Source organism: Streptomyces sp. NPDC052023 (assembly GCF_044548465.1).
Classification (GTDB): Bacteria; Actinomycetota; Actinomycetes; order Streptomycetales; family Streptomycetaceae; genus Streptomyces.
Window position 1 is genome coordinate 1 of sequence record NZ_JBIUBW010000009.1, and the last position, 111,968, is coordinate 111,968.

Annotated in this window: 105 protein-coding genes and 3 pseudogenes (1 of these 108 running past the window's edge); 30 read left to right on the plus strand and 78 right to left on the minus strand. The window is 72.0% G+C overall.

All coding sequences use genetic code 11. The annotated features are described in order from the left end of the window. Nucleotides 1-874 precede the first annotated feature (874 nt). Together ACIHCM_RS19415 and ACIHCM_RS19420 are read right to left on the minus strand one after the other, a co-directional pair. The gene (locus tag ACIHCM_RS19415; protein ID WP_399897203.1) at nt 875-1,081 is read right to left on the minus strand and encodes a hypothetical protein; all 207 of its coding nucleotides are present in this window, start codon (nt 1,079-1,081) and stop codon (nt 875-877) included. 235 nt (nt 1,082-1,316) lie between these two features. Further along, nucleotides 1,317-1,553 (minus strand): hypothetical protein, encoded by a 237-nt coding sequence (locus ACIHCM_RS19420; protein WP_393102894.1) that lies wholly within the window; start codon nt 1,551-1,553, stop codon nt 1,317-1,319. Nucleotides 1,554-1,749: 196 nt separating this feature from the next. On the opposite strand from ACIHCM_RS19420, the gene ACIHCM_RS19425 reads away from it, so the two are divergent. Continuing rightward, nucleotides 1,750-3,171, plus strand: coding sequence for a protein kinase (locus tag ACIHCM_RS19425; RefSeq protein ID WP_399897863.1), 1,422 nt, complete (start codon nt 1,750-1,752; stop codon nt 3,169-3,171). Between the two features lie 6 nt (nt 3,172-3,177). Here the strand turns inward: ACIHCM_RS19425 and ACIHCM_RS19430 are convergent, their stop codons facing one another. From ACIHCM_RS19430 to ACIHCM_RS19470, 9 genes are all read right to left on the minus strand, one after another. Then, a complete protein-coding gene (locus ACIHCM_RS19430) occupies nt 3,178-3,996 on the minus strand; it encodes a TrmH family RNA methyltransferase (RefSeq protein WP_393102892.1) in 819 nt (272 codons plus the stop codon). 64 nt (nt 3,997-4,060) lie between these two features. Further along, the gene (gene cobA / locus ACIHCM_RS19435; RefSeq protein WP_399897207.1) at nt 4,061-5,293 is read right to left on the minus strand and encodes a uroporphyrinogen-III C-methyltransferase; all 1,233 of its coding nucleotides are present in this window, start codon (nt 5,291-5,293) and stop codon (nt 4,061-4,063) included. Nucleotides 5,294-5,439: 146 nt separating this feature from the next. Next, a complete protein-coding gene (cobT, locus tag ACIHCM_RS19440) occupies nt 5,440-9,162 on the minus strand; it encodes a nicotinate-nucleotide--dimethylbenzimidazole phosphoribosyltransferase (protein ID WP_399897211.1) in 3,723 nt (1,240 codons plus the stop codon). A gap of 346 nt (nt 9,163-9,508) precedes the next feature. Beyond that, nucleotides 9,509-10,720, minus strand: coding sequence for a precorrin-6y C5,15-methyltransferase (decarboxylating) subunit CbiE (gene cbiE / locus ACIHCM_RS19445; RefSeq protein WP_399897214.1), 1,212 nt, complete (start codon nt 10,718-10,720; stop codon nt 9,509-9,511). Between the two features lie 115 nt (nt 10,721-10,835). Further along, entirely contained in the window at nt 10,836-11,474 is a 639-nt protein-coding gene (locus ACIHCM_RS19450; protein ID WP_399897216.1) for a GNAT family N-acetyltransferase, read from the minus strand. 137 nt (nt 11,475-11,611) lie between these two features. Further along, entirely contained in the window at nt 11,612-12,439 is an 828-nt protein-coding gene (locus ACIHCM_RS19455; RefSeq protein WP_399897219.1) for a MetQ/NlpA family ABC transporter substrate-binding protein, read from the minus strand. Nucleotides 12,440-12,504: 65 nt separating this feature from the next. Beyond that, entirely contained in the window at nt 12,505-13,242 is a 738-nt protein-coding gene (locus ACIHCM_RS19460; RefSeq protein WP_399897222.1) for a methionine ABC transporter permease, read from the minus strand. Next, nucleotides 13,239-14,273 carry a methionine ABC transporter ATP-binding protein gene (locus ACIHCM_RS19465; RefSeq protein WP_399897225.1) on the minus strand — a complete coding sequence of 345 codons (1,035 nt, stop codon included), beginning with the start codon at nt 14,271-14,273 and terminating at the stop codon, nt 13,239-13,241. Before ACIHCM_RS19465 ends, ACIHCM_RS19460 begins: the two co-directional genes overlap by 4 nt. A 323-nt stretch (nt 14,274-14,596) precedes the next feature. Beyond that, nucleotides 14,597-15,247, minus strand: a complete 651-nt coding sequence (locus tag ACIHCM_RS19470; RefSeq protein ID WP_399897228.1) for an HAD family hydrolase — start codon at nt 15,245-15,247, stop codon at nt 14,597-14,599. A 69-nt stretch (nt 15,248-15,316) separates the two neighbouring features. Here ACIHCM_RS19470 and ACIHCM_RS19475 point away from each other — a divergent pair, with 69 nt between their 5' ends. Then, the gene (locus ACIHCM_RS19475) at nt 15,317-15,676 is read left to right on the plus strand and encodes a hypothetical protein (protein ID WP_399897231.1); all 360 of its coding nucleotides are present in this window, start codon (nt 15,317-15,319) and stop codon (nt 15,674-15,676) included. Further along, complete coding sequence (locus ACIHCM_RS19480) at nt 15,657-16,091, plus strand: hypothetical protein (RefSeq protein ID WP_399897234.1); 435 nt, start codon at nt 15,657-15,659, stop codon at nt 16,089-16,091. Before ACIHCM_RS19475 ends, ACIHCM_RS19480 begins: the two co-directional genes overlap by 20 nt. Before the next feature lie 72 nt (nt 16,092-16,163). Here ACIHCM_RS19480 and ACIHCM_RS19485 read toward each other — a convergent pair whose 3' ends face one another. The 3 genes from ACIHCM_RS19485 to ACIHCM_RS19495 all read right to left on the minus strand — a co-directional run bounded on the left by ACIHCM_RS19485 (nt 16,164) and on the right by ACIHCM_RS19495 (nt 18,460). Further along, nucleotides 16,164-16,661 carry a GNAT family N-acetyltransferase gene (locus tag ACIHCM_RS19485; protein ID WP_399897237.1) on the minus strand — a complete coding sequence of 166 codons (498 nt, stop codon included), beginning with the start codon at nt 16,659-16,661 and terminating at the stop codon, nt 16,164-16,166. Between the two features lie 44 nt (nt 16,662-16,705). Next, nucleotides 16,706-17,212: an RNA polymerase sigma factor gene (locus ACIHCM_RS19490; protein ID WP_399897241.1), complete on the minus strand. Its 507-nt coding sequence runs from the start codon at nt 17,210-17,212 to the stop codon at nt 16,706-16,708. 75 nt (nt 17,213-17,287) lie between these two features. Continuing rightward, nucleotides 17,288-18,460, minus strand: a complete 1,173-nt coding sequence (locus tag ACIHCM_RS19495) for a glycerophosphodiester phosphodiesterase (protein ID WP_399897244.1) — start codon at nt 18,458-18,460, stop codon at nt 17,288-17,290. A gap of 379 nt (nt 18,461-18,839) precedes the next feature. Between ACIHCM_RS19495 and ACIHCM_RS19500 the strand changes: the two genes are divergently transcribed. Then, nucleotides 18,840-19,514, plus strand: a complete 675-nt coding sequence (locus ACIHCM_RS19500; protein ID WP_393102866.1) for a lysophospholipid acyltransferase family protein — start codon at nt 18,840-18,842, stop codon at nt 19,512-19,514. 358 nt (nt 19,515-19,872) lie between these two features. Here ACIHCM_RS19500 and ACIHCM_RS19505 read toward each other — a convergent pair whose 3' ends face one another. From ACIHCM_RS19505 to ACIHCM_RS19525, 5 genes are all read right to left on the minus strand, one after another. Next, nucleotides 19,873-21,402, minus strand: a complete 1,530-nt coding sequence (locus ACIHCM_RS19505; protein WP_399897247.1) for an MFS transporter — start codon at nt 21,400-21,402, stop codon at nt 19,873-19,875. Beyond that, nucleotides 21,399-21,950 carry a TetR/AcrR family transcriptional regulator gene (locus ACIHCM_RS19510; protein ID WP_399897250.1) on the minus strand — a complete coding sequence of 184 codons (552 nt, stop codon included), beginning with the start codon at nt 21,948-21,950 and terminating at the stop codon, nt 21,399-21,401. The genes ACIHCM_RS19505 and ACIHCM_RS19510 overlap by 4 nt, the downstream gene beginning before the upstream one ends. Before the next feature lie 105 nt (nt 21,951-22,055). After that, nucleotides 22,056-23,027: an aldo/keto reductase gene (locus ACIHCM_RS19515; RefSeq protein WP_399897253.1), complete on the minus strand. Its 972-nt coding sequence runs from the start codon at nt 23,025-23,027 to the stop codon at nt 22,056-22,058. A 139-nt stretch (nt 23,028-23,166) separates the two neighbouring features. Beyond that, nucleotides 23,167-24,591 (minus strand): argininosuccinate lyase, encoded by a 1,425-nt coding sequence (gene argH, locus ACIHCM_RS19520; protein ID WP_399897256.1) that lies wholly within the window; start codon nt 24,589-24,591, stop codon nt 23,167-23,169. Between the two features lie 137 nt (nt 24,592-24,728). Further along, nucleotides 24,729-25,922, minus strand: a complete 1,194-nt coding sequence (locus ACIHCM_RS19525; RefSeq protein WP_399897259.1) for an argininosuccinate synthase — start codon at nt 25,920-25,922, stop codon at nt 24,729-24,731. Between the two features lie 343 nt (nt 25,923-26,265). Here ACIHCM_RS19525 and ACIHCM_RS19530 point away from each other — a divergent pair, with 343 nt between their 5' ends. The 5 genes from ACIHCM_RS19530 (at nt 26,266) to ACIHCM_RS19550 (ending at nt 30,725) form a co-directional block, all read left to right on the plus strand. Further along, nucleotides 26,266-26,868, plus strand: a complete 603-nt coding sequence (locus ACIHCM_RS19530; RefSeq protein WP_399897262.1) for a pyridoxamine 5'-phosphate oxidase family protein — start codon at nt 26,266-26,268, stop codon at nt 26,866-26,868. A gap of 112 nt (nt 26,869-26,980) precedes the next feature. Next, a complete protein-coding gene (locus ACIHCM_RS19535) occupies nt 26,981-27,682 on the plus strand; it encodes a L,D-transpeptidase (protein ID WP_399897265.1) in 702 nt (233 codons plus the stop codon). 79 nt (nt 27,683-27,761) lie between these two features. Next, nucleotides 27,762-29,144 (plus strand): ferric reductase-like transmembrane domain-containing protein, encoded by a 1,383-nt coding sequence (locus ACIHCM_RS19540; protein ID WP_399897268.1) that lies wholly within the window; start codon nt 27,762-27,764, stop codon nt 29,142-29,144. 29 nt (nt 29,145-29,173) lie between these two features. Continuing rightward, nucleotides 29,174-29,932 carry an FMN-binding protein gene (locus tag ACIHCM_RS19545; protein WP_399897271.1) on the plus strand — a complete coding sequence of 253 codons (759 nt, stop codon included), beginning with the start codon at nt 29,174-29,176 and terminating at the stop codon, nt 29,930-29,932. Then, complete coding sequence (locus ACIHCM_RS19550; protein WP_399897274.1) at nt 29,925-30,725, plus strand: FAD:protein FMN transferase; 801 nt, start codon at nt 29,925-29,927, stop codon at nt 30,723-30,725. The genes ACIHCM_RS19545 and ACIHCM_RS19550 overlap by 8 nt, the downstream gene beginning before the upstream one ends. Nucleotides 30,726-30,734: 9 nt before the next feature. On the opposite strand, the gene ACIHCM_RS19555 is transcribed toward ACIHCM_RS19550, so the two are convergent. Next, entirely contained in the window at nt 30,735-31,571 is an 837-nt protein-coding gene (locus tag ACIHCM_RS19555; RefSeq protein WP_399897277.1) for a class I SAM-dependent methyltransferase, read from the minus strand. 75 nt (nt 31,572-31,646) lie between these two features. Here ACIHCM_RS19555 and ACIHCM_RS19560 point away from each other — a divergent pair, with 75 nt between their 5' ends. Further along, complete coding sequence (locus ACIHCM_RS19560) at nt 31,647-32,132, plus strand: helix-turn-helix domain-containing protein (protein ID WP_399897280.1); 486 nt, start codon at nt 31,647-31,649, stop codon at nt 32,130-32,132. Here the strand turns inward: ACIHCM_RS19560 and ACIHCM_RS19565 are convergent. From ACIHCM_RS19565 to argC, 5 genes are read right to left on the minus strand one after another with little or no spacing between them, the layout of a single operon-like run. Further along, the gene (locus ACIHCM_RS19565) at nt 32,062-32,607 is read right to left on the minus strand and encodes an arginine repressor (protein WP_399897283.1); all 546 of its coding nucleotides are present in this window, start codon (nt 32,605-32,607) and stop codon (nt 32,062-32,064) included. The two genes, ACIHCM_RS19560 and ACIHCM_RS19565, sit on opposite strands and share 71 nt — an antisense overlap. Nucleotides 32,608-32,614: 7 nt before the next feature. Further along, complete coding sequence (locus tag ACIHCM_RS19570; protein ID WP_399897286.1) at nt 32,615-33,814, minus strand: acetylornithine transaminase; 1,200 nt, start codon at nt 33,812-33,814, stop codon at nt 32,615-32,617. After that, a complete protein-coding gene (gene argB, locus ACIHCM_RS19575) occupies nt 33,811-34,719 on the minus strand; it encodes an acetylglutamate kinase (RefSeq protein ID WP_399897289.1) in 909 nt (302 codons plus the stop codon). The genes ACIHCM_RS19570 and argB overlap by 4 nt, the downstream gene beginning before the upstream one ends. Next, nucleotides 34,716-35,867, minus strand: a complete 1,152-nt coding sequence (gene argJ, locus ACIHCM_RS19580; protein WP_399897292.1) for a bifunctional glutamate N-acetyltransferase/amino-acid acetyltransferase ArgJ — start codon at nt 35,865-35,867, stop codon at nt 34,716-34,718. Before argJ ends, argB begins: the two co-directional genes overlap by 4 nt. Next, complete coding sequence (gene argC / locus ACIHCM_RS19585) at nt 35,864-36,892, minus strand: N-acetyl-gamma-glutamyl-phosphate reductase (RefSeq protein ID WP_399897295.1); 1,029 nt, start codon at nt 36,890-36,892, stop codon at nt 35,864-35,866. Before argC ends, argJ begins: the two co-directional genes overlap by 4 nt. A 284-nt stretch (nt 36,893-37,176) precedes the next feature. Between argC and ACIHCM_RS19590 the strand changes: the two genes are divergently transcribed. Then, nucleotides 37,177-37,620, plus strand: a complete 444-nt coding sequence (locus tag ACIHCM_RS19590; protein WP_399897297.1) for a DUF6314 family protein — start codon at nt 37,177-37,179, stop codon at nt 37,618-37,620. Here ACIHCM_RS19590 and ACIHCM_RS19595 read toward each other — a convergent pair. From ACIHCM_RS19595 to ACIHCM_RS19610, 4 genes and pseudogenes are all read right to left on the minus strand, one after another. Further along, nucleotides 37,602-38,195 (minus strand): histidine phosphatase family protein, encoded by a 594-nt coding sequence (locus tag ACIHCM_RS19595; RefSeq protein WP_399897300.1) that lies wholly within the window; start codon nt 38,193-38,195, stop codon nt 37,602-37,604. The two genes, ACIHCM_RS19590 and ACIHCM_RS19595, sit on opposite strands and share 19 nt — an antisense overlap. Before the next feature lie 104 nt (nt 38,196-38,299). Further along, entirely contained in the window at nt 38,300-38,737 is a 438-nt protein-coding gene (locus ACIHCM_RS19600) for a GNAT family N-acetyltransferase (protein WP_399897303.1), read from the minus strand. A gap of 76 nt (nt 38,738-38,813) precedes the next feature. After that, the gene (locus tag ACIHCM_RS19605) at nt 38,814-39,203 is read right to left on the minus strand and encodes a MauE/DoxX family redox-associated membrane protein (protein WP_399897306.1); all 390 of its coding nucleotides are present in this window, start codon (nt 39,201-39,203) and stop codon (nt 38,814-38,816) included. A 96-nt stretch (nt 39,204-39,299) separates the two neighbouring features. Continuing rightward, nucleotides 39,300-40,726, minus strand: a pseudogene (locus tag ACIHCM_RS19610) (PLP-dependent aminotransferase family protein). Between ACIHCM_RS19610 and ACIHCM_RS19615 the strand changes: the two are divergent. Together ACIHCM_RS19615 and ACIHCM_RS19620 are read left to right on the plus strand one after the other, a co-directional pair. Then, nucleotides 40,725-41,639 (plus strand): DMT family transporter, encoded by a 915-nt coding sequence (locus tag ACIHCM_RS19615; RefSeq protein ID WP_399897309.1) that lies wholly within the window; start codon nt 40,725-40,727, stop codon nt 41,637-41,639. The pseudogene ACIHCM_RS19610 and the gene ACIHCM_RS19615 sit on opposite strands and share 2 nt — an antisense overlap. 89 nt (nt 41,640-41,728) lie before the next feature. Beyond that, nucleotides 41,729-41,929 carry a DUF1918 domain-containing protein gene (locus ACIHCM_RS19620; protein WP_365451345.1) on the plus strand — a complete coding sequence of 67 codons (201 nt, stop codon included), beginning with the start codon at nt 41,729-41,731 and terminating at the stop codon, nt 41,927-41,929. A 1-nt stretch (nt 41,930) separates the two neighbouring features. Here the strand turns inward: ACIHCM_RS19620 and ACIHCM_RS19625 are convergent, their stop codons facing one another. Then, nucleotides 41,931-43,154, minus strand: coding sequence for a glycoside hydrolase family 10 protein (locus tag ACIHCM_RS19625; RefSeq protein ID WP_399897312.1), 1,224 nt, complete (start codon nt 43,152-43,154; stop codon nt 41,931-41,933). A 162-nt stretch (nt 43,155-43,316) separates the two neighbouring features. Here ACIHCM_RS19625 and ACIHCM_RS19630 point away from each other — a divergent pair, with 162 nt between their 5' ends. Both ACIHCM_RS19630 and ACIHCM_RS19635 read left to right on the plus strand, forming a co-directional pair. Further along, nucleotides 43,317-44,177, plus strand: a complete 861-nt coding sequence (locus ACIHCM_RS19630) for a 3-hydroxybutyryl-CoA dehydrogenase (RefSeq protein WP_399897315.1) — start codon at nt 43,317-43,319, stop codon at nt 44,175-44,177. Nucleotides 44,178-44,370: 193 nt separating this feature from the next. Beyond that, complete coding sequence (locus ACIHCM_RS19635; RefSeq protein ID WP_393102813.1) at nt 44,371-44,628, plus strand: hypothetical protein; 258 nt, start codon at nt 44,371-44,373, stop codon at nt 44,626-44,628. Between the two features lies 1 nt (nt 44,629). Here the strand turns inward: ACIHCM_RS19635 and ACIHCM_RS19640 are convergent, their stop codons facing one another. From ACIHCM_RS19640 to infC, 10 genes are all read right to left on the minus strand, one after another. Beyond that, nucleotides 44,630-45,175: an NUDIX hydrolase gene (locus ACIHCM_RS19640; protein WP_399897318.1), complete on the minus strand. Its 546-nt coding sequence runs from the start codon at nt 45,173-45,175 to the stop codon at nt 44,630-44,632. A 70-nt stretch (nt 45,176-45,245) separates the two neighbouring features. Beyond that, nucleotides 45,246-46,586: a transcriptional regulator gene (locus ACIHCM_RS19645; RefSeq protein ID WP_399897321.1), complete on the minus strand. Its 1,341-nt coding sequence runs from the start codon at nt 46,584-46,586 to the stop codon at nt 45,246-45,248. Between the two features lie 215 nt (nt 46,587-46,801). Continuing rightward, nucleotides 46,802-47,812, minus strand: a complete 1,011-nt coding sequence (locus ACIHCM_RS19650) for a PP2C family protein-serine/threonine phosphatase (protein WP_399897324.1) — start codon at nt 47,810-47,812, stop codon at nt 46,802-46,804. A 193-nt stretch (nt 47,813-48,005) separates the two neighbouring features. Then, a complete protein-coding gene (gene pheT, locus ACIHCM_RS19655; RefSeq protein ID WP_399897327.1) occupies nt 48,006-50,522 on the minus strand; it encodes a phenylalanine--tRNA ligase subunit beta in 2,517 nt (838 codons plus the stop codon). Beyond that, complete coding sequence (gene pheS / locus ACIHCM_RS19660; RefSeq protein WP_399897330.1) at nt 50,522-51,643, minus strand: phenylalanine--tRNA ligase subunit alpha; 1,122 nt, start codon at nt 51,641-51,643, stop codon at nt 50,522-50,524. Before pheS ends, pheT begins: the two co-directional genes overlap by 1 nt. Nucleotides 51,644-51,834: 191 nt before the next feature. After that, the gene (locus ACIHCM_RS19665; protein ID WP_399897333.1) at nt 51,835-52,971 is read right to left on the minus strand and encodes an ATP-binding protein; all 1,137 of its coding nucleotides are present in this window, start codon (nt 52,969-52,971) and stop codon (nt 51,835-51,837) included. A gap of 53 nt (nt 52,972-53,024) precedes the next feature. Then, nucleotides 53,025-53,873 (minus strand): TrmH family RNA methyltransferase, encoded by an 849-nt coding sequence (locus ACIHCM_RS19670; RefSeq protein ID WP_399897336.1) that lies wholly within the window; start codon nt 53,871-53,873, stop codon nt 53,025-53,027. 101 nt (nt 53,874-53,974) lie between these two features. Beyond that, nucleotides 53,975-54,358 (minus strand): 50S ribosomal protein L20, encoded by a 384-nt coding sequence (gene rplT / locus ACIHCM_RS19675; RefSeq protein WP_004933571.1) that lies wholly within the window; start codon nt 54,356-54,358, stop codon nt 53,975-53,977. Between the two features lie 97 nt (nt 54,359-54,455). Then, the gene (rpmI, locus tag ACIHCM_RS19680; RefSeq protein WP_003977225.1) at nt 54,456-54,650 is read right to left on the minus strand and encodes a 50S ribosomal protein L35; all 195 of its coding nucleotides are present in this window, start codon (nt 54,648-54,650) and stop codon (nt 54,456-54,458) included. 113 nt (nt 54,651-54,763) lie between these two features. After that, nucleotides 54,764-55,402 (minus strand): translation initiation factor IF-3, encoded by a 639-nt coding sequence (infC, locus tag ACIHCM_RS19685; RefSeq protein WP_399897865.1) that lies wholly within the window; start codon nt 55,400-55,402, stop codon nt 54,764-54,766. A 387-nt stretch (nt 55,403-55,789) separates the two neighbouring features. Between infC and ACIHCM_RS19690 the strand changes: the two genes are divergently transcribed. Next, complete coding sequence (locus ACIHCM_RS19690) at nt 55,790-56,137, plus strand: DUF1844 domain-containing protein (RefSeq protein ID WP_399897339.1); 348 nt, start codon at nt 55,790-55,792, stop codon at nt 56,135-56,137. 17 nt (nt 56,138-56,154) lie between these two features. Here ACIHCM_RS19690 and ACIHCM_RS19695 read toward each other — a convergent pair whose 3' ends face one another. After that, nucleotides 56,155-56,886, minus strand: coding sequence for an SseB family protein (locus ACIHCM_RS19695; protein ID WP_399897342.1), 732 nt, complete (start codon nt 56,884-56,886; stop codon nt 56,155-56,157). Nucleotides 56,887-57,005: 119 nt separating this feature from the next. On the opposite strand from ACIHCM_RS19695, the gene ACIHCM_RS19700 reads away from it, so the two are divergent. Together ACIHCM_RS19700 and ACIHCM_RS19705 are read left to right on the plus strand one after the other, a co-directional pair. Further along, the gene (locus ACIHCM_RS19700; RefSeq protein WP_399897345.1) at nt 57,006-57,950 is read left to right on the plus strand and encodes a serine hydrolase; all 945 of its coding nucleotides are present in this window, start codon (nt 57,006-57,008) and stop codon (nt 57,948-57,950) included. 94 nt (nt 57,951-58,044) lie between these two features. Next, nucleotides 58,045-59,669, plus strand: a pseudogene (locus tag ACIHCM_RS19705) (MFS transporter). Here the strand turns inward: ACIHCM_RS19705 and mycP are convergent. Together mycP and ACIHCM_RS19715 are read right to left on the minus strand one after the other, a co-directional pair. Continuing rightward, nucleotides 59,666-60,838, minus strand: coding sequence for a type VII secretion-associated serine protease mycosin (gene mycP / locus ACIHCM_RS19710; RefSeq protein ID WP_399897348.1), 1,173 nt, complete (start codon nt 60,836-60,838; stop codon nt 59,666-59,668). The pseudogene ACIHCM_RS19705 and the gene mycP sit on opposite strands and share 4 nt — an antisense overlap. Further along, nucleotides 60,835-62,316, minus strand: coding sequence for a hypothetical protein (locus ACIHCM_RS19715; RefSeq protein WP_399897351.1), 1,482 nt, complete (start codon nt 62,314-62,316; stop codon nt 60,835-60,837). Before ACIHCM_RS19715 ends, mycP begins: the two co-directional genes overlap by 4 nt. Before the next feature lie 242 nt (nt 62,317-62,558). Between ACIHCM_RS19715 and ACIHCM_RS19720 the strand changes: the two genes are divergently transcribed. Next, nucleotides 62,559-63,761, plus strand: coding sequence for an amino acid deaminase/aldolase (locus tag ACIHCM_RS19720; RefSeq protein WP_399897354.1), 1,203 nt, complete (start codon nt 62,559-62,561; stop codon nt 63,759-63,761). Between the two features lie 3 nt (nt 63,762-63,764). Here ACIHCM_RS19720 and ACIHCM_RS19725 read toward each other — a convergent pair whose 3' ends face one another. From ACIHCM_RS19725 to ACIHCM_RS19740, 4 genes are read right to left on the minus strand one after another with little or no spacing between them, the layout of a single operon-like run. Next, nucleotides 63,765-64,694, minus strand: coding sequence for a DUF2510 domain-containing protein (locus ACIHCM_RS19725; protein ID WP_399897356.1), 930 nt, complete (start codon nt 64,692-64,694; stop codon nt 63,765-63,767). Between the two features lie 21 nt (nt 64,695-64,715). Then, complete coding sequence (locus tag ACIHCM_RS19730) at nt 64,716-65,507, minus strand: 3-oxoacyl-ACP reductase (RefSeq protein WP_399897359.1); 792 nt, start codon at nt 65,505-65,507, stop codon at nt 64,716-64,718. Continuing rightward, entirely contained in the window at nt 65,504-66,889 is a 1,386-nt protein-coding gene (locus ACIHCM_RS19735; RefSeq protein ID WP_399897361.1) for an aldehyde dehydrogenase family protein, read from the minus strand. Before ACIHCM_RS19735 ends, ACIHCM_RS19730 begins: the two co-directional genes overlap by 4 nt. Nucleotides 66,890-66,897: 8 nt before the next feature. Further along, nucleotides 66,898-68,256 (minus strand): glutamine synthetase family protein, encoded by a 1,359-nt coding sequence (locus ACIHCM_RS19740; RefSeq protein WP_399897364.1) that lies wholly within the window; start codon nt 68,254-68,256, stop codon nt 66,898-66,900. A gap of 118 nt (nt 68,257-68,374) precedes the next feature. On the opposite strand from ACIHCM_RS19740, the gene ACIHCM_RS19745 reads away from it, so the two are divergent. The 3 genes from ACIHCM_RS19745 (at nt 68,375) to ACIHCM_RS19755 (ending at nt 71,482) form a co-directional block, all read left to right on the plus strand. Continuing rightward, the gene (locus ACIHCM_RS19745) at nt 68,375-69,118 is read left to right on the plus strand and encodes a FadR/GntR family transcriptional regulator (protein WP_399897367.1); all 744 of its coding nucleotides are present in this window, start codon (nt 68,375-68,377) and stop codon (nt 69,116-69,118) included. A gap of 172 nt (nt 69,119-69,290) precedes the next feature. Next, a complete protein-coding gene (gene eat / locus ACIHCM_RS19750; RefSeq protein ID WP_399897370.1) occupies nt 69,291-70,736 on the plus strand; it encodes an ethanolamine permease in 1,446 nt (481 codons plus the stop codon). Between the two features lie 65 nt (nt 70,737-70,801). After that, nucleotides 70,802-71,482, plus strand: a complete 681-nt coding sequence (locus ACIHCM_RS19755; protein WP_399897373.1) for a gamma-glutamyl-gamma-aminobutyrate hydrolase family protein — start codon at nt 70,802-70,804, stop codon at nt 71,480-71,482. Nucleotides 71,483-71,529: 47 nt separating this feature from the next. Here ACIHCM_RS19755 and ACIHCM_RS19760 read toward each other — a convergent pair whose 3' ends face one another. Continuing rightward, nucleotides 71,530-72,483, minus strand: a complete 954-nt coding sequence (locus ACIHCM_RS19760; protein WP_399897376.1) for a LysR family transcriptional regulator — start codon at nt 72,481-72,483, stop codon at nt 71,530-71,532. A 70-nt stretch (nt 72,484-72,553) separates the two neighbouring features. On the opposite strand from ACIHCM_RS19760, the gene ACIHCM_RS19765 reads away from it, so the two are divergent. After that, entirely contained in the window at nt 72,554-73,678 is a 1,125-nt protein-coding gene (locus ACIHCM_RS19765; protein ID WP_399897379.1) for a TDT family transporter, read from the plus strand. Here ACIHCM_RS19765 and ACIHCM_RS19770 read toward each other — a convergent pair. The 4 genes from ACIHCM_RS19770 to ACIHCM_RS19785 form a co-directional block, all read right to left on the minus strand. After that, nucleotides 73,605-74,324, minus strand: coding sequence for a helical backbone metal receptor (locus ACIHCM_RS19770; protein ID WP_399897382.1), 720 nt, complete (start codon nt 74,322-74,324; stop codon nt 73,605-73,607). The two genes, ACIHCM_RS19765 and ACIHCM_RS19770, sit on opposite strands and share 74 nt — an antisense overlap. A gap of 9 nt (nt 74,325-74,333) precedes the next feature. Then, on the minus strand, nt 74,334-74,900 hold the full coding sequence (locus ACIHCM_RS19775; protein WP_399897385.1) for a helix-turn-helix domain-containing protein: 567 nt from the start codon (nt 74,898-74,900) through the stop codon (nt 74,334-74,336). 578 nt (nt 74,901-75,478) lie between these two features. Beyond that, complete coding sequence (locus tag ACIHCM_RS19780) at nt 75,479-77,299, minus strand: ABC transporter permease/substrate binding protein (protein WP_399897388.1); 1,821 nt, start codon at nt 77,297-77,299, stop codon at nt 75,479-75,481. Next, nucleotides 77,292-78,374, minus strand: a complete 1,083-nt coding sequence (locus tag ACIHCM_RS19785; RefSeq protein WP_399897391.1) for a glycine betaine/L-proline ABC transporter ATP-binding protein — start codon at nt 78,372-78,374, stop codon at nt 77,292-77,294. The genes ACIHCM_RS19780 and ACIHCM_RS19785 overlap by 8 nt, the downstream gene beginning before the upstream one ends. Before the next feature lie 177 nt (nt 78,375-78,551). On the opposite strand from ACIHCM_RS19785, the gene ACIHCM_RS19790 reads away from it, so the two are divergent. The 3 genes from ACIHCM_RS19790 (at nt 78,552) to ACIHCM_RS19800 (ending at nt 81,539) form a co-directional block, all read left to right on the plus strand. Then, entirely contained in the window at nt 78,552-79,496 is a 945-nt protein-coding gene (locus tag ACIHCM_RS19790) for a 5'-3' exonuclease H3TH domain-containing protein (protein WP_399897394.1), read from the plus strand. Nucleotides 79,497-79,622: 126 nt separating this feature from the next. Then, complete coding sequence (locus ACIHCM_RS19795; RefSeq protein WP_399897397.1) at nt 79,623-80,474, plus strand: siderophore-interacting protein; 852 nt, start codon at nt 79,623-79,625, stop codon at nt 80,472-80,474. Between the two features lie 108 nt (nt 80,475-80,582). Continuing rightward, on the plus strand, nt 80,583-81,539 hold the full coding sequence (locus ACIHCM_RS19800; protein WP_399897400.1) for an RluA family pseudouridine synthase: 957 nt from the start codon (nt 80,583-80,585) through the stop codon (nt 81,537-81,539). Nucleotides 81,540-81,924: 385 nt separating this feature from the next. On the opposite strand, the gene ACIHCM_RS19805 is transcribed toward ACIHCM_RS19800, so the two are convergent. From ACIHCM_RS19805 to ACIHCM_RS19880, 16 genes are all read right to left on the minus strand, one after another. Continuing rightward, nucleotides 81,925-83,445 carry a cytochrome P450 gene (locus ACIHCM_RS19805; RefSeq protein WP_399897403.1) on the minus strand — a complete coding sequence of 507 codons (1,521 nt, stop codon included), beginning with the start codon at nt 83,443-83,445 and terminating at the stop codon, nt 81,925-81,927. A gap of 69 nt (nt 83,446-83,514) precedes the next feature. Then, a complete protein-coding gene (locus tag ACIHCM_RS19810; RefSeq protein ID WP_399897406.1) occupies nt 83,515-84,135 on the minus strand; it encodes a GTP-binding protein in 621 nt (206 codons plus the stop codon). Further along, complete coding sequence (locus ACIHCM_RS19815; protein ID WP_399897409.1) at nt 84,116-84,565, minus strand: DUF742 domain-containing protein; 450 nt, start codon at nt 84,563-84,565, stop codon at nt 84,116-84,118. Before ACIHCM_RS19815 ends, ACIHCM_RS19810 begins: the two co-directional genes overlap by 20 nt. Beyond that, nucleotides 84,562-84,969: a roadblock/LC7 domain-containing protein gene (locus ACIHCM_RS19820; protein WP_189699588.1), complete on the minus strand. Its 408-nt coding sequence runs from the start codon at nt 84,967-84,969 to the stop codon at nt 84,562-84,564. Before ACIHCM_RS19820 ends, ACIHCM_RS19815 begins: the two co-directional genes overlap by 4 nt. Then, nucleotides 84,966-86,567: an ATP-binding protein gene (locus ACIHCM_RS19825; RefSeq protein ID WP_399897412.1), complete on the minus strand. Its 1,602-nt coding sequence runs from the start codon at nt 86,565-86,567 to the stop codon at nt 84,966-84,968. Before ACIHCM_RS19825 ends, ACIHCM_RS19820 begins: the two co-directional genes overlap by 4 nt. A 371-nt stretch (nt 86,568-86,938) precedes the next feature. Further along, on the minus strand, nt 86,939-89,788 hold the full coding sequence (locus ACIHCM_RS19830) for a DEAD/DEAH box helicase (RefSeq protein ID WP_399897415.1): 2,850 nt from the start codon (nt 89,786-89,788) through the stop codon (nt 86,939-86,941). Between the two features lie 122 nt (nt 89,789-89,910). Next, nucleotides 89,911-90,867, minus strand: coding sequence for a twin-arginine translocase subunit TatC (tatC, locus tag ACIHCM_RS19835; RefSeq protein WP_399897418.1), 957 nt, complete (start codon nt 90,865-90,867; stop codon nt 89,911-89,913). Nucleotides 90,868-90,915: 48 nt separating this feature from the next. Further along, a complete protein-coding gene (tatA, locus tag ACIHCM_RS19840; RefSeq protein ID WP_399897421.1) occupies nt 90,916-91,200 on the minus strand; it encodes a Sec-independent protein translocase subunit TatA in 285 nt (94 codons plus the stop codon). Nucleotides 91,201-91,459: 259 nt separating this feature from the next. Further along, entirely contained in the window at nt 91,460-91,654 is a 195-nt protein-coding gene (locus tag ACIHCM_RS19845; protein ID WP_399897424.1) for a hypothetical protein, read from the minus strand. Between the two features lie 55 nt (nt 91,655-91,709). Continuing rightward, entirely contained in the window at nt 91,710-91,970 is a 261-nt protein-coding gene (locus ACIHCM_RS19850) for a hypothetical protein (protein ID WP_399897867.1), read from the minus strand. 26 nt (nt 91,971-91,996) lie between these two features. Continuing rightward, on the minus strand, nt 91,997-93,046 hold the full coding sequence (locus tag ACIHCM_RS19855) for a helix-turn-helix transcriptional regulator (RefSeq protein WP_399897427.1): 1,050 nt from the start codon (nt 93,044-93,046) through the stop codon (nt 91,997-91,999). Between the two features lie 19 nt (nt 93,047-93,065). Continuing rightward, on the minus strand, nt 93,066-94,019 hold the full coding sequence (locus tag ACIHCM_RS19860; protein ID WP_399897430.1) for a helix-turn-helix transcriptional regulator: 954 nt from the start codon (nt 94,017-94,019) through the stop codon (nt 93,066-93,068). A gap of 121 nt (nt 94,020-94,140) precedes the next feature. Next, complete coding sequence (locus ACIHCM_RS19865) at nt 94,141-94,512, minus strand: FKBP-type peptidyl-prolyl cis-trans isomerase (RefSeq protein ID WP_393102741.1); 372 nt, start codon at nt 94,510-94,512, stop codon at nt 94,141-94,143. Nucleotides 94,513-94,572: 60 nt separating this feature from the next. Continuing rightward, the gene (locus ACIHCM_RS19870) at nt 94,573-95,574 is read right to left on the minus strand and encodes an FKBP-type peptidyl-prolyl cis-trans isomerase (protein WP_399897434.1); all 1,002 of its coding nucleotides are present in this window, start codon (nt 95,572-95,574) and stop codon (nt 94,573-94,575) included. 125 nt (nt 95,575-95,699) lie between these two features. Next, nucleotides 95,700-97,061 (minus strand): Pup--protein ligase, encoded by a 1,362-nt coding sequence (gene pafA, locus ACIHCM_RS19875; protein WP_399897437.1) that lies wholly within the window; start codon nt 97,059-97,061, stop codon nt 95,700-95,702. A 9-nt stretch (nt 97,062-97,070) separates the two neighbouring features. After that, nucleotides 97,071-98,330, minus strand: a complete 1,260-nt coding sequence (locus ACIHCM_RS19880; protein ID WP_399897440.1) for an MFS transporter — start codon at nt 98,328-98,330, stop codon at nt 97,071-97,073. 113 nt (nt 98,331-98,443) lie between these two features. Between ACIHCM_RS19880 and ACIHCM_RS19885 the strand changes: the two genes are divergently transcribed. Next, nucleotides 98,444-99,454, plus strand: a complete 1,011-nt coding sequence (locus ACIHCM_RS19885; protein WP_399897443.1) for a LacI family DNA-binding transcriptional regulator — start codon at nt 98,444-98,446, stop codon at nt 99,452-99,454. 71 nt (nt 99,455-99,525) lie between these two features. On the opposite strand, the gene prcA is transcribed toward ACIHCM_RS19885, so the two are convergent. From prcA to arc, 6 genes and pseudogenes are all read right to left on the minus strand, one after another. Beyond that, nucleotides 99,526-100,275, minus strand: a complete 750-nt coding sequence (gene prcA / locus ACIHCM_RS19890) for a proteasome subunit alpha (protein WP_399897446.1) — start codon at nt 100,273-100,275, stop codon at nt 99,526-99,528. Between the two features lie 61 nt (nt 100,276-100,336). Beyond that, nucleotides 100,337-101,182: a proteasome subunit beta gene (prcB, locus tag ACIHCM_RS19895; RefSeq protein ID WP_393102729.1), complete on the minus strand. Its 846-nt coding sequence runs from the start codon at nt 101,180-101,182 to the stop codon at nt 100,337-100,339. Beyond that, nucleotides 101,134-101,337: pseudogene (locus tag ACIHCM_RS19900) on the minus strand (endonuclease domain-containing protein); the annotation flags it as partial. The pseudogene ACIHCM_RS19900 and the gene prcB, both read right to left, overlap by 49 nt. A 123-nt stretch (nt 101,338-101,460) precedes the next feature. Next, complete coding sequence (locus tag ACIHCM_RS19905) at nt 101,461-101,679, minus strand: ubiquitin-like protein Pup (protein ID WP_393102727.1); 219 nt, start codon at nt 101,677-101,679, stop codon at nt 101,461-101,463. A gap of 181 nt (nt 101,680-101,860) precedes the next feature. Then, nucleotides 101,861-103,372, minus strand: coding sequence for a depupylase/deamidase Dop (gene dop, locus ACIHCM_RS19910; RefSeq protein ID WP_399897451.1), 1,512 nt, complete (start codon nt 103,370-103,372; stop codon nt 101,861-101,863). A gap of 235 nt (nt 103,373-103,607) precedes the next feature. Continuing rightward, nucleotides 103,608-105,374 carry a proteasome ATPase gene (gene arc, locus ACIHCM_RS19915; protein ID WP_399897454.1) on the minus strand — a complete coding sequence of 589 codons (1,767 nt, stop codon included), beginning with the start codon at nt 105,372-105,374 and terminating at the stop codon, nt 103,608-103,610. Between the two features lie 244 nt (nt 105,375-105,618). Between arc and ACIHCM_RS19920 the strand changes: the two genes are divergently transcribed. Beyond that, the gene (locus ACIHCM_RS19920) at nt 105,619-105,924 is read left to right on the plus strand and encodes a ferredoxin (RefSeq protein ID WP_399897457.1); all 306 of its coding nucleotides are present in this window, start codon (nt 105,619-105,621) and stop codon (nt 105,922-105,924) included. A gap of 58 nt (nt 105,925-105,982) precedes the next feature. On the opposite strand, the gene ACIHCM_RS19925 is transcribed toward ACIHCM_RS19920, so the two are convergent. From ACIHCM_RS19925 to ACIHCM_RS19935, 3 genes are all read right to left on the minus strand, one after another. Continuing rightward, nucleotides 105,983-106,546: a hypothetical protein gene (locus ACIHCM_RS19925; protein WP_399897462.1), complete on the minus strand. Its 564-nt coding sequence runs from the start codon at nt 106,544-106,546 to the stop codon at nt 105,983-105,985. 203 nt (nt 106,547-106,749) lie between these two features. Beyond that, nucleotides 106,750-107,652, minus strand: coding sequence for a tRNA (adenine-N1)-methyltransferase (locus tag ACIHCM_RS19930; protein WP_393102717.1), 903 nt, complete (start codon nt 107,650-107,652; stop codon nt 106,750-106,752). A gap of 38 nt (nt 107,653-107,690) precedes the next feature. Then, nucleotides 107,691-109,181: a site-2 protease family protein gene (locus ACIHCM_RS19935; RefSeq protein ID WP_399897465.1), complete on the minus strand. Its 1,491-nt coding sequence runs from the start codon at nt 109,179-109,181 to the stop codon at nt 107,691-107,693. Nucleotides 109,182-109,357: 176 nt separating this feature from the next. Between ACIHCM_RS19935 and ACIHCM_RS19940 the strand changes: the two genes are divergently transcribed. After that, complete coding sequence (locus tag ACIHCM_RS19940) at nt 109,358-110,413, plus strand: RecB family exonuclease (protein ID WP_399897467.1); 1,056 nt, start codon at nt 109,358-109,360, stop codon at nt 110,411-110,413. Nucleotides 110,414-110,427: 14 nt separating this feature from the next. Then, nucleotides 110,428-111,099 carry a response regulator gene (locus ACIHCM_RS19945; protein WP_399897470.1) on the plus strand — a complete coding sequence of 224 codons (672 nt, stop codon included), beginning with the start codon at nt 110,428-110,430 and terminating at the stop codon, nt 111,097-111,099. Between the two features lie 78 nt (nt 111,100-111,177). Here ACIHCM_RS19945 and ACIHCM_RS19950 read toward each other — a convergent pair whose 3' ends face one another. Continuing rightward, a protein-coding gene (locus tag ACIHCM_RS19950) for an ABC transporter substrate-binding protein (protein ID WP_399897473.1) crosses the window boundary here: on the minus strand, nt 111,178-111,968 show its 3' portion. The gene runs 790 nt beyond the window's last position; the window shows 791 of its 1,581 coding nt (coding positions 791-1,581); its start codon lies off the right edge, out of view; the stop codon is at nt 111,178-111,180.

Consider the following 111,968-nt stretch of genomic DNA (forward strand, 5'->3'; position numbering starts at 1 on the left):
TGCTGCCTGCGGCTCCCCCGCGGGGGAGCCGCAGGCAGCACCGCGGGGGAGCCGCAGGCAGCACCGCGGGGAGGCGGGCCCGGGTGGCGGCGCCGGGAAGCGGGCCGGGGGGACGCGTGATGCGAGCGGCGGCCATGCGTGGTGCGGGCGGGGGGGGACGCGTGATGCGGCTGGTGGGTGCGTGGTGCGGGCTGGGTGGTAACGCGTGATGCGGCTGGTGGGTGCGTGGTGCGGGCCGGGTGGTAACGCGTGATGCGGCTGGTGGGTGCGTGGTGCGGGCCGGGTGGTAACGCGTGATGCGGACGGGGGGTACGTGGTGCGGGCGGCGCGGTGACGCGTGATGCGGCCGGGGGGGTGCATGGTGCGGGCGAGGTGGTTGACACGCGAAGCGGCAGGGGGGCGGTGCGCGATGTGAGCCGGGTCGTGACAGGCGAAACGGCGGGGCGCGGTGCGCGATGCGGGAGCGTGGTGACGTGCGAAACGGGGAGGGTGGCAGCGCCCGAGACGGGTGAGGTCATGGCACGCGAAGCGACGCGGCAGTACCCGACGCCGGCCAGGTCACGGCGCGCGAAACGGTGGGGGCGGTGCGTGGTGCGGGTGGGCAGTGCGGCGTCGAGGCGCGGACGGGCGGTGCCTGAAGCCGTCGGGGACGTGAGGGGTGGACGCCGGATCGGCAGTCAAGTGGCCGGTTCTGCAACGGCCCTGCAGGGGGCGGTGTGTGGGCGCACTTCGTGAATGCCGCCGGAGGCAAAAGCAATGCCGGCGCAGCTCCCCAGCTGCGCCGGCATTTGTGCCGTCCGCCGCACCCCCGTCCCCACGGGGTTATGGGTGGATGTCCCCGCCCGGACCGCTCTTCCGGGCCTGGGGTCGCCGCTCAGCGCCCCAGCATCACGCCCACGGACGACGCCTGTGTGGCCACTGTCTCCCAGCCGTCGAAGACGACGAGGAGCAGGACCGCCAGAGGAAGGGCCATGGCCGTTGCCACCAGGGGGTGGCGGCGGCCCGTGGAGCGCGGCCGGAACGCGGCGTGCGCCCTGCGTCCCTGCTCGCGGATCAGTGTCCGCGGTGCCGTGTAGGCCATGGTCCCTCTCCTGACCGTTTAGTTGTCGTTGGCAGCGGCGGGTGCCTGACCTCGGGGGACGAGTGCTGCACCCGCCGCTTGACCTCAAATGTAGGTGCGCGAGGGGTGCCGGGCGTCATGCCCTCGTACCGCTTGGCGGGCCTCCCGGAGGATGAGCCATGGGACGGCGCGTACTCCCCTGGGTGGAGAAGCGGACCCGGGTCTCGGGGTCTTCCCGGAGGGGGCGCCCGGTGTGTCAGGGGTTTTCCGAGCTGTCCTCACGGGGCACCGGCTGCTCGACCAGGGCCAGCACCCGGTTCGCCATGAACCGCGCCGTACGGACCACAACGCCGGTTCGCGTGACTTCACTCACTTCCACGACACCTCGGCGTACAGCCGTCTCCACCCTGCGGCCCGCCCTGCTCGCCACCACCTCGTACGTACGTGTCGTGTCCCCGGCGTCCACGACTATCTCCACACGGTCACCCTTCATGAACCCAATCCCCCTTCTGCTGCGGATGGTTGGGAGCGCGGACGGCTCAAAGGAGTATCTGAGGCGTGCTCCCTGACCACCCCTCAAGTCTCGCACCCGCCACTGACAATCCATCGGGCCGAGAGGGCGCGGCCTCTGCGCGCAGGCGGCCACGGAAACGTAAGCTGTGCCACGTCACACGGACCGGGCAGCGGGGATGAACATGGCGATGATGCGCCTGAGGCGCGAGGACCCGCGCGTCGTCGGCTCGTTCAGGCTGCACCGGCGCCTCGGCGCGGGCGGCATGGGCGTGGTCTACCTGGGCTCCGACAGGAAGGGCCAGCGGGTCGCCCTGAAGGTGATCCGGCCCGATCTGGCGGAGGATCAGGAGTTCCGCTCACGGTTCGCCCGTGAGGTCTCCGCGGCGCGCCGGATCCGGGGCGGGTGCACCGCGCGGCTGGTCGCGGCGGACCTGGAGGCGGACCGGCCGTGGTTCGCCACGCAGTACGTGCCCGGACCCTCCCTGCACGACAAGGTGGCCGACGAGGGGGCGCTCGCAGCCGCCGACGTCGCCGCGGTCGGGGCCGCCCTGTCCGAGGGGCTGGTCGCGGTGCACGAGGCCGGGGTCGTCCACCGGGACCTGAAGCCGTCGAACATCCTGCTCTCCCCCAAGGGCCCCCGGATCATCGACTTCGGCATCGCCTGGGCGACCGGGGCCTCCACGCTCACCCACGTCGGCACCGCCGTCGGCTCCCCCGGCTTCCTCGCGCCCGAGCAGGTGCGCGGCGCCGCGGTCACGCCCGCCACGGACGTGTTCTCGCTGGGCGCCACGCTCGCGTACGCGTCCACCGGCGACTCGCCCTTCGGACAGGGCAGTTCCGAGGTGATGCTGTACCGCGTCGTCCACGAGGAGCCCCAGCTGCACGGCGTGCCGGACGCGCTGGGGCCTCTCGTGCGGGCCTGTCTGGCGAAGGACCCCGAGGAGCGGCCCAGCACGCTGGAGCTGTCGCTGCGGCTGAAGGAGATCGCCGCCCGGGAGGCACAGGGGCTGATCGAGGAGCGGCCGCCCGCGCCGCGCAGCGCCGAGGCGGACCGTCCCACCGGACGGCTCGCCGACACCTACCCCGACCGTGCGCCGCGCCGGCAGCAGCAGGGCGGGCCGGTGACTCCGGCGCCCCGGGGTCCGGGCAGTTCGCGGGGGCCCGCTCCGGCGCGGGGAGCGACGCCGTCCCGGGGTGGTGGTGCTCCTCGGGGCGGTGGTTCCCCGTCGCGGTCCGGGGCGCGTTCCACGCCCGCCCCGCGGAACACCCCGGCGCGCAACACGACGCGCTCCGGCAGCGGTGGCCGTACGTCACCGCGTGGCGGCGGTCGTCCGGCGGCGCGGCCCACCGGGGCCGGGCGGCGGCCGGCCAATCCCCGGCTGCTGCGCCAGCGGCTGTTCGTCTTCGTGGTCGTGACGCTGCTCGTGGCGCTCGGCATCGGGGTCGTGCAGGGCTGCCAGGCGTCGGCACGTGGGCTCGGCGACGAGCGGGGCGGCGCGGGCGCGCGGCAGGAGCAGGTGCAGAGCGGATACCGGCCGGTGGACGAGGAGCCGCGCGCGCCGGAGCGGTACGAGTCGACGTTCGCGGCGTCCCGGTAAGGCCCGCTACGGCCGCGGGCGGCCCGTCGCGACCGCGTAGAACGCGACGGCGGCCGCCGCGCCCACGTTGAGCGAGTCGACGCCGTGGGACATGGGGATGCGGACCCACTCGTCGGCGGCGACCAGGGCCTGGGTGGACAGGCCGTCGCCCTCCGCGCCGAGCATGAGGGCGACGCGGTCCATCCGGTGCGGGGCGGCCTCGTCGAGCGGCCTGGCCTTCTCGTCGGGGGTCAGGGCGAGCAGTGTGAGGCCCGCCTCGCGGACCGACTCAAGGCCCTTGGGCCAGGAGTCCAGGCGGGCGTACGGCACGGAGAAGACCGCGCCCATCGAGACCTTGACGCTGCGGCGGTACAGCGGGTCGGCGCAGTCCGGTGACAGCAGGACCGCGTCCATGCCGAGCGCCGCGGCCGAGCGGAAGATCGCGCCGATGTTGGTGTGGTCGTTGACCGACTCCATGACGACCACCCGGCGGGCGGACCGCAGGAGTTCGGCGGCCGTGGGCAGGGGCTTGCGCTGCATCGAGGCGAGGGCGCCGCGGTGCACGTGGTAGCCGGTGACCTGTTCGGCGAGTTCCGGGCTGACCGCGTAGACGGGGGCGGGGAGTTCGTCGATGACGTCGCGCATGACGTCGACCCACTTGGCCGACAGCAGCATCGAACGCATCTCGTAGCCCGCGTCCTTGGCCCGCCGGATGACCTTCTCGCCCTCGGCGATGAACAGGCCCTCGGCGGGTTCGCGCTTACGGCGCAGTTCGACGTCGGTCAGGCCCGTGTAGTCGCGCAGACGCGGGTCGTCGGGGTCCTCGACGGTGATGAGATCGGCCACAGGGTGATACTGCCTTGTCGTACGTACGGTGCCAACGGCTCGGTAAGGGTTGTGTTACCCCGAGTTACGCGGGGGTGTGCGGGCCCACGCCGACGACCTCGCCGACGACGATGACGGCCGGCGGCCTGACCTCCTGTGCGCGGACCGTCTCGGCGACGGTCGCCAGGGTCGCGTCGACCCGGCGCTGGGCGGCGGTCGTGCCCTCCTGCACCAGGGCGACGGGTGTGCCGGCCGGCTTGCCGTGCGCGACGAGGGTCTCGGCGATCTTGCCGATCTTGTCGACGCCCATGAGGATCACCAGCGTGCCGGTGAGCCTGGCAAGGGCCGGCCAGTCGACGAGGGAGCGCGCGTCGTCGGGGGCGACATGGCCGCTGACCACGGTGAACTCGTGCGCGACCCCGCGGTGGGTGACCGGGATGCCGGCCGCGCCGGGAACCGAGATGGAACTGGAGATGCCGGGCACGACCGTGCACGGGATGCCGGCTTCGGCGAGGGCCTGGGCCTCTTCCATGCCACGGCCGAAGACGAAGGGGTCGCCACCCTTGAGGCGTACGACGGACCTGCCCTGCTTGGCGTGCTCGATCAGGGCGTTGTTGATGGCCTCCTGGGCCATGTAGCGGCCGTACGGGATCTTGGCCGCGTCGATCACCTCGACGTGCGGGGGCAGTTCGGCGAGGAGATCACGGGGGCCGAGGCGGTCGGCGATGACGACGTCGGCCTCGGCGAGCAGGCGGCGGCCGCGCACCGTGATCAGGTCCGGGTCGCCGGGGCCGCCGCCGACGAGGGCGACACCGGGGGTGCGGGTGCGGTGGTGCGGGGCGACGAGGGTACCGTCGCGCAGGCCCTCCACGACCGCGTCGCGGATGGCGGCGGTGTGGCGGGGGTCGCGGGATTTGGTGTCGGTGGTGAGGATCGCGACGGTGACGCCCTCGCTGTGGCCGGTGGCCGGGGTCCAGGCCGTCGCCTGCTCGGCGTCGTCGGAGCGGACGCACCAGACACGGTGGCGCTCCGCCTCCGCCGAGGCCCGGACGTTCGCGTCGTGGTCGCTGGTGGCGATCAGGGCGTACCAGGCGCCGGCGAGGTCGCCCTCGGCGTAGGGCCGGCGCTCCCAGGTGATCTCGCCCGTGTCCGCCATGGCCTGCACCGAGGGGGTGGCCGCCGGGGAGACGAGGAGGACGTCCGCGCCGGCCGCGATCAGGGCGGGCAGGCGGCGCTGGGCGACCTGGCCGCCACCGAGGACGACCACGCGTCGGCCGGCCAGGCGGAGGCCTACGGGGTAGGCGGGGTGTTCGGCCATGAGGGTGCGGCTCCTCGTGCGGGCATGCGGTGGGCGCTACGGCTCTGGAGCAGCCCTGACGTGCGGATTTTAGAATGCGTTCAGCGTACGGCCAGGCCCGGGTGGGTGCCGCGGAGCGCCCGCCCGGCCCGGCCTGCCCGGGGTGCCTACTTCTCCGTCACACCCGCCGAATCGAACGTCGCCACCTCGTGCATCGCCCGTGCCGTGCTCTGGACCAGCGGCAGGGCCAGCAGCGCGCCCGTGCCCTCGCCGAGCCGGAGGTCGAGGTCGACCAGGGGTCGCAGGCCGAGCTTGTTCAGCGCGGCCACATGGCCGGGCTCGGCGCTGCGGTGGCCCGCGATGCAGGCCGCGAGCACCTCGGGGGCGATCGCGCGGGCGACCAGGGCCGCGGCACCGGCGCTGACGCCGTCCAGGATGACCGGCGTACGCAGGGAGGCACCGCCGAGAAGGAGGCCGACGACGGCGGCGTGTTCGAGGCCGCCGATCGCGGCGAGGACGCCGACGGGGTCGGCCGGGTCCGGCTGGTGGAGCTCGATGGCACGGCGGACGACCTCGGTCTTGCGGGCCAGGGTCTCGTCGTTGATGCCGGTGCCGCGCCCGGTGACCTCCGCCGGGTCCGCGCCCGTGAAGACCGAGATCAGGGCGGCGGACGCGGTGGTGTTGGCGATGCCCATCTCGCCGGTGAGCAGCGCCTTGTTGCCGGCCGCCACCAGGTCGCGGGCCGTCTCGATGCCCACCTCGATGGCCTGCCTGGCCTCCTCGCGGGTCATCGCGGGACCGGTGGTCATGTCGGCGGTGCCCGGGCGCACCTTGCGCGGCAGCAGGCCGGGGGTGGACGGGAGCTCCGCGGCGACGCCCACGTCGACGATGCAGACCTCGGCTCCGACCTGGCTCGCGAACGCGTTGCAGACCGCTCCCCCGCCGAGGAAGTTGGCCACCATCTGGGCGGTGACCTCCTGCGGCCACGGCGTGACGCCCTGGGCGTGCACCCCGTGGTCGCCCGCGAAGATCGCGACGGCCGCGGGCTCCGGGATCGGCGGCGGGCACTGCCGGGACAGCCCGGACAGCTGCGCCGAGATGATCTCCAGCATGCCGAGCGCGCCGGCCGGCTTGGTCATCCGCTTCTGCCGCTCCCAGGCCTCACCGAGCGCCTTGGCGTCCAGCGGCCGGATCTGGGCGACGGTCTCGGCGAGCAGGTCGTGCGGCTCCTCGCCGGGCAGGGCGCGGCGGCCGTACGTCTCCTCGTGGACCACCCACGACAGCGGGCGGCGCTTGGACCAGCCCGCCTGCATCAGCTCGGGCTCCTCAGGGAACTCGTCGACGTACCCGACGCACAGGTAGGCCACGACCTCCAGATGCTCGGGCAGACCCAGCGCGCGCACCATCTCGCGCTCGTCGAAGAAGCTCACCCAGCCGACACCGAGGCCCTCGGCGCGCGCCGCGAGCCAGAGGTTCTCGACGGCGAGCGCGGAGGAGTACGGCGCCATCTGCGGCTGGGTGTGCCGGCCGAGGGTGTGACGGCCGCCGCGGGTGGGGTCGGCGGTGACGACGATGTTCACCGGGGTGTCGAGGATGGCCTCGATCTTCAGTTCCTTGAACTGCTTCGCCCGGCCCTTCGGGAGGGACTTGGCGTAGGCCTCGCGCTGGCGCATGGCCAGTTCGTGCATCGTGCGCCGGGTCTCGGCGGAGCGGATGACGACGAAGTCCCAGGGCTGCGAGTGCCCGACCGAGGGTGCGGTGTGGGCGGCCTCCAGGACACGGAGCAGCACCTCGTGCGGGATGGGGTCGCTGCGGAAGCCGTTGCGGATGTCACGCCGTTCGCGCATGACCTTCAGCACGGCCTCGCGCTCGGCGTCGTCGTAGGCGGGCGCGGCGGGGCCGGTGGACTGCTGTGCTTCTGCCACGGGGGCCGTGCTCATTTCGTGCGGGTCCTGCTGGTCGTGCGGGGCTTGCTGGTCGTGCGCGGCCTGGGGGCCTTGCGGGTGGTGCTGGTTCAGCGACTCCCGCCGGCCCGGCAGCTCGTGCTGGTCCTCCTGGTCGGCGGCACGCGTGTCCAGGTCGTCCGCGTTCTGCACCATCTGTACGGCGGACTCGGGGTCCGGTGCCTCTCCGGGCACCGTGCCTGCCTCGCGGGGAGCGGGGACCGTGGCCATGGCTTCCGGCTGCGCCGCGGGCTCGGGTGCCTGCTCCTGGGCGGGCAGGACGAGGGGGTGCGGCGGCGTGGGCGCGAGGTGCGGGGTGGTCGGCACGAAGCCGTCCACCGCGACGAACTGGCCCAGCGGCTGCTCCGACTGCGGCGCCGGGGCGGTGTCGGGCGCGATGTCCAGCGGCTCGTCGACCGGCGCGAAGGGGTCCGCCTCCGGCGCGGTGCCCTCGGGGTGCGGGACCGGCTGTGTGGGGGGTTCGGCCACGGCCGGGGCGACGACCTGGGCCTCCACGTCCGCGGCGGCGGGCTGCTCGGGCTGCGCGGCGGGCTGGGCGGGGGCGGCAGTACCGGCCGGCTCGACGGCGTCCTGCGGCTCGGCTGCCGCTTGCGCGGGCTCGGGGTCGAGCGGGGCCGCCTCGGCGGCGAGCGGGGCCGCGGCCGCGCCCGCGTCCTGAGGCTGCGGGGACTCGGGGCCGGGCTGGTGCACGGCCTCAGGTACGGCCTGGGCCTCCTCGGCACCGTGCGCGGTCGCCTGCTCCGGCATCCCGGCCGGCTGCTCCGGCTCGGGAACGGGCGCGGGCTCGGCGATCGGCGTGGCCTCCGCCACGACGGACGGGTCGCCCGGGACCTGCTCGGCCTCCGGGAGGAGCGGCTGCGCGTCGGCGGCCTCCGGCTCGGCCGGGACCGCCGCTTCGGCGGGCGTGCCCGCGTCGGGGCCGAACGCCGGGTCGGCCTCGGCGGGGTGCGCGTCGCCGTGGCCGGAAGGCCCCGACGCCCCGGCCTCCGAGGCGATCCGCGCCAGCGCGGCCTGTGCCGCGCCCACCGGCTCCGGCACGCCCTGGGCCTGAGCCGGCGCCGGCCCGTGCGCCACTGCCTGTTCGGGTACCGGCACCTCGGCCTGCTCGTGCACCTCGGGTTCGGCGTGGACCTCGGGCTGCGCCTGGACCTCGGGCTGCGCGTTCGCCTCACCCTGCGCGTGAGCCTGCGCCGCCGACTGGGCGTGCACCTCGGCCTGGGCATGTGCCTCGGCCTGGCCCTGCACCGACGCCGCGCCCTGCACCTGTGCGTGCGCGTGCTCGTGCGTGTGCTCGTGCTCGTACACCTGCGCCGCCGGGACAGCCGCCGGAACAACCGTTTCCGCAGGCGTCACCTCCGCGCCCACCGGCGGCTGCGCCGTCGTCGGCTGCGTCGCGGCAGTCTGGGGCGCGCCCCACGGCGCGGCAGCCTGCGGCACCGCACCAGGCGGCGTCTCCCGCGCGTGCGGGACGTCGAGGTACTCGGGCCCGATGGTCGGGGGCCCGGCCTGCCGTACCGGCGCGCCCGCCGGGCCACGGTCGGCGAGTGAGCGGACCGGGCTGGCGGAGGCGTCGGGGATCGGCGGGCCCAGGTGCAGCGGACGGCGCGGCGCGGCGGCGGGCGCGGACGACGCGGGAGGCGGCGTCGGGCCCGGCAGGCGGACGCCGGTCAGGTCGACCGAGCCGCTGTCGCGGCCGGACACCTCGTGCGCGCCGGGTTCGTGGACGGCCTCGACGACCGGCTCCGGCGCGGGCGGGGCCACCTCGTGGCCCCAGGCGCCCTGCGCGCCGGGCAGCAGCAGGTCCTCGTCCTCGGCGGGCGTCTCGGAGACGTAGGCGTACGCGCCGGGAACGGAGACGCCCGGCTGCTGCACCAGGCCTGCGTTCTCCGGCAGCCCCTCACCCGGGACCTGGCCGGTGTCGGTCATGCGTAACCCCTCGCCCATCGGTTGATGCTCCTACGACCAGCTCACCCGGAACGGCGCACCGACCGCCCCGCTGTGAAGAACGAGCGCGCGTGCCCAGCGGCACGAACGAGCCGCCGGAAAAGGCGACAAAGCCATTCAGTGGCATTGTCGCGGCCGTTCCGCCGTCACGTCAGCCTCATTCGCGACCGCCCGCTGTGGACTGCGCCACGTTGCGCGTCCTCGGGTTCTGCCGTACCACACCCACCCCAAAACGAGCGAGTTTTCCGGACATTGACCGACGAAGCGCCGGGCGTCCGAGTGCGGTACAACGATCGGCCAGCCTACCGCGCGCGGTACGACAACCGGATCACGGGGCGCGATCGGGCAGTACCCCGGTGAGCAGGAACGCGACGCTGCGCTCCTTCTCCGTCCAGGCCCGGGTGTCGAGTTCCACGGACTGCAACAGGGCGCACTCGACCTCGTAGCCGTGCTCGGTCAGGTCACGGCCGACGAGTTCGGCCGCGTCGCGGGTGGCGGCATGGGTGACGATCCGCTGCGGGCGCCGGTCGGCGACCGCGGAGACCACGGCCGCTCCCCCGCCGCCGACCCGGACGACGTCGGGTTCGGGCAGGTTCTCCAGGACGTGCGGGGCGGTGCCGTGGACGATCTGGAGCTGGACCGCGAAGCGGCGTGCGGCGGCGTCGGTGCGCGCGCAGGCACCGCGGTCCCGGTCGACGGCGATGACGGCGGCACCGGCCCGGGCGGCCTCGGTGGCGAAGGCGCCGCTGCCGCAGCCGATGTCCCACACGAGGTCGCCGACGCGGGGGCCGAGCCGGGCGAGTTGGGCCGCGCGCAGGGGTTCGGTCTCACCCTCGCCGAAGGCACCGTCGTACGCCCCGGGTGGCAGGGTCCAGCCGCGTGGGCCGGTGCCCGGGTCCCGGCCGGCGATCCAGCCGCCGCCCTCCTGCGCCGCGGCCGGGCCGCCGATGACGATCACGACGTTCGGGTCGCGCCAGGTGTGGTCGGCGGCCTTGTCGGACGTGACGACGGTGACCTGCTCGCGGGCCGTGCCGAGTTCCTCGCAGATGACGAAGGTGCGATGGACGCCGTCGAGGAGCAGACCGAGTTCGGCGGGGCCGGCGCCGGGGGAGGTGAGGACCGCGACCTTGGTGTGCGCGCGGCACACGTTCACCGCGCGTCGCAGGGTGCGGGGGTGTGCGACGACCACCTGGGCGTCGTCCCAGGGCATGCCCGCCCGTGCGAAGGCGGCCGCCACGGAGGAGACGGCGGGGACGACCTCGACCTCCAGGCCGAACTCGGGGGCGCGCAGGGTGCGTACCACCCCGAAGAAGCCGGGGTCGCCGTCGGCGAGCACCACGGCCGTGCCGCGATGGGCGGCGATCCGGCGGGCGGCGAGGGCGAGGCTGCCGAGCCGGACGCGCTCCGCGGTGGGCGGCACCTCGGGCAGCAGCAGATGGTGTCCGGCACCGGCCACGAGGGTGGCGGCGCCCAGCGCGGCGCGTGCCGCGGCGGTCAGTGGAGAGCCGTCCCAGCCGATCACCGTGACCCGGTCGGCCATCGTCGTCAGTCTCCTGGGGGTTTGCGCAGGTCGTCGGGCGCATCCCGGGGGCGGGCGCGCTCCGTGAGAGTACCTGGTGCCACCCGGGCGCGCTCGGGCGGCTTCCCCGCTGCTCTCAGTTCCAGTCCGAGTACGACGTGAAACCGCCGGTGTCCGCCAGCTGATCGCCCGCACCCTCGAGGTCCTCGGGCAGCAGGCTCCACACGATGTAGTCGGTGCGCACCTCGGTCCAGCGTCCGTCGTCGGTGCGGGCGCGCGCTATGCAGGCGCCGCGCAGAACGCCTTCGCTGATGCAGCCGATCTTCTGGGCCACCTGCTGGGAGGCGGTGTTGTCGGCCGCGGTGCGCAGCTCGATGCGCTCGAACTTCAGGTCATGGAAGAGCCATTGGGCGGTGGCGAGCGCGGCCTCGGAGGCGTACCCCTCACCACGGGCCCAGGGGGCGACGACGTACGACAGCTCGGTGGCGCGTACGTGCCAGTTGGTCCGGGTCAGCTGGATGACGCCGACCAGGCGCTGCGTGAGGAACTCGGTGACGGCGAGGGCGACGCCACGTCCCCGGGCGCGCTCGGCGGGGACGTGCCCGGTGATCCAGGCGTGGGCGCTGTCCTCCGTGAAGGGCAGCCGCACGTCGGTCCAGGCGACGACCTGCTCGTCGTTCATCATCTCGGCGAGGGCGGGCACGTCGTCCTCGTCGAGCGGACGCAGCACCAACCGCTCCGTGCTGATGGAGATGCTGGGGAAGGTGCTCGTCATGACGTAGCTCCGTAACCTTCGAACCGTCAGGGACTGCTGAACTGCCCAGCATGCAGCATGAAAGCACTCAACCACACACCCGGGGTCCACTCCGTGTGAGGGAGTGAATCCCGGGTGCGTACGAGGGGAGGCGCGGCTCAGAAGGAGGCGATGACCGAGCCGGCGTACTCCTTCTCGATGAACTTCCTGACCTCGGGGGAGGTGAGGAGCTTCGCGAGCTTCTTCACGCGCGGGTCGTCCTCGTTGCCCTCCTTGACGACCAGGAGGTTGACGTTCGGGTTGTTGTCCGGGGACTCCAGGACGAGGGCGTCCTCGGCCGGCTTGAGGTCGGCCTCCAGGGCGTAGTTGCCGTTGATCACGGCCGCGTCGACGTCCTTCAGGGAGCGGGGCGTCAGAGCCGCCTCCAGCTCCTTGAACTTGAGGTTCTTGGGGTTCTCGGTGATGTCGGCGGTGGTGGCCGAGGTCCCGACGCCGTCCTTGAGGGTGAGCAGGCCGTTGGCGGCGAGCAGCTGCAGGGCCCGCGCCTCGGTGACGGTGTCGTTCGGGACGGCGATGGTCGCGCCGTTCTTCAGGCCGCCGACCTTGTCGGTCTTCTCGGAATACAGGCCGAGCGGCTCGAGGTGCACGGAGGCGACGGACACCAGGTGGGTGCCGTTCTTCTTGTTGAAGTCCTCGAGGTAGGGCTCGGTCTGGAAGTAGTTGGCGCCCACCGAGCCGTCCTCGGTCGCCGTGTTGGGCGTGACGTAGTCGGTGAACTCCTTGACCTCGAGGTCCAGGCCGGCCTTCTCGGCCAGGTTGTCCTTCACGTAGTTGAGGACCTGGGCGTGCGGGACGGGTGTCGCGGCGACGACCAGCGGTCCGGAGGTGCCGGAGGCGGCGTCCTGGCCCGAACCGCAGGCGGTGAGCCCGAAGGTGAGAGCTCCGGCGGCGAGGGCAGCGGCGGTGATCTTGGCGGTGTTACGCACGAAAAGTGCCTTTCCTTAAGGGTGGTGCGACCCCGCGGTGGTGTGCGGGGAGTTCTTGGGTGCGGCTAGGCGACCTTGCCGATGTCGCCGGCGGCCTGTTCCTTGGCCTTCAGCAGGCGGAGCTTGGGGCCGGGACCGGAGCGCGCGCCACGGTGGTGCAGCGAGCGGGCCGCGAAGTCGCCGGCGAACTGGATGAGCGAGATCACGACGGCGAGGACCGCCACGGTGATCCACATCAGGCCGGTCTCGAAGCGCTGGTAGCCGTAGCGGACGGCGAGGTCGCCGAGGCCACCGCCGCCGACCGTGCCGGCCATGGCGGAGTAGCCGATGAGGGCGATGACCGTGGTCGTCGTGGAGGCGATCAGGGACGGCAGGGCCTCGGGGACGAGGACCTTGCGGACGATGGTCCAGGTGTTGCCGCCCATCGACTGGACCGCCTCGACCAGCCCGTGGTCCACCTCGCGGACAGCCGTCTCGACCAGGCGGGCGAAGAACGGGATGCCGCCGATGGCGAGCGGCACGATCGCGGCCTCGCTGCCGATCGTGGTGCCGGTCACCCAGCGGGTGAAGCTCATCAGCGCCACCATCAGGATGATGAACGGCAGCGAGCGGCCGACGTTCACGACCTGACCGATGACCTTGTTGAGCGCGGTGCTCTGGAGCAGGCCGCCCTTGTCGGTCAGGACGAGCAGGACACCGATCGGCAGGCCGGCCACGACGGCGATCAGGGTGGACCAGCCGACCATGATCAGCGTTTCGGTACAGGCCTGCTCCAGCAGGGGCTGCATCTCGGACCAGGTCACTTGGCACCTTCCTTCACCAGTACCGGCTCGGCGCCGACGACATCGATCTGGAGCCCCTGTTCACGCAGGAAGCCGATCGGCACGACGTTGTCCTCGTAGCGACCGGGCAGTTCGATGCGCATCCGGCCGACCTGGAGACCGCCGACGGTGTCGATGGCGGCGCCCAGGATGGAGATGTCGATGTTGTAGGTGCGGGCCAGCTGGGAGATGACCGGCTGGGTGGCGGAATCGCCGTGGAAGGTGACGTCGAGGACGGTGCGGTCGTCGGCCGAGGCCTCGCCGCCCACCGGGAAGAGCGCGGAGGCCAGCTCCGAGCCCGGGGTGGCGAGCAGTTCGCCGACCGTGCCGGACTCGACGATGCGGCCCTTGTCCATCAGGGCGGCCGAGTCGCAGACGCTCTTGACCACGTCCATCTCGTGCGTGATGAGCAGGACGGTCAGTCCGAGCTGCCGGTTCAGGTCGCGCAGCAGCTTCAGGATCGAGCGGGTGGTCTCCGGGTCGAGGGCGCTGGTGGCCTCGTCGGAGAGCAGGACCTTGGGGTCGCCCGCCAGGGCGCGGGCGATGCCGACGCGCTGCTTCTGGCCGCCGGAGAGCTGGGCGGGGTAGGCCTTGGCCTTGTCGGCGAGGCCGACCAGGTCCAGGAGTTCGAGCGCCTTGCGGGACCGCGCCTTCCCCGAGGTGCCGAGGATCTCGAGCGGCAGCTCGACGTTGTCCTGGACGGTCCGCGAGGACAGCAGGTTGAAGTGCTGGAAGACCATGCCGATGTTGCTGCGGGCCCGGCGCAGTTCCCGGCCCGCGCGCGGGCCGCGTCCGGCGAGCGCGGTGAGGTCCTGGCCGGCGACGGTGACCGTGCCGGAGGTGGGGCGCTCCAGGAGGTTGACGCAGCGGATGAGGGAGGACTTGCCGGCGCCGGACTGGCCGATGACGCCGAAGACCTCGCCCTCGCGGACGTGCAGGTCGACGCCGTCCAGGGCGGTGACCTCGCGGCCGCGTGAGCGGTAGACCTTGGTGAGGCCCGATGTGGTGATCACGTGGGTTTCCGTCACTGTCGAGTACGCGGGCGTGGGTGGGCCCGGGTACGGAAGGGAAGAGGTGCGCGAGGCAGATCGGGTCACGTACCGCGGAGGGGGTACGGGCATGCCACGGCGGCTCGCTTCGGGGCGCGAGGCTCAGGGGTGCGGGGGCCCTCTAGAAGGCGCACATTCGACGACACATACAGCCGCCGGCACCGGGCGTCATGGTCGCCTCGGTCGCAGGGGTGCGGCTGTTCGTCGTGGTCATGCGGTCAGTAAAGCAGACGGACGAACCCGACCAGGAACCCGCTGTCCGCATTGCGGACAGCGGTGGACGGGCGTCAGTCCCGGGCGGAGATCTCCACGCCGTCGGCCGTGACCAGCACGGACAGGGCCGACAGGTCCTCGACCACCAGGTCCGCGGTCAGTTCGTGGGCGGGGTGGGTTGTGGCCAAGGCCACGGTGGTCATCCCGGCGGTGCGCCCGGCCCGCAGTCCGGCGGGCGCGTCCTCGAAGACGACGCAGGCGGCCGGGTCGGCGCCCAGCGAGCGGGCGGCCAGCAGGTAGGGCTCCGGGTCCGGTTTGCCGCGGGTGACGTCGTCGGCGGCGATCAGTGTCTTGGGCAGGATGCCGACGGCGTCCAGGCGGGCCTCGGCCAGGCGGCGGGTGGCCGAGGTGACGACGGCCCAGCGGTCGGCGGGCAGGGCGGTGAGGAAGTCGTACGTGCCGGGCAGCAGGCGCACTCCGCCGTTCGGCACGTCCTCCACCTCCAGTGCCTCGATCCGCGCGACGGCCTGCGGCACGATCCGGGACGGCAGCAGGTCGGCGGCTATCTCGGCGGCGGTCCGGCCGTGCAGTTCGACCTGTGCGAAGCGCTCGGCCGTGATGCCGTACTCCCCCGCCCAGCGGGTCCAGCAGCGGTGCACGGACGCGAGGGAGGAGACGAGGGTGCCGTCGTTGTCGAACAGCAGGGCCTGTGCGCGGATCTTCATGCCCTCGACCCTACGGGGCACCCCGGGGGCGGCCGCATCAGGCCTTTTGGCCCGTAATAGGGTCAGCCCATGCTTGATGCCCTGACGGTGGCGACCGCGGTCGCCGCGCTGTTGCTCGGCGCGTGGTGCGGCTGGGCCGCCTACCGTGACGAGCCGACGAAGGACTGGCACTTCATCGGGATGGCCGTGGTGTCGTTCCTGGCCCTGGTGCAGTTGATCGTCGGCATCGTGCAGCTGGCGCGGGGCGAGAAGCCCGCCCAGGGGACGACCATCTTCGTGGCGTATCTGCTGGGGGCGTTCGCGTGCGTCCCCGCCGCCGGGTTCATGTCGCTGGCCGAGCGGTCGAAGTGGGGTTCGGTGACGGTTGCCGCCGGCGGCGTGGTGCTGGCTGTCCTGGAGGTGCGGCTCTATGACATCTGGGGAGGCTGAGGTGGCGGGCATGACGAAGTCCCGGCTGATCAGCGGGCCCGGGATACTGCTGGTGTGGCTGTACGGCGTGATGGTCGTGGGCGCCGTGTCACGGTCCGTGTACCAGATCGCCACGGAGTTCGACCGTGCGCCGCTCGCCTACGCGCTGTCGGCGCTGGCGGGGGTGGTGTACGGGTTCATCACCTACACGCTGGTGCGCGGTGGGGAGACGGCCCGCAGGGCGGCGCAGGTGTGTTGCGCCGCCGAGCTGGTGGGTGTGCTGGTCGTCGGCACGTGGACGCTGGTCGAACCGTCGGCGTTCCCGGACGCGACCGTATGGTCCGACTTCGGCATGGGCTACTTGTTCATCCCGGTGCTGTTGCCGGTCTCCGCGCTGTGGTGGCTGCGCAAGGCGCGCAGCGAACAGGCGGGCTGAGCCACCGCCGGTGGGCCGGGGGCTCGCGGGGGCCGGTCACTCAGTTCCCCGCACCCCTGAGGGCGTTACGCCTCAGGCTGTCGCCACGTAGGCGCCCGCCTGCTTCTCCAGGACGATCATGGGTACGCCGTCCGCACCCTTCGACGTGCCCACCGTCTCGTAGCCCACCTTGCGGTAGAGGCGGAGGTTGCCCTCGCTGCGGTGGCCCGTGTGGAGGCGGAACTTCCTGGCGCCGCGCTGCTCCGCGAGGGCCGACTCGGCCGCGCGCAGGAGGCGGGCGCCGATGCCGTGGCCCTGCAGACGGGGGTGGACACACAGGCGGCCGATGGAGGCGGCGCCGTCGTCGGTGATCGCGCCGCGCACCGAGCCGATCACCTCGTCGCCGAGCCGGGCCACGAACACGCAGTCGTCGGCGACCTCCTGACGGACCGAGGCGAGGGTCTGGACGAGTGGGTCGATGCGGTAGTTGCCGTACAGCGCCGCCTCGCTCTGGAAGCACAGGTACTGCAGCTTGAAGATCTGCTCGACGTCCTGGTCGGTCGCCTCGGAGATGATCACGCTCATGCCCATGTGTGCACGCCTCCCGCTCACCTGTTGCCTGTTGTCCCCCACTCCTATCCCCGTGCTCCGCGAGCCGCAACCTCCGCGGCAAGCAATCGCCGCAGACATCCCAGACATCTGGAACGTTCCGGCCCCAGACTCCCCTGTGAGATACCCAACTCCCCCGCGATCTCCCGGTATGTGAGGTCCTTGGGGGACATCAGCGCGTCCAGAACGGCGGGGCAGCGGCCGGGCAGCCGGCGCACCGCCTCGCGCAGGGCACGGGCCCGGCCGGCGGTGAGGGCGAGCTGTTCGGGGGTGGTGCCGGACTCGTCGGCGGGTTCGGTGCCGTAGGGGCGTTCGTGCCGGTGCGTACGACGGGAGCGGCGGGCCTCGGAGCGGACGGCGCGGCGCAACCAGCGCTCGGGGTCGTGGGGCGGGCCGCCGGAGTGCAGCAGTTCCAGCAGGCGGAGCCAGACCGCCTGTTCCAGGTCGCCGGCTTCGGTGCCGGCGGCGTGCGCCTCGGCCGAGGCCTCGGCGGCGAGCAGGGGGCGCAGGGCGGTGAGCAGGTCGGGCGTCATATGGGGCACGACGCGGCCGCCCGGGCTGCAAGTTGCCCGGGCGGCCGGTTGTCACCCCGACCGGGGTGGGACGGTTCAGCCGTTGACGAAGTCCTCGCGGGCCAGCAGACCGGTGTCCGGCTGGTCGGTGAAGATGCCGTCGATGCCGGTGGCGAAGTACGCCCGGTAGGCGCCGAAGACGTCGCCGTAGACGTCCGCGTCGGTGCCCTTGCGGAAGTTCGCCGGCAGGAACGGGTTCTCGTTGCGCAGCGTCCAGGGGTGCAGCTTGAGGCCGACCTTGTGGGCGTCGGCGACGAGGGTGGTCGGCCGGGTCAGGTTGCCGGCGGTGTCCTTCGGGATGACCAGGTCGAGGGTGGGGCCGATGCCCTGGGCGTAGGAGGCGATCTCGCGCAGGCCGGCCGGCTTGATCAGGTCGGCGACGGTGCGCGGGTCACCGCTCTCGACGAAGTCCCAGGGGCGGGTGCTCGCGCCGGACAGCAGTACCACGAGCGGGTTGTCGACCAGCTTGTGCAGGCGCTGGATGCTGGTCGGCTCGAAGGACTGGAGGATGACCGGCGAGTTCCAGCGATCCCTGCGGTACTTGCGCAGCAGCTTGGCGACCCGCTCCTCCAGGGGCAGACCCAGCTTGCGGAAGTAGGTGGGGTGCTTGAGCTCGGGGTAGATCCAGACCTGCTTGCCGCGGCTCCGGGTCTGCTCCTCCTGCCAGCGGAGCACCTCTTCGAAGGTGGGGATCTCCCAGCGGCCGTTGTAGAGGGTGTTGTGCGGGCGGTTGGCCGGGATGCGCTCGGCGGCGCGCAGGGTCTTGAGCTCGGCGAGGGTGAAGTCCTCGGTGAACCAGCCGGTGGTGGAGACGCCGTCCAGGACCTTGGTGGTCCTGCGGCCGGCGAACTCGGGGTGGTCGGCGACGTCCGTGGTGCCGCCGATCTCGGGCTCGTGGCGGCAGACGAGGTGACCGTCCTTGGTGGGCACCAGGTCGCCGGCCTCGACGATGTCGGCGCCCATGTCGAGGGCCAGCTGGTACGAACCGAGGGTGTGCTCGGGGCGGTAGCCGCTGGCGCCGCGGTGAGCGACGATCGTCGGTACGGGCAGGCTCTTCATTCCTCGGCCTCCATGACGCGCGTCGGCTCTCGCCGAGCCGGACAGACCGAGGACGGCTCCGCCCGCGCCGAGCACCGCAGCACCCAAAAGCGCCCGTCGACCGGTGTGCGCCTGCTCCTGCGGCTGCTCGTTCGACTCCTGCGTTGCCATCAGCGGCCTCCTTGCCGTGAATGTCGTGGGTGCTGGCAGATGGTAGGGCTGTCGACGTGTCAGCCGGGAGGCTTCATTTCGAACGCGTGGATGACGACGGATGTCGTATGAGGACCGTAGGTTCGGCGAAGGTGACGGCCCGTCGGCTTCAGGGGCGGGCCCCGGGGTAGCCGGTCGGTACCGACTTCACGCGATGTCGGTCACATCGTCGCCGCCAGGTTACGCGTAGGCTGCGACACGCCACCGCAGGTGAACGCACGTCAACAGTGCGTAAGACCTCGGTGAACCCGATGTCCCCGATGTGCGCCTGCCCCGGGGCCGCGAGTATCGTCCTCACCTGCACAGACTCATACCGAATCCGTTGACCCCGGAGGGCCCGTTGTCCCGCTTCGCGCTCATCAAGGCAGTGCTCGGTCCGATCATGCGCCTGATGTTCCGCCCTCGGGTGGAGGGTGTGGAGCACATCCCGGGCGACGGTCCGGTGATCCTGGCCGGCAATCACCTCACGTTCATCGACTCGATGATCCTGCCCCTGGTCTGCGACCGTCAGGTGTTCTTCATCGGCAAGGACGAGTACGTCACCGGCAAGGGCCTCAAGGGCCGGCTGATGGCGTGGTTCTTCACCGGCGTCGGCATGATCCCGGTCGACCGCGACGGCGGCAAGGGCGGGGTCGCGGCGCTGATGACCGGGCGCCGGATCCTGGAGGAGGGCAGGGTCTTCGGCATCTACCCCGAGGGCACCCGCTCCCCCGACGGCCGCCTGTACCGGGGCCGCACCGGCATCGCCCGGCTGACCCTGATGACCGGGGCGCCGGTCGTCCCGTTCGCGATGATCGGCACGGACCGGATCCAGCCGGGCGGGGCCGGATTTCCCCGGCCCGCCCGCGTGACGGTGCGCTTCGGTGAGGCGCTGGAGTTCTCGCGTTACGACGGGATGGACCGGGACCGGTATGTGCTGCGGGCCGTGACGGACTCGGTGATGACCGAGGTCATGCGGTTGTCGGGGCAGGAGTATGTGGACATGTATGCGACGAAGGCCAAGGAAGCGGCGTAGCTCCGCTGGTTCGGCCGGGGGGGTCGGGGGGCGCGTTGTCTCGTTTCGGGTGCGGGTGCGCTGTGGCTGGGCGCGCAGTTCCCCGCGCCCCTTTGCGTCGGCCGGGGGGTCGGGGGCGTTGATGCGTCTGCGGTGCCGGTCCGCCGTGGCTGGGCGCGCAGTTCCCCGCGCCCCTTTTGCGTCGGCCGGGGCGTGGGCCGCGTTGATGCGTCTGCGGTGCGGGTGCGCTGTGGCTGGGCGCGCAGTTCCCCGCGCCCCTTTGCGTCGGCCAGGGAGTCGGGGGGCGCGTTGTCTCGTTTCGGGTGCGGGTGCGCTGTGGCTGGGCGCGCAGTTCCCCGCGCCCCTTTGCGTCGGCCGGTCAGCTGGGTGTTGTTTCTTCCAGGTGCTGGCCGCGGAGCAGGAACCAGGCCGCTCCCGCTGCCGCCAGCAGGACCGTCGCGCCCACGCCTGAGGCGAGGGTCAGGCCGTCGACGAAGGACTGGCGGGCCGCTTCCAGCAGGGCGTCGGACGTCTGGGCCGGGAGGCCCGCGGCCACCTCGACGGCGCCGCCGAGTGACTCGTGGGCGGCCTCCGGGGTGCCCGCCGGGGCGGTGAAGCCCTTGTAGACGCCGGTGACGATCGAGCCGAGCAGGGCGATGCCGAGGGCGGCGCCCAGTTCGTACGCCGTCTCGGAGACGGCCGACGCGGCACCCGCCTGCTCCTTCGGCACGGAGGCCAGGATCACGTCGGCGGTCACCGTGAACGAGAACCCTGCGCCGACACCGACGACCAGCAGCGCGGTGCCGAGCAGCGGGTACCCGGTGTGCTGGCCGATCAGGGTCAGGGCGCCGAGCGCCAGGCCGACGGCGGCGAGTCCGCCCGCGACCACGGCGCGCACCGAGTACCGGCGGGCCGCCCGGCCCGCGACCAGACCGGCCGCCACCGCGCCGATCGCGGCGGGCAGTTCGGCCAGGCCGGCCTCGAACGGGCGCCTGCCCTGCACCAGTTGCAGGTACTGCGAGAGGAAGAAGACCAGGCCGGACATGCCGAGGATGGTCAGCAGGTCGGCGAGCACCGCACCGCTGAAACCACGGTTGCGGAACAGGCGCATGTCCAGCAGTGGCGCCGGCAGGGTGAGCTGACGCCGCACGAAGCCGCGGAGCGCGGCGGCGCCCAGCAGGCCCGCGACGACGGTCTCCGCGCCGAACCCGTGGGTCGCCGCCTCCTTGACCGCGTACACCACGGCGATCATGCCGATCAGCGACAGCAGGACGCTGAGCAGGTCCCAGGGGCCGGGGCCGGCGTTCTTCGACTCGGGCAGCAGCTTGATGCCGACGAGGACGAGCACCGCCATCACGGGCAGGTTGATCAGGAAGACCGAGCCCCACCAGAAGTGCTCCAGCAGGAATCCCCCGGCGATCGGACCGACCGCCGTGCCGGCCGAGGCGGTGGCGCCCCAGATGCCGATGGCGAGGCTGCGCTCGCGCGGGTCGTGGAAGAGGTTGCGGATCAGCGCGAGAGTGGCCGGCATCAGGGTCGCGCCCGCGACACCGAGCAGCGCCCTGGCCAGGATCAGCATTTCCGGTGTGGTCGCGTAGGCGTTGAGCACGGACACCGCGCCGAAGGCCGTGGCGCCGATCAGCAGGATCCGCTTGCGTCCGATGCGGTCGCCGAGGCTGCCCATGGAGACGAGGAGACCGGCGATCACGAAGGAGTAGACGTCACCGATCCACAGCAGCTGGGTGCCGGACGGGCTCAGGTCCTCCGATATGTAGGGGGTGGCGAGGCCGAGCACGGTGGCGTCGACGGCCACCAGCAGCACGGCGAGCACGAGTACGGACAGCGCGAGCCAGCGACCCGGGCGCTTCACCGCCTCGTTCGCGCTTGCCGGCCGCAGGGTGCTGGTCATGATTCCTCTCTCCGTGTCGCGCCGCCGAGCAGCAGCTCGACGATCATCTTCTGGAAGTCGTTCGCGGCGACCTTGCCGTCGTGGACGGACCATGCCCCGGCGGCGATCAGGCCGTAGAGGGCCTCGGTGAGCCAGGCGGGGGTCAGGTCGATGCGGAACTCCCCGCCGTCCTGGCCGCGCCGGAACAGGGCCGCGATCCGGGCGTCGAGCCGGGCCCAGCCCTCGTTCTGCTCCTCACCCTCGAACAGCTGGTTCTCGGTGTAGAGGAAGGAGAGGAGTCCGGCCGCGGGTTCGATCTCCCGCACCAGGCGGCGTACGGCGTCACGCGCGCTGCCCTCGTCCAGCCGGGCCGCCTCCAGGGCGGCCTCGCACTCCGCGAGGCCGAGCGCTTCCAGCGCCCTGACGAGCGCGTCGCGCCCGGCGAACTGACGGTGCAGCGTGGCCCGGCTGATCCCGGCGGCCTTCGCGACCTCGTCCATGGTCGCGGTGGATTTCCGGGTCAGCAGGGCTGCGGCAGTGCGCAGTACGTGCTCTCTGTCGACAGCCATGAGACAAGCATAACCCATATGAGACATTGATGTCTCACATTAGGCGTGGATGATTCATGGCCCGTGGTCGCGGCGGGATCTCAGGTGCCAGAAGGGAAGGCGATCTCAGTGCCAGGGCAGCTGCCCGCGCCGCTCCCAGTAGACCCGCGGCTCCTCGGCAAGGACGGCGAGTCGTGCCAGCTGGTTCTCATCGAGGTCCACGACGGCGGCGTGCAGGTTGGACGCGAGCTGGCCGGTGGTCGCGGCACCGGAGAGAACCACGCCCGCCCACGGCTTGCTCAGGATCAGTGCGAGGGCGACGGCATCGACACCCAGGCCCGTCTCCGCGGCCACGGCCTTCAGCCCGCCCGGCGCGTACGGCTCCGCGAGCCGGCCGTTGGCCATGCCTTCCTTGACGATCACCGTGAGCCCGGCGTCGTGCGCCTCGGCGAGGGCGTGGGCGGCCGAGGTCTCCAGGGCGTTGAACGTGGCCTGGACGGTGCGGAAGAGGGGCTCGCCGTCGACCGTCACCTCCAGAGCCGCCCGGACCGCCTCGGCCTGCGCGGGGCCGCTGGTGGAGAAGCCGATGGTCAGGCCCTGGGCGGCGGCCTCGGCGAGTTTCGCGTGCAGATCCTTGTCGGTCAGGGCGGGGCTGTCCGGGGTCACCGAGTGGATCTGGTAGAGGTCGAGCCGGTCGCCGAGCAGTTCGGTGCTCTCGGCACGCTGCCGCTCGAAGGTGGCGAGGCCGTGGTCCTTGACCTCGTGCTGCTCGGCTTCGGTGGACCAGCCGGCGGTGTAGGTGTAGCCCCATTTGCTGCCCACGACGATGTCGTCGATCTCGGGGTGGGCGTTCAGCCAGCCGGCGAGGAACTCCTCGGAGCGGCCGTAGGAGCGGGCGGCGTCGACGTAGCGCACGCCCTGGGCGTAGGCGGCGTCGAGGAGCTCGTGGGTGCGGGCGCGCAGCGTCTCGACGCCGCGGTCCTGCCCGAGGTCGTGGTCGCGGCCGAGGTTGATGTAGCCGGGGCGGCCGACGGCGGCGAGGCCGAGTCCGATGTGGCAGGTCGGGGTCGTCGCTGTTGCCAGTCGGGCGAAGGGCATCGCGGGCTCCGTTCGGTCGGTTCCGGTACGGCTTGCGACCAACGTAACCCGCGATGACCTTCGGCCTGCGCCTCGGCGCCCGGTGCGATCGAGGCTTGCGCGGGTGCATCGTGACCCGTCGCGCGGTTGCGCGCGCCGCTCAGGTGCGGTTCGCCCACCGGTGCTGGGCCGCCACGTCCTGCTTGACCTCGGTCAGCTGGACCGCCACCGCGCTCGGCGCCGTGCCGCCCCGGCTGTTGCGGGAGGCGAGCGCGCCGGGGACGTCGAGCACCGTCCGCACCTCCGGCGTCAGGTGGGCGGAGATCTTCGCGAACTGCTCGTCGGTCAGCTCGTCCAGCTCCTTGCCCTCCGCCTCGGCGGCCTTGACGCACTCGCCAGCCACCTCGTGCGCGACCCGGAAGGGCACACCCTGCTTCACCAGCCACTCCGCGATGTCCGTGGCGAGCGAGAAGCCGGCCGGGGCCAGCTCCTCCATGCGCTCGCGGTGCACCGTGAGCGTGGCCATCATGCCGGTGAAGGCGGGGAGCAGGATCTCCAGCTGGTCGATCGAGTCGAAGACCGGCTCCTTGTCCTCCTGGAGGTCGCGGTTGTACGCGAGCGGGAGGGCCTTCAACGTCGCCATGAGACCCGTCAGGTTGCCGATCAGGCGGCCGCTCTTGCCACGCGCCAGTTCCGCGATGTCCGGGTTCTTCTTCTGCGGCATGATCGACGAGCCGGTGGAGAAGGCGTCGTGCAGGGTCACGAAGGAGAACTCCTTCGTGTTCCAGAGGATGACCTCCTCGGCGATCCGGGAGAGGTTCACCCCGATCATCGCGGTGATGAAGGCGAACTCGGCGACGAAGTCGCGCGACGCCGTGCCGTCGATGGAGTTGGCGGCGCTGCCCTGCTCGAAGCCGAGGTCCTTCGCGACCGCCTCCGGGTCCAGGCCCAGGCTGCTGCCCGCGAGGGCGCCCGAGCCGTACGGCGACACGGCCGTCCGCTCGTCCCACTGGCGCAGGCGCTCGGCGTCCCGGGACAGGGACTGCACATGCGCGAGGACATGGTGGGCGAAGAGCACCGGCTGGGCGTGCTGGAGGTGGGTGCGGCCGGGCATGGCGACGTCCGGGTGGGCCTCGGCAAGGCCGATCAGGGCGTCCTGGAGGTCGGCGATCAGGCCGCCGACGACGCGCGCGTGGTCGCGCAGGTACATCCGGAACAGCGTCGCGACCTGGTCGTTCCTCGACCGGCCCGCGCGCAGCTTGCCACCGAGGTCGGGCCCGAGGCGCTCCAGCAGGCCACGCTCCAGGGCGGTGTGCACGTCCTCGTCGGCGATCGTGCCGACGAAGTCGCCCGAGGCCACGTCTGCTTCGAGCCGGTCCAGGCCGTCGAGCATCCGGCTCAGCTCGTCGTCGGTGAGCAGGCCCGCCTTGTGGAGCACGCGCGCGTGGGCACGCGAGCCGGCGATGTCGTAGGGCGCGAGCCGCCAGTCGAAGTGGACGGACGCGGACAGCTTCGCCAGGGCCTCGGCGGGACCGTCGGCGAAACGGCCGCCCCAGAGCCGTACGTCACCGCTGTTGCTGCTCACTTGCGTTGCTCCTCGGGGATGTCTGTGTGCCTCAGCTGCCCGTGCGGCCGCCGCTGTGCGACCGCCTCCCCACCCTTGCAGGCGGGGAGGCGGCTGTCAGTCCGATGCGTGCGTGGTGACCCGAAGGCCTGACCCGGTCAGGCGAGGTCGCGCTTGGCGGCGATCTTCGACGACAGGCTGTAGATGTCGATGAAGCCCTTGGCCGCGGACTGGTCGAAGGTGTCGCCCGTGTCGTAGGTCGCGAGGTTGAAGTCGTACAGCGAGGCCTCGGAGCGCCGGCCGGTGACGACGGCGCGACCGCCGTGCAAGGTCATCCGGATGTCGCCGGAGACGTGCTGGCTGGCCTCGTTGATGAAGCCGTCGAGGGCGCGCTTGAGCGGGGAGAACCACAGGCCGTCGTAGACCAGCTCGCCCCAGCGCTGCTCGACCTGCCGCTTGTAGCGGGCCAGCTCGCGCTCGACGGTGACGTTCTCCAGCTCCTGGTGCGCGGTGATCAGGGCGATCGCGCCGGGGGCCTCGTAGACCTCGCGGGACTTGATGCCGACGAGGCGGTCCTCGACCATGTCGATCCGGCCGATGCCCTGGGCGCCGGCGCGCTCGTTGAGCTGCTGGATGGCCTGGAGCACGGTGACGGGCTTGCCGTCGACGGCGACCGGGACGCCCTCCTTGAAGGTGATGACCACCTCGTCGGCGTCACGCTGGGTCGCCGGGTTCTGCGTGTACTCGTAGATGTCCTCGATCGGCGCGTTCCAGATGTCCTCCAGGAAGCCCGTCTCGACGGCGCGCCCGAAGACGTTCTGGTCGATCGAGTACGGGGACTTCTTGGTGGTCGCGATCGGGAGGTTCTTCTCCTCGCAGAACGCGATCGCCTTGTCGCGGGTCATCGCGTAGTCACGGACCGGGGCGATGCACTTCAGGTCCGGGGCGAGGGCGACGATGCCGGCCTCGAAGCGGACCTGGTCGTTGCCCTTCCCGGTGCAGCCGTGGGCGACCGTGGTGGCGCCGTGCTTCTGGGCGGCGGCGACGAGGTGCTTGACGATCGTGGGCCGGGAGAGGGCGGAGACCAGCGGGTAGCGGTCCATGTAGAGGGCGTTGGCCTTGATCGCCGGGAGGCAGTACTCCTCGGCGAACTCGTCCTTGGCGTCGGCGACCTCGGCCTCGACGGCGCCGCAGGCGAGGGCGCGCTTGCGGATGACGTCCAGGTCCTCGCCGCCCTGGCCGACGTCCACGGCAACGGCGATGACCTCGGCGCCGGTCTCCTCGGCGATCCAGCCGATGGCGACGGAGGTGTCCAGACCGCCTGAGTAGGCGAGTACGACGCGCTCGGTCACGGGTTTCTCCTCACACTGCATTCGCTGACATGCATGAGTATGCAGAAGTCTGCATGATTCGTCAATCCGGCCGTGGGCCGGGCCGTGGCCCACGGCCCGGCCCACGGCTGAACATCCGAAACCCCTTCCGCGTACTCCCCCTCGGACGCCGACGGCTCGGCGCGGGCGGTGGTCGCCGCGATCAGCCGCCCGGCGGTCACCTCCACCGGCCGCCTGCACGCTCCTCACGTGACGTGACAGGCGCTGTGGCCGCCCCGCTCGAGCGCCGGCCGGGGCGGCCACGGCCGGGCATCTCGGCGAATCTTTTAGTCAGCCGAACTAATCTCGCGGATAATCACGTGCCATGGGAAAGACGCATGAGCGCATAGACGGCAGGCTCCGTTCGTTCATCGAGGAGCAGCCCCTCTTCTTCACCGCGACCGCCCCACTCTCCGGCGAGGGCACGGTCAACCTCTCCCCCAAGGGCCTGAAGGGCTCGTTCGTGGTGCTCGACGAACTCACCGTCGCCTACCTCGACTTCGCCGGATCGAACGCCGAGACGGTCGCGCATCTGCGGGAGAACGGGCGGATCACCCTCATGTGGTGCGCCTTCCAGGGCCCGCCGAACATCGTCCGGGTGCACGGGCGCGGTGCGCCGGTCTTCCGCGACGACCCCCGCTTCGGGGAGCTGCTCGCCCACTTCCCGGACATCGACCCGAGCGCGCACGGGCTGCGCGCGGTCATCGTCGTGACGGCCGAACTGATCCGGGAGAGCTGCGGCTTCGCGGTGCCGCTCATGACGTACGACAGCGATCGCGAGTTGCACGGCCGCCGCTTCGCGCGCGAGGACAGCGCCTCGCTCAGCGCGTACTTCGCGGGCAAGGAGCACATCGCCACGAGCCTGGACGGACTGCCGGGGGTGCCGCTGCCGCTGGCCCCGGTGACGTACGACGGCCGTCCGATGTGATCGCGTCAAGCAGGCCTCGGCCGTCGCGTCGTCCCCTCAGGGCCGGGTGACCGCCGGGCCCGAACGGACCATCCGAACTGCCGGTGCGCAAAGCCCCCGTTAGCGTCGGGACATGCGCCCCGCCGTCGCCGCCGCCGCGTCCGTCCTCGTCTGCGCCTGCCTCCTCGGCGCCGCCCCCGCCGAGGGGGACGCGCTGCCCGACCGCATGGCCGACACCGGCGGCGGCAGCCAGCTGATCACCGCCGTGGCGCCCTCGGCCGGCGCGACGACGGGGACGGTGACCTGGTGGGACCGGCTGGACGGGCGGTGGGTCGCCGCCGGTTCGGCACCGGCCAGGTTCGGGGCGAACGGGCTCGTCGAGGGGGCGACGCGCAAGCAGGGCACGAACACCACGCCGACGGGGCTGTTCACCCTGCCGTACGCCTTCGGCATCAAGGCGGCGCCGCCCGGCACGACGTACAAGTACCGGCCGGTGCTCCAGGACTCCTGGTGGTGCCAGGACAACGACTCCGGCGCCTACAACCGCTGGACCGAGCCCCGCCCCGCCGACTGCCGGGCGCAGGAGGCGGAGCACCTCGTCTCGTACGGGCCGCTGTACGCCCATGCGCTGGTCATCGGCTTCAACTACGACACACCGGTGCGCGGGCGCGGGGCCGGGATCTTTCTGCACGTCAGAGGCGACGGGCCGACGGCCGGTTGTGTGTCGGTGCCCGGGGACGCGATGCGCCGGATCCTGCTGTGGGCGAAGGCCCGGGGCCGGCCGCACATCGCGGTGGGGACACAGAGCGGGGCGACCGCGATCACCCGGTACTGACTGAACACACCGCCGCCACCGCACGTATCTCTGGGCCAAGGGACCACGACGAATCGTTGCCCCCGTCCCCGGAGGAACCGTGACCACCACGCTCGCAGGCGGCCGCGCCGCCCGGCGTCAGACCATGCGCCGTATCCGCCCGCGCCGCTCCCCCGCCGTCCCGCTGCTGCTCGCCGTGTGGGCCGGTGCCGCCGCGGTGCTGTGGCTGTGGTGGCAGAACACCCCGTCCGTCGCCGACACCACCGGGCAGATCCTCAACGCGGGCCGGATCACCGGGCTGCTCGCCGGGTATCTGATGGCGCTGGTGGTGCTCCAGATGGCCCGGGTGCCCGCGCTGGAGCGGCGGGTGGGCTCCGACCGGGTGGCACGCTGGCACGCGATGACGGGGCGGTACACCCTGAGCCTGGTCGTCGCGCACGTGTTCCTCACCATGTGGGGCTACGCCCTGCAGGCCGGCAAGACCCTCGGGGACGTCGTCCAGCAGACCGTCGACTCCGTGAACCAGCTGCCGGACATGGGCAAGGCCGCCATCGGCACCGGACTGCTGGTGCTGATCGGCCTCGTCTCGATCGGGCCGGTCCGCCGCCTGATGCCGTACGACACCTGGTACCACGTGCACCTGATGACATACGCGGCCGTGTACCTGACGTTCTGGCACCAGATCAGCGCCGGCAACGACTTCGCCGTCCAGCCCGCCGCGAAGACGTTCTGGTACGGGCTGTACGGCGTGGTCACCGCGCTGGTGGTGTGGTTCCGGGTCATCACGCCGATCCGGCTGAACATGCGGCACCGGATGCGGGTCGAGGCGGTCGTCGAGGAGACGCCCGGGATCGTGTCGGTGCTGATCGGCGGGCGGAAGCTGCACCGGATGGGCGCGGAGGCGGGGCAGTTCTTCCGGTGGCGGTTCCTGGCGCCGGGCATGAGGTTCAGCTCCCACCCGTACTCGCTGTCGGCGGCGCCCCGCCCCGGCATGCTGCGGATCACCGTGAAGGCGATCGGCGACCACAGCACCCGGCTGCGCGAACTGGAGCCCGGCACCCGGGTCTGGGCCGAGGGGCCGTACGGCGCGCTGACCGCCCAGCGGCGCAGCCGCGGCAAGGTGCTGCTGGTCGCGGGAGGCGTCGGGATCACGCCGATGCGGGCCCTGTTCGAGACGCTGCCGGGCGCGAGCGGTGACATCACCCTGCTGTACCGGGCCAACAGCACCCAGGACCTGGCGCTGTGGGGCGAGCTCGCGAAGATCGCCGACGAGCGGGGCGCCCGGCTGATGTACGCGGTCAACAGCCCGGACGGGGCGCGTCCGGACATCTCCGCGGAGTCGCTGGAGCGGAAGATCCCGGACATCGACCGCCATGACGTCTTCCTGTGCGGGCCGCCCGGCTTCGCGCAGACCGTGTACGAGGCACTGCGCGGCGCGGGGGTCCCCGCCCGCCGTATCCATCACGAGTCGTTCGAGATGTGAGCGACGGGTCATCAGGAGACCGGCGAACCATGAAGAAGAGCCACCCCATCCGGCGTGCCGTGCTCGCCACCGCCGCCACCGTGTCCGGCATCGTGCTGCTGCTGTCACTGAAGCCGGCGAGCGATCCCGGCTCCGCCGCGGCCGCGGTACCCCAGCAGCCCCCGGGCGCGGCGGCGCCCCAGGGCGGCGCGCAGGCCGCGGGCACCGCCACCGTCGACGGCGCGGTGGTGCAGACGCAGTACGGGCCCGTGCAGGTGCGGCTGACCGTGACCAACGGGAAGGTCACCCGCGCCGAGGCCGTTCAGGCGCCGAGCGGCGGCCGGAGCAGCCAGATCACCGCCGACGCCGTGCCCCGGCTCAACCAGGCCGCCGTCGCCGCGCAGGACGCTCAGATCGACGCGGTCTCCGGAGCGACGTACACGAGTGCCGGCTACCGGGAGTCCCTCCAGGCCGCCCTGGACAAGGTCCCGGCGGACGACGGCTCGGCCGGACAGGGATCGGGCGCCGCGCAGGCCGCCCGTACCGTCACCGGGGCGGTGGCCGAGACGCAGTACGGGCCCGTCCAGGTCCGGATCACCGTCAGCGGCGGGAAGGTCACCGGCGCCGAGGCCGTGCAGGCGCCGAGCGGCGGCCGGAGCAGCCAGATCACCGCCGACGCCGTGCCCCGGCTCAACCAGGCCGCCGTCGCCGCGGGCAGCGCCGACATCGACGCGGTGTCCGGAGCGACGTACACGAGTGCCGGCTACCGGGAGTCCCTCCAGGCCGCCCTGGATCAGGCCGGTGGCTGAGCCGGTGACGGAACCCGCACAGGCTCCCGCCGCGGTACGCCGTGCGGAGGAGGCGATGGGGACCGTCTTCTCCTTCGACGTCCGCGGCGGGGATCCCCGGGCGGTGCGCACGGCCCTGGAGACAGCCGTCGCCGGACTCCACCGGATCGACGCGGTGTTCAGCACCTATCGCGAGGACAGCCAGGTGTCCCGGCTGGCACGCGGGGAGGTGACCGTCGGGGAGTGCGATCCCGAGGTGGCCGAGGTGCTGGAGCTGGCGGCCGAGGCGGAACGGGTCAGCGAGGGGTGGTTCAGCACGACGTACGAGGGGCGGCTCGACCCGACCGGGATCGTCAAGGGCTGGGCCGTCGAGCGCGCGGCGCGGCTGCTGGCGGCCGCCGGGGCGAGCGGGGTCAGCGTGAACGGCGGCGGGGACGTTCAGCTGCTCGGCGTGCCCGGCCCGGAGCGGCCCTGGCGGGTCGGCGTGTCGGACCCGCTGCGGCCGGGCGGGCTGGCGGCGGTCGTCTCCGCGGCCGGCGCCCGCGAACTGGCCGTCGCGACGTCCGGCACCGCCGAGCGTGGCGCCCACATCGTGGACCCGCGCACCAGGAAGTCGGCGGTGTCGGACCTGCTTGCGGTGACGGTCGTCGCCCCCAGTCTGACCTGGGCGGACTGCTGGGCGACGGCCGCCTTCGCGAGGGGCGCCCGCGACGGCCTGGCCTGGCTGGAGTCCCTGCCGGACGTGGAGGCACTGCTGATCACGGCCGGGGACGAGGTGTGGTGCACCGGTGGCCTGGCCGGGTGGCTGGGGTGAGCCCGGCGGTCAGGCCGAGGCGCGGACCAGCCAGCACGCGGCCGTGAATCCGGCCTCCGGTCCCCGCACGTACGGGGTGAAGGCGGTGTGGAGGGCCTCGACGACCCGTGCCCTGGTCCGCTCGTCCACCTCGTGCAGGACCCGGCCCACGGGGCCGAGCAGCGTGAAGTAGCGCTCCAGGTCCTGCGTCGGCATCGTGCACCTGACGTCGAGCGGCTCGACGTCGACCCCCGACCAGCCGCTCTCCGCGAGGACGCCGCGCACCCGCTCCGCCCGCGCGAAGGCGAACTGGCCCGGCCCGTCGGGGTCACGGACCGGCAGGTCGGGCAGCAGCGGCCCGGCGGCCCGCTCGGCCGTCGTCATGAAGGGGTTCTCCTCGGGTCCGCGCCAGACGATGAGCCGCAGTCCCGCGCCCGGCCGGGCGGCGCGCCGCAGATGCGCGAACGCGCCCGCGAAGTCGTCGAAGAACATCACGCCGAACCGCGAGACGATCAGGTCGAAGCCGGCCGGTTCGAAGGCGTGGGTCGCGGCGTCGGCCTGGACGAAGCGGACCGGCACGCCCTCCCGCTCGGCGCGCGCCCGGGCGGCCTCGATCATCGGCTCGGCGATGTCGACACCGACGCAGGCGCCCGCCGGGCCCGCTCGCCGTGCCGCGGCGACAGTCGTGGCGCCCGTGCCGCAGCCGACGTCGAGGACGTGGGCGCCGGTGCCGACCGGCTCGGCGAGCAGCGGCTCGAACGGCTTGAACAGCTCATCGAGCACATCCTGCGCGGCGACCCAGTTGCGTCCCGCGACGCCGCCCCACAGCGCCTTCGGTCCCTGCGCGTCCCGGTGTTCGGCGGTCATGGCCGTCTCCCTTCGCTTGCCCTCGTCATGCCGTAGCCGTACGGTGCCGGTTCAAGTCGACTTGAGGTCAACAGCATGACGGGTCCGGACACGGCGGAGGTGGCACGGCGTTCCGGCGTCCCCGCCTCCACCTTGCGTTTCTACGAGGAGAAGGGCCTGATCGCCTCGACCGGCAGACGGGCCGGCCGGCGGGTCTTCGATCCCGGGGTCTTCGAGCGGCTGGCTCTGATCGCGATGGGCCGCGCCGCGGGTTTCTCGCTCGACGAGATCGCGCTGATGTCCGCCCCGGACGGAAGGCCCCGGCTCGACCGGGGGACGCTGACGGCGAAGGCGGACGAGCTGGACCGGACGATCCGTCGTCTGACCGCCATGCGCGACGGCCTGCGGCACGCGGCGGACTGCCCCGCGCCGAGCCATATGCAGTGCCCCACCTTCCGCCGCCTGCTGCGGGCGGCGGAATCGGGTGCCCTGAGCGCCCCGGAGAACGGGCTCAGTGGCCGTTCTGCGCCAGCCGCAGCAGGTGGTCGGCGAGCGCCTGGCCCCCGTCCGGCCGGCGGCTGATCAGCAGCAGTGTGTCGTCGCCGGCGATCGTGCCCAGGATGTCGTGCAGTTCGGCCTGGTCGATCGCCGACGCGAGGAACTGGGCGGCGCCCGGCGGGGTGCGCAGCACCACGAGGTTGGCGGACGCCTCGGCGGAGATGAGGAGCTCCTGGGACAGGCGCCGCATCCGCTCCTCCTTCGCCGACTCCCCGAGCGGGGCGCGCGGCGTGCGGAAGCCGCCTTCGCTGGGCACCGCGTAGATGAGGTCGCCGTCGGTGTTGCGGATCTTCACCGCGTTCAGCTCGTCCAGGTCGCGGGAGAGCGTCGCCTGAGTGACCGTCAGCCCGTCGTCGGCGAGCAGCTTCGCCAGCTGGCTCTGGGAGCGCACCGGCTGCCGGTTGAGGATGTCCACGATCCGGCGATGACGTGCGGTGCGGGTCTGCGGCACCGCGGGCCCGTTGACTCCCGCCTGCTCATTGTCCTGCGCCTGGCTCATCGTCGTCTCATTCTCCGGCTCGTCCGTCCCCGTGAGCTGCGTCGAGGACGCCGGGCAGGGCCCGGAGCAGCGCCTCCACCTCGTCGTCGCCGAGGTTCAGCGGCGGCATGAGCCGTACGACATCGGGGGCGGGCGCGTTCACCAGGAGACCGGCGTCCTGAGCCGCCTGCTGGACCTGTGACGCGAGCGGCTCGGTGAGCACGATACCCAGGAGGAGGCCCGCGCCCCGGACATGGTCGATCAATCCATGGTTCAGAGCCTCGATCCCTGCCCGCAACCTCTCGCTCTGCCGCTTGACGTTCTCCAGCAGTCCCTCGTCGGCGATGGCGTCGAGCACGGCGAGTCCGGCGGCGCACGCGACGGGGTTGCCGCCGAAGGTCGTGCCGTGCTGACCGGGCCGGAGCAGCTCGGCCGCCCGCCCGAAGGCCACGGTGGCGCCCAGCGGCAGGCCGCCGCCGAGCCCCTTGGCGAGCGTGACGACGTCCGGCAGGACGCCCTCGTGGGCCTGGTACTCGAACCAGTGCCCGGTCCGTCCGACGCCGGTCTGCACCTCGTCGAGCACCAGCAGCGAGCCGGTCGCGGCGGTGATCGCGCGGGCCGCCTTCAGATACCCGGCGGGTGGGACCACGACGCCGTTCTCGCCCTGCACCGGCTCGATGACGACCAGCGCCGTCTCCTCGGTCACGGCGGCTGCCAGCGCCTGCGCGTCGCCGTAGGGGACGTGCGTGACGTCTCCGGGCAGCGGCAGGAAGGGCGCCTGCTTGGCGGGCTGGCCGGTGAGCGCGAGGGCGCCCATGGTGCGGCCGTGGAAGCCGCCCTCGGTGGCGACCATGTGACTCCGGCCGGTCAGCCGGCCGATCTTGAAGGCGCCCTCGTTGGCCTCGGCGCCGGAGTTGCAGAAGAAGACCTTGCCGTCCCGGCCGAACAGCTGGAGGAGCCGCTCGGCGAGCGCGACGGGCGGCTCGGCGACGAACAGGTTGGAGACGTGGCCCAGGGAGGCGATCTGCTTGCTGACCGCCGCGACGACGCCGGGGTGCGCGTGGCCGAGCGCGTTGACCGCGATGCCGCCGACGAAGTCGACGTACTCCTTGCCGTCGGCGTCCCAGACCCGCGCGCCCTCGCCGCGTACCAGGGGCAGCCGCGGGGTGCCGTAGTTGTTCATGAGCGCGCCCTGCCACCGCGCGGTCAGTTCCTGGTTGGCGCTCATTCGGCATCCCCCTCGTGCGCGTCCGGCACGACCATCGTGCCGATGCCCTCGTCGGTGAAGATCTCCAGCAGGATCGAGTGCTGGACCCGGCCGTCGATGACCCGGGCGGTGGTGACGCCGTTGCGTACGGCGTGCAGACAGCCCTCCATCTTCGGCACCATGCCGGACGACAGCTCGGGCAGCAGTTTCTCCAGCTGGGAAGCGGTGAGGCGGCTGATCACCTCGTCGCTGTGGGGCCAGTCCTCGTAGAGGCCCTCGACGTCGGTGAGGACCATGAGGGTCTCGGCGCCGAGCGCGGCGGCCAGGGCGGCCGCGGCCGTGTCGGCGTTGACGTTGTAGACATGTCCGTCGTCCTGGGAGCGGGCGATCGACGACACGACGGGGATCCGGCCGTCCGCCAGCAGGGCCTCGATCGCGCCCGTGTCGATCGCGGTGATCTCGCCGACGCGCCCGATGTCGACGAGTTCGCCGCCGATGCGGGGCTGGTGCCTGGTGGCGCTCATGGTGTGGGCGTCCTCGCCGGTGATGCCGACGGCGAGCGGCCCGTGCTGGTTGAGCAGCCCGACCAGCTCGCGTTGCACCTGCCCGGCCAGCACCATGCGGACGACGTCCATCGCGTCCTCGGTGGTGACGCGCAGGCCCGCCTTGAACTCGCTGACGATGCCGTGCCGGTCGAGGGCGGCGCTGATCTGCGGGCCGCCGCCGTGCACGACGACCGGCTTGAGGCCGGCGTGCCGCAGGAAGACGACGTCCTGGGCGAAGGCGGCCTTCAGTTCCTCGTTCACCATGGCGTTGCCGCCGAACTTGATCACGACCGTCTTGCCGTGGTGCCGGGTCAGCCAGGGCAGCGCCTCGATGAGGATCTGTGCCTTGGGCAGCGCGGTGTGCTTACGCGTCGTGGTCATGAGGAGTAGGCGCTGTTCTCGTGGACGTAGTCGGCGGTGAGGTCGTTGGTCCAGATCGTGGCGGTCCGGGACCCGGCGGCGAGGTCGGCGACGATGTGCACCTCGCGGTAGCGCATGTCGACCTTCTCGCGGTCCTCGCCGACACCGCCGTTCTTGCACACCCAGACGCCGTTGATGGCGACGTTCAGCCGGTCGGGCTCGAAGGCGGCGGACGTGGTGCCGATCGCCGACAGCACACGGCCCCAGTTGGGGTCCTCGCCGTGGATCGCGCACTTGAGGAGATTGTTGCGGGCGATGGAGCGGCCCACCTCGACGGCGTCGTCCTCGGTCGCGGCGTTGATCACCTCGACCTTGATGTCCTTGCTGGCGCCCTCGGCGTCCCGGATCAGCTGCTGCCCGAGGTCGTCGCAGACCTGCCGTACGGCGGCGGCGAACTCCTCGTAGGCGGGGGTGACCCCGGACGCGCCGGAGGCGAGGAGCAGGACGGTGTCGTTGGTCGACATGCAGCCGTCGGAGTCGACGCGGTCGAAGGTGACCCGGGTGGCCGCGCGCAGGGCCTTGTCCAGGGCGGCGCCGTCCAGCTCGGCGTCCGTCGTGAGGACGACCAGCATGGTGGCGAGGCCGGGGGCGAGCATGCCCGCGCCCTTGGCCATACCGCCGACCGTCCAGCCGTCCTTGGTCACCACGGACGTCTTGTGGACGGTGTCGGTGGTCTTGATGGCGATGGCGGCCTTCTCGCCGCCGTGCTCGGAGAGCTGGGCGGCGGCCGCCTCGACGCCGGGGAGCAGCTTGTCCATCGGGAGCAGCACACCGATGAGGCCGGTGGAGCAGACGGCGACCTCGATCGCGCCCCGGCCGAGCACCTCGGCCACCTTCTCGGCGGTGGCGTGCGTGTCCTGGAAGCCCTTGGGGCCGGTGCAGGCGTTGGCGCCTCCGGAGTTGAGGACGACGGCGGACACCTGGCCGCCCTTGAGGACCTGCTCGGACCAGAGCACGGGTGCGGCCTTGACGCGGTTGGAGGTGAAGACGCCCGCGGCGGCGCGGCGGGACCCGGTGTTGACCACGAGGGCCAGGTCCGGGTTGCCGTTCTCCTTGATCCCGGCGGCGATGCCGGCCGCCGTGAATCCCTTTGCTGCCGTGACACTCACGGTGCGACTCCGATCGTGGAAAGTCCCGTTTCCTCGGGGAGGCCGAGGGCGAGGTTCATGCTCTGGACGGCACCGCCCGCGGTGCCCTTGGTGAGGTTGTCGATGGCGCTGATCGCGATGATCCGTCCCACGGCCTCGTCGTACGCGACCTGCACCGCGACGGCGTTGGAGCCGTGGACGGACGCGGTGGCGGGCCACTGGCCCTCGGGCAGCAGGTGCACGAACGGCTCGTCCGCGTAGGCCTTGGTGTAGGCGGCGCGCAGGGACTCGGCGGTGACGCCGTCCCGGGCTGCGGCGCTGCAGGTGGCGAGAATTCCGCGCGGCATCGGGGCGAGGGTGGGGGTGAAGGAGACGGAGACACGCTCGCCGGCCACCGCGCCCAGGTTCTGGATCATCTCGGGGGTGTGCCGGTGGCCGCCGCCGACGCCGTACGGGGACATGGAGCCCATGACCTCGGAGCCGAGCAGGTGCGGCTTGGGGGCCTTGCCCGCGCCGGAGGTGCCGGACGCCGCGACGATCACCGCCTCGGGTTCGGCCAGGCCCGCGGCGTAGGCCGGGAACAGCGCCAGGGACACGGCCGTCGGGTAACAACCGGGCACCGCGATGCGCTTGGACCCCTCCAGCGCGGCGCGGCAGCCCGGCAGTTCGGGGAGGCCGTAGGGCCAGGTGCCGGCGTGCGGGGAGCCGTAGAACCTCTCCCAGTCACGGGCGTCCTTCAGCCGGAAGTCGGCGCCCATGTCGACGACGAGCACCTCGGGGCCCAGCTGCTCGGCGACGGCGGCGGACTGCCCGTGCGGCAGTGCGAGGAAGACCACGTCGTGCCCGGCGAGCACCTCGGCGGACGTCTCGCTCAGCACCCGGTCGGCCAGTGGCAGCAGGTGCGGCTGGAGCGTGCCGAGCCGCTGGCCGGCGTTGGCGTTGCCGGTCAGGGCGCCGATCTCGATCGCGGGGTGCGCCAGGAGCAGACGCAGCAGCTCTCCGCCCGCGTATCCGCTCGCTCCGGCCACTGCCGCACGTACCGTCATGAACCCTCCTCCTGGATGGCATGACTATACGTTTCGCTGCACGTTTATGCAATCCCGCGCTCACGCCCACGCCATCGGACCGCACGATCCAGCCACGTTCCCCCGACCCCGATGACGAGAAGGGGGCGGACATCCGAACCTTTGTGAAACCCGGCCGCCAAGGCCGGGAAGCGGGAGCCGGGGAGTTCGGCGTCCGGACTCCGCCGGCACGCCGAAAGGCAAGATGGGGGGAGGCGCGGCGACGGGTCGCGCGGCAGCGGACGGGAAGGGGAGCGGGGCGCGACATGGGCGAGTTCTGGCCGGTGCCGGATGTGCTGGCCTATCTGGCCGGGCAGTGGCAGGTGCGGCGGACGGTGCGGGATCTCGCGGGCGGTGACGAGGGGAGCTTCGAGGGCACGACGGTGTTCGGGCCGCTTCAGCGCGGCGGTCTGCTGCACGAGGAGTCCGGCACCTTCGTCTGGCGGGGCGTGGCCCGCCCGGCCGAGCGCACGCTCCGCTACCTGCCCGGACCCGCACGCGGCACGGCGGACGTCCGCTTCGCCGACGGCCGCCCCTTCCACGACCTCGACCTGACCACCGGCTGGTACGTCGCCGACCACCCGTGCTCGGCCGATCTGTACCGGGGTGAGTTCACCGTGCGGGACGAGGCCCGCTGGCGGACCGTGTGGCGGGTGCGCGGCCCGGCGAAGGACCTGGTGCTGACGACGGACTACACACGCGTGGGCTGAGCCGGGCCGTTCTCGAACCGCAGGCTCCAGCGCCCCGCGCGACCCGTGACCGTCGTCGTGGACAGGGAGCAGACATCGATGCTCCAGTACGTCGAGGGCGGCACCTTCAGGGCGTACACCAGGGCCGCGCGAATCACCGAGGGCTCCGCCACGGCCACGATCCGGCCGCCGTCCTCGACGGGCCGGGTGTCCAGCCAGTGGCCGACGCGGGCGATGAACGAGAGCAGCGACTCACCCCCGTGCGGTGTGGCGCGGGGGTCGGCGAGCCAGGCGTCCACCGCCTCTGGCTCCCGGGCCATCGCCTCCCCCAGCGTGAGCCCACGCCAGCGCCCCATGTCGCAGTCGCGCAGGGCGAGCTGCGCCAGCGGCGCATAGCCGAGGGCGTCGCCGGTGGACCGGCTGCGGGGCGTGGGCGAGCAGTAGCGCAGCTCGGCCGCCGCGAGGGGCACCAGGTCGCGGGCGACGCGCTGCACCTCGTCCCAGCCCGCCTGATCCAGCGGCCGGTCGTCCTCGAAGCGTTCCGCGAGCAGCGGGGAGCTGCGCGCGGCGGCGACGAACGTGACCCGAAGTGCCATGCGGGGATCGTGCGCCCGGAGAGTAGGCAGGTCAAGAGGCGTTATCCGTGGGTTATGCAGGTGCCGCGAAACATTGCCGGGAACCCAGGATCAGCCGGGACAACTCACTCGAAATACAGCGCCATCCACTCCTGCGGCCGCTCCAGCGGCGCGAATCCGACCTTCTCGTACATGCCGTGCGCGTCCTGCGTGGCCAGCAGCACGCGGCGCAGGCCGTACTCCCGCAGCCGCTCCCGCACCGCCGCGACGAACGCCGTACCGATGCCCTTCCCTCGCACCGGCGGATCGACGTACACGTCGCACAGCCACGCGAAGGTGGCCCGGTCGGTGATGACCCGCGCATAGGCGACCTGGTCCCCGGAGACGGTCTCGTAGACGCCGAAGTTGAGCGACCCGGCGACGGCCCGGTCCTGCTGATCCCGCGATCGCCCGAGCGCCCAGTAGGCGTCCTCCGACAACCAGCGGTGCACCCGCGCGACGTCGATCCGCCCGGCGTCGGCGGAGATCTCGTATCCCTCGGCAAGGTTCGGTACAGAGCTCATACCGGGAGGCTCGCAGGTCACGGGAGCAGAGGTCGAGGCCTTTTCGGCGACCGCCGCCGGCCCGTGCGACCGCCCCTCACCCGCGGGACGGGCCGGAGCGCCCGTCGCGTGCCACGCTCCGCGCCCACAGCACCAGCGGGACCTGGAGCGGCAGCCGCGCGTAGGCCGCGGTGCGCAGCGGGGCGGGCCGGTGGCGCCAGTCGACGGCCATCTGGACGTTGGCGGGGAACACGCCGACGAAGAACGCCGCCGCCGCCCGCGCGCCGGCCCGCCGGGTCCGGGGCACGGCCAGCCCGGCCGCCAGGGCGATCTCCACGACGCCGCTCGCATACGTCCAGGCCCGCGGCGAGCCCGGAAGCACCCGGGGAACGGTCGCGTCGAACTGCCGCGGGACGACGAAATGTGCGACACCTGCGGTCGCCAGCAGACCTGCGAGCATCAGAGGTGAGCGCTTCGACCGGGCCACGGTGCCTCCTCGGGATGACGTGGCGGTGATGTTACTGGACGGTAGGGGCGGCGGGTCCACACCTTCCACGAGCCCGGGCGCAGCGGCCCGGCAGACTCACAGCACCTCGTCACCGGCCGCCCGCAACCGCCGTACCCCCTCCGTGATCTCCCCCACCCCCGCCACCGCCGCGAAGCTCAGGCGGACGTGGCCCGCCGGCGGTTCGGCGCTGAAGTAGGGGCGGCCGGGGGTGAGGGCCACTCCGGCGCGCAGGGCGGCCGCGGTGAAGGCGGACTCGTCGGTGCCGTCGGGCAGACGGAGCCAGAGGTGGTAGCCGCCCGAGGGGATGTGCGCGAGGGCCAGTTCGGGCAGGTGCAGCCCGAGCGCCGCCGTCATCGCGTCGCGGCGGGCCTTCAGCTCCACCGAGACCGTGCGCAGATGGCGGGGCCATGCGGGCGAGCCGACGAGTTCCAGGGCCGCCTCCTGCAGGGGCCTGGGCACGAAGAAGGTGTCGACCACCTGGATGGCGCGCAGCCGTTCCAGCACCGGCCCGCGCGCGGCCAGGGCGCTCACCCGGAAGCTCGGCGAGGTCACCTTCGTCAGCGAGCAGACGTGCACCACCACGCCGTCGGGGTCGTCGGCGGCCAGCGGGCGCGGCAGCGGCCCGGCGTCCGCGTGCACCAGCCGCCGCACGAAGTCGTCCTCGACCACGAACGCCCCGGCCTCCCGCGCGATGCGCAGCACCTCACCGCGCCGCTGCGGCGCGAGCACCGCGCCGGTGGGGTTCTGGAACAGGGGCTGGCAGACGAAGACCCGGGCCCCGCTCGCCCGGAACGCGTGGGCGAGCAGCGCCGGCTTCACGCCGTCCGCGTCCACCGGCACGGGCACGGGACGCAGGCCCGCCGCGCGGGCGATCGCCAGCATGCCCGGGGTGACTCGACCAGAACCGGCGCGCCGGGCGGCGCCAGGGCACGCAGCGCGGTCGTCAGGGCCGACTGGCCGCCGGACGTGATCAGCACCTCGGCGGCGGTGACCGTGTCGCCGATGCTCCTGGCGAACCACTCACGCAGCTCCGGCAGCCCCTCCAGCGGCGGCCGCCCCCACGCGCCCGGACGCCGGCCCGCACGGGAGAGCGCCGCCGCCATGGCCTTCTCCGGCTGGAGCGACGGATGCAGATAGCCGCCGTTGAACTCGGTCACCCCCGGCGGCGGCGCGGCGAGCGAGACGGTGACCCCGGCCGCGTCCACGGTGCGGGGTACGAGCTCCGCGGCGGCGTCCGCGCTGAGCGCGACCTCCTGCCACGAGGTGTCGCCCCCGGGAGCGCCGCCGGTGCGCGGGCGGGCCCGGAACGCGCCGGCGCCGGGCCGGGTGACGACCAGGCCCTCCGCGGCGAGCTGGGCGAGGGCCCGGGAGACGGTCACCGGGCTGACCCGGAATCGCTCCACGAGCGCCCGGCTGGACGGGAGCTTTCCACCGGGAGAGTAGTGGTTGAGTTCCCCTCGTAGCCGGTTTGCCAGTTCAGCCACGCTGCTACTCTGTTGCATGAAGACACAGAGTAGCGCTATCGCGCCGACCCGGATAGCAGTCAGCGGTCGGCCGCCGGCCTCACTCGGCACCCTCCAGGCCGCGCTCGGCGTCATCGCCTTCTCCCTCACCTTCCCGGCCACCGCATGGGGCCTGGAGGGCTTCGGGCCCTGGTCGCTGGTCGCCGTGCGGAGCGTGCTCGCGGCACTGATCGCCGGCGGGTGTCTGCTGGCGCTGCGTGTACCTCTGCCCGCCCGGGAGCACTGGGCCGGCCTCACGGTCGTCGCCGCCGGTGTCGTCCTCGGCTTCCCGCTGCTCACCACGCTCGCCCTGGAGACCTCGACCACCGCCCACGCCGCCGTCGTCGTGGGCCTGCTGCCGCTGACGACCGCGCTGATGTCGGCCCTGCGCATGGGCACCCGCCCCTCCCGCACCTTCTGGGTGGCGGCGCTCGCGGGCGCGGTCGCGGTGCTGGCCTTCACGGTGCAGCAGAGCGGCGGCGCCCTGTCCCGCGCCGACCTGTACCTCTTCGCGGCGCTGCTGGTGTGCGCCGCCGGCTACACCGAGGGCGGGCGGCTGGCCCGGCTCATGCCGGGCTGGCACGTGATCGGCTGGGCGCTGGCGCTGTGTCTGCCCCTCACGGTGCCCCTCGCCGCGGTGGCCCTGTCGTACGAGCCCGTGCAGCTCACCTTCCACAGCGTGGCGGGCGTGCTGTGGGTCGCGGCGGGCTCGCAGTTCCTGGGCCTGGTCGTCTGGTACCGGGGCATGGCGGCCGTCGGCGTCCCCAAGGCCAGCCAGTTGCAGTTGGCCCAGCCGCTGCTCACACTGGTGTGGTCGGTGCTGCTGCTGGGCGAGCATCTGACCGTGGCCGCCCCGTTGACGGCCGCGGCCGTGCTCGTCTGCATCGCCGTCACGCAACGGTCGCGCGGCTGAGCGGCGTTCGCACCGGTACCGGCCGGAGCTGTCCGCCGTAGACTCGACGTCGAGGACCGCTGCTCCCGCACATCGTGAGGAGGTCCCAGATGCGCGCAATCGTGGGCGACCAGCTTGTCCAGCACGGCAGGGTGGTCGGACAGCACGACAAGGTCGGCGAGATCGTCGAAGTGCTGGGCCAGAAGGGCGAACCCCCGTACCGCGTCCGCTTCCAGGACGGGCACGAGGGGCTGTGCTCCCCGGGTCCCGACACGGAGATCCGGCACAGGGAAACCACCACCGGGCGGTGATTCAGCGCGGGGGCGCCGCCTGCTGCCCGTAGTGGTCGGCGACCACCCGCGCCATGGCCCCGTGGGCGTCCACCGCCACCTCCCGGGCGGCGAAGTAGACGTGCCCGCGCACCTCCGGGTGGCCCTTGGCGAACGTCAGGTGCCGGGACAGCTCGGCCTGGTCCTGCCAGCGAGCGGGCTGGGCCGGGTCTCCCGCCTTGTACAGCGCCTCCCCCAGGTACAGCTGCGTCCCGGTGCCCCGCGCCACCTCCGCCCACCAGGGCACGAGCTTGGCGTAGTCGGCGGCCGAGTTGCCGATGTGCCAGTACAACTGCGGGCAGATGTAGTCGATCCAGTTCTCACGCACCCACTTGCGGGTGTCCGCGTACACGTCGTCGTACGACTGCAGCGCCCGGGTGTCCGAGCCGCGCGGGTCGGTGGAGGCGTTGCGCCAGACCCCGAAAGGGCTGATCCCGAACCGGGTGCCGGGGCGGATCTGCTGGATGCGGGTGGCGGTGTCGCGTACCAGCCGGTCGATGTTGTCGCGCCGCCAGTCGGCGCGGCCCGGGAAGGCGCCGCCGTAGGTGTCGTAGGCCTCGTCGTCGTCGAAGGTCTGGCCGGCGACCGGGTACGGGTAGAAGTAGTCGTCGAAGTGGACGGCGTCGACCGGGTAGCGTGCCACCGCGTCCAGCATCGCGTCCCGCACAAACGTGCGGACCTGTGGCAGCCCGGGGTTGTAGTAGAGCTTCCCGCCGTACGCCACCACCCAGTCGGGGTGCTGCCGGGCCGGGTGGGAGGCGACGAGGCGGCTCGGATCGGTGTGCATCGCGACCCGCAGCGGGTTGAACCAGGCGTGCAGTTCCAGCCCCCGGGCGTGCGCCTCCGTGACGGCCGTGCCGAGCGGGTCCCAGCCGGGGTCGCGGCCCTGGGTGCCCGTGAGGTACTGCGACCACGGCTCGTACGACGACGGCCACAGGGCGTCGGCCGTGGGCCGCACCTGGAGGATCACCGTGTTCAGCCGTCGCCTGGCCGCCGTGTCGAGATGGGCGAGCAGTTCGGCGCGCTGCTCGGCGGCCGGCAGGCCCGTGCGCGACGGCCAGTCGCGGTTGGTCACGGTGGCCACCCACATGCCCCGCATCTCGGTGCCGGCGCGAGGCCGCCGCGCGGGGGCCGCGCCCGCGTCACCGGCAGCCGCCAGCGTGGTCAGTGCGGCCAGCGCGAACGCCCGGCGTGACAGCCGTCCCATGGAAAACACCCCTGTACTCTGCGGATCCATCCCGTCACGAATCGTCTCCGCGGCACAGCATGCACCCACCCCTGCGATCGATCATCGATACTTACGGGTAACGTGCACGAACGGAGCAGGCACCGAACCCGGCGGACCTGCCGAGTCAGCGAAGGGGACGATGTGACCGACATCGAGCGCGTCGGAGTCGTGGGCTGCGGCCAGATGGGAGCGGGCATCGCCGAGGTGTGCGCCCGCGCCGGACTGGATGTGAAGGTCGCCGAGACCACCGGCGAGGCCCTGGAGATCGGCCGTACCCGGCTGTTCAACTCCCTGTCCAAGGCGGCCGAGCGCGGCAAGATCAGCGAGGAGGAGCGGGAGGCGACGCAGGCGCGCCTGAGCTTCACCACCGACCTCGGCGAGTTCGCCGACCGCGACCTGGTGATCGAGGCCGTCGTCGAGAACGAGCAGGTCAAGACCGAGATCTTCCAGGTGCTCGACCAGGTGGTGACCCGGCCGGACGCCATCCTGGCGTCGAACACCTCGTCCATCCCGCTGGTGAAGCTGGCGGTCGCCACCTCGCGCCCCGACCAGGTCATCGGCATCCACTTCTTCAACCCGGCCCCGGTGCAGCAGCTGGTCGAGCTGATCCCGGCGCTGACCACGTCCGAGGGCACGCTCGGCCGGGCCCAGCTGTTCACCGAGAAGACGCTGGGCAAGCACAGCATCCGCGCACAGGACCGCTCGGGCTTCGTGGTCAACGCGCTGCTGATCCCGTATCTGCTCTCCGCGATCCGGATGTTCGAGTCGGGCATCGCCAGCCGTGAGGACATCGACAACGGCATGGAGATGGGTTGCGCCCACCCGATGGGCCCCCTGAAGCTCTCCGACCTGATCGGACTGGACACCGTGGCCTCCGTGGCGCAGAGCATGTACGAGGAGTACAAGGAGCCGCTGTACGCCGCTCCCCCGCTGCTGCAGCGGATGGTCGACGCGGGCCGGATGGGCCGCAAGAGCGGCTCGGGCTTCTACACGTACGGCTGATTACGGACGGTAGGTTTTCGGCCAGGCGCGGGCCCGGCACCGGTCTTCCGGTGCCGGGCCCGCGGCATTCACACACCGTGTGCGCGCCGGGCACGCATATGCCCCACGCACACGCTCCCCACGCACCCACCAGGCGAGTTGACTCGTGGTGCGCATGCAAGGGATGTGATTCGACTACGGAAAGGAGCGGTTCGTGACCGCCGATCCCGAGCATTCCGTCGTCCATGGTGAACTCGCAGAGTTACGGCGCCGGCTAGACGTGGCGTACGCACGGGTCGAGGGCGGGCTGGCGCTGCTCAGCCACCGCACCGAGGAGACGACCAAGGAACTCGACGAGGTGAACGCCCGCCTCGTCACCCTGGAACACGCCCGCTGGCCGCTGCCGTCGGTCGCGGCCGTGACGGCTGTGGGCGCCCTGGTCGTGTCGCTCTGGCAGGCACTGGGGAGGTAGCTCAGGGCAAGGTGTCCTGGCCCAGCCTGAGATGGTGCAGCAACAGCAGCGCGGCCGCCATGTTGGCGGCCGGGACCTCGCCGCGGGCGACCAGGTCGGGGACGACCTTGAGGGGGAGCCACTCCCTGCGGTCCGACTCGAAGTCGTCCACCGGGTGTCCGACGTACTCGCCTTCGTCGGCCCAGTAGATGTGGTGCCGGGCGTCGGTGAGGCCGTTGGACGGCTCCACGCTCATCAGGTGCCGCAGGGGTCCCGGCCGCCAGCCGGTCTCCTCCTCCAGTTCCCGGGCGGCCGCACGCACGACGTCCTCCCCGTCCTCGACGACGCCGGCCGCGAGTTCCCACCCCCAGCTGTCGGTGATGAAGCGGTGGCGCCACAGGAGCAGGACCTCGTTCGCCTCGTTGACCACCGTGGCCACGGCGACGGGCCGCATCCGTATCAGGAAGTGGTCGAGGTGCCGCCCGTCCGGGAGCTCCACGTCCGCGAGGTTGACGCTGAACCAGCGGTTTTCATACACCGTTTGTTCGTTCTGTTTCGTCCACTGCACGGTCCTGCCACCTTCCTTCGAGTAAGTGGCAATATCGCAGCAGGGACAGGGCAACAGGGAAAAGGCCCGTCTACAGCGGTACGCGCAGGGCCCCGTCGATGAGTTCGGCGGCCTCGGCCGTGCCCGCGCCGCCGCTGCGCGCCAGATGCTCGCGCACCGCCCGGAGCCTGTCGCGCAGCCGCTGGGACTCCATGCCGCGGGCCTGTTCGGCCATCTCCACCGCGGTGGCCACCGCCTTCTCCGCGTTGCCCTGGCGCAGTTCGACGGTGCTGAGCATGGCGAGCCGGTGCACCCGGCCCCGGTCGTGCGCCGGGGTGTCCACGGCCGCCGTGGCGTGTTCCCCGGCGGCGGCGAGCTCGCCGAGGCTGAGCAGCGCCTCCGCCACCTGCACGTTGACCAGGCCCGGCTGGACATAGCCGGTCTCGTCGGGTTCGTGGCCGCGCCGGATGCGTTCGGCGGCCTGCTCGGCCCGCCGGATGCAGGACAGGGCACTCGTGCCGTCGCCGAGGTGTGCGTACGCCTTCGCCTGCATCGCGTACAGGTCGGAGGCGAGCGCCGGGGTGATCTGCTTGCCGGCGGCCCGCAGCGCGGCCTCGGCGAAGGCGACGGCCTGGCGGTGCTCCCGCATGAACAGCGACTGGTTGACCAGCAGCGCGATCACATACGCTCCGAGCCCCCGGTCACCACTGGCCTTGGCGAGCCGCAGCGCCTGATGGAAGTAGCGCTGGGCGAGGCCGTGTGCGTCGGAGTCGTAGGCGCAGATCCCGGCGATCGCCACCAGCCCGCCGGTGGCGCGGTGGAGCTGGCGGCCGGTGGCGTCGGTGTAGCTGCCGCGCAGCAGCGGCGCGGCCTCGGCGTTGAGGAATCCGACGATCCGGGCGCGGGTCGCTATGCCACCGGCCTTGCGGTACATCTGTTCGTAGTGGGCGCGGGCGGCACGCAGCATGTCGAGGTCGGCCGGGGTGACCCGGTGCGGGCCGCCGCGCGAGACGTCGACATCCTCGGGCGGGTTCTCCCACTCCCACACCGGCATCACGGCGGGCGTCCCGGTCACCGCGGGTGCGCCCAGCACATGCGGCCGCTGCTGTTCGTCCGAGCGCCACAGGGCGGTGGCGCGCTCGACGAACCCGGACAGCGAGGTGGCGTGCGCGGTGGCGGGCCGGCCCGGGACGCCGAGGCCGATGTCGTCGAGGGTGACCGGACGGTGCAGGCGGGCGGCGAGCACCTCGCAGATCAGGTCGGGCACGTGGCCGCGCGGGCGCTGGCCCTTCAGCCAGCGGGCCACGGCGGTGTGTTCGTAGCGCAGGACGAGCCCTCGGGAGCGTCCGGCCTGGTTCACATGGGCCGCGAGACCGGCGTGCGAGATCCCCGCCTCGTCCAGGATCGCGTCGAGCAGAGTGTTGGGCTGCATGGGAGGCCCCCCGGGTGGCTCGGTGTCGACAGCGTAGTGAATCCGGCTTCACACGGGGTGTGAACGGAGTGCGCGCATCCGCAGGGTGCGCGCACTGTTGCGGAGAGTTTCCTGCCGGTTGACTGAAATGCCTCGAAAGAGGCCGGCAGGGCCGCCGGCTCCCCCTCGTACAGTGCGGCGGCCCTGCCGGGAGCTCACGCCGGGGAGAGCGCCGGCTAGCGGCGCGTTGTCGGCTGCGGGTGCATCGTGGCGGGCCGCGCCGTTGCGCGCCGGCCCGAAGACCGTCGGGATTGGCGTTCGTTGCGGAGTATCAGGAGGGCCACGTCGTCGGGAAGGGTGCCGCTCGTGTGCCGTAACAGGCGTGTGAACACCGACCCCAGGAGGGCCTGCGGGGAGTGCGTGCCCTCGCGGGCCGCCTCGGTCAGCACGTCGGCGAGTGGAAAGAACCGGCCATGCCCGTCGCGGGCGTCCTCGGCGCCGTCCGTGAAGAGGAACAGCGCGTCGCCGGGGCCGAGTTCGCCGTGGCGTACGGCGGACAGCTCGGCCGGCAGCGGGAACGGGCCGAGCGGCGGCAGGGGTTCGGCCCGGGTCAGCGGCTCGACCGCGCTGTCCCGCAGCCGGTACGGCCACGGATGCCCGCAGTTGAGCGCCCGTACCTCGCCGTCCCTGCCGATCTCCAGCAGCAGGACGGTCACGAACTCCTCGGTCCGTTCCGCGGACGGACGTTCGCGCAGGTGCCGGGCCAGCGCGCGGTCCAGTCTGTGCAGCACCCGGCCGAGGTCGGGCTCGTCGTGCACGGCCTCGCGGAAACTGCCCAGCACGGCGGCGACCGTCCCGAGCGCGTCGAGCCCGTGGCCCCGCACGTCGCCCATCACGACCCGTACACCGTGCTCGGTGGCGATCACCTCGTACAGATCACCGCCGAGGGAGGACCCGCGGTCGGCGGACAGCTGCGCCGCGGCGACGTTCAGCCCGTCGATGCGTGGGGGCAGCGGCCGTAACAGCGCGCTCTGGGCGGCACCGGCGACCTTGCGGGCCTGTCGCAGCTCACGCAGCAGCGTCCGGCGGACATGGAGGACGAGGCCGGTGCCGACCACGAAGAACACGGCGCTGGTGACGATCCGCGCGCCGAGGGAGGTCTGCTGGGCGAGCGGACAGAATAATTTGTAGGTGATCGCCAGGGCACCCCACATCGTGGGCAATCCCAGGGCCCTGATACGGATCATGCGGGTGGCCTCCCATGCAGGCCGTGACAGCGCAGACCGACCTCGAAAGGCCGGTCCGATTCTGTCGCCGCATGGCCCGGTAGGACCAGATCACCGGAAGATCCCACCCGAACGAGTGAGGTGCTTCCGAAGCCCCCGGGGCGGGGAACCGCGTGGCCGGCCGTGGACCGAGCCCGCCGTTCCCCGCGAGGGTCTAGCTGCGCAACTCCGCGCCGGTGCGCTCCGCGGCCAGCGCCACCGCCGCGTCCCGCGCCGCGGACGCCTCGTCGACGGTCAGCGTCCGGTCACCGGCCCGGAACCGCAGCGCGTACGCCAGCGACTTCCGGCCCGCGCCGAGCTGGTCGGCGTTCTCGTACACGTCGAACAGCCGGATGGACTCCAGCAGTTCGCCGGCGCCCTCGCGCAGGGCGGCCTCGACGTCCGCGTGAGCGACCGCCTGCTCGACGACCAGCGCGACGTCCTGCGTGGCCACCGGGAAGGACGAGATGCGGGGTGCCTGCGGGATGTTGTTCCCGATCTCCTCTAGGGCGTCCAGGTTCAGCTCCGTCGCGCAGGTGCGCGCGGGCAGGCCGAGCGCCTTCACCACGCGCGGGTGCAGCTCGCCGGCGTGGCCGACGATCCGCTCGGTGCCGTCGGCGACGACCACGAGCTCGGCGCAGCGGCCCGGGTGCCACGGCCCGTACCGGCCCTTGCGCACGACGAGTTCCGCACCCGCCTCGCGGGCGACCGTACGCGCGGCCTCGACGGCGTCGGCCCAGTCGCCCGGACGGCCCTTGCCCCACCAGCCGGCCTGCTCGCGGGCGCCCGCGAGCAGGACGGCGACGTGGCGCGGCTGTTCGGGCAGCGCGGCATCGAGCGCGGCGATCTCCGCGTCGGTGGGCCGGCGGTCCACCGGCAGATGCGCGGCGGTGCCGCGCTGCTCACCCCGCGGCAGGAAGACCAGCCCGGTCTCGAACAGCGCGAGGTCGTGCGAGCCGCGGCCGTCGTTGCGGCGCAGCGCGCCGAGCAGGCCCGGCAGCAGCGACGTGCGCAGCGCGGGCTCCTCGTCGTTGAGCGGGTTGACCAGCTTAACCACGCGGCGGGCGGGGTCGGCGGCGTCCAGGCCGAGCTGGTCGAAGACCTGCTCGCTGACGAACGGGTAGTTCGGCGCCTCGACGTAGCCGGCGCCCGCCAGCGCCCGGCCGACCCTGCGGTGCAGCCGCTGCCGGTGGGTCAGACCGCGGCCCGACGGGGGCTTGGGCAGCGTGGAGGGCAGGTTCTCGTAGCCCTCCAGGCGGATGACCTCCTCGGCGAGGTCGTTCTGCTCCAGCAGGTCCGGCCGCCAGGACGGGACGGTGACGATCAGCTCGTCCTGCCCGTACACGTCACAGCCGATCTCCTGGAGCCGGCGCACCACGGTCTCCCGCCCGTAGCCGACGCCCGCGACCTTGTCCGGGTGGTCGGCCGGGACGGTGATGGTGTGCGGCGCGGACGGGGCCATGATCTCGGTGACACCGGCCTCGGCGGTGCCGCCCGCGAGCAGCACCAGCAGATCGACCGTGCGCTGCGCGGCGGCCGACGCGGCCTGCGGGTCGACGCCGCGCTCGAAGCGGCGGGAGGCCTCGGAGGACAGCTTGTGGCGACGGGCGGTGCGGGCGATGGAGACCTCGTCGAAGTGCGCGGCCTCGATCACGACGTCGGTCGTGCCGCCCTCGGCGTCCTCGTGGTCCGCGATCTCCGTGTCGGCGCCGCCCATGACGCCCGCGAGTCCGATGGGGCCACGGTCGTCGGTGATGACCAGGTCCTCGGCGTGCAGCTTCCGCTCCACGCCGTCGAGGGTGACGATCTTCTCGCCCTCCGCGGCCCGGCGGACACCGATGGTGCCCTGGACCAGGGAGCGGTCGTAGGCGTGCAGCGGCTGGCCGAGCTCCATCATCACGTAGTTGGTGACGTCGACGGCGAGCGAGATCGGGCGCATGCCGGCCTTCTGCAGCCGGCGCTTCAGCCAGATCGGGGAGCGTGCCTCGGGGCGCAGCCCGGAGACCGTGCGGGCGGTGAAGCGGTCGCAGCCCATCGGCTCGGAGACCTTCACCGGGTAGCCGTAGGCGTTCGGCGCGGGGACGTCGAGCAGGGCCGGGTCGCGCAGCGGCAGGCCGTAGGCGATGGCGGTCTCGCGGGCGACGCCGCGGATGGACAGGCAGTCGCCGCGGTTGGCGGTGACGGCGATGTCCAGCACCTCGTCGACCAGCTCGAGCAGCTCGATCGCGTCCTTGCCGACCTCGGTCTCGGGCGGCAGCACGATGATGCCCTTGGTGCCGTCGTCGCCCATGCCCAGCTCGTCGCTGGAGCAGATCATGCCGTGCGAGGTCTTGCCGTAGGTCTTGCGCGCGGAGATGGCGAAGCCGCCGGGGAGCACGGCGCCGGGGAGGACCACGACGACCTTGTCGCCGACGGCGAAGTTACGGGCGCCGCAGACGATCTCCTGGGGCTCGCCGGTGCCGTTGGCCTGGCCGACGTCGACGGTGCAGAAGCGGATCGGCTTCTTGAACTCCGTCAGCTCCTCGATGGTCAGCACCTGGCCGACGACCAAGGGGCCCTTGAGGCCGTCGCCGAGCTGCTCGACGGTCTCGACCTCCAGACCGGCCGAAATGAGCTTGGCCTGCACGTCACGACCGGTCTCCGTCTCCGGCAGGTCGACGTACTCCCGCAGCCAAGAAAGCGGGACCCGCATCAGATCTCCATCCCGAACGGCCGGGTGAACCGGACGTCACCCTCGACCATGTCTCGCATGTCCTCGACGTTGTGGCGGAACATCAGCATCCGCTCGATGCCGAACCCGAAGGCGAAGCCGCTGTACTTCTCCGGGTCGACGCCGCAGGCGGTGAGCACCCGCGGGTTGACCATGCCGCAGCCGCCCAGCTCGATCCAGCCCTCGCTGGAGCAGGTGCGGCAGGGCCGGTCGGGGTTGCCCACGGACTCGCCGCGGCAGACGTAGCACACCATGTCCATCTCGGCGGACGGCTCGGTGAACGGGAAGAAGTTCGGCCGCAGCCGGGTCTTCATGCCCTCGCCGAACAGCGACTGCACCATGTGGTCGAGGGTGCCCTTGAGGTCGGCCATGGTCAGGCCCTCGTCGACGGCGAGCAGCTCGACCTGGTGGAAGACCGGGGTGTGCGTGGCGTCCAGCTCGTCGGTGCGGTACACGCGGCCGGGGCAGATCACGTAGACCGGCAGCTCGCGCTCCAGCAGGGAGCGGATCTGCACCGGCGAGGTGTGGGTGCGCAGCACGACGCCGGAGTCGGCGGTGCCGTCCGGGCCCTCGACGAAGAACGTGTCCGCCTCACCGCGGGCCGGATGGTCCGGGCCGATGTTGAGGGCGTCGAAGTTGAACCACTCGGCCTCGACCTGCGGGCCCTCGGCGACCTCGTAGCCCATGGCCACGAAGACGTCCTCGATGCGCTCGGAGAGCGTGGTCAGCGGGTGCCGGGCACCGGCGGGCACGCGGTCGTAGGGCAGCGTGACGTCCACCGCCTCCTCGACCAGCACCCGGGCGTCCCGCTCGGCCTCCAGTTCGGCCTGGCGGGCGGCCAGGGCCTTGCTGACGGCACCACGGGCCTGGCCGACCAGCTTGCCGGCGGCCGCCTTGGCGTGCGGGGGCAGGGCGCCGATCTCGCGGTTGGCCAGCGCCAGTGGGGAGGTGCCGCCGGTGTGGGCGACCTTGGCCTCCTGGAGCGCGTCGAGGGAGTCCGCGGCGGCGAAGGCGGCGAGCGCCTCGTCCCGCATGCGCTCGATCTCTTCCGGTTTCAACGCCTCGACCTCGACAGGGTCGTACGACTTATTCGGTGCCGACATCTCTTCCCGTGCTTCCGATTGGCTGGCTGAAGGCCCCGTCACCGACCGGCTGGGCCGTCCGTGGGACACAAAGGTGCCAAAGGCCGAGTCTAACGGGGTGACGAGGGACGAATGCGCCCGTGGCCGTCCGGCCCACCCGTCACCCCCGCGCCCTGTACGACGCTACGCACTCCCTAGTGCCGCAACAGGCACTAGAATTCGAACGCCGGCGCCGCCACGGGCAACGTGAAGCGGAACTCCGCGCCGCCGCCGTGGGCGCGGCCGACCGTGATGGTGCCGCCGTGGGCCTCGACGATGCCCTTGACGATGTACAGCCCGAGGCCCGTGCCACCCCGCTTGCTGCCCCGCCAGAAGCGGGTGAAGACGCGGTTCATGGACTCCTCCGGGATGCCGGTGCCCTCGTCGCTCACGGTGACCGACGTGCCGGCGTCCTCTCCTTCGCGGGGGGACGCGGCGGGCGTGATGTCGATGGTGACGGTTCCCTCGCCGTGCCGCACGGCATTTTCGATGAGATTGCTCAGCACCTGGTCGATCTTGTCGGGGTCGGCCCACAGCTCTGGCAGTGGCTGTTCCAGGCGGAGCAGGAACCGGTCGGCGGGCAGGCCCGCGGCGACGTACGCCTGGATGTGCCGGCCGACGGCGGCGCCCATGTCGACGGGCTGGCGGCGCACCTCCAGCCGGCCCGAGTCGATCCGTGAGATGTCGAGGAGCTCGGCGATGAGCCGGGTGACGCGGTCGGCGTCGGCGTCGACGGTCTCCAGCATCAGCCGCTTCTGGTCGTCGGTGAACCTCGCCCACTTGGCCAGCAGCGTGGCCGTGAACCCCTTGACCGAGGTGAGCGGCGAGCGCAGCTCGTGGGCGACGGTGGCGATCAGCTCGGCGTGACTGCGCTCGGTACGGCGGCGGGCCTCGGTGTCCCGGAGCGAGACGACCACGCGGCGGACGGGTCCGGTGGGGGCGGTGCGGACGTAGCGCGCCGAGACGAGCACCTCCCGCCCGCCCGGCAGCAGCAGGTTCCGCTCCGGCTGCCGCACCCGGGTGGCGAGGCCGCCGTAGGGGTCGGTCAGCTGCCACCAGCGCCTGCCCTCCAGATCCTCCAGGGGCAGCGCCTTGTCCAGCGGCTGCCCGAGCACCTCGGCGGCGGCGACGGCGGTGATGCGTTCGGCGGCGGCGTTGAAGCAGATCACGTGCCCGTTCTCGTCGGCGACGACGAGGCCGTCGGGCAGTTCGTCGGGGTCGATACCGGGCCCGGCCGGTTCTCCGTGCCGCGACGCGGGCGGGCGCCGCACGTCCCGCCCCCCCGGAGCGCTGCTCGTGCCGACGCTCATCCGCGTACCCCACCTCTCAGACGGAGCAGGAGGCCCCCGAGCTGGCCACCCTACTAGCTCGCGGTGACGCTGCGGCAGCCTCCGGGGGCACGCTGTGCACGGGCCGACGCATAGAGGCATACGGCCGCGGCGGTCGCGAGGTTCAGGCTCTCGGCCTTTCCGTGGATCGGGACGCGCACCACGGCGTCCGCGAGGGCGCGGGTCTCCTCGGGCAGACCCCAGGCCTCGTTGCCGAAGACCCAGGCGGTCGGGCCACCCATGGTGCCCTTGTCCAGCTCGTCGTCGAGGTCGTCCTGCCCGGCCCCGTCGGCGGCGAGGATCCGCACCCCGGCGTCCTTCAGCCCGGCCACGGCCCGCTCGACGGGCACCCCGACGGCGACCGGCAGATGGAACAGCGACCCGACGGAGGCGCGCACGGCCTTGGGGTTGTACAGGTCGACGGAGGCGTCGGTCAGCACGACCGCCTCGGCGCCGGCGGCGTCGGCGCAGCGCAGCACGGTCCCGGCGTTGCCCGGGTCACGCACGTGGGCGAGCACGGCGACCAGCCGCGGCCGGGCGGCGAGGATCTCCTCGAAGGGTGTGTCCAGGAACCGGCAGATCCCCACCAGGCCCTGCGGGGTCACGGTCGTGGAGATGTCGGCGATGACCTCTTCGGAAGCCAGGTGCAGCCGGGCGCCGGTGCCGCGGGCCTCACCGATGATGTCGGCGTACCGCTCGGCGGCCTCCACGGTCGCGAACAGCTCCACGAGCGTCCCCGGCTGCGCCCCGGCCTCCCGCACGGCCTGCGGCCCCTCCGCGAGGAACAGCCGCTCCTTGCCCCGGAAGTTGCGCCTGGCCAGCCGCCGGGCGGCCAGGACGCGGGGGGAACGCGGGGAGATCAGCTCGGGGCTGACGGGGGGCATCTCGGCTCACCTTCACAACAACTACGCAGTCACAAAGAGACGGACCCGCAGGGGAAACCCACGGGTCCGTCAGGTCACGTCGGCTCAGGCCGGCGCGAGCGTCACGCGGCCTTCGGCGCGTTGACGTCCGCCGGCAGCGCCTTCTGCGCGACCTCGACGAGCGCGGCGAACGCGGTGGCGTCGTTCACGGCGAGCTCGGCCAGGATCTTGCGGTCGACCTCGACGTTGGCGGCCTTCAGGCCCTGGATGAAGCGGTTGTACGTGATGCCGTTGGCGCGGGCAGCGGCGTTGATGCGCTGGATCCACAGCTGGCGGAAGTCACCCTTGCGCTTCTTGCGGTCGTTGTAGTTGTAGACCAGCGAGTGGGTGACCTGCTCCTTGGCCTTGCGGTACAGGCGCGAGCGCTGACCGCGGTAGCCGGAGGCCTGCTCGAGGATCGCCCGGCGCTTCTTGTGGGCGTTGACTGCCCGCTTGACGCGTGCCACTTGTTAACTCCTTGTAGCGGGGCCGTGGTTGTCCTCACACGGCCCGGAATCGATGGGGTCCCGGTCCAGACGTACGACGCTCAGTGGCGCCCGTACGTCACTTGCCGAGAAGCTTCTTGATCTTCGCGGCGTCGCCCGGGGCCATCTCGGCGTTGCCGGTGAGGCGACGCGTCACGCGGGACGACTTGTGCTCGAGCAGGTGGCGCTTGCCGGCGCGCTCACGGAGCACCTTGCCGGAGCCGGTGATCTTGAAGCGCTTGCTGGCACCGCTGTGCGACTTGTTCTTCGGCATAGCGCCGTTCTCTCCTCGTCGGTGGCGCTCCGGTGCCCGGTCGCGAAAACCGGGCACGGTGGAGCGTCGCTCTTGTTTCGGTTACGTCTCCTGGGGACTCTCGTCCCCCGGGGTCACGCCTCGGCGGGGGCCTCTGCCGGAGCCTCGGCTTCCGCGGCGTTCTGCGACTTGCCGGGGTTGGCCTTCGCTTCGGCCTTGCGGGCCTCCTGCGCCTGGCGAGCCTCGGCCATCGCCTCGGTCTTCTTCTTGTGCGGACCGAGAACCATGATCATGTTGCGGCCGTCCTGCTTCGGGTTCGACTCCACGAAACCGAGGTCCTGGACATCCTCCGCCAGTCGCTGCAGCAGCCGGTAGCCCAGCTCGGGCCGGGACTGCTCACGCCCACGGAACATGATCGTGATCTTGACCTTGTCGCCCTGCTTGAGGAACCGGACGACGTGACCCTTCTTGGTGTCATAGTCGTGCGGGTCGATCTTCGGCCGGAGCTTCATCTCCTTGATGACCGTGTGCGCCTGGTTCTTGCGCGCCTCACGGGCCTTCATGGCCGACTCGTACTTGAACTTCCCGTAGTCCATGAGCTTGCACACGGGCGGACGGGCGTTCGCCGCGACCTCGACCAGGTCCAGGTCGTACTCCTGCGCAAGCTCCAGTGCCTTAGCGAGCGGGACGATGCCCACCTGCTCGCCACTGGGACCGACAAGTCGCACCTCGGGAACGCGAATCCGGTCGTTGATGCGGGGCTCGGCGCTGATGGATCCTCCTCGGTAGCACCACGCGACGGTCTGGCGGACAGCCGCGTAACGTCTGTGTTCGTTAGACCGAACCGCGCCGAAGCAGAAAAAATGCCCCGGACGATCACAGGCGGGGGCTCCTCGAACTACCGGAGCGACCGCCGCGGTGACCGCGGGGCGCACTTTCGGGCGGTGTGCCGTCACGGAGGACGGGACCGCCTGACCGGTGACCCGCCGCCCTCGAGGGCGGTCAGGTGGGAGTTCGAAGCCTCCACTTGTAGGTCGGGCTCGTGAGCTGTGAGGCATACGTGTCCGACCGGTCGTTACACAAGGTTAGCAGCCTCGCCCGGAATCGGCTAACCGAGGCCGACTGGGGCTGGTTCTCCCTGTGCCCCTATGGTGAACGGCATGAGTGAAGAGACGCCCGACTTCAACGCCATGACCCGCGACATCGCCGAGGTGCCCGCGGTCGAGGTGATCGTGACGGTCGCCGTCAACCTGATGAGCGCGGCCGCGGTGAAGCTCGGTCTGACCGAGGAGGGCGAGAAGCACAAGGACCTGGACGAGGCCCGCAAGCTGATCCACGCCCTCGCCGGCCTGCTGGACGCGAGCGCCACCGAGATCAGCTCGTTCCACGCGGCCCCGCTGCGGGACGGCCTGAAGTCCCTCCAGCTGGCGTTCCGCGAGGCCTCTCTCGTGCCCGACGAGCCGGGCCAGGGCCCCGGCGAGAAGTACACGGGCCCGATCTACGGCTAGTTCACTCGCGTACGTATTCACTCGCGTACGTACAGGGGCTCGCCCGGAGGGGTGGTTCCGGCCGGCAGGAGTGCCAGGTCGAGGCCGCGCACCAGGCGGGCCCTCAGTGTTTCGTCGGCCGCCATGCGCCGCGCCACCGCGCGAGCGGCGTCGGCGGGAGTGGCCGCCGGGTCGAGGACGAGGGCCAGGGTGCCGTCCGCCTGCCCCGGCCCGAGGTGGGCGCGGAGCACGGCGGGCTCGGCCGCCACGGCGTCCCGTACCGCCGCGACGACCGCCGGGTCGGTGAGCGGGTCGGTGCTCGTGCGCCCTTCGGCCAGCGCCAGCAGCGCGGGGCCGGTCAGCTCGAAGGGCACGGGTCCGGCCAGGTCCAGCACGACCGTGTCCGCCTTCTCGTGCGCGGCGGCCTGCAAGGCCTGGTGCAGCGGTACGGCCACGGGGCGGGCCCGCGGATCCCAGCGGGCCAGGGCGTCGGTGGACGTGAAGGCGGGCAGTGCGGTGCGGCCGCCGGCCTTCAGCGTAGGTACGGCCATGTCGCTGGTCTTCTCCCGGCGCAGCCCGTTCTCGTCCTCCTCGGCCTCGCCGAGCACGGCGACCACCGGGACGAGCAGCCTGGCGCCCTTCAGCGCGGCGAGCACGGGTCCCACGGCGGTGCGGTCCCCGGCCCAGGCGGCGAGCGCCGCGCTCAGCCGGGGGTCGGCGGAGCCGTCGTCGTCGGAGAAGCCTGGGTCGGGAATGTTCTTGTTCGCCACGGTCCCCGACCCTATAGCGGGCATCCCGCCGGACCCCGCTGGGGCTCTCGCAGCCTGCGGTGACACAGATCTCAGGCCCACCGGCTTCCCCGTACGGACGTCGCGCCCACCATGGAGGTATGGAGTTTCCCGCAGCCCGCCCCGCCCTGACAGGCGCCGCCGTCGCCTGCGCCGTCGCGCTGAGCGGTACGGCCTCGGGGGCGGCCTGCGCGACGCCGTGGGCGCACGCCGGGACGCGAGCCGTATCGTCGGCCGTGGCGCCGTCGGCGCCGGTGCCCGCGAGCGGGGAGGCAGCGGTGGAAGCTGTGCGACGGCCGGCGGCAAGCCGTGACGCCTTGCTGGCCGAGGCCGTGCGGGCCCTGCCGGCCGAGGACGGGGCGCGGGTGTCGGTGACCGTGCTCGACCTGGACTCCGGCGCGAGCGCCGCGTACGGCGAGGGCGCCTTCGACACCGCGAGCATCGTCAAGGTGGACATCCTGGCGGCGCTGCTGCTCAAGGCGCAGGACGCCCGCCGGGATCTGACGGCGGCGGAGAAGTCCCACGCCGCCGCGATGATCGAGCGCAGCGACAACGACTCGGCGTCGGCCCTGTGGCGGACGATCGGCGGGGCGAAGGGGCTCAAGGCCGCGAACGAGCGGTTCGGGCTGACCGGCACCGAGGGCGGCGAGGGGATGCTGTGGGGGCTGACGCGGACCACCGCGGCCGACCAACTCGTGCTGCTGCAGCAGGTGTTCGAGAAGGATTCCGAGCTGAGCGCGGCCTCGCGGGCATATCTCCAGAAGCTGATGGGACGGATCGCCGACGGGCAGCGGTGGGGGGTGTCGGCGGCCGGGGACGGGTCGGCCGGGGCTCTGAAGAACGGCTGGCTGCCGCGCAGCGCCACCGGCCTGTGGAACATCAACAGCATCGGGCGGGTGACCGTCGACGGCCGTGCCTTCCTGGTGGCCGTGCTGTCGGACGGCAACACGACGAAACAGAAGGGGGTCTCGCTGGTGGAGTCGGCGGCGTGCGCCGCCGTGTCCGTGTTCACCGAAGGGTCCCGGGCGTCCGCGGCTGACGTCTAGCGGGCAGCCACCGGTGGCCGATTGGGCCGGTGAGGGCCGTGTGGCGGGAGTGGCCTGTGATGCGGCGTCGTGAGGCCAGACGCACACTGGACGGATGAGTGGCACGCAGGCGGGGCGTGGCGAGGCGGCGTCCTCGGGCCGGCCGGCACCACGGCAGACTGTGGCACTGGCGGCGATGATGTTCGCCGTGGCGATGACGTTCATCGACCAGACCATCGTCTCGATCGCCGCGCCCGACATCGTCCGCGAACTGGATCTGTCGTCCTCCGGCATGCAGTGGGTCGTGAACGCCTATCTGCTCGCCCTGGCCGCCTTCTTCGCCCTGGGCGGGCGCCTGGCGGATCTGTACGGTCCGCGCCGGGTGGTCGTCGCCGACACGCTGGTGTTCGTCGTCTCGTCGGTGCTGTGCGGATGCGTTCCCACGGGCGAGGTGGCACAGACCTGGCTGATCGTCTTCCGGGCCACCCAGGGGCTGGGGGCGGCGCTGCTCTTTCCCGCGGCCCTCGCCGTGGTGGTGGCGGTGTTCCCGCCGGAGCGGCGTGGGCGGGCTCTCGCCCTGTTCTTCGGGCTCTCGGGCGCGCTGACCGCCGTCGGACCGCTCCTGGGCGGCTGGCTCACGGCCTGGACCTGGCGTGCCGTCTTCTGGGTCAACGTGCCCGTGGCCGTCGTGGCGCTGGTGCTGACCGCGTACGCCCACGTCGCCGACCGGCGCAGGCCCGGCACCCTGGACGTCCGCGGCGCCGTGCTGATCGCCACGGGCATGGGGCTGAGCGTCCTCGGCTTCCAGCAGGCCTGGTCCTGGGGCTGGGACAGCCCCGCGACCTGGCTCTGCGTCCTGGGCGGCCTGGCGGTGCTCGGTGTGTTCGTCCGCTACGAGCGGCGGATTCGCCATCCGCTGATCGACCTGCGCGTCTTCCGGGACAAGGCGTTCACCGTGGACGTGGCGGTGCTGTTCTTCGCGAGCTCGCCTTCGTCCCGGTGTTCTTCTTCGCCTCCGTCTACGCCCAGGTGTGCCTGAGCGCCTCGCCGAACCAGGCGGCGCTGTTCCTGCTGTATTTCTTCGCCGGCTTCGCCCTCGCCTCGCAGTGGGGCGGGCGGATCCTCGACAAGCAGGGCGCGCGTCCGGCGCTGAAGCTGGGCACGGTGGTGGGGGCGGTCGGGTTCGCCCTGTGGGCGGGCGAGCTGACCGATCTGAGCATCCACGACCAGTGGCCGTACGCTGCTCTCGCCGGGGCCGGCATCGGCTTCGTGCTCGCCCCCGCCTCCACGGACGCCGTCAACCGGGCCATCGGCCCGTCCTACGGGGAGGTCACGGGGATCACCCAGACCGTGCGCAATTACGCGGCGAGCGTGGGTCTGGCCGTCTTCGGCACCGTGCTGACGCACATGACCAGCGAGAAGGTGGTCGGCACCCTGGAGTCGCGCGGCCTGCCCCCGGGCGAGGCGCGGGACCTCGCCCGCCACGTCAGCGAGTCCGTCACGGGCAACGGCGACTCGGGCACACCCACGGGGACGGGGCCCGCCGTCACGGCGATGCGGGACGCGATGGACGCGGTGCGGATGGACTTCGCCGAGGCCAACCAGTGGGTGTTCTACGGGATGGCCGTGGCCCTGGGGCTCGGGTTCCTGTGCGCCCTGCGCCATCCTGGCGGCCGCGCGGTGACTCCCGGACCCACGGACGAGGAACCGGCCGCGGGGAAGCCTGCCGAGAGCCCCTAGAAGGCGTCGTACGCGCGGCGGGCCCGCCACAGCACGACCGCCGAGACCAGCAGGACACCCCCCACGCTGCCGGCGAGGGGGCCCGCCCAGCTCGCGGTGCCGTCGTCGGAGCGGGCGGGTTCCGGGCCGGGACCGAAGTACTTCTCCCCGTACGACGCCGAGCGCAGGCCTTCGGGCTTCAGACGGCCGGCCTCGTCGATGGCGGCGGCCGGGTCGACGAAGCCGAAGCCGCGCGAGTCGTCACGGCCGTCGGCGGGGGCGTCGCGGGCCGTGTCCTCGAGGAGCCTTTTGATCTGGGCCGGCGTCAGGCCGGGGTGGGCCGCCTTGACCAGGGCGGCGGCACCGGAGACGAAGGCGGCGGCGGCACTGGTGCCCCAGCCCTCGTAGTACTTGCGATCGGGGTCGGCGATCACCACGTCGACGCCGGGGGCGCTGACCGTGGCGTACCAGCGGCGGGTCGAGAAGGAGGCGCGGGTGCCGAGGCGGTCGACGGCGGTCGCGGCTATCACGCCCGGGTAGGCGGCCGGGTAGGAGATGTGGTCGCCCTTCTCGCCGCCGTTGCCGGCCGAGGCGACGACGACGGAGCCCTTCTTCAGGGCGTACTGGACGGCCTCGTCCTCGGCGGGTTCGGGGTGTGCGGAGGCCGAGTCGTCGCCCAGGGAGAGGTTGATGACGTCGGCGCCCTGGTCGGCGGCCCAGCGGATGCCTTCGGCGAGGGCGTTGCCGCGGGTCTTGCGGGCCCTGGCGCGGGCCGGGTCGCCGTCCTCCAGAATGACGCGGACGGGGAGAATCCGCGCCTGCGGGGCGATGCCCATGACGCCGTCGGCGTTGCCCGCGCCGTGACCGTGACCGGCGATGATGCCGGCCATGGCGGTGCCGTGCCGGGCCCAGGCCCGGTCTCCGCGGCCGGCGCCGAAGCCGACCATGTCCTTGGTGGGCAGCACGTTGCCGGCGAGGTCCGGGTGGTCGTCGTCGACGCCGGTGTCCAGCACGGCGACGGTGACGCCGGCGCCCTTGGTGGTCTGCCAGGCCTCCTCGGTGTGCATGGCCTCCAGGGCCCACTGCTGGGCGCGGATGCCGTCCGCGTGGGCCACGGTGGGCGGGACCAGGGCGACGGAGGCGGCGAGCAGGACGCCGAGCAGTCCCGCTTGGCGGGTCGTTGGCTTCATGACGACCGTTCCGGGGGCGAGGTGACGGACTTGCGCAGGCCCCGCTCCACACGGTCGGCGAGACCCTTCGCCTCGTGGCCGAGGCCCGCCTGGGCCGCGGCGGTGCCGGCTCCGGAGCGCATCGCGTCCGCGGCGGGCTGCGGCTCGTCGACGGTCCGGGCGTCGGCCCAGCCGGAGACGGCGTACACCACGACCGGGGCGTCCGTGAGCACGGAGACCGTCCAGGAGGCCCGCTGCTCGTCCGTGAAGCCGGCGGCGACGGTGTCCTGCGCGGCGTACGGACGCGGCATCAGGTCGGTACGCCGGTCCAGGCCGTCCTTGCCGAAGCGGCTGTCCAGCGTGCGCATCGCGGTGGCGTCGGCCTTGGTGAAGAGCAGGCCGACGGTGGTGACGTAGCTCTGGGTGGCGTCGGTGTAGGTGGCGCGCAGCAGACGCGCGCAGCCGGCCGGGGCGAGGGCCTTGCGCAGCAGCGGGTCGAAGGCGTCGGCGCAGTCGCTGTCGGGGGCGACGGCGATACGCGTCCAGAGCCGGTCGGCGCCCCCGGGTCCGGCGCCGCGGCCCAGCACGGTGGGCGGGAAGAGCTCGTCCACGGGCACGCTGTGCCACAGGTTCCCGGCGGCGGCGTAGCTCCCCCGCTCACCGGCCTCCGCCGAGTCCCCGGCCAGCCAACTCCCGGCCACGGCGCCCCCGATGAGCCCGGCACCGAGGACGAAGCAGACGGCGGCCGCGAGGGTGCGCCGCCGGACCCGAGCGCCGGACCGGGGCCGCGCGGGTTCGTCGAACGTCTCGGGCTCACCGAAGCTGACCAGGGGCCGCACCGAGGCGGGGTCCGCGGCGGAGGTGCGCCCGGCGCTCCAGGAGTGGACCGGGTCCGGGGTCACGGGCGTGCCGGGTTTTGCCGAGCCGGCCACGGGAGCGCGTCCGGCCTCCGGTGGCACCGGGCGCAGCCGCCGGGTCGTCTCCTCGGGGGTCTCGGCGGGCCGTGGCACCGGGGTGGGGCGGTGCCCCGGACGCGGCGGCGCGTCGGGGAAGCGTGCCGAGGCCGGAGGCGGAGGTGGCGTGACGGGGCCGGCGCCCGTGTCCTGACCGTGCGGGGGACGGAGGGCCGGGAAGCGGGCACCCACGGCGGATGAGGCACTCCCCGGCGACGGCTGTCCGGGGCACGAGCCGCCGCCCGGCAGCGACGCACCCGGACGTGAGCTGCCGCCCGGCAGCGACGCACCGGAACGGGAGACGTCGCCCGGCAGCGACGCACCCGAACGTGAGCTGTCGCCCGGCAGCGACGCCCCGGAACGGGAGACGTCGCCCGGCAGCGACGCACCGGAATGTGAGCTGTCGCCCGGCGACGAACCGGAGCGCGGGCCGTCGTCCCTCGCGGCCCGGTCGGCGGTGGCGTTCGGTGTCCTCGGCGGCTGGGCCGGTCGGGGTGGGGTCGTGGGGCGGGGCGGGACGGGGGCGTGCTGGGCTTCCGTGCTCATGCGCCCCCCGTTTCCTCGTACCTGTGCCCGTCTCCTCGTACGCGGGCCACCCTCGCAAGTCGTCGCACGCAAACCCGCACGCGCCAACCGGCATCCCGGCGCGGCGGGCGGAGTCGTTCCTGCCTGCGTGCGCGTCACTCTACGGGTTGCCCCCGCCGATACGGGAACCAGTCCACGAGGCCGGGGCATCTGCCCGGAACATCCCCCTACCCTGCGGTAATCCTGTCTGGCAGGCTTCGTTCATGACTGTGCGTGCCGCCGACCGGGCCCGTTACGACCGGGCCACCGCCCCTCTCGACGCCCCTGTCGCGATCGTGGACCTGGACGCCTTCGACGCCAACGCGGACGACCTGGTCCGCCGCGCGGGCGGAAAGCCGGTCCGCGTCGCCAGCAAGTCCGTACGCTGCCGTGCCCTGCTCGAACGCGCCTTGGCCAGGGACGGCTTCGCCGGGATCATGTCGTTCACACTCGCCGAGTCCCTGTGGCTGGCCCGCTCCGGTTTCGAGGACGTCCTCCTCGCCTACCCGTCGTCCGACCGGGCCGGCTTCGCCGAACTCACCTCCGATCCCAAGCTCGCCGCCGCCGTCACGGTGATGGTCGACGACCCCGCCCAGCTGGCCCTCATCGACGAGGCTCGGGACGGCGGCGGTGAAGTCGTGCGGGTCTGCCTGGAGTTGGACACCACCCTGAGGCTGCTCGGCGGGCGGGTACGCGTCGGTGCCCGCCGCTCGCCGCTGCACTCCCCGGCCGATGTCGCCGACCTGGCCAGGGCGGTGGTCCGGCGGCCGGGGTTCGAGGTCGTGGGGATCATGGCGTACGAGGGGCATGTCGCCGGGGTGGGGGACGCGATCGCGGGGCGGCCGGTGCGCTCGCGGGCGGTGCGGCTGATGCAGGCCGCCGCCCGGCGTGAGCTGGCCGAGCGGCGCGCGGCCGTGGTGCGCGCGGTGCGGGCCGTGGTGCCGGGGCTGGAGTTCGTCAACGGCGGCGGCACGGGCAGCGTGCAGCACACCGCCGCCGAGGACGCGGTCACCGAGGTCGCCGCCGGGTCCGGGCTGTACGTGCCGCGGCTGTTCGACAACTACACGTCGTTCACCGGCCGTCCGGCGGCGCTGTTCGCGCAGCCGGTGGTGCGCAGGCCCGGCGTCGGCGTGGTCACCGTCCTCGGTGGCGGCTATCCGGCGTCCGGTGCGGCCGGGGTGGACCGGCTGCCGGTGCCGTACCTGCCCGAGGGGCTGCGGTACGACCCCCAGGAGGGCGCAGGCGAGGTGCAGACGCCACTGCTGGGCTCGCCGGCCGACGACCTGCTGATCGGCGACAAGGTGTGGTTCCGGCACGCCAAGGCGGGCGAGATGTGCGAGCGGTTCGACACGCTGCACCTGGTCGAGGGGGACCGCGTCACCGCGGCCGTGCCGACCTACCGCGGCGAGGGCCGCACCTTCCTGTGACGGTCAGCCCGCCGGGCTGATGCCGGCGCCCACCCCGCCGCCGGTGTCCGCGTCGCCTACGGGCCGGATCCCGTCGGTGATCCGGTCCATGTCGGCGAGCGGCGGCCCGTCCGGACCGGCGTCGAACACGTAGCGCACGACGATCGGTGCCTCCGTGCCCACGCTGGACTGGAAGGCGAGGGACTGCACGTAACCGCCGGGCCCCTCGGCGGTTACGACCCGCCAGCGGACGAGGTGTCCGGCGCGGCCCGCGACCGCCACCGGTTCAGACTTGACCACCCGGTGCGACTCGATGCCGCCGAAGGGGCGCCGGCCGAGGACGTCACGGTCGTACGCCTCGTCGGCCGCGTCCGCGATGTCCGCCTCGGCGAGCGCCTTGGGGGACGTCCCCTCGCTGCCGGCGGCCGTGCGGGAGAAGACCAGGCCGTGCCGGCACGTCCCGGCGTCGGCCGGGCAGTCGTACGTGCCGTCGGTGGTCATCATGACGTGGTCCAGGCTGATGTTCTCCGGGCGGACCCAGCCGTCGAGCAACGGCAGTGTGATGCCGTTGAGTTGATCGACCACGACGTCCGGGCCGTCCGCGTCGTCCGGGTCGTCCGCGTCGTCCGGGCCGTCCGGCGAGGGCGTGGGGGACGCGGGGACCGGCGCCGTGGTGCTCGCCGGTGTGCTGATCGCCCGCGGGCCGCCGCTCTCGTCGTCCTCACCGCCGGCCGTGAGGACGACGGCACCGGCGACCAGGGCGGCGGCCAGGAGCGCACCCGCGACGGTGAGGGCCACGACCCGGGCGCGCGGGGTCGTGGCGGGGCCTGCGGGAGGCCGGCCGGGGATCCCGGGCGGGCGCCGGTGCCCGGTCCAGGCCGAGCCGTCCCACCAGCGCTCGACGTGCGGGTCGGACGGGTCGCGGTACCAGCCGGGCGGAGGTGACGTGCTCACCCCGGCACTGTAGGCCGACGCCTACAGCGGTGTGACGTACGCCCCCGAGATCCCGCCGTCCACCAGGAAGTCGGTGGCGTTGACGAACGAGGAGTCGTCGCTGGCCAGGAACGCCACGGCGGCGGCGATCTCCTCGGCCTCGGCGAACCGGCCGAGCGGGATGTGCACCAGACGGCGCGCGGCCCGCTCCGGGTCCTTGGCGAACAGCTCCTGGAGCAGCGGGGTGTTGACCGGCCCGGGGCAGAGCGCGTTGACGCGGATGCCCTCGCGGGCGAACTGCACGCCGAGTTCACGGGACATCGCGAGGACGCCGCCCTTGGACGCGGTGTACGAGATCTGCGAGGTGGCCGCGCCCATCCGGGCCACGAAGGACGCGGTGTTGATGATGGAGCCCTTGCCCTGGCGGCGCATGTAGGGGATCGCGGCCTTGCAGCACAGGTAGACGGAGGTGAGGTTGACCTCCTGGACGCGCTTCCAGGCCTCCAGGCCGGTCTCCAGGATGGAGTCGTCGTCGGGCGGCGAGATCCCGGCGTTGTTGAAGGCGACGTCGACGCTTCCGTAGGTGTCGTACGCCGCCTTGAACAGCGCCTCGACCTGCTCGGGGTCGGTGACGTCGACGTTCACGTAGATCCCGCCGGCCTCCTCGGCGGCCGCCTTGCCGCGCGCCTCGTCGACATCGCCGCAGACGACGTGCGCGCCCTCGGAGGCGAGCCGGCGGACGGTGGCGAGGCCGATGCCGCTGCCGGCTCCGGTGACGACGGCGGTACGGCCGGCCAGCCGGCGGCAGATGTTTTCCTCGGGCGATGCGCTCACTGTGCGGGGCCTTCCGTGCGGGATTCCGTGCTGATGAAGACGTTCTTGGTCTCGGTGAAGGCGGCGAGCGCGTCCGGGCCGAGCTCACGGCCGATGCCGGACTGCTTGAAGCCGCCGAACGGCGTCCAGTAGCGCACGCTCGAGTGGGAGTTGACGGACAGGTTGCCTGCCCGGACGGCGCCCGAGACGCGCAGGGCGCGGCCGACGTCCCGGGTCCAGACGGAGCCGGCGAGGCCGTAGTCGGTGGCGTTGGCGAGGCGGACGGCGTCGGCCTCGTCGTCGAAGGGCAGGACCACGGCGACGGGGCCGAAGACCTCCTCGACGGCCACGCGCGCCTCGGGGCCGACGCCGGTCAGGACGGTGGGCGGGAACCAGAAGCCGGGGCCCTCGGGCGCCTTGCCGCGGATGCCGGGCGTGTCCGGGTCCACGTAGGAGCGGACGCGGTCCAGCTGGGCCCGGGAGATGAGCGGGCCCATGTCCGTGCCCGGATCGGCCGGATCGCCCACGGTGACGGCCTCCACGGCGGGGGCGAGCAGTTCCAGGAACCGGTCGTAGGCGGTGCGCTGGACGAGGATGCGGGTGCGGGCGCAGCAGTCCTGGCCGGAGTTGTCGAGGAAGGACATGGGGGCGGCGGCCGCGGCGGCTTCCAGGTCGGCGTCGGCGAAGACGATGTTGGGGCTCTTGCCGCCGAGTTCGAGGGTGACGCGCTTGAGGAGGGCCGAGCCCTTCGCCAGCACCTGTTTGCCCACGGTGGTCGACCCCGTGAAGACGATCTTGGCGACGCCGGGGTGCTCGACGAGTGTGTTGCCCGCGACCGGCCCGTGCCCGGGGAGCACCTGGAACAGGCCCTCCGGCAGCCCCGCCTCCACGGCGAGTTCGGCGAGCCGGAGCGCCGTCAGCGGCGTCGTCTCGGCGGGCTTGAGGAGCACCGCGTTGCCCGCCGCGAGGGCCGGTGCCGTGCCCCACGCCGCGATCGGCATGGGGAAGTTCCAGGGCGCGATGACGCCGACCACGCCGAGTGGTTCGAGGATCGTGACGTCGAGGCCGCCCGGCACCGGGATCTGACGTCCGGTCAGCCGCTCCACTCCCCCGGCCGCGTAGTCGAGCAGGTCACGGACGTTGCCGGCCTCCCAGCGCGCGTTGCCGATCACGTGCCCGGCCTCGCGGACCTCCAGCTGGGCCAGCTCTTCGAGGTGTTCGTCCACCGTGACGGCGAACCGGCGCAGCAGACGGGCGCGTTCGCCCGGCGCCAGCGCGGCCCAGCCGGCCTGTGCCTTCGTGGCCCGCGCGACCGCCGCGTCCACGTCCTGCGCCGTGGCGGCCGGGACGGAGGCGACGACCTCCTCCGTCGCGGGGTTGAGTACGTCGAGCAGTTGCGACACGTGATGCCTCACAGACGTTCGAAGGAGCGGCGCAGCTCCCAGTCGGTCACCGCGGCGTCGAAGGCTTCCAGCTCGACGCGCGCCATGTTGCGGTAGTGCGCGACCACCTCGTCACCGAAGGCGGCCTTGGCGATCGGGCTGTCGCCCCAGAGCTCGGCGGCCTCGCGCAGGGTGGTCGGCACCTGTGCGAAGCCGGCGGTGTACGCGTTGCCGGGGCACGCTTCGGGCAGCTCCAGCTTCTGCTCGACGCCGTACAGACCCGCCGCCACCATCCCCGCCACCGCGAGGTAGGGGTTGACGTCGCCGCCGGGCAGCCGGTTCTCGAAGCGCAGGGAGTGTCCGTGGCCGACGACCCGCAGCGCGCAGGTGCGGTTGTCGTGCCCCCAGGCGACGGCGGTCGGGGCGAAGGATCCCGGCTGGAACCGCTTGTAGGAGTTGATGTGCGGCGCGTAGAGCAGCGAGAAGTCCCGCAACGCGGCGAGCTGTCCGGCGAGGAAGTGCCGCATGAGCTCGGACATGCCGTCGTCGCCGGGCATGGCGCTGCGGCCCTGGTCGTCGGCCAGCGACAGGTGGATGTGGCAGGAGTTGCCCTCACGCTCGTCGTACTTGGCCATGAAGGTGAGCGACATGCCCTCCTGGGCGGCGATCTCCTTGGCGCCGGTCTTGTAGATCGCGTGCTGGTCGCAGGTGACGAGGGCCTCGGCGTAGCGGAAGACGATCTCGTGCTGGCCGGGGTTGCACTCGCCCTTGGCCGACTCGACGGTCATGCCGGCACCGGCCATCTCGTTGCGGATGCGGCGCAGCAGGGGTTCGACGCGGCCGGTGCCGAGGACCGAGTAGTCGATGTTGTACTGGTTGGCCGGGGTGAGCCCGCGGTAGCCGGAGTCCCAGGCCTGCTCGTAGGTGTCGCGGAAGACGATGAACTCCAGCTCGGTGCCGACCTGCGCGCTCAGGCCGAGCTCGGCGAGCCGGTCGAGCTGGCGGCGCAGGATCTGCCGGGGCGCGGCGACGACCGGGGAGCCGTCGGCCCAGGCCAGGTCGGCGACGAGCAGGACGGTGGCCTCGTTCCAGGGGACACGGCGCAGGGTGCTCAGGTCGGGGTGCAGGGCGAAGTCGCCGTAGCCGCGGTCCCAGGAGGACATCTCGTAGCCGTCGACGGTGTTCATCTCGACGTCCACGGCGAGGAGGTAGTTGCAGCCTTCCGTGCCGTGCTCCAGCACCTCGTCGAGGAAGAAGCGCGCGGCGAAGCGTTTACCCTGCAATCGCCCCTGCATGTCCGGGAAGGCCAGGACGACGGTGTCGATCTCGCCGCCCGCGACGAGGGCGTGCAGTTCCTCGACGCTGAGCGGGGGTGTGCGGTCTGCCACGGAGGGCCTCCTTGGGGCTTCTTCCGTCGTCTGCCGGCTGCTGTGCGGCTGTCGCCGGCCGGGCCGAGAGCCATAAGGTATTGCCGCGAACCATTGCTTGGGAAGGGGGCTCGGCAAGATGACGCTGGATCCGGTGGATTCCGACGGCGGCAGCGGTGACCGGCTGGCACCGGTGCTGCGGCCCGTGCGCGCCGGCAACGGCTTCGAGGAGGCGCTGGAGCAGATCCTGCAGGTCCTCCGGCTCGGCCTGGTGCCCGGCGGCGAACGGCTGCCCGCCGAGCGGGAGCTGGCCGAGCGGCTCGGGATCAGCCGGGTGACGCTGCGCGAGGTGCTGAAGGTGCTCCAGGACCAGGGCCTGGTGGAGGCGCGGCGCGGACGGTACGGCGGGACGTTCGTCCGGCGACGCACGGACGCCGGCGGCGAGGACGAGCTGCGGCGGCGGGTGGCCGGGGTCGACATCGAGGACGTGCTGCGCTTCCGCGAGGTGCTGGAGGTGGGCGCGGCCGGGCTGTGCGCGGCACACGGGCTCACGGACCGGCAGGCGGAGCGGCTGCGGCAGGCGCTGACGGCGACGCACGAGGCACCGCTGGCCGACTACCGGCGGCTGGACACGCTGCTGCACCTCACGCTCGCCGACCTCTCCGGTTCACCGACGCTGACCGCTCAGTACGCGGCGGTCCGGGCCACGGTGAACGACCTGCTGGACTGCATCCCGCTGCTGGTGCGCAACCTGGAGCACTCGCAGCGCCAGCACGCCGCCGTGGTGGAGGCGGTGCTCGACGGGGACGCCGACGGGGCGCGGGAGATCATGCGGGAGCACTGCGCGGGGACAGCGGCCCTGCTGCGCGGATTCCTGACCTGAGCCCGGCCCCGCGCCCGGACGGCATTTACCACGGGTTAACGCAGGGGTCTTGCTTTTCCGCTCCCGGTCCCACAAAGGTATCCACTCACTCCATTGAACCAACGCCGGAGTCCCGGCCGCAGCGCCTCAAAGAGCCCCCGTCCGTGCCCGCCGTCCCCTGGGGAGTCGTCCCATGACCGTGGATCCCTCGACACCGCCCGCCGCCCCCGAGGCGGACGACTATCTGCAACGCCGGGCCCTGCGCCGCGGCAGTGCCGGCTGGCTGCTGCTGACCGGCCTCGGCGTCGCCTACGTCGTCTCCGGCGACTACTCGGGCTGGAACTTCGGCCTGGCCGAGGGCGGCTTCGGCGGCCTGGCCATCGCCATGCTGCTGATGGGCGCCATGTACACCTGCATGGTGTTCGCCCTCGCCGAGCTCTCCTCGATCCTCCCCACGGCGGGCGGCGGTTACGGATTCGCGCGCCGGGCCCTCGGCCCGTGGGGCGGCTTCCTGACGGGGACGGCGATCCTCATCGAGTACGTCCTGGCACCCGCCGCCATCGTCATCTTCATCGGGGACTACGTCGAGTCGCTGGGCCTGTTCGGCCTGGAGTCGGGCTGGCCGGTGTACCTGGTCTGCTTCGCGATCTTCCTCGGCATCCACCTGTGGGGCGTCGGCGAGGCACTGCGCTTCAGCTTCGTCGTCACGGGCATCGCGGTGGCCGCGCTGGTCGTGTTCGCGGTGGCCGCCCTGCCCTCCTTCGACCTCTCCTCGCTCGACGACATCCCGGTGGACTCCGCGGCGCTCGGCGCGAGCTCGTGGCTGCCGATGGGGCTGCTCGGCATCTGGGCGGCGTTCCCGTTCGGCATGTGGTTCTTCCTGGGCGTGGAGGGCGTGCCCCTGGCCGCCGAGGAGACCAGGGACCCCGCCCGTACCCTGCCGAAGGCGATCCGCTGGTCCATGGGCATCCTGGTGGTCCTCGCGGTGGTCACCTTCTTCGCGGCGGCCGGAGCGCGCGGTTCGGCGGCGGTCCAGGACGCGGGCAACCCCCTCGTCGAGGCGCTCCAGCCGGACGGCGAGGCGACCACGCTCAGCCGGATCGTGAACTACGCCGGCCTCGCGGGCCTGGTGGCCTCGTTCTTCTCGCTGATCTACGCCGGCTCGCGCCAGTTGTTCGCGCTCTCCCGCGCGGGCTACCTGCCGAGGTTCCTGTCCCTGACCAGCAGCCGCAAGGCTCCCTACCTGGGTCTGCTGGTGCCCGGGGTGGTCGGCTTCGGCCTGGCCGCGGGCACGGGCGACGGCGCGCGGTTGCTGAACGTCGCGGTCTTCGGCGCCACGATCAGCTACGCGCTGATGTCCCTGTCGCACATCGTGCTGCGCCGCCGGGAGCCGGGGCTGCCGCGGCCGTACCGCACGCCGGGCGGTGTGCTGACGTCCTCCGTGGCCCTGGTGCTGGCCTGCGCGGCGCTGGTGGCCACCTTCCTGGTCGACGTCACCGCCGCGTTCATCGCGCTCGGTGTGTACGTCGTGGCGGTGGCGTACTTCGGCCTCTACAGCCGTAAGCGGCTGGTGGCGAAGGCACCGGAGGAGGAGTTCGCGGCGCTGGCCGCCGCCGAGGCAGAGTTGGTCAGGGACTGAGGCCGGCCGGTCCTGCGGCCCCCTGGTCCTCGTCCGTTCTCATCTCTTCGCCCAAGGAGCACAGCGTGACCAGGCCACTCATCGGCGTCAGCACCTATCTGGAGCCCGGGGCACGCTGGGGCGTGTGGGAGCTGGACGCGGCGCTGCTGCCGGCGGCGTACCCACGCCTGGTGCAGCGGTCGGGCGGCCTCGCGGCGATGCTCCCGCCGGACGCCCCGGACCACGCGGCGGCGGCCGTCGCCCGCCTGGACGGCCTGGTGATCGCGGGCGGTCCGGACGTCGACCCGGCCCGCTACGGCGCCGAACGCGATCCGCGCACCGGCCCGCCCGCCCGGGAGCGCGACGCCTGGGAACTCGCGCTGGTCGACGCCGCGCTGGCGGCGCGGGTGCCGCTGCTCGGTGTCTGCCGGGGGATGCAGCTGCTGAACGTCGCCCTCGGCGGCACCCTCGTGCAACATCTCGACGGGCACGCGGAGGCCGTCGGGGTCTTCGGCGGTCACGCCGTCAAGCCGGTCCCGGGAACCCGGTACGCGCGTGCCGTACCGGAGGAGGTGACCGTCCCGACGTACCACCACCAGTCCGTGGACCGGCTCGGCACGGGTCTTGTCCCGTCGGCCCACGCGGCGGACGGGACGGTCGAGGCCGTCGAGCTGCCCGGCTCCCCGTGGGTGCTGGGGGTGCAGTGGCATCCGGAGATGGGTGACGATCTGCGGGTGATGCGGGCGCTGGTGGAAGCGGCCGGGTGACCGCGGGCGGTGGTGGCGGCCGGGTGACCGGGGTGCGCCGGGGGCGCTCATCTCCCCTTGGGTGACTTGCGCGTCAGCCCCAGCAGTTCCCGCGCCGGTCCCGCCGGGCGGTGGCCGGTGCGCCACACCGCCCGCAGGTCCCGCCGCAGCAGTACGCCGTCCACGGGGACGCTCACCAGGCGCCGGGTCGCCAGTTCCTCGCCCACGGCCAGTTCGCTCAGCACCGCGGGTCCCGCGCCGCCGACCGCCGACGCCTTCACGGCCGTGGTGGAGGACAGCTCGATCAGGGGACGGGCGAGTCCCCCGAGGGCGGCGTCCAGCACCTGGCGGGTGCCCGACCCCTTCTCCCGCAGGACCAGCGGGGTCGCCGCCAGTTCCGCGGCCCGCAGGGGCCGGCGCCGGCGGGCCCAGGGGTGTCCGGGTGCCGTCACGACGACGAGGTGGTCGTGGGCGACGACCACCGAGTCCAGCCCCGCCGGAACCGTCAGGCCCTCCACGAAGCCCAGGTCGGCCTCGTCCGACAGCAGCCGCTGCGCGACGGCCGCCGAGTTTCCCGCGAGCAGCGACACCGCCGTGTCCGGCCGCCCCGCCCGCAGCGCCAGCAGCCAGCCCGGCAGCAGATACTCCGCGATGGTCATGCTGGCCGCGACCCGCAGCCGCGAGTCCCGCCGGTCCCGCAGGGCCTGCGCCCCCACGTCGAAGGCCTCCGCCGCCTCGACGACCCGCCGCGCCCAGTCCGTGACCAGCACTCCGGCGTCCGTGAGCCGGGAGCCGCGCGGCGAGCGGTCCACCAGCGCCACTCCCAGCTGCCGCTCCATGGACCGGATCCGGCTGCTCGCCGCCGGCTGCGTGACCCCCACCTCCCGGGCGGCCGCGCCGAGGCTCCCCAGCCGCGCCACGGCCAGCAGCAGCTCCAGCGCCCCCAGATCCGGCACCCGGTGTGCCAGCGACCCCACCCCCGGGGACGTCCGCCCGCTGCCCTGCCCCTCCGCACCGCTCATAACCCCACCTTATGCCCCCATAGAGCAGTGGTCCCTGGTGGCGACCCCCGGCCGGCGTCACGGTGAGGACATGGTCACCGCCGCCCACCCTCTGCCGCGCCCCGCCGGGCGTGCCCTCGCGGTCCGTCACCTCGGGCCGAACTGGTACGCCTCCGTCATGGGCACCGCCGTGGTCGCCTCAGCGGGCGCCGCGCTCCCTGTGCGCCTCGCGGGCCTGCGCACCGCCTGCGCGGCCTTCTGGGCCCTGTCCCTGGCCCTGCTGGCGGCGCTGCTCGTCGCGCGCGCCCTGCACTGGACCCACCATCGCGACCAGGCGCGCGCCCACCTCCTGGACCCGGCGACGGCACCCTTCTACGGCTGCCTGGCGATGGCCCTGTCGGCGGCCGGCACCGCGACGATCACCGTGGGGCGGGACTGGATCGGCACCGGGGCGGCGGTGGCTCTCGGCGCCGTGCTGTTCACCGCCGGGACGGTCCTCGGGCTGGCGGCCGCCGTGACCGTCCCGTACCTGATGGCCGTACACCACCGGCCGGATCCACGGCAGGCGACTCCGGTCTGGCTGCTGCCGCTGGTCGCGCCGATGGTGTCCGCGGCCGCCGGGCCGCTCCTCGTGCCGTATCTGCCGCCCGGGCAGGCGCGGGAGGCACTGCTGCTCGCCTGCGTGGCGCTGTTCGGGCTGAGCCTGCTCGCCACCCTGCTCACCCTGCCCGTGATCTTCGCCCGCCTGCTCACCGCCGGGCCGCTGCCCCTCGCCCTCACCCCCACGCTGTTCCTGGTGCTGGGCCCGCTGGGGCAGTCCACGACCGCCGTGGGCAACATCGCGGACGCCGCACCCTACGGCGACAGCGTCCTCGTCGTGCTGTACGGCGTGCCCGTGATGGGCTTCGCCCTGCTGTGGGCCGTACTGGCGACCGCGCTGGTGGTGCGGGCCCGCCGGCTCGGGATGGGCTTCGCGATGACGTGGTGGGCGTTCACCTTCCCCGTCGGCACCTGCGTGACCGGCGCCGAGGCCCTCGGCCGGCACACCGGGCTCACCGCCTTCGACTGGCTCGCGACCGGCCTGTACGGCGTCCTGGTCGCCGCCTGGGCCGTGGTCGCCGTGGGGACGGCGCGCGGGCTGCTCATCGGCAGGCTGCTCGCAGGGCTTCGTCCAGCACCCGTGGCGCCTCGGCCAGTGACGGCCCGTACCACGTGAGATGCCGTCCGCTGACGAGCGCGCAGGGCAACCCCGGGAAGGCCTCCGGGCCGTCGTCGGCGGCGAAGCGGTAGGGCTCGTCCGGCAGGACCACCACGTCCGGGGCGGTGGCCCGCAGGGCGTCCAGGGGAACCTTCGGGTAGCGGTCCGCGTCTTGCGCGTACCGGTGGTCGACGCCGAGGCGGGCCAGGACGTCGCCCGCGAAGGTGTCACGGCCCAGCACCATCCAGGGGCGCCGCCAGATCGGCACCACGGCCGTCACCCGCGGGTCCCGCGCCGGTGGCCGCGCCCAGGCGGCCTCCGCGTCCCGCAGCCACGCCGGGCGCGGCCCGGCCCCGCAGGCGTCCAGCACGCGGGCCAGCTCCCGGAAGGCCTGCGGCACGTCGCGCACCTCGGTCACCAGGACCTCGACGCCGGCCGCGCGCAGGGCGTCGAGATCCGGGGCGCGGTTCTCCTCCTCGTTGGCGACCACCAGGTCGGGGGCGAGCGCGAGGACGCGGTCGATCGCGGGGTTCTTGGTGCCACCGACACGGGTGACGTCGAGGTCCGCCGGGTGGGTGCACCAGTCGGTGGCGCCGACCAGGACGCCGGGCACGGACACCGCGACGGCCTCCGTCAGGGAGGGCACCAGGGAGACGACGCGCACAGCCAGGTCCTATCGGTGCCGGTCCTGGACGGCCTCGATGTGCTCGGCGACGGCGACGACGAGCACGCGCGTGTCCGGCACGGTCGCCCGCCAGCGGTGCCGCACTCCCCCGGTGAGGTACAGGGTGTCGCCGCGGCCCAGGCGGTAGGCGCGGCCCTCCGCCTCGATCTCGACGGCGCCGTCGGCGACGTACATCAACTGGTCGTTGCGGTACTGGAATTCACGCCCCGCCTCGTGGTCCCCGGTGAACTCCGAGGCGTGCATCTGGTGGTGACCGCGCACCAGGGAACGCACCTGCGGGAAGGGACCCGGCTCGGCGGTGTCGGCGCGCACCACGTCGACACTGCACGCCGGGTCGGCGGCGGCGAGGAGTTCCACGGCGGTGGTGCGCAGGGCGTCGGCGACCTTCTCCAGCGAGCTCTGGCTGGGCCGCGCGCGGTCGTTCTCGACCTGGCTCAGGAAGGGGACCGACAGGCCACTGCGGTCGGCCACGACGGCGAGGGTGAGCTCCAGGGCGCGACGGCGCCGCCGCACGGCCGCGCCCACCCGAAGGGGCTGCTCTTTGTGGTCGCCCATCGCTCCGGCTCCCTCCTTCGCTCGTCGCCGGTCCTCGTACGCCGCTGTCCGGGCGCACCCCTTTCTGATGAGTTCTCTGCACCCTACGCATGTTCGGCAAACCGTTGCATGCGCCCGTCACGTCGCCGTCACGCAGCGTGGCCCGGGACCTCACAGTTCGCGCCACCGGAACAGCCCCACGGCGGCGCCGGCCGCCGGGCTCCTCCTGCGGGGCGAACACGCTGACCAGCGGACCGCACTCCGCCGTGCACCACAGGGCCGCGCCGGTAACACCACGACCCTGACCATCGATCAGTACGAGCCTCGCGCTGTTCTGTTCAATGCGCGACCGGTCACCGATGTTCCCGCCGCGGGCCTGAGCCGGCAAGGGGGCCGGGCGCCCCGCAAGTCCGGCCGGAGGCGCGGAAGTTGACGCCGAGCCCAGGTGATGGCGTAGCGCTGCGTGGTTGTCCGGATCCTTTTCGTACGTACGGTGCACTCCGCGTGCCCGCCACACCACGAGGGGTGGGCGCGAGGCCACACACCGCGCGTGTGTGCCTCGCCGCCCACCCCTCGCCCCGGCGGCCGGGCCGGTCAGGTCACCCGGCCGCCTGGCTCTGCCCCTCGCCCACCGGGGCCCACTGGTCGACCAGGCCGGGGTGCTGCTTCAGCCAGGTACGCACGGCGTCCTGCTCCTGCCCCTTGCCGGCCTTCTGGATCTGCGCCTCCAGGCCGGTGAGCTGCTGCTCCGTCATGGAGAAGTTCCGCAGCCACGCGCCGACCCGGGGGTTGTCACCGGCGAAGCCCTTGCGCGCGAGGGTGTGCACACCGTCGCCCTTGCCCCAGGCACCCTTGGGGTCCTTGAGCTTCTTCAGGTCGTAGCCGCTGTACGCCCAGTGCGGCGACCAGAGCGTGACCACGATCGGCTGCTTCTTGGCGTACGCCCGCTTGAGCTCGGCGAGCATCGCGGGCGTGGAGCCGTCGACGACGTCGTAGGACTCCTCGAGCCCGTACTCCTTGAGCACCTTGTCCTTGAGCATGCCCATCATCCCGGCGCTCGGCTCGATGCCCACGATCTTGCCGTCGACGTCGGAGGCATGGTTCTTCAGGTCCTCCAGCGAGTTCACGTCCTTCATGTAGGACGGGACGGTCAGCTCGAGCGAGGTGGGGCCGAACCACGAACCGAGGTCCTCCAGCTGCCCGCCGTACTTCTTCCAGTACTCGGCGTGCGTGGTCGGCAGCCAGGAGTCGGTCTGGAAGTCGATCTGGCCGGTGGCGAGACCGGTGTACAGCGGTCCGGCGGTGTACTGCGTGGTGGTGACCTCGTAGCCGCGCCGCTCCAGGATCTCCTTCCACAGGTACGTCGAGGCGATGCCCTCGTCCCAGGGGATGTAGCCGAGCTTGATCTCCTTGCCCTTGCCGACGTTCGTGGCGGAGGCCTCGGCGGTGCCGCCGGAGGAGCCGAAGACACCCATCCCGCCGGCGACCAGCGCGAGGACGACCGCGCCGACCACCGCGACGACCGGGCGGGGGCGGTGGTCCCACACCCGGCGCTCACCCGCTGTGCGGGCCCGGGCGGCGGCGCGCCGGCCGAGCGGGGAGATCTGCTCGCCGAGCGCGCCGGTGATCCGGTCCAGGTAGATGGCGAGGACGACGATCCCGAGGCCCGCCTCGAAGCCGAGGCCGATGTCGAGCTGGCCGATCGCCTCGTTGACGGCGCCGCCGAGACCGCCGGTGCCGACCATGCCGGCGATGACGACCATCGACAGGCCGAGCATGATGACCTGGTTGACGCCCGCCATGATGGTCGGCAGGGCGAGGGGCAGCTGCACCCGCAGCAGGGTGTCGCGCGGCGTGGTGCCGAACGCCTCGGCGGCCTCCACGAGTTCGGCGTCGACCTGGCGGATGCCCAGTTCGGTCATCCGGACACCGGGGGCGAGCGCGAAGATCAGGGTGGCCACGACACCGGCGGGCACGCCCATGCCGAAGAACAGGATCGCCGGGATCAGCAGCACCATCGACGGCATCGTCTGAAGCAGGTCGAGGACGGGCCGTACGAAGGCGCTCACGGTCCTGGAACGGGCGGCCCAGATACCCAGCGGCACGGAGATCACCAGGGCGATCACGGTCGCCACGATCACCAGGGACAGGGTCGACATGGCCTGTTCCCACAGGTCCAGCGAGTCGATGAGGGCGAAGCCGGCGAAGGCCAGGACCCCGCCCAGCAGGCCGCGCAGCCACCAGGCGAGCACGGCGAGGATGCCGGCCAGGAGCAGCGGCTCGGGGGCGGTGAGGACATCGCTGATGCCGTTGTACATGCCCTCCACGACGGCCTTGACCGCGTCGAAGAGCCAGGCGAGGTGGGTCACGAGCCAGTCGACGCCCGAGTCGACCCAGTCGCCGAGGCGCAGCCTAGGCATCGGTGGTCACCGCCTCTTCGCGCGGCCGGCCGCAGGCCGTGGGCCGCGCGCTCCGCTCGTCGCCGAGGAAGCCCACGAGGCGCTGTTTCGGCACCACGCCGACGAGCTTGCGCTGCGGGCCGAGCACGGCGACGGGATGTGTCACACGGGCGCTGATCGCGCACAGCTCGGTGAACGGCGTGTCGGGCGTCGCGGTCTCACAGCCGCAGTCGGCCTCGTCGCCGCGGACGCCGGCGTCCATGACCGCGCCGGCGGTCAGCACGCGGGAGCGGTCGACGTCCTGGATGAAGGAGGCGACGTAGTCGTTGGCGGGGCGCAGCAGGATGTCCTCGGCGCTGCCGGTCTGCACGATCCGGCCGTCGCGCATGACGGCGATCCGGTCGCCCAGGCGCATGGCCTCGTTCAGGTCGTGGGTGATGAAGACGATGGTCTTCTTCAGCGTCCGCTGCAGCTCCAGCAACTGGTCCTGCATGTCGCGGCGGATCAGCGGGTCCAGCGCGCTGAAGGACTCGTCCATCAGCAGCAGGTCGGCGTCGGTGGCGAGCGCGCGGGCCAGGCCGACGCGCTGCTGCATGCCTCCCGACAGCTCGTCGGGCCAGGAGGTCGCCCAGCCGTCCAGTCCGCACAGGGCCAGCGCCTCGCCGGCGCGGCGCTCGCGCTCGGCGCGGGGCACGCCCTGCACGGCCAGGCCGTAGGCGGCGTTCTCCAGCACGCTGCGGTGCGGGAACAGCGCGAAGTGCTGGAAGACCATGCTGATCTTCTTCGCACGGACCTCGCGCAGCGCACGGCCGGACAGCGCCGTCAGGTCCTGGCCGTCGAAGCGGACCGCTCCGGCGGTGGGCTCCAGCAGCCCGTTGAGCATGCGCAGCAGGGTGGACTTGCCGGATCCGGAAAGACCCATGACGACGAAGATCTCGCCCGGTTCCACGGTGAAGGACGCGTCGATCACGGCGGCGGTGGTCCCGTCGGCCCGCAACTCCTCCCGGTCGGCTCCCGCGCGGAGCCTGTCCACTGCCTCGTCCGGTCGTCTGCCGAACACCTTGTAGAGATGCTGGGCCTCAAGCCTGGATGACACGCGTACCTCTCGTCTCGGCGGCAAGGATGGGAGACGAAGGGCCGCAAACGGTTGAAAATGCAACTTGCCTCGCTCCGAGGCGGCGCCTGCCCAGATGCGTCCCACCCAAACGCAGCCGTGATCCGCTTCACAGGGCGTCGCGCCTGCCACGCCCCGCACAGGAGCCCGTGCCTGCCGGTGGGGTACGGCATGATGCGGGACGTGACCGGACGACTGATGCTCCTCGACACCGCCTCGCTCTACTTCCGCGCCTACTTCGGCGTCCCGGACTCCGTGAAGGCACCGGACGGCACCCCGGTGAACGCCGTGCGCGGTCTGCTCGACTTCATCGAGCGGCTGGTCCGCGACCACCGGCCCGCACACCTCGTGGCGTGCATGGACGCCGACTGGCGCCCGAAGTGGCGGGTCGACCTGATCCCGTCGTACAAGGCGCACCGGGTCGCCGAGGAGCAGGAGGTGGGGCCGGACGTCGAGGAGGTGCCGGACACGCTGTCACCGCAGGTGCCGGTCATCGAGGCGGTCCTGGACGCGCTGGGCATCGCGCGTGTGGGGGTCGAGGGCTACGAGGCGGACGACGTCATCGGCACGTTCACCGCACGGGCCACCGGCCCGGTCGACATCGTGACCGGCGACCGGGACCTCTACCAGCTGGTGGACGACGCACGGGGCGTGCGGGTGCTGTACCCACTGAAGGGCGTGGGCACCCTGCAGCTCACGGACGAGGCATGGCTGCGCGAGAAGTACGGCGTCGCCGGCAGTGGGTACGCGGATCTGGCCCTGCTGCGCGGCGACCCCAGCGACGGCCTGCCGGGCGTGCCGGGCATCGGCGAGAAGACGGCCGCCAAGCTGCTCGCCGAGTTCGGCGACCTGGCCGGGATCCTGGCCGCGGTCGAGGACCGCGGGGCGAAGCTGACGCCGGCCCAGCGCAAGCGGCTGGACGAGGCGCGGCCCTACCTCGCGGTGGCGCCGACGGTCGTCCGGGTGGCGGCGGACGTGCCGCTGCCGGACGTCGACACGACCGTGCCGCGCACACCGCGCGACCCGGCGGCGCTCGACGCGCTGTCGGGGCGCTGGGGGCTGGGCGGCGCGCTGCAACGCCTCCTCACCACGCTTGAATCGTGACGATCCGGGCGACTCGGACTCATACACTTGAAAACCCTGGGGACGCACTCGAACAGGCAGGAGGCGTCTGCGGGGCGGAGGTGCTAGCTTAGGTAAGCCTAAGTTATTCGGATCAGGGAGGCCGTCATGGCAGAACGTCCGGCCCGCCAGCAGCGCAAGGCTCACTCCGCTCAGGTCGTCCGCACCGAGCGGCTGACCCCTCACATGCAGCGAGTGGTCCTCGGCGGCGACGGCCTCGCCGAGTTCGAGGCGGGCACCTGCACCGACCACTATGTGAAGCTGCTGTTCCCGGCCGAAGGCGCGTCCTACCCGGTCCCCTTCGACCTGCAGCGGATCCGCGAGGAGCTCCCCCGCGACCAGTGGCCGGTCACCCGGACGTACACCGTGCGGTCCTGGGACCCCGAACTGCGCGAGCTGACCCTGGACTTCGTGCTCCACGGCGACGAGGGCCTGGCCGGCCCCTGGGCGATGCGCGCCCAGCCCGGGGACACCCTGCGCTTCCTGGGCCCCGGCGGTGCCTACGCGCCCGACCCGAGCGCCGACTGGCATCTGCTCGCCGGTGACGAGAGCGCGCTGCCCGCGATCGCCGCCGCCCTGGAGTCGCTTCCCGACGGCGCCGCGGTGCGGGCCTTCATCGAGGTCGCCGGTCCCGAGGAGCAGCAGAAGATCGACTCGGACGCGGAGGTCGTGTGGCTGCACCGCGGCGACCGCCCCGTCGGCGAGCTGCTGGTCGAGGCTGTGCAGGCACTGGAGTTCCCCGACGGCCGGGTGCACGCGTTCGTGCACGGCGAGGCGGCCCTCGTGAAACAACTGCGCGCGCTGCTGCGCCTGGAGCGCCAGGTCCCGCGCGAGGACCTGTCCATCTCCGGCTACTGGCGGCTCGGCCACAACGAGGACGGCTGGCAGGCCTCCAAGCGGGAGTGGAACGCCCGCATCGAGGCGGAGCAGGAGACCGGCCCCGGGGCGACGGCCGCGTAGCCGGCCATGCGGGAGGCGGCGGCACCTCGCGGGGTGCCGCCGCCTCGCCGTTCACGCGGCCTGCCGCCCCGGGAGACCGCCCCGGGCGAGCGCCTAGGCTGGACGGTCATGAGACGCAGGACCCGCATTCCGCCCTCCCCGTTGCCGCAGCGCCACGGGGTGGACCCGGTGCGGGTGCGGCTGCCCTTCGACGGCCCGTGGGCGACCGTGCGGGAGCATCTGGTGGAGCGGCTCACGGGAGCGGGCGCCGGAGTCGTCGACGGGATGTTCGCCTCGGGCCTGATCGTCGGGGCGGACGGCACGGCGGTGGCGCCGGACGCGGCGTACGAGCCGGGGATGTTCGTGTGGTTCCACCGGGAGCTGCCCGACGAGGTGCGGGTGCCGTTCCCGCTGGAGGTCGCCTACCGCGACGAGCACATCGTCGTCGCCGACAAGCCGCACTTCCTGGCCACCACCCCGCGCGGCAGCCATGTCACCGAGACGGCGCTCGCCCGGCTCCGCCACGAGCTGGGGATCCCCACGCTCACCGCCGCGCACCGGCTGGACCGGCTGACCGCCGGGCTGGTGCTGTTCACGGTGCGGCCCGAGGAGCGGGGCGCCTACCAGACGCTGTTCCGGGACCGGCTGGTGCGCAAGGTGTACGAGGCGGTGGCACCGTACGATCCGGGGCTCGGCCTGCCCCGGACCGTGCGCAGCCGGATCGTGAAGGAACGCGGCACGCTGACCGCCCGCGAGGTCGAGGGCGAGCCGAACGCGGTGAGCCGCGTCGAACTGATCGAGCACCGGGCGGATCTCGGCCGGTACCGGCTGGTGCCCGGCACCGGACAGACCCATCAGCTGCGGGTGCACATGAACGCGCTGGGCGTACCGATCCTCGGCGACCCGCTCTATCCGGTGGTGACCGGCCCCGTGCCGGCCGGTGACTTCCGGCGCCCGCTGCAACTGCTGGCGCGGGAGCTGGAGTTCACCGACCCGGTCACGGGACTGGCACACGCCTTCCGGAGCGGACGTACGCTGACGGCCTGGTCCGCGGGTGCGGAGTGGGGCGCCCGGCGGGAGGCCTGAGGGGCCCGGTCGGCTGAAGGCCTGAGGGGGCCGGTCGGCGGCCTGACCGGACCGGTTCGGCGGGAAGCCCGACCGAACCGGCAGGCAGAGGGCCTGAGCGGACCGGCCGGCTGAACGCCTCAGCGGACCGGCCGGCTGAACGCCTCAGCGAACTGGCCGGCTGAAGGCATCAGCGGACCGGCCCGCAGCAGGCCCGAACTGGCCGCTCCGCAACGGGAGCGAAGCCGACCGGCTCCCAGCAACCCCGAAGCGGACCGCACCGCAACCGGAGCCAAGCCGACCCGCCCCCAGCAACCCCGAAACAGACCGCACCGCAACCGGAGCCAAGCCGACCCGCCCCCAGCAACCCCGAAACAGACCACTCCGCGACGGCCCGAAGTGCGCGTCAGTACCCCCGCCACCAGCGCAGGAACCGCTGCCAAGCGCCCGGCCTGCGCGTGCCGACCGGTTCCGCCACGGGCGCGGGCTGCGCGGGGTGCCCGGGTACCCCGGTGGCGGTGGCCGCCAGGTCCGCGGGGGCGGGAACGGGCTCGGCGGCGGGCGCCGGCTCGGGGACCGCGGTGCCGACCTGCCAGTCGGTGCGCTGGCGCGGCACGGACGAAAGACCGGGCTTCTCCATCACTTCCTGCTGCGGCTTGGGTCCGAACCGCACGGGCAGTTCCACCAGATGCCGTGAGGAGATCGACTCGGCCCAGTCCAGGTCCTCCTCGTCGCAGTCGAGTTCGACGTCCGGCAGCCGCATCAGCAGCGCGTCCACCCCGATGTCGGCGATGGCACGGCCGATGTCCTGGCCCGGGCACTCGTGCGGGCCACCGCCGAAGGCGAGGTGGGAGCGGTTGCCCTGCATGTTGGCGGTGAGGTCGGGACGCACCCGTGGATCGACGTTGCCCGGGGCCGGGGCGAACAGCAGCCCGTCGCCCTTGCGGATCCGCTGGCCGCCCAGCTCCGTCTCCTGCTTGGCGAAGTAGGCGAAGACCGCGCTGAACGGCGGCTCGTCCCACAGGGACTGCTCGACCGCCTCGGGCACGGTCATCTGCCCGCCGTTGAGCTGGGCCCGGAAGCGCGGGTCGGTGAGCACCGTGCGCAGCACGTTGGCCAGGAGGTTGGCGGTGGCCTCGTAGGCGGCGATGAGGACGACCCGCAGATGTTCACGGACCTCGTCGTCTGTGAGGCCGGCGGGGTGGGTGACCAGATGGCTGGTGAAGTCGTCCTCGGGCTGGGCACGGCGCTGGGCGGCGAGCCGTCCGAGCGCGTCCACGATGTACTGGTTGCTGGCGATCGCGGTCTCGGTGCCCCTGAGCATGTCGCGGGCGGCGTGCACGATCCGGTCGCCGTACTCGTCGGGCATGCCGAGGATCTCGCACATCACGGCCATCGGCAGATGGTCGGCGTACTGGCCGACGAGGTCGGCCTCCCCCGCCTCGCAGAACCGGTTGACGAGGATCTGGGTGTAGCGGGTGATGTGGCGGCGCAGGCTGCGGAAGTCGATGGTGGAGACGGCGCCGGTGACCGCGCCACGCAGCCTGAGGTGCTCGTCGCCCTCGGCGTGCGAGCAGATCGGCTGCCAGGCGATGTGCGGCATGAGCGGGTGGTCGGGCTTGACCATGCCCTCCAGCAGCGGGCTCCAGATGCGGCTGTCCCGGGTGAACTGCGTGGGCGAGCGCACCATGTGCAGGTTCTCGGCGTGGCCGAGGACCACCCACATCGGGACGTCGTCGTGCAGCAGGACCGGCGCCACGGCACCGTGCTCGGAGCGGAGTTTCTCGTACAGGGCGCCCAGGTCGCGCGCGTCGGGGCCGTAGAGCCGGTGCAGCCCGCCGGGGCCGAGGTTGTGCGCGGGGCAGCCGGGTGGCGGGGTGATGCCGAGGTCGTCCGTGTCGGTCGTGGAGTGGGATTCAGGCGTCACAGCGAGTCGCTTTCGGAGACTGTGGGGGGACCTTGTCTGGGCAGTGGGGCCGCGGCGGTGCGGGTGGCGTCAGGTGAGCTGGCCCGTCATCGCGAGGGAGTGCAGGAAGCGCATCAGCGTCATGAGGACCTCCTTGCTGGAGGCGCGGCGCCGGGCGTCGCACTCCATGATCGGGATCTCCTCGGACAGGTCGAGCGCGGCGCGCAGTTCGGGGAGGGGGTAACGGGGGCCGTCCGGGAAGGTGTTGACGGCGACCACGAAGGGCACGCCGCACTCCTCCAGCCGGCCCATGACGTCGAAGCTGACCTCCAGCCGGCGGGTGTCGACCAGGACGACCGCACCCAGCGCGCCCTCGAACAGGCCGTTCCACAGGAACCAGAAGCGTTCCTGGCCGGGCGTGCCGAAGAGGTACAGCACCAGCTGGTCCGTGATGCTGATGCGGCCGAAGTCCATCGCCACCGTGGTGGCGGTCTTGGAGTCGGAGCCGTAGTTGTCGTCGACCCCGACGCCGGCCTGCGTCATGGTCTCCTCGGTGGTCAGCGGTTTGATCTCGCTGACCGAGCCGACCATGGTGGTCTTGCCGACGCCGAAGCCGCCCACGATGACGATCTTCACCGCGGCCTGTGCCGTGTGCGGCAGATGGTCCTCGGTGCGTGGGCCCGGGATCGTCTCAGAGCTTTTGAAGTCCATGCATCACCGCTTCGAGGATGGAACGGTCCGGCAGCGCCTGGCGGACGACCGGGGCGCGTGCCTGTACGAGTTCGGCCGTCAGCATCTGGGTGAGCAGCACGGTGATCACGCTGAACGGCAGGCTGAGGTAGGCCGACAACTCGGCCACGGAGAGCGGGGCGGCGCACAGCCGGAGCACCGCCGCCTGTTCCGGGCTGGTGGACGGCTTCGGCTCGGCGCGCGCCACGATCAGCGTGACGAGGTCGAGCTCGGCGCGGTCACCGTCCACCTCGCCGATCACGAACAGGCGCTCGGGGTTGGAGGGCTTTCCGTCCTTGCCCTCCGTGCCGTCCGTGGGGCCGTCGCCCGCGCCGCCCGCAGGGGGGGACGGCTGCGGCAGCGGTGGCGGCTCCTGCCTCGGGGAGCGCCGCTTGCGTTTCGGAGGAGTCATACGGCCTTCCCGTTGCGCCTCGGCGGACTGGTCAGGTGGGGACCGATCCGGTCGACCAGGTCGCGCATCTGGGCGCTCATCAGCCCCGGCTCGGCGACGATGTTGGAGAGCACCGCGAGATAGGCGTTGGGCCCCGCGGCCATCAGGTAGAAGTAGCCGCCGTTGACCTCGATGAGCACCATGCGCATCTGACCGTCGCTGGTCGGGATCTCGTCGGCCACGGCGCTCGCGAGGCTCTGCAGTCCGGCGCAGGCCGCGGCGACCCGGTCGGCGGTGTCCGGGTCGCCGCCGTGGCGGGCGATACGCAGTCCGTCGGCGGAGAGCACCACGATCATCTGGATGCCCGGCACGCCCTTGGCGAGGTCCTGGAGCATCCAGTCGAAGTTCGCTCGGTACGCCATCAGTTGGGGTCCCTCTCGTGGTCGGCCTGGGCACTGGCCGGCTGGTCGGTCGGCTGGGTGGACGAGCCCGGCTTCGGCCGCTTGAGCCCCTCCATGAACGCCTCGACCCACATTCCGGGCGGGGGCTGGTCCTCGGGCTCGGGCTTGGGTTCGGGGGCGCCCCAGACGGGCCGGGGTTCGCGGCCCTCCCGCTCGGCGGCCTCCTTCTCGGCGCGCTCGGCGGCGTACTGCTCGCGGATCCGCTGGCTGAGCGGTGTCTTCATCCGGCTGCGGCGCTGCGGAAGGCCGCCCGCGGTCCACTCGGTGACGACCGGGACGTCGTCCTCCATCGAGACCGAGGCGGGGATCTTCGGGCTGGTCGGACGGCGCCGCTTCGGCGGCCGCTTGGGGCCCTCCAGCGCGTCGGGCGAGACGTTGGGCACGGAGGTGGCGCCGATGCCGTGGGCGAGTCCGACGCCGGGCTCGTCGGTCAGCATGTTGCTCGGCACGATGACCACGGCACGGACGCCGCCGTACGCCGAGGAGCGCAGCGCGACCTGCATGTCGTACGCCCGGCACAGCCGGCCCACGACCGCGAGGCCCAGGCGCGGGGCGTCACCGAGGTCCTGGAGGTCGACGCCGGCCTTGGCCCGCTCCAGCATGCCCTCGATCCGGGCGCGGGCCTCCTCGCTGAAGCTGACGCCGGCGTCCTCGATCTCGATGGCGATGCCGGTCTGCACCTGGACCGCGGTGACGTGCACGTCCGTGTGCGGCGGCGAGTAGCGGGTGGCGTTGTCGAAGAGCTCGGCGCAGGCGTGGATGACCGGCTCGACATAGATGCCCTTGACGCTGATGCGGCAGATGTTGTCCAGCTTGATGCGCCGGTACTCCAGGATGCGCGACATGGCGCCGCGCAGCGTGCTGTAGAGCGACACCGGCAGGGGCCACTGGCGGCCGGGGCGGCCACCGCCGAGGACGGAGATGGAGTCGGCGAGGCGGCCGATCAGCGCGTTGCCGTGGTCGATGCGCAGCAGGTCGTCGAAGACCTCGGGGTTGCGGCCGTGGTCCTCCTCCATCTCCCGCAGTTCGTTGGCCTGCTGGTGGACGATCGCCTGGACGCGCCGGGCGACGCTGACGAAGGACGCCGCCGCGGAGTCGCGCAGGGCTTCCTCGTGGTCGACGATGCGGATGAGCTTCTTCAGCAGCTGGCGCTGCGGGTCGGGCATGTCCCGGAACACCGGGTCGATCAGGCTCAGTTGGCGGATCACCTCCACCGCGGTGACACCACCGGCCATCCGCCGCAGCGCGGTCGGGACGACCTCCTCGCCGAAGCGGACCCAGTCGTCGTGATGGGCGGTGATACGCCGCTCCAGGGACGCGCTGTGACGGGCGTGCTCGGCCTGCGCGTCCCGCAGCGCGCGGCCGCGGCGCACCGCCTCGGACGCGGTGGCGATCACCAGAAGCGTGGCGACGACGCCGCACAGGGCGACCGCGGTCCGGGCCGAGGGCGTCACCAGGGCGACGGCGGCACCGGTCGCCGCGGCCATCAGTATCGCCGGGAGCAACAGCACGCGCGCGTATGGAAGTTCACGGCGTGCGGGTGGGGATTGAACACTCACCATGTGGGCCCTCTGAAAGCAGTCGGCGGGGAGTCTGGGGGGCTTGTGGGGGTATGCGTCATGGGACTGTTGGGATCATCAGGATTTTTGGGAACAAGCGCACGAATACACCGCAACTCGGTGCGCTGCGGGCGAGCTTAGTCCGACCGGATCATCGCCGTGTCATATTCAGCAAGCACCTGAAACGGGGCACGCAACAGGAGTACGCTCGGCCCCATTTGCACGCTGGGATCACATTCGAACACGGTGCGTAACGGTGTTCTGGCATGCGAAAGCCACTCACCGTGATGAGTGAAACGGCCGGTCGGCGGACCGCCTCAGGGGTGCGGGGAGCTACGCGACCGCAGCCCGCCCCGCACCCGCCGGGCGCGACATCACCCCACCGACGAGTAGGCGACGACCCCCCGCAGCAGCCCCTCTACGGCCTTCCGCGCGTTCTTCACGACGGTCGACCCCTGAGGCGCCGCCGCCGAGATCTGCCCGAGCACGTCGATGACCTGCTTGCACCACCGCACGAAGTCACCCGCCGGCATCTCCGCCTCGCGCAGCACCTCGTCGAGCCCCTTGCCCGAGGCCCACATGTACGCGGCCCAGGCGAAGCCCAGATCCGGCTCCCGCTGTCCGACCCCCTCGGTCTGGGTGATCCGGAAGTCCTCCTCCAGCGCGTCCAGCCGCCCCCAGATCCGCACCATCTCACCGAGCGCGGCCTTCGCCTTGCCCGAGGGCAGCTTCGGCGCCATCGCGTCGTCACTGACCCGCGCCTCGAACACCAACGCCGAGACACACGCGGCGAGTTCCGCCGGCCCCAGGCCTTCCCAGACCCCCTCGCGCAGACACTCGCTGGCGAGCAGGTCCAGCTCGCCGTACAGCCGCGCCAGCCGCTTGCCGTGCTCGGTGACCTCGTCACCGCGCAGATAGTCCAGCTCGGTCAGCAGCGCGACGATCCGGTCGAAGGTGCGGGCGATGGTGTTCGTCCGGCCCTCGATCCGCCGTTCCAGCTGCGAGGTGTCCCGCAGCAGCCGGTGGTACCGCTCCGCCCAGCGGGCGTGGTCCTCACGGTCGTTGCACCCGTGACACGGATGGGCCCGCAGCGCGGCCCGCAGCCGAGCGATCTCCCGGTCGTCCGCGGCCTGCGACCGCCGCTTGCGCTGCCGCTCCGGCGCGATGTGCCCGGCCTTGCTGCGCAACGCCGACGCCAGATCGCGCCGCGACTGCGGTGAGCGTGGGTTGAAGGACTTCGGGATCCGCATCCGCTCCAGCGCCTCGACCGGCACCGGGAAGTCGATCGACGCCAGCCGCTTGACCTGCCGCTCCGCGGTCAGCACCAGGGGCCGCGGCCCGTCGTGGTACTCGAAGCCGCGGTGGCCGTTGGACCGCCCGGCCGGCAGCCCCGGATCCAGCACCAGCGCCAGCCCCGCGTACTTCCCGCTGGGCACGTGGATGACGTCACCGGGCCGCAGCCTCTCGAGCGCGACGGCCGCCTCGGCCCGGCGCTGCGCCGCGCCCTGCCGCGCCAACTCGGTCTCGCGGTCCTTCAGTTCGCGCCGCAGCCGCGCGTACTCCTCGAAGTCCCCGAGGTGGCAGGTCATGGACTCCTTGTAACCTTCGAGCCCTTCCTCGTTGCGCTGAACCTGCCGCGAGATCCCCACGACCGACCTGTCGGCCTGGAACTGGGCGAACGAGGTCTCCAGCAGTTCGCGCGAGCGGTGCCGCCCGAACTGCTCGACCAGATTGACCGCCATGTTGTATGACGGCTTGAAGCTGGACTTCAGCGGATAGGTCCGCGTCCCGGCCAGTCCCGCGAGGTGCTCGGGGTTCATCCCCCGCTGCCACAGCACCACGGCGTGACCCTCGACGTCGATGCCGCGCCGCCCCGCACGCCCGGTCAGCTGCGTGTACTCGCCCGGGGTGATGTCGGCGTGCTGTTCGCCGTTCCACTTGACGAGCTTCTCCAGCACCACCGACCGCGCGGGCATGTTGATGCCCAGAGCCAGTGTCTCGGTGGCGAACACGGCCTTCACCAGCCCGCGGACGAACAGTTCCTCCACGACCTCCTTGAAGGTCGGCAGCATGCCCGCGTGGTGGGCGGCGATGCCCCGCTCCAGGCCCTCCAGCCACTCGTAGTACCCGAGCACGTGCAGGTCCTCCGCCGGGATCGAGGCGGTCCGCTCCTCCACCAGCGTCCTGACCTGTTCCCGGGCCTCCTCGTCGTTCAGCCGCAGCCCGGCGTACAGGCACTGCTGGACGGCGGCCTCACAGGCGGCGCGGCTGAAGATGAACGTGATGGCGGGCAGCAGCCCCTCCGCGTCCAGCCGCTCTATGACCTCGGGCCGGCCCGGTGTCCAGATCCGCGAGCGCTGCCGCCGCTCCCGCTCCCGGTCGGCCTCACGCATCGCGCGGCCCCGTCTGCGGTCCTGGTACGACGGCCGGCTGGCCTCCATCCGCGCCATACGCGTCAGGTCGGGGTTGACGGCCTTGCGGTGGCCCTCGCCCTCCTCGAACAGGTCGTACATCCGGCGCCCGGCGAGCACGTGCTGGAACAGCGGTACGGGCCGGTGCTCGGAGACGATCACCTCGGTGTCGCCACGGACGGTGTCGAGCCAGTCGCCGAACTCCTCGGCGTTGGACACGGTCGCGGACAGTGACACCAAGGTCACGGACTCGGGAAGATGGATGATCACCTCTTCCCAGACGGCGCCACGGAACCGGTCGGAGAGGTAGTGCACCTCGTCCATCACCACATAGCCGAGGCCCAGCAGGGTCTGGGAGCCGGCGTAGAGCATGTTCCGCAGCACCTCGGTGGTCATCACGACCACCGGGGCGTCGGAGTTGACGCTGTTGTCGCCGGTGAGCAGGCCGACCTTGGCGGTGCCGTAGCGCCGGCACAGGTCGTTGTACTTCTGGTTCGACAGCGCCTTGATGGGTGTCGTGTAGAAGCACTTTCTGCCCTGCTGGAGGGCGAGGTGGACGGCGAACTCGCCGACGATCGTCTTGCCGGAGCCCGTGGGCGCCGCGACCAGCACGCCCTTTCCCGCTTCGAGTGCCTCGCAGGCCTCGATCTGGAAGGGGTCGAGGCCGAAGTCGTACATCTCGCGGAAGGACGCGAGCGCTGTGGCCTGCTCGGCGGCGCGCCGACGCGCCGCCACGTACCGCTCGGCCGGTGAGAGGTCCTCAGTCATCGTGCTTTCGAGCGTACCGGCCCGCACCGACAACAGGACGATCATTATCCGGATCCGCTTTCCCGAACCCGGCGATACGCCCAGCTCAGCGCCTCACGACCCGGAACCCGCCGGCCCCGGTGCACCGTCGGGGCAGGTCTCGGACCACCCCCGTGACGCCCGCGGCCTCAGGTCACGTCGTCGTACCCGTTGACGCGGTCCTTGCCCGACTGCTCAGGAAGGGCGCGGCTCGCGCTGACGGTCTCCACCTCGCCAATGGTCTCCGGCGTGAGGTCCAGCTCGGAGGCCTCGTCGGCGGCGGGTTCCAGCGCCTCGCGCCGGCGCCGGCGCCGGTCGTTGAGCAGGGAGACGGCCACGGCGGCGAAGTACAGGATCCAGATCGGCCCGGCCAGCGCCAGCATGGTCAGCGGGTCGGTGCTGGGCGTGGCGATCGCCGCGAAGACCGTGATGCCCATGATCATCGCCCGCCACCAGCCGAGCATCCGCCTGCCGGAGATGGCGCCGGTGAAGTTGAGCATGACCAGCAGCAGCGGCAGCTCGAAGGAGAGACCGAAGACGATCACCATGCGCGTGACGAGGTCGAGCAGGTCGTCGAGCGGCAGCAGGTTGTCCACACCGAACGGCGTGAACTCGATCAGCACGTTGGCGGTGGTGGGCAGCACCTTGTAGGCGAAGAAGGCGCCGCCGAGGAAGAGCGGGAAACCGGTGCCGACGAACGCGTAGGCGTACTTCTTCTCGTGCCGGTGCAGGCCGGGGGCGACGAAGGCCCACAGCTGGTAGAGCCAGACCGGCGAGGCCAGCACGACGCCGGCCATCAGGGACACCTTGAGCGCCAGCGTGAACGGCGCGAGCAGACCGTTGATCGTGATCTGGGCGCACGGCTCGGTGTTCTCGGCGGAAGCCGCCCGGGCCAGCTCCTCGAACGACTGCGAGCAACCGACCGAGTCGAGGATCGGTTCGGTGAAGAAGTTGATGATGTCGTTGTAGAAGAAGGCGGCGACGACCGTGACGCCGACGACGGCCAGCAGGGCCTTCGCGAGCCGGTTGCGGAGCTCACGAAGGTGCTCCGCAAGGGGCATCCGCCCCTCGGGATCCTTCTCCTTGTTGCGGGCAGGCTTCAGCAACCCACGTTCCCATCTCGTGCGGCAGGCCGGGGGGTCTCCGGCCCTGCGTCAGCGCTTGGTCGTGTCCGTCGGTTCGTTGACCGGGCGGGAGCTGGACACGTCGCCGGGCGAGGCCTGGATGATGCGCTGGGCCGGGGCCTGCTCGTCGTTGTGGGGCGGGTCGGCCGGGGCGGAGGTCTTGTTGTCGTCCTTCATCGCCTTGGCCTCGCTCTTCAGGATCCGCGCGGACTTGCCGAGAGAGCGAGCCATGTCCGGAAGCTTCTTCGCGCCGAACAGCAGGATGATGACGACGAGGATGAGAATGATCTCGGGGGCTCCGAGCCTTCCGAACATAAGCCTTTACCTTCTCACCGAGGCGGGTGGGTGGGTGCTGTCCGGCCGGCCGGACAGCTGTCCGAACGGCCGTGCTGACAGCGATCGTAACGCTCAGGGGTGAACGTGAGGCAATCCCCGTGCGTACGCCCGGTCCACGGCCCGGGCCTCGTTCTCCGGGCCGCGATCAGCAGCGTACCTGCCGCCTGGGGGAAGTTGACAGGGCGAAGCGACCCAAAGGGACATCAAGCGCAGGAATCACCGGCCGGCTCAGGACACCTCACAGCGCGTCCACGGACCGGGCCGTACTCATCGCGGACCGCTCCAGGTCCTCCGCGGCCCGGTTGATGCGTCGCGCGGACTCCGACACCTGCCTGCCCAGACGCTGGGCCTCCACGAAGACCCGGACGGCGAGCACGCCGAGAACGGCGATCCCCAGGAAACCCACAGCTACCGCGAACATCGGCCAGAACATGCCCCTGAGCCTAGGGCCTGCCGCGCCCCGAGCGCGCACAAATGCGCCGGCACCGCTACAGCGTGGAGTGCAGCCGCAGGGTACGGACCCCGCCCCCGGTGAGCAGCTCGACCACCCGCTCCCCCGCCGGCTTGCGGACGGACGCGCCGCACTCCGGGCAGGTGAAGGAGTAGAAGGTCGTACGGCTCGTGGCGCCGATGGCCAGGCGCAGGGCGCCCGCGGCGAGCTCGAAGCGGCCCCGGCAGTCCGGGCAGCCGGCCCGGAACACCACGGGAGCCACGCCTCTCATCCCCGCGAACGCGGACGCCACCGTCATCTCCCGCACCCCAGCCGCCGGCTCGCTCAAAGTACCTGCTCCTGCCTGTCGTGTCCGTGGTGGCCCGGATGCCCCGTCCCCGGGGCATCCGCCTCGATCCCGTCGTACGCGGCGAGCGCCTCGCGGGCCGCCTGCCGGGCGCTGTCGGCCAGCTCCTGCGGGGCGACGATCCGCCCGTCGCGCCCGAGGCGCAGGGCGAGGCGGCGCAGCGACGCCGGGTCGGGCGTGCGCAGGGTGATACGCAGCCCGCCGTCCACAAGCTCATCCGCGGTGTCGTGCGGGTAGTACTCGGCGACCCAGCGCCCGCCGGGCCCGACCTCGACGACCACCTCCGGGTCCTCGGCCGCGGGCTGCACCAGCCCCTCGGAGAGGTCCCGCAGCTCGACCTCGGGCGGGGCGGAAGGCTCGTCCAGGACCTTGATCTCGGCGACCCGGTCCAGCCGGAAGGTGCGGCGCGCCTCGGAGCGGTAGCACCAGCCCTCGACATAGGTGTGGCCGACGCTCACCAGCCGGATCGGGTCGACCTCGCGCTCGGTGACCTCGTCACGGGCCGGCGAGTAGTAGCGGATCCACAGCCGGCGGCGCTCCGAGATCGCCCGGTCGACGTCGGCGAAGACACCGCCCTCGGACTCGAAGGTCACCGACAGCCGCGAGCTGGCCCCGGCCGCCTCACCGGCCGCTGCCTCCACCTTCGCCGTGGCGCGCAGCAGCGCCTGCCGGTCGCTCTCGCGCAGGCCGGGCAGGGTCGACACGGCCCGCGCGGCCACCAGCAGTGCGGTCGCCTCGTCGGCGGCGAGACGCAGCGGCTCGGCCGCTTCCGCCCCGAGGGCGGCGGGGTTGTGCCACCAGATGCGCTCGCCGTCGGTGTCGATGTCGAGCAGATCGCCGCCCCGGAAGCTGGTGCCGCACATGGGCAGCACGTCGAGGTCGGAGACCAGCTCGTCCTCGGTGATGCCGAAGGCGCGCGCGACGTCCTCCACCCGCGCCCCGGGCCGCTCCCTCAGATAGGTCACCAGGGAGAGCATCCGCCTGGTCTGGTCGATGGCGTTCGTGGGCCTGATCGGTTTGCCGGCCACTGTCTTCTTCCGCTCCCCCTCAGCCCTTGGCCACGGCACGCAGCCGGTCCACCACGTCGGCCCGCAGCTCCGCGGGCTCCAGGACCACCACGTCCGGTCCGAACTCCACGAGCCAGGCGTCCAGCCCGTGGCCGTACGGAATCTCCAACTCGTCCCAGCCGTCCCCGAGTTCCCGGACGGCGGTCGCCTTCGCCCGCAGGGGGTATCCGGCGCCGGTGCGCAGCCGGATCCGCGCGCTGCGGTCGGCGGTCTCGCCGGCCCACCCGGCGACGGTCTCGCGCACCGTGACGACATCGGGGACGGGGGCGGTGTACCGGCCGCCGCGGGTGCGGACCTTGCCGGTGATCCGGGACAGCCGGAAGACCCGCTCGGCGCCCCGCTCCCGGTCCCAGCCGGCGAGGTACCAGTGGCCGCGCCAGCACTCCAGCGCCCAGGGCTCCACCTGCCGGGCCTCGGGGTGGGCGGCGGTCGCCTTGCGGTACTCGAAGACGACCGGGCGGCGGTCGCGGCAGGCCAGCATCAGCGGCTCGAAGGCGGCCTCGTGCACGGGGATACGGGGCTCCAGCGCGCCGTGCGTCTCGTACGGGTCGACGTCCTCGGGGAGCCCGGCGGCGCGCAGCTTCTGCAGGGCGCCGCTGGCCGCGCCGGCGAGCCGGGCCTGCTGCCAGACCTTGGCCGCCAGGCCCAGGGCGGCGGCCTCCTCGGCGTCGAGGGTGATGGGCGGGAGGCGGTTGCTGTCGCGGTGGGCGCGGTAGCCGACCTCCCCGTCGAGGTTCTCGACGGTCTCGATGACCAGTCCGAGTTCGCGCAGGTCGTCCTTGTCCCGCTCGAACATCCTGTTGAAGGAGTCGTCGCTGCCCGCTTCGAGATAGGCCTCGATGGATTCTCGAAGCTCACGCTTGCTGAGCGGCCGCCGTGTTCCCAGCAGACACAGCGCCAGGTTCATCAGCCGCTCGGCCTTGGCAATGGCCATCGACACCCTTCCTATGGTGCTCCCGACCGATGACCGTACCGCTCCGCGGGGCCGTGGCAAAAGCCGAGGCCCATGCCTGTTCGGGCATGGGCCTCAGGTGATCGGCTCCGGTCGGTCCTGCTCAGACGCCGAGCAGGTCGACCACGAAGATCAGGGTCTCGCCGGGCTTGATCGCCGGGGTCGGGCTCTGGTCGCCGTAGGCGAGGTGGGCCGGGATGGTGAGCTGGCGCCGCCCGCCGACCTTCATGCCCTGCACGCCCTGGTCCCAGCCGGCGATGACACGGCCGCCGCCCAGCGGGAAGCGGAACGGCGTGCCGCGGTTCCAGCTGGCGTCGAACTCCTCGCCGGTGCTGAAGGCGACACCGACGTAGTGCACGGTGACCGTCTGACCGGCCTGCGCGACGGGGCCGTCGCCTTCCCAGATGTCCTTGATCTCGAGGTCCGCCGGGGGCTCGCCGCCCGGGAAGTCGATCTCGGGCTTGTCGATGCTCACGTCTTCAGCTCCTGCTCGTGTGTGGAAAGGCGAACACGCACAGTCTTACATTCCCGGCGATCACATCGCCGCGAGGATGTCGACCGAGAACACCAGCGTCGAGTCCTTCTCGATGCCGCTGCCCTGCGGCGGGTTGTCCCCGTACCCCAGCTCCGGCGGGATGACGATGAGGACCCGGCTGCCGACCTTCTTGCCAGTCAGGCCCTGCGCCCAGCCCTTGACGACCTGCTGGAGGGAGAAGGAGGTCAGCGCCTTGCGGCTGTACGACGAGTCGAACTCCTTGCCGGTGTCCCACAGCACGCCCTTGTACTGCACGAGCACGGTGCTGTCGGCGGCCACCTCCGGGCCGTCGCCCTCGATGACGTACTCGGCCACGAGATCGGTCGGCGCGTCGGTCTTGGGGACGTCGATGGAGGGGGCCTTGCCGTCGGTGTTGGTGCCGACCTTGGGCAGCGCCGCGTCGTCCTGCGGGACGTCGGTGCCCTTGGCGGAGCTGGAGGCGTTGTACGTGCCCTCGATGTCGATGACGAAGACGAGCGTGTCGGTGCCCTTGATACCCGCCTGGGCGTTGCCCTGCTCGCCGTACCCCCAGGTGGGCGGGACGGCCATCTCGACGCGGCTGCCGGTCTTCTTGCCGCTCAGCCCGTAGCGCCAGCCGTCGATGATGCTGCCCTGGGAGAGCTGGATGAGCAGCGGCGTCTTGCGGTCGTAGGAGTTGTCGAAGACCTTCGCGGTGGCCCAGATCTGGCCCAGGTAGTTGGCCACGATGTAGTCGTTCTCCGCGACGGTGCGGCCGCCGCCCGCGATCACGGTCTTCACGGCGAGGTCCTTCGACGGCTCCCCGCTGCCCTTGGCCACCGTGGGCTTCTCGCCGAACTTCGTGCCCGCCGTGATCGCCGGCAGCGGGCCGTCGACGATCTTCGGCGACGGCGCCGCGGAGGCCGCCGGGTCCGTGGGCGACGCGGTGTCGCTGGCCTTGCCGGAGTCGGAGCCTTCGTCGCCGCAGGCGGCGAGTGTGACCAGTCCGGCGGGAACGGCGATGAGCAGTGAGCGTCGGCGCACGGTGGGGGCCTCGTAATCGTCGATCTTGTTGATGGCGTGCGCGCAACTCTACGGCGTGAGAAGGGCGCCGTACGGGAAACGTACGGCGCCCGTGTTGCGTTCCGGCCTCACCGGTCACGCACGGTTCACATACCGGCGATCAGCTTCTCCACCCGGTCGTCGACGGAACGGAACGGGTCCTTGCACAACACCGTCCGCTGGGCCTGGTCATTGAGCTTCAGGTGCACCCAGTCGACGGTGAAGTCCCGGCGCTGTTCCTGCGCCCGCCGGATGAAGTCGCCGCGCAGGCGGGCCCGAGTGGTCTGCGGTGGAACCGACTTGCCCTCGAAGATCTTCAAGTCGTTGCAGATCCTCGCGGCTTGGCCCTTTTTCTCCAGCAGGTAGTACAGGCCGCGACGGCGGTGGATGTCGTGGTAGGCGAGGTCTATCTGGGCGACCCGCGGATGCGACATGGTCATGTTGTGCTTCGCCCGGTACCGCTCGATGAGCTTGTACTTCATGACCCAGTCGATCTCGGTGTCGATCCGGTCCAGGTCCTCGGCCTCGATCGCGTCGAGCGTACGACCCCACAGCTCCAGCACCTGTTCGACGATGCCGGTGCGGATGCCACGCCGCTCGCAGAAGTCCACGGCCTTCTCGTAGTACTCGCGCTGCACCTCCAGCGCCGAGGCCTCCCGGCCGCTGGCCAGCCGCACCTTGCGCCGGCCCGTTATGTCGTGGCTGACCTCGCGGATCGCCCGGATCGGGTTCTCCAGGGTGAGGTCGCGCATCACCGTGCCCGCCTCGATCATGCGCAGCACCAGGTCGGTGGCGCCGACCTTGAGCAGCATGGTCGTCTCGGACATGTTCGAGTCGCCGACGATGACGTGCAGCCGGCGGTAGCGCTCGGCGTCGGCGTGCGGTTCGTCGCGGGTGTTGATGATGGGCCGGGAGCGGGTCGTCGCCGAGGAGACGCCTTCCCAGATGTGCTCGGCACGCTGGCTGACGCAGTACACGGCGCCGCGCGGCGTCTGCAGCACCTTCCCGGCGCCGCACAGCAGCTGCCGGGTGACCAGGAACGGAATGAGGATGTCCGCCAGCCGGGAGAACTCCCCGTGCCGGGCGACCAGATAGTTCTCGTGGCAGCCGTAGGAGTTGCCGGCGGAGTCGGTGTTGTTCTTGAAGAGGTAGACGTCGCCCGCGATTCCCTCCTCGTGCAGGCGTCGTTCGGCGTCCACCAGGAGTCCTTCGAGAATGCGCTCGCCGGCCTTGTCGTGGGTGACCAGCTCGGTCACGTTGTCACATTCGGGTGTCGCGTATTCCGGATGCGAGCCCACGTCGAGATAAAGGCGGGCGCCGTTCCGCAGAAAGACATTGCTGCTGCGGCCCCATGACACGACACGGCGGAAGAGGTACCGCGCCACCTCGTCAGGCGACAGACGGCGCTGTCCCCTGAACGTGCACGTGACGCCGTACTCGTTCTCCAGCCCGAAAATGCGGCGGTCCATGACTGAACATTACGCCCGATCCCCTGAACTGAAACGGGGTTCGGCAGCACGATTTGGATCATTTTCCGATGAAGCCGCAACGACCGCCGTCCGGGCGGGAGCTGCGAGTACCCGCCCCGTGGCCAGCAGAACCAGCAAGGACACGGCCCCCGCCGCGCCGGGCACGGCGAAGCCCCACAGCGCCCCACCCCACTCGACGACCGGCCCCGCCAGCCCCGTTCCGACCGACGCGCCCACGGTGAACGTCGTGACAAGCCAGGAGAACGCCTCGGTGACGGTCCCTCGCGGAGCGTGCCGGTCGACGATGACGAAGGCGCACGCGATGGCGGGCGCGAGGAAGACGCCGGACACCGCGGCCAGGACCGTCATGAGGACCGGCCCGGGCATCAGCAGCAGCGGCAGGTAACACACCGCCAGAAGCGCGACGAGCACGCGCAGTCGCCGTTCGGGGGAACCGGCCCACTGCCGCGCCCCGTAGCCGACGCCGCCGACCAGGGCGCCCAGCCCCAGGGCCGCCATCAGCCAGCCGTACACCACGTCGCCACCGCGGTCGTCCGCGTACGAGACCGCCGCGACGGTGATGGAGCCGAGCGCGACGCCGATGAACAGGAACGCGGCCAGCAGGGCGAGCAGCCCGGGCGAGCGCAGCGCGCCGAGCCAGTGCGCCTCGCGCGGCGCCGACCGCCACGCGCGCGAGGGGGGCGACAGCACCACGGAAAGCGCGCCGAGCACGCCCAGGACGTTCAGCACCAGCAGCGCGGCCTGCGCCGACCACAGCGACGCGCAGAGCGTCACCAGCAGCGGCCCCACCGTGAACATCACTTCCTGCGCCACCGCGTCCATGGCGTACGCCGTGTGGACCTGGTCCTCCCTGCGCAGCACCGACGGCCACAGCGCCCGCAGCCCGCCTTCCAGGGGCGGCGTGAAGAGCCCGGCGGCGCCGACGGCGGCGCAGGCGAGCGGCAGCGCCCCGGTGCCGCTGAAGGCGAAGACCGCCATGGCCAGTGCCGACAACAGCGCGGCGGGCAACTGGACGCGCGGCTGTCCGTGCAGGTCGACCAGCCGCCCGAGCAGGGGCTGGCCCACGGCGTTGGCGACCCCGTAAACGGCCGCGAGAGCGCCGGCCAGGCTGTAGGAGCCGCCCTCGGAACGGATGAACAGCACGATCGCGATCGCGGCGGTGGCGTTGGGCAGCCGGCCCACCAGCGTGCCGGTCAGCAGCCTGGCGGCGTGTCTCGCCCTGAGGATCTCGCCGTATCCCGCGGCCATGGGCCCGCCCTCCGCCGAAGTTTTACGTATAACGTCCACTGCCATACGTACCATGTGCGCTGTTCACCCGTCCAGGCGGAGCCCGGACCCAGCACGACTAAGGAGCAGGCCGAGTGGCACGAGCCGGCACCCGCCCCACCAGCCGGGACGTCGCCGAGGCCGCCGGGGTCTCCCAGGCCGCCGTCTCGCTGGTGCTGGGCGACAAGTGGCGCGGCCGCGTCTCGGAGGCGACCGCCGAACGGGTGCGGGAGGCCGCCCGTGACCTGGGCTACCGGCCCAACCTGGCCGCCCGCAACCTGCGCCTCGGCCACACGCGCACCGTCCTGCTGGTGGTCCCCGCCCTGACCACCGAGTTCTTCGCGGGCGTCTACACCGGGGCCGCCCGGGTGGCCGCCGAGCACGGCTTCGGCGTCGTGCTCTACCCCTCCCCCGAGGGCATCGGGCCCGCCCGTGACCCCTTCGCGTCCTCCCAGGCCGCCCTGGACGGCGTCATCGCCTCCTCCATGGCCGCCGACGCCCTCACCGCCATCCGGGGCGACCAGCTGCCCCTCGTGATGCTCGACAGCGACCCCACGGGCAGCCTGGGCGCGGCCACGGTCAACCTCGACATCGCCGACGGCGTCCGCCAGGTCGCCGATCACCTGCTGGGCCTCGGGCACCGCCACTTCCTGCACCTCGCGGCCGACGTGCCCTCCTGGACCTTCGAGATCCGGGCCCGCGAGCTCGCCGCACGCGTGGCCGCCGTCCCCGCAACGACGCTGGACACGGCCCGCGCGCCCATCTCCATCGACGGCGCCCTGACCGCCGCCGAGGCCGCGCTCACCGCACGCCGGGCCACCGCGGTCGTGTGCGACGACGACAAGCTGGCGGCCGGCGCCTGCAAGGCCGTCCGGCGGCTGGGCCTGCGCGTCCCGGACGACGTCTCCGTCACCGGACTCGACGACCTGGCCCTGGCCACCGCCCTCGACCCGGAGCTGACGACCGTACGCCTGGACGCCGAGCTGTTCGGGGAACGCGGTATGCGGGCCCTGCTGGCGGTCCTGGAGGGCCGGGAGCCCGAGGGCGGGGACATCCCCGTCGAACTGGTCGTGCGGGGCTCCACGGCGCCGCCACCGGCCCCCTGAACGCCGGATGCCCCGGCCGTCGACGGCCGGGGCATCCGCGGCTGAGTGGGACGCGGCGGGGTGGGACGCGGCTACTCGTCCTCGGCAGATTCGTCCTCAGCCTCCGCGGCGGACGACGCGCCGTCCGCCCCGAGCAGCCGGGCGAGCTGGCGACCGGAGATCCGCTTGAACTTGCGCTTCTGCGGGCGCGTCCGGTCCAGCACCGCCACCTCGAGGCGCTCGGCGGGGATCTCCCGCTGGCTGCCGTTGGTGTCACGGGACAGGGCCTGTACGGCCAGCTTCAGCGCCTCGGCCAGGGTCATCCCGTCCTGGTGGCGCTGGTCCAGGTAGCTGCTGATCTGCTCGGCGTTGCCGCCGACCGCGACCGAGCCGTGCTCGTCCACGATGGAGCCGTCGTGCGGCAGCCGGTAGATCTGGTCGCCCTCGGGCGTCTCCCCGACCTCGGCGACGACCAGCTCCACCTCGTAGGGCTTCTCCGCCGCGCTGGAGAAGATCGTGCCCAGGGTCTGCGCGTACACGTTGGCGAGACCGCGGGCGGTCACGTCGTCGCGGTCGTAGGTGTATCCGCGCAGGTCGGCGTAGCGGACGCCGCCGATGCGGAGGTTCTCGTACTCGTTGTACTTGCCGGCCGCGGCGAAGCCGATGCGGTCGTAGATCTCGCTGAACTTGTGCAGCGCGCGGGACGGGTTCTCGCCGACGAACACGATGCCGTCGGCGTACTGCAGCACGACAAGGCTGCGGCCCCGGGCGATGCCCTTGCGGGCGTACTCCGCCCGGTCGGCCATGGCCTGCTGAGGTGAGACATAGAACGGCGTCGACACCGGTTATCCGTCCCTTTCTGTCGAAGTCACTGGATCACCCTCACAAAAGCAGCGGCCGCGGCTACAGCAGCGCGGCGCGCGGGCCGTCGGGCTGCTCCAGCCGCCGCTCGAGGATCGAGCGGGCGATCGCGGAGCCCTCGTCCTCGGTGAGCCGGCGGAAGCCGTCCTCGGTGATCACGGTGACGATCGGGTAGATCCGGCGGGCGACATCGGGACCGCCGGTCGCCGAGTCGTCGTCTGCCGCGTCGTACAGGGCCTGCACCACGAGGGTCGTGGCCTGGTCCTCGGTCAGGTCCTCACGGAAGAGCTTCTTCATGGCGCCGCGCGCGAAGATCGAGCCGGAGCCCGTGGCCGCGAAGCCCTGCTCCTCGGAGCGGCCGCCCGTCACGTCGTAGGAGAAGATGCGGCCCTTGCCGCGGTCCACGTCGTAGCCGGCGAAGAGCGGCACCACGGCGAGGCCCTGCATGGCCATGCCCAGGTTGGAACGGATCATCGTCGACAGCCGGTTCGCCTTGCCCTCCAGGGACAGCTGGGCGCCCTCGACCTTCTCGAAGTGCTCCAGCTCCAGCTGGAACAGTTTGACCATCTCGACGGCCAGACCCGCGGTGCCGGCGATACCGACGGCCGAGTACTCGTCCGCCGGGAAGACCTTCTCGATGTCCCGCTGCGCGATGACGTTGCCCATGGTGGCCCGGCGGTCACCGGCGAGCACGACGCCGCCCGGGAACGTCACGGCCACGATGGTGGTGCCGTGCGGCGCCTCGATCACACCCTGGGTCGGCGGCAGTTGCCGGTTGCCGGGCAGCAGCTCCGGCTGGTGCCCCGCCAGGAAGTCCATGAAGGAGGAGGACCCAGGCGTCAGGAAGGCAGCTGGTAGACGCCCGGTGCTACGAGTGTTGGCTTCCACGCGTTTCCTTCCAAGTAGTCGGCAGCTCGGTACGCGGCTTCGGGAAGGTCCCTCAACAGGCCGAGGCCGGTATCGCAGTTGAAGCAAGATATGCCACGGACCCTACCCGTCTCATGGCTGTGATCCACATGAACGGCGGAAGCCTTCCGGCAGATCACGGGGCGGCGCGGGAGAAAGCTACGCGCGGCTCGGTCGCACCGCACCGCGCGTAGCGCCTCGACTGCTTGTTCGCGCACACCCACGCCCCTGCCGGCCTTCGAATCGAAGGACGAGCTCCCTTACTGCCCGCCCTTCTGAACGAATGACCGGACGAAGTCCTCGGCATTCTCCTCGAGGACGTCGTCGATCTCGTCCAGTACCGAGTCCACGTCGTCCGAGAGCTTCTCGTGCCGCTCCTTGAGGTCCTCGGAAGCCTGTGCCTCCGTGGCCTGCTCCTCGACCTCCTCGGTGGAGCGCGTCGCCTTCTGCTGTCCGCCGCCGGTGTCCTTGGTCGCCATAACCCTCACCCCGCTCGGTTCGCCCGACTTGTTCGGCATCGCTGCCGATCGGTCATGATCAGACCCTACAAGCCGGGTCTGACAATGGCCCCGCAGTTGCTGCAACGTACGAGGGCCACCTCGATGATTCCCGGGCGCCGGGATTTCCACCCTGCGCGCCCGGCCCCGCCCGAGTACCCGCTCAGTTGCCGCTGAGGACCCTGACCAGGTCTTCCGCCGTACGGCAGCGGTCCAGGAGCTCCTTGACGTGATTACGCGTTCCGCGAAGCGGTTCCAGGGTTGGAACGCGCTGCAGGGAGTCCCGGCCCGGCAGGTCGAAGATCACCGAGTCCCAGGAGGCCGCCGCCACGTCGTCGGCGTACTGCTCCAGGCAGCGACCACGGAAGTACGCGCGGGTGTCCTCCGGCGGCTTGGACATCGCCCGCTCGACGTCCTCCTCGGTCAGCAGCCGCTTCATCCGGCCACGCGTGGCCAGGCGGTTGTACAGGCCCTTCTCGGGGCGCACGTCCGCGTACTGGAGGTCGACCAGGTGGAGCCTGGCGGCATCCCAGTCGAGGCTGTCGCGGCGCCGGTAGCCCTCCATCAGCTCCCGCTTGGCGACCCAGTCCAGCTCGCCGGACAGGCTCATCGGATCGTGCTCCAGCCGGTTGAGGGTGTCCTCCCAGCGCTGCAGGACGTCCTTGGTCTGCTCGTCGGCGTCGGCCCCGAAGCGCTCCTCCACGTATTTGCGCGACAGCTCGTAGTACTCCATCTGCAGCTGGACCGCGGTCAGTGTCCGGCCGCTGCGGAGTGTGACGAGACGCTTCAGCGAGGGGTCGTGCGAGACCTGGTGCAGGGTGCGTACGGGCTGGTCGACGGCCAGGTCCACGGCGATGAAGCCGTCCTCGATCATGGACAGGACCAGGGCCGTGGTGCCCAGCTTGAGGTAGGTCGAGATCTCCGACAGGTTCGCGTCACCGATGATCACGTGCAGCCGGCGGTACTTCTCGGCGTCGGCGTGCGGCTCGTCGCGCGTGTTGATGATCGGGCGCTTCAGCGTCGTCTCCAGGCCCACCTCGACCTCGAAGTAGTCCGCGCGCTGGCTCAGCTGGAAGCCGTGCTCGTGGCCGTCCTGGCCGATGCCGACGCGGCCCGCTCCGGCGAAGACCTGGCGGGAGACGAAGAAGGGCGTCAGGTGGCGCACGATGTCCGAGAACGGGGTCTCCCGCTTCATCAGGTAGTTCTCGTGCGTGCCGTAGGAGGCGCCCTTGTTGTCGGTGTTGTTCTTGTAGAGGTGGATCGGCTGGGCGCCCGGCAGCTGGGCGGCCCGCTCGGCCGCCTCGGCCATGATCCGCTCACCGGCCTTGTCCCAGAGGACCGCGTCACGGGGGTTGGTCACCTCGGGCGCGCTGTACTCGGGGTGGGCGTGGTCGACGTAGAGGCGGGCCCCGTTGGTCAGGATGACATTGGCGAGGCCGATGTCCTCGTCGGTGAGCTGGCTGGCGTCGGCGGCCTCGCGGGCGAGGTCGAAGCCCCGCGCGTCCCGCAGCGGATTCTCCTCCTCGAAGTCCCAGCGGGCCCGGCGGGCCCGGTGCATCGCCGCCGCGTAGGCGTTGACGATCTGGGACGAGGTGAGCATGGCATTGGCGTTGGGGTGGCCGGGAACGGAGATTCCGTACTCCGTTTCGATGCCCATTACTCGCCGTACGGTCATGCGGCCCTCCTTGCCCGGCGGTGCCCTCGGTCGTGGACGCCGCTCAGATACCGCTGGCGCTCGGTTGCGTGTGCGGTGCCCGTCCCCGCACTGCGCGATCCGGCGGTACGGAAGAGCCTAGAACGCCTTTGCGCTGGTGGGGAGATCATTTGCGTCATTGCTGTGCTCCAGCCGTGGCCCCGAAAAACAGTCGGCTGCGGGTACCCGCTGAGGGCACCCGCAGCCGCCCTGCCTTTTACAGGTACTGACCCGTATTCGCCACCGTGTCGATGGAGCGTCCGGTGTCCGCGCCCTGCTTTCCGGTGATGAGCGTACGGATGTACACGATCCGCTCGCCCTTCTTGCCGGAGATGCGGGCCCAGTCGTCCGGGTTGGTGGTGTTGGGCAGGTCCTCGTTCTCCTTGAACTCGTCCACGCAGGCCTGGAGGAGGTGGGAGACGCGCAGGCCCTTCTGGTGGTGCTCCAGGAAGTCCTTGATCGCCATCTTCTTGGCACGGCCGACGATGTTCTCGATCATGGCGCCGGAATTGAAGTCCTTGAAGTAAAGGACTTCCTTGTCACCATTGGCATAGGTCACCTCGAGGAAGCGGTTCTCCTCCGATTCGGCGTACATGTGTTCCACAGCGGTCTGGATCATGCTCTGGACCGTCATGGACTTGTCGTCGCCGTGCTCGGTGACGTCGTCGGTGTGCAGCGGAAGGCGCTCGGTGAGGTACTTGCCGAAGATGTCCTTGGCCGCCTCGGCGTCCGGACGCTCGATCTTGATCTTCACGTCGAGCCGGCCGGGGCGCAGGATCGCGGGGTCGATCATGTCCTCACGGTTGGAGGCACCGATCACCACCACGTTCTGCAGGCCCTCCACACCGTCGATCTCGGCGAGCAGCTGCGGGACGATGGTGTTCTCCACGTCCGAGCTGACACCGGAGCCACGGGTGCGGAAGAGGGACTCCATCTCGTCGAAGAAGACGATGACGGGGGTGCCCTCGCTGGCCTTCTCCCGGGCCCGCTGGAAGACGAGGCGGATCTGCCGCTCCGTCTCACCGACGTACTTGTTCAGCAGCTCGGGGCCCTTGATGTTGAGGAAGAAGCTCTTGCCGGCGGCCTGGCCGGTGACCTCGGCGACCTTCTTGGCCAGCGAGTTGGCGACGGCCTTGGCGATGAGCGTCTTGCCGCATCCGGGCGGCCCGTAGAGCAGCACGCCCTTGGGCGGGCGCAGTTCGTGCTCCTTGAACAGGTCCGGGTAGAGATACGGCAGCTCGACCGCGTCCCGGATGGCCTCGATCTGGTTGCCGAGGCCGCCGATCTGCTCGTAGCCGATGTCGGGGACCTCTTCGAGGACGAGTTCTTCGACCTCGCTCTTGGGCACGACCTCGTAGACGTAGCCGGAGCGGGGTTCGAGCAGCAGGGCGTCGCCGGGGCGGATGGTGACGTCCAGCAGCGGCTCGGCGAGCCGCACCACCCGCTCCTCGTCGGTGTGCCCGAGCACCAGGGCGCGCTCGCCGTCCTCCAGGATCTCCTTGAGGGTGACGATGTCCCCGACGCGCTCGTACTCCATGGCCTCGACCACGTTGAGCGCCTCGTTGAGCATGACTTCCTGGCCGCGCCGCAGGTCCTCGAGTTCGACGCTGGGGCTGACGTTCACACGGAGCTTGCGGCCCCCCGTGAAGATGTCCGCGGTGCCGTCCTCGTTCGCCTGCAGGAAGACACCGAAGCCGGCCGGCGGCTGGGCGAGCCGGTCGACCTCTTCCTTGAGGGCCACGATCTGGTCGCGCGCCTCACGGAGCGTGTTGGCGAGTCGCTCGTTCTGTGCGGACACGCCGGCCAGGTTGGTCTGCAGCTCGACGATCCGCTCCTCGAGAATCCTCGTGTGCCGCGGAGAGTCGGCGAGCTTGCGTCGCAGGACGGCGATCTCCTGCTCAAGGTAGGCAATCTGCCCGGCCGGGTCGTCGGACCCGCGTCCCGGGCGGATGCCGCGGTTCATGTCGTCGTCGTGGGCTGCCACGGTCCTCACCTCCTCCAAGGGGAGCTGGACGCTTCCAGACCCTACCTGGGTGGGTGTCGATTGAAACCCCTAGATCACAAAGACTGTCGAGGTGTGTCCGATCTTCACCCTTGCGCTCTCCCTCACGCCAGGGGAATACCCAGCGAACGGGATACGAAAGCGAGCGAAGGTAGGGTCGAAGCGTTCAACACCCGTCAGAGCTGGCCGGATTCCCGTACGGCCGGGCGGGCAAACGGCAGGAGAGGTGAACGTGCAGCAGGAGGCCGGAGTCGACAGCGAGGCACTCGAGGTCTGGATCGATCAGGATCTCTGTACCGGCGACGGCATCTGCGCCCAGTACGCGCCCGAGGTGTTCGAGCTGGACATCGACGGTCTGGCCTACGTGAAGAGCGCGGACGACGAGCTGTTGCAGGACCGGGGGGCCGCAACGCCCGTACCGCTGCCGCTCCTCACTGATGTGATCGACTCGGCGAAGGAGTGTCCGGGCGACTGCATCCATGTACGACGGATTTCGGACAGGGTCGAGGTCTACGGACCGGACGCAGAGTGACCGGATCTCTACGCCCCGTTACGACTGTCTGATTTCTCACATGCGCGGGTTGCGTGCGTCAGACGCTCCGGGCGTCGGCGGGTGACGAGCGGACGAACGCACCGTTGCGCCATTGCCACTTCGCGTCCTCCTCCAGGTCCGGGCAGCAGGTCGGGACGCCGGAGGACGAGTAGCCGAGCAGCGTCGCGAGGACGGCTCCGTCCCGGACGGTGAAGTCGCGGACGGTGAACCGGTCCTTGGGATCGACCAGCGTGGCGACCACGCGGGGGCGGGCCGGGTCGCCCCCGTGGGTGAGGACGTACACGCCGTCGGGGGGCGTGCTGATGCCGGCGTCGCAGTGCACCACGGCGACCGTTTCCGGCCGCCCGTCGCCGTCGAGATCTCCGGACGCCTTCCGCTCCACCACGGCCTTCACGGGACCGCATTCGAGGGGGAAGGTGACGCCCTCGGTGGTGGGCGGCGCGGCGGCCGGCCGGGCGTCCGGCACCTGGGCGGCGGTCGCCGAGCCCGTCGGCAGCAGGGACGACAGGGCGACGACGCCCGCGACGGCGGTCGCGGTGGCGACCCAGTGGATGGGACGGGTGTGCGTGTGCGCCAGTTCCGGAACGGCGGGTTGCTGCACTAGGAGTGTCTCCTGTGAGGGCTGTGCCGGTGGGGGTGGCCAGCATGGTGCCACACGTCACAGTGTTGGGGAACGGCGGGGTCTGCCCTGGTGCGGCAGGCGTCCGCCAGGGCGTCAACGCGAGGGCGCCGTGGCCGCGTTCCCTGCGGTCTGCGGGAACTCGGCCACGGCGCCGCCACGTTGTACGCGGTACGGGGCCCGCCTCAGCGGCCCATGCCTCCGTCGGCGTTGGGGCCGGAGTAGTCCTCGCCGTAGGCGCCCTTGGCGGGGCGGCGGCGGCGCATCGGCGGCTCGACGCCGTCGGCGAGACGGCGGGCGGTGAGGAGGAAGCCGGTGTGGCCGATCATCCGGTGGTCCGGGCGGACGGCGAGGCCCTCGACGTGCCAGTTGCGGATCATCGTCTCCCAGGACGTCGGCTCGTTGAAGCAGCCGATCTCGCGGATGGACTCGACGGTCCGGGCGAGCTGGGTGGTGGTCGCGACGTAGCAGCACAGGATGCCGCCGGGCACCAGCGCCTTGGAGACGGCCTCCAGGCACTCCCACGGGGCGAGCATGTCGAGGATGACGCGGTCGACGTCGGCGTCGGACAGGTTGTCCTGGAGGTCGCCGACGGTGAGCTGCCACGCCGGGTGCGGGCCGCCGAAGTAGCGCTCCACGTTGGCCCGGGCGATCTCGGCGAAGTCCTCGCGGCGCTCGTAGGAGTGCAGCATGCCCTGGTCGCCGATGGCGCGCAGCAGGAAGCTGCTGAGCGAGCCGGAGCCGACGCCGGCCTCCACGACGCGCGCGCCGGGGAAGATGTCGGCGAAGGACAGGATCTGCCCCGCGTCCTTGGGGTAGACGACGGCTGCCCCACGGGGCATGGACAGGACGTAGTCGGGGAGCAGGGGGCGCAGCGCGAGGTAGGCGACGTTTCCGGTGGTGCGGACAACGCTGCCCTCGGGAGCGCCGATCAGCTCGTCGTGCGGGAAGGAACCCTTGTGGGTGTGGAAGTTCTTCCCGGCCTCGAGCGTGAACGTGTAGTGGCGGCCCTTGGGGTCGGTCAGCTGTACCTGGTCCCCGACCTTGAAGGGCCCGCGCCTGCGGGCGGCACCGGTCGGTTCGGACATGTGAACAGCCTACCGGCGTTTGCAGGGGCAGCCGACCACTAGGAGGGCCTGGCCATGGCCTTCACGAAGGCCCGCTCGACGTCCGCGGCGGACAGCACGCCGTAGATCTCGCCGGTCTCCTCGACCACCAGGTACTCGGTCGCGGGGGTGGCCCGGAGCACCTCCAGGAGGTCCTCGCCGGCCAGCTCGGCGGAGACGCGCATGCCGTCCGTGAGGTCCTGCGCGAGCCCGCTGACCGCGACCCAGGGACGGCGGTGTTCGGGTACGCCGACGATGGCGGCCTCGCGGACCAGCGAGAGCGGGTTGCCCTCGGCGTCGACGACGACCAGGGCGCGCGCTCCCGCGGCGTTGGCGCGGCGCAGGGCCTCGGACAGGGGGGTGTCACCCTCGACCGGGACCGCGCGCCGGGTGAGGTTGCGGGCGCGCAGTTCGGGAAGGTGCTCGCGCAGCCGGGCGACGCGCAGGCTGTTGCCGGCGCCGGTCCAGATGATGGCGGCGAGGATGGCGGCCAGCAGGGCGTCCAGGACGGTGTCCATGCCGACGTTGTCCACGGCGTCCCGGCCGAGCGCGCCGGACTGGGTGAGCAGCGGGAGCCCGATCAGCACGGAGACGGCGAGCGCGCGGCCGACCCAGGCGGCGGCGACGGTGCCGCTCATCGGCCTGCCGGTGATCTTCCAGACGACGGCGCGGAGCATGCGTCCGCCGTCGAGCGGGAGGCCGGGCAGGAGGTTGAAGACGGCCACGATGAGGTTGGAGATCATCAGGCCGGCCAGCAGGACGCCGGGGACCGTGCCGGGCTCGACGGGCTGCATGGCGAGGTAGAAGAGGCCGGCCAGCACGAGGGAGAGGAGCGGGCCGACGAACGCGAGTACGAACTCGCGGCCCGGTGTCTCGGCCTCCTTCTCGATCTCGGAGACCCCGCCGAAGAACTGGAGCTGGATACGGCGGACCGGCAGCTTGTAGCGCAGCGCGACCACGGTGTGGGCCAGCTCGTGCACGAGCACGGAGGCGTAGAAGGCGACGGCGAAGAACAGGGAGACCAGGTAGCGGGCGGCGCCCAGTTCGGGCAGCACGCGCTCCAGCTGCCCGCCGAACACCCAGGTGATCAGTGCGGCGACCAGGAACCAGCTGGGCGCGACGTACACCGGCACTCCGAAGAGACGTCCCATCAGCAGCCCGCCGCGCGGCTCCGGGGGCCGGGGGGCGGCACCTTTGCCGGGGGCGGAGTGGGCGAGGGTGCGGTGGGCCGGGTGGGACGCGTGGTCGCCGCGTGGCTGGTCCGCCCCGCCTTGTGCGACGTGACCGGGGCGGGGCCGGCGGTCGCCCTCGGGGCCGTTCGGCCGATCGTGTGCGGCTCGTGCCTCCGGGGCCGGGCCGGGCTCGGCCGGGTCGGTGGGGGCGGGTGGGGGTGCCGGCCGGGACGGGTCCGGGCGTGTGGGGTCCGTGGCCGGGGTCGTACGGTCTGGCTGGTGCCGGTGCGACTCGTCTGTGCCCGGCCGCGGCTGCCCGCTCCCGCCGCTCTCGTCCACGGTGTCCCCTCGTTCGAAGCGTCTCCCGCGCCTGCCGGGCGGAAGGGTCTCGGGTCGATGGTATGCGTCCGTTGGGGCGCGTTCCGCCCCGGCACCCCCTCTGTTTTCCCCGTCTTCGCCCCCTCAAGACCCGCGGCCGGGGTCACTGTCGGTGGCGGGCCGTATGGTCTGTGGGCATGGACACCAGCACCGAGGGCGCGGCGCAGCAGCCCCCAGGCGGCGGCAGGGCCGAGGCGGCGGATCCGGATCCGTCCGTCGTGGTCGAGCCTACGACGCGATGCGCGATGACGGCGGTGACGGCGGCAGCCGAGGCCGCCGTCCCGGCCGTGGTCGCAGGGCCCGTCGTCATAGCGCCGACCTCGCTCTCCCCCTCACGTGCCGGCGACTTCATGCAGTGCCCGCTGCTCTACCGGTTCCGGGTGATCGACCGGCTGCCCGAGAAGCCCAGCGCGGCCGCGACCCGGGGCACCCTGGTGCACTCGGTCCTGGAGCGCCTCTTCGACGCCCCCGCGGGCGAGCGGACGCCGCCGCGCGCCAAGGCCCTGATCCCCGGCCAGTGGCAGCGGCTGCGCGAGGCCAGGCCGGAGGTCGAGGAGCTGTTCGCCGACGACCCGGAGGGCGAGCGGCTGGCCGGGTGGCTGACGGAGGCGGAGCAGCTCGTCGAGCGCTGGTTCACGCTGGAGGATCCGACCCGGCTGGAGCCCGCCGAGCGGGAGCTGTTCGTCGAGACGGAGCTGGACTCGGGCCTGCGCCTGCGCGGCATCATCGACCGGGTCGACGTGGCACCGACCGGCGAGGTCCGGATCGTCGACTACAAGACGGGCAAGGCTCCCCGGCCCGAGTACGCCGAGGGTGCCCTGTTCCAGATGAAGTTCTACGCGCTGGTCGTCTGGCGGCTGAAGAAGGTGGTCCCGCGCCGGCTCCAGCTGGTCTATCTCGGCAGCGGTGACGTGCTGACGTACGACCCGGTCCTCGCCGATCTGGAGCGGGTCGAGCGCAAGCTGCTGGCGCTGTGGGAGGCGATCCGCCAGGCCACGGAGACGGGGGACTGGCGGCCCCGTCCGACCAAGCTGTGCGGCTGGTGCGACCACCAGGAGCACTGCCCGGAGTTCGGCGGCACTCCCCCGCCGTATCCCCTGCCGGTGCGCCCGGCTGCCGGCGAGGCCCTTCCCGCTCCCGCGAGGGCGCCCGAATCGGGTGAGGCCCCGCAGGGCAGAATGGGGCCGGACTAGCGAAGGAGACTTACGTGGCCATCCGCGTCCTACTGGTCGACGACCAGCCGCTGCTGCGTACGGGCTTCCGCATGATCCTGGAGGCCGAGCAGGACATCGCGGTCGTCGGCGAGGCCGGGGACGGCCTCCAGGCACTCGACCAGGTACGGGCGCTGCAGCCCGACGTGGTGCTGATGGACATCCGCATGCCGCGGATGGACGGCGTGGAGGCGACCCGGCAGATCACCGGCCCCGGCCGGGACGGCCCGGCGAAGGTCCTGGTGCTGACCACCTTCGACCTCGACGAGTACGTGGTGGAGGCCCTGAAGGCCGGCGCCAGCGGCTTCCTGCTGAAGGACGCCCCGGCCAACGAGCTGGTGCAGGCGATCCGGGTGGTGGCGGGTGGTGAGGCGATGCTCGCCCCGAGCATCACGCGCCGGCTGCTCGACAAGTACGCCACGCATCTGCCGTCCGGGGAGGAGCCCGTCCCGGACACCCTGGGCACGCTCACCGAGCGCGAGGTCGAGGTGCTGAAGCTGGTCGCGCGCGGCCTGTCCAACGCCGAGATCGCCGCCGACCTGTTCGTCAGCGAGACGACGGTCAAGACGCACGTGGGCCACGTCCTCACCAAGCTGGGGCTGCGCGACCGGGTGCAGGCCGCGGTGTACGCGTACGAGAGCGGTCTGGTGCGGCCCGGCGCGCAGTGACCGGCCGGCACCCACGACGCCGAGGGCGCCCACTTCCCCGGGGAAGTGGGCGCCCTCGGCGTTCGGCGTGACCGGGCCTCAGCCCTTGCTGATCTCCCAGAAGCGGAAGACGGTCGAGGCGTCCAGGCAGTACTCCAGGCCGTAGACCTCCTCGCGGACGACCGCGTACTGCTTGGCCTGCCAGACCGGCAGCAGGGGGACGTCCTCGGCGACCATGTCCTGCAGCTCGCCGTACTCGTCGTCGGTGGCGGCGCGGTCGCTCTGGGCGGCCGTGCGCGGGATGAGCGAGCCGGAGATCGTGTCGTTGCTGTAGTTGTTCTCCAGGACGTTGCCCTCACCGAAGAACGGGGCGGTGAAGTTGTCGGCGTCCGGGTAGTCGGGCACCCAGCCCTTGACGTAGACGCCGTACTTGCCCGCCGCGATGTCCTGCTCGTACTGGTCGAAGGCGACGGACTTCACGTCGGCGGCGAACAGGCCGCTGCCGTTCAGCTGGGCCGCTATCGCCTGCAGTTCCTCGTCGGTCGCCGGGCCGTAGCGGGACGGGGTGGACCACAGGGTGATCTTCACCTTGTCGGTGATCCCGTCGGCACGCAGCGCCGCCTCGGCCTTGGCCTTGGACGGGCGGGCGCCGTAGGTGTCGAAGAAGGCGGTGTTGTGGCCCGCGATACCGGCCGGGATGATCGAGTACAGCGGGGTCGCGGTGCCCTGGTAGACGTCCTCGATGAGGGCGTCGCGGTCGATCAGGTGGGCGATCGCCTGGCGGACGCCGAGCTTGCCGGCGACCGGGTCGTCCATGTTGAAGACCAGGTGCTGGACCTCGGCGCTGCTGCCCTCGATGACCTTGACGCCGGAGTCGGAGTCGGCCTGTT

Bases quoted from the DNA above. Each gene is read 5' to 3' on its own strand.
- ACIHCM_RS19825 (WP_399897412.1), bottom strand. From the start codon at position 86,567: ATGGTGAGTGTTCAATCCCCACCCGCACGCCGTGAACTTCCATACGCG.
- ACIHCM_RS19815 (WP_399897409.1), bottom strand. From the start codon at position 84,565: ATGACTCCTCCGAAACGCAAGCGGCGCTCCCCGAGGCAGGAGCCGCCA.
- ACIHCM_RS19615 (WP_399897309.1), top strand. From the start codon at position 40,725: ATGAAGACACAGAGTAGCGCTATCGCGCCGACCCGGATAGCAGTCAGC.
- ACIHCM_RS19720 (WP_399897354.1), top strand. From the start codon at position 62,559: ATGACTGTGCGTGCCGCCGACCGGGCCCGTTACGACCGGGCCACCGCC.
- ACIHCM_RS19570 (WP_399897286.1), bottom strand. From the start codon at position 33,814: ATGAGCGCCAACCAGGAACTGACCGCGCGGTGGCAGGGCGCGCTCATG.
- ACIHCM_RS19880 (WP_399897440.1), bottom strand. From the start codon at position 98,330: ATGGCCGCGGGATACGGCGAGATCCTCAGGGCGAGACACGCCGCCAGG.
- argB (WP_399897289.1), bottom strand. From the start codon at position 34,719: ATGACCACGACGCGTAAGCACACCGCGCTGCCCAAGGCACAGATCCTC.
- ACIHCM_RS19420 (WP_393102894.1), bottom strand. From the start codon at position 1,553: ATGAAGGGTGACCGTGTGGAGATAGTCGTGGACGCCGGGGACACGACA.
- ACIHCM_RS19930 (WP_393102717.1), bottom strand. From the start codon at position 107,652: ATGTCCGAACCGACCGGTGCCGCCCGCAGGCGCGGGCCCTTCAAGGTC.
- ACIHCM_RS19775 (WP_399897385.1), bottom strand. From the start codon at position 74,900: ATGGGCGACCACAAAGAGCAGCCCCTTCGGGTGGGCGCGGCCGTGCGG.
- ACIHCM_RS19845 (WP_399897424.1), bottom strand. From the start codon at position 91,654: ATGTTCTGGCCGATGTTCGCGGTAGCTGTGGGTTTCCTGGGGATCGCC.
- ACIHCM_RS19670 (WP_399897336.1), bottom strand. From the start codon at position 53,873: ATGCCCCCCGTCAGCCCCGAGCTGATCTCCCCGCGTTCCCCCCGCGTC.
- ACIHCM_RS19765 (WP_399897379.1), top strand. From the start codon at position 72,554: ATGGTCACCGCCGCCCACCCTCTGCCGCGCCCCGCCGGGCGTGCCCTC.
- ACIHCM_RS19850 (WP_399897867.1), bottom strand. From the start codon at position 91,970: ATGACGGTGGCGTCCGCGTTCGCGGGGATGAGAGGCGTGGCTCCCGTG.
- ACIHCM_RS19555 (WP_399897277.1), bottom strand. From the start codon at position 31,571: ATGACCGCCGAACACCGGGACGCGCAGGGACCGAAGGCGCTGTGGGGC.
- argC (WP_399897295.1), bottom strand. From the start codon at position 36,892: ATGACGGTACGTGCGGCAGTGGCCGGAGCGAGCGGATACGCGGGCGGA.
- ACIHCM_RS19905 (WP_393102727.1), bottom strand. From the start codon at position 101,679: ATGGCGACCAAGGACACCGGCGGCGGACAGCAGAAGGCGACGCGCTCC.
- ACIHCM_RS19800 (WP_399897400.1), top strand. From the start codon at position 80,583: ATGAGACGCAGGACCCGCATTCCGCCCTCCCCGTTGCCGCAGCGCCAC.
- ACIHCM_RS19565 (WP_399897283.1), bottom strand. From the start codon at position 32,607: ATGAGCCAGGCGCAGGACAATGAGCAGGCGGGAGTCAACGGGCCCGCG.
- ACIHCM_RS19590 (WP_399897297.1), top strand. From the start codon at position 37,177: ATGGGCGAGTTCTGGCCGGTGCCGGATGTGCTGGCCTATCTGGCCGGG.
- ACIHCM_RS19860 (WP_399897430.1), bottom strand. From the start codon at position 94,019: ATGGCCATTGCCAAGGCCGAGCGGCTGATGAACCTGGCGCTGTGTCTG.
- pheS (WP_399897330.1), bottom strand. From the start codon at position 51,643: ATGTCGGCACCGAATAAGTCGTACGACCCTGTCGAGGTCGAGGCGTTG.
- ACIHCM_RS19700 (WP_399897345.1), top strand. From the start codon at position 57,006: ATGGAGTTTCCCGCAGCCCGCCCCGCCCTGACAGGCGCCGCCGTCGCC.
- ACIHCM_RS19545 (WP_399897271.1), top strand. From the start codon at position 29,174: ATGAAGAAGAGCCACCCCATCCGGCGTGCCGTGCTCGCCACCGCCGCC.
- mycP (WP_399897348.1), bottom strand. From the start codon at position 60,838: ATGAAGCCAACGACCCGCCAAGCGGGACTGCTCGGCGTCCTGCTCGCC.
- ACIHCM_RS19810 (WP_399897406.1), bottom strand. From the start codon at position 84,135: ATGGACTTCAAAAGCTCTGAGACGATCCCGGGCCCACGCACCGAGGAC.
- cobA (WP_399897207.1), bottom strand. From the start codon at position 5,293: ATGGCCGAACACCCCGCCTACCCCGTAGGCCTCCGCCTGGCCGGCCGA.
- ACIHCM_RS19505 (WP_399897247.1), bottom strand. From the start codon at position 21,402: ATGACCAGCACCCTGCGGCCGGCAAGCGCGAACGAGGCGGTGAAGCGC.
- ACIHCM_RS19415 (WP_399897203.1), bottom strand. From the start codon at position 1,081: ATGGCCTACACGGCACCGCGGACACTGATCCGCGAGCAGGGACGCAGG.
- ACIHCM_RS19830 (WP_399897415.1), bottom strand. From the start codon at position 89,788: ATGATCGTCCTGTTGTCGGTGCGGGCCGGTACGCTCGAAAGCACGATG.
- ACIHCM_RS19450 (WP_399897216.1), bottom strand. From the start codon at position 11,474: ATGACGAGCACCTTCCCCAGCATCTCCATCAGCACGGAGCGGTTGGTG.
- ACIHCM_RS19480 (WP_399897234.1), top strand. From the start codon at position 15,657: ATGACATCTGGGGAGGCTGAGGTGGCGGGCATGACGAAGTCCCGGCTG.
- ACIHCM_RS19795 (WP_399897397.1), top strand. From the start codon at position 79,623: ATGGCAGAACGTCCGGCCCGCCAGCAGCGCAAGGCTCACTCCGCTCAG.
- cobT (WP_399897211.1), bottom strand. From the start codon at position 9,162: ATGACCGACACCGGCCAGGTCCCGGGTGAGGGGCTGCCGGAGAACGCA.
- ACIHCM_RS19515 (WP_399897253.1), bottom strand. From the start codon at position 23,027: ATGCCCTTCGCCCGACTGGCAACAGCGACGACCCCGACCTGCCACATC.
- eat (WP_399897370.1), top strand. From the start codon at position 69,291: ATGACCGTGGATCCCTCGACACCGCCCGCCGCCCCCGAGGCGGACGAC.
- ACIHCM_RS19510 (WP_399897250.1), bottom strand. From the start codon at position 21,950: ATGGCTGTCGACAGAGAGCACGTACTGCGCACTGCCGCAGCCCTGCTG.
- pafA (WP_399897437.1), bottom strand. From the start codon at position 97,061: ATGGACCGCCGCATTTTCGGGCTGGAGAACGAGTACGGCGTCACGTGC.
- rpmI (WP_003977225.1), bottom strand. From the start codon at position 54,650: ATGCCGAAGAACAAGTCGCACAGCGGTGCCAGCAAGCGCTTCAAGATC.
- ACIHCM_RS19425 (WP_399897863.1), top strand. From the start codon at position 1,750: ATGAACATGGCGATGATGCGCCTGAGGCGCGAGGACCCGCGCGTCGTC.
- ACIHCM_RS19745 (WP_399897367.1), top strand. From the start codon at position 68,375: ATGACGCTGGATCCGGTGGATTCCGACGGCGGCAGCGGTGACCGGCTG.
- ACIHCM_RS19940 (WP_399897467.1), top strand. From the start codon at position 109,358: ATGGACACCAGCACCGAGGGCGCGGCGCAGCAGCCCCCAGGCGGCGGC.
- tatA (WP_399897421.1), bottom strand. From the start codon at position 91,200: ATGTTCGGAAGGCTCGGAGCCCCCGAGATCATTCTCATCCTCGTCGTC.
- ACIHCM_RS19560 (WP_399897280.1), top strand. From the start codon at position 31,647: ATGACGGGTCCGGACACGGCGGAGGTGGCACGGCGTTCCGGCGTCCCC.
- ACIHCM_RS19485 (WP_399897237.1), bottom strand. From the start codon at position 16,661: ATGGGCATGAGCGTGATCATCTCCGAGGCGACCGACCAGGACGTCGAG.
- ACIHCM_RS19625 (WP_399897312.1), bottom strand. From the start codon at position 43,154: ATGGGACGGCTGTCACGCCGGGCGTTCGCGCTGGCCGCACTGACCACG.
- ACIHCM_RS19665 (WP_399897333.1), bottom strand. From the start codon at position 52,971: ATGAGCGTCGGCACGAGCAGCGCTCCGGGGGGGCGGGACGTGCGGCGC.
- pheT (WP_399897327.1), bottom strand. From the start codon at position 50,522: ATGCGGGTCCCGCTTTCTTGGCTGCGGGAGTACGTCGACCTGCCGGAG.
- ACIHCM_RS19600 (WP_399897303.1), bottom strand. From the start codon at position 38,737: ATGAGCTCTGTACCGAACCTTGCCGAGGGATACGAGATCTCCGCCGAC.
- ACIHCM_RS19760 (WP_399897376.1), bottom strand. From the start codon at position 72,483: ATGAGCGGTGCGGAGGGGCAGGGCAGCGGGCGGACGTCCCCGGGGGTG.
- ACIHCM_RS19530 (WP_399897262.1), top strand. From the start codon at position 26,266: ATGGGAAAGACGCATGAGCGCATAGACGGCAGGCTCCGTTCGTTCATC.
- ACIHCM_RS19490 (WP_399897241.1), bottom strand. From the start codon at position 17,212: ATGACGCCCGACCTGCTCACCGCCCTGCGCCCCCTGCTCGCCGCCGAG.
- ACIHCM_RS19715 (WP_399897351.1), bottom strand. From the start codon at position 62,316: ATGAGCACGGAAGCCCAGCACGCCCCCGTCCCGCCCCGCCCCACGACC.
- cbiE (WP_399897214.1), bottom strand. From the start codon at position 10,720: ATGGCCGACCGGGTCACGGTGATCGGCTGGGACGGCTCTCCACTGACC.
- ACIHCM_RS19650 (WP_399897324.1), bottom strand. From the start codon at position 47,812: ATGATCCGTATCAGGGCCCTGGGATTGCCCACGATGTGGGGTGCCCTG.
- ACIHCM_RS19645 (WP_399897321.1), bottom strand. From the start codon at position 46,586: ATGCAGCCCAACACTCTGCTCGACGCGATCCTGGACGAGGCGGGGATC.
- ACIHCM_RS19690 (WP_399897339.1), top strand. From the start codon at position 55,790: ATGAGTGAAGAGACGCCCGACTTCAACGCCATGACCCGCGACATCGCC.
- ACIHCM_RS19620 (WP_365451345.1), top strand. From the start codon at position 41,729: ATGCGCGCAATCGTGGGCGACCAGCTTGTCCAGCACGGCAGGGTGGTC.
- ACIHCM_RS19495 (WP_399897244.1), bottom strand. From the start codon at position 18,460: ATGGCAACGCAGGAGTCGAACGAGCAGCCGCAGGAGCAGGCGCACACC.
- ACIHCM_RS19535 (WP_399897265.1), top strand. From the start codon at position 26,981: ATGCGCCCCGCCGTCGCCGCCGCCGCGTCCGTCCTCGTCTGCGCCTGC.
- ACIHCM_RS19780 (WP_399897388.1), bottom strand. From the start codon at position 77,299: ATGCCTAGGCTGCGCCTCGGCGACTGGGTCGACTCGGGCGTCGACTGG.
- ACIHCM_RS19475 (WP_399897231.1), top strand. From the start codon at position 15,317: ATGCTTGATGCCCTGACGGTGGCGACCGCGGTCGCCGCGCTGTTGCTC.
- dop (WP_399897451.1), bottom strand. From the start codon at position 103,372: ATGACCGTACGGCGAGTAATGGGCATCGAAACGGAGTACGGAATCTCC.
- ACIHCM_RS19470 (WP_399897228.1), bottom strand. From the start codon at position 15,247: ATGAAGATCCGCGCACAGGCCCTGCTGTTCGACAACGACGGCACCCTC.
- ACIHCM_RS19595 (WP_399897300.1), bottom strand. From the start codon at position 38,195: ATGGCACTTCGGGTCACGTTCGTCGCCGCCGCGCGCAGCTCCCCGCTG.